Origin of the sequence: Actinoplanes sp. L3-i22, assembly GCF_019704555.1 — a bacterium.
In the GTDB taxonomy this organism is placed as follows: Bacteria; Actinomycetota; Actinomycetes; order Mycobacteriales; family Micromonosporaceae; genus Actinoplanes.
In genome coordinates, this window is record NZ_AP024745.1 from 1,068,201 (window position 1) to 1,182,086 (window position 113,886).

Consider the following 113,886-nt stretch of genomic DNA (forward strand, 5'->3'; position numbering starts at 1 on the left):
TTGCTTTGCGAGCCACGATCCACCTCCGGACGCTCACATCGGTCCGGCGGCGGATGGGTTAAGTGATCCGGCTCGCTTTTCGCGGTTCGCTACCGAGCACAAAACTGCAGCTCACCGAGTTGCAACCGGGCGCGGCGCGGCTACTTTTCCGCTGCACGTGCACCTGCCGTTGCGCCCCGCCTAAAACAGCCCCCGCCCTCACCTTGGGGGGCGGCCCCACATCCATTATCGCGGATTCCTCAAGATCATTCTGAGGCCCTGTGGGCAACGCGCTGGTGTGGAAAACCTGCCCCAGCCCGTGATCTTGTGCTGCCGCGCTCGGTCGCGGCGCGACAACCTGCCCAGGCCCGTGATCCCGTGCTGTCGCGCTCGGTCGCGGCGCGACAACCTGCCCAGGCCTGTGATCTTGTGCTGTCGCGCTCAGCCGCGGCGCGACAACCAGCCCAGGCCCGTGATCTTCCGCGGTCAGCGGCTCAGCCAGGCGGCCAGGGCCGCGACGTCCGCCTCGGGCACGGCCACGGCCGCGGCGCGGACCAGCTCCGGCCTGCGGCGCAGGGCGGGGTGCGGGGAGACCAGGGCGAGTCCGCTCCAGGCCGCTTCCCGGTCACGGTCCTTTCCCAGGCTGATTTGGTACGACATGAGCGCGGTCCCCGAATCCCCGCGCACCGCGGCGACGTCCCCGGGCTCGTCCCCGTGCACGGCGTCACCCCGCAGCCGCGCCCGGATCATCCGAAGCCGGGGACTCGGCTCGACCACCCGTTCCCGGGCGGCCACCGCGGACCGGACCGGCGGCGCCGCGCGTCCCCGATCCCAGGCCTCGGCCAGCGCGGCCACGTCCTCGGGCGCGATCGTCAGGTTCCGCAGCCGCCAGCGCGCCCGATGATCGTCGCGGGCCAGCTCGGCCAGCCGCGCCACCTCGGTATCCACCGGCTCGTCCAGCCAGGACCGGACCTCTGCCCGCAACGCTCCGGCCAGCCGCGCCCCGGCCGGAGTCAGCGCCCCGCCGCCGAGCAGCTCGCCGGCGGTCTCCTGCACGGCGGCCCGCCAGCGGGCGAACTCGAACTCGGCCTCGCTCCGAGGCCGGCGCGGCCCGGCGTGCCCGGGTTCCTCGGCGTGCCCAGCGTGCCCGGGTTGCCCAGCGTGCCCAGCGTGCCCAGCGTGCCCGGGTTGCTCGGTGTGCCCAGCGTGCTGGGTGTGCTCTGCGTGCTCGGCATCCGCAGCGTGCTGGGCGTGCTCGGCGTGCTCCGCGTGTTGGTTGTGCAGTTCGGCGCGCCAGAAGCGGGTCACGGCCAGGAACGCGTACACACCGTGCAGGATGCCGAGGGCCGGGCGCGGATCCTCCCGCCACGGTGAGTAGCCGAGCTCGCCGCCCGGCCGGACCAGGTCGAACAGGCCGTGCACCGCGTTCAGCACGCTGTGTTGCGTCTCGTGCAGCAGCGCGACGGCCAGCCCGGTCGCGGTGACCGGCGCGGACATCGCGATCGCGCCGAAGGCCTCCGCGGACGTGGCGCTCACGCCCTCGGCGCGCGGATCCGGGCGGGCCGGGACGATCACCCGCAGCACCCCGCCGACGAGCTCGGCCGCGGTCGGGTGCCGAGTGATCAGAATCCGCCACGCCTCGGTGAGAAGGTCACGCCAGTGAGCCACCTCGGCGGGGCTGATCGGCTCGGCGGGCGCCAGTCCGAGCAGGTGCCGGAGCGGGCCGCGGTCGTCCAGTCGCACGGTCAGGGTCCGGCCCGCATGGGTCACGGCGAGTACCTGGCCGGCCGGTTCCGGCAGCTCCGCGGGCACGGTTGCCGCGCCGGGCACGGTTGCCGCGCCGGGCACGGTCGCCGCGCCGGGCACGGTCGCCGGCACGGTCGCCGGGGCGGGCGCCGGCTCGCCGCGCCGGGTGGCGAGGGCTCGGGCCGCCCAGAGGCCGGTCATCGGGTCGGCGATCAGGGTGCGGGAGTCGGCGGGTGGCAGGGCGCGCACCTCGTCGTACCAAAGCGGATTTTTGCCGGCCTCGAGCCGCAGCTGCCGCAAGAGAAGCAGATGGCGGCTGAGCTGCGCTCTGCGCAGCAGGGCGAGGGTGGCCGGCGACGGGCGGCCGGCGCCGAGCGCGGCGAGATCGGGGTCGGACAGCCGGAACGTGCGCACCGCTGCCCCGGTCAGAGGGCCGAGTTGAAGCCGGCGATCTGCTCGCTCGGCCCGCCCGGATCACCGGCCAGCCGGCGCAGGCATCGATCCAGCGCGGAGTCGTCGCGGGTGACCAGCTCGGCGAGGGTGGACTCGGAGACGTCGAGCATCGCGGACCGCCACTCCGGCGCGTGTCCGTCGTCCGGCTGACCAGTCTCCACGGCACCCCCTCGATCGTGGCGGTCGATGCGTTGCTTGAAGGTTACGGCGGTCGCCGGGTCGGGTGAGCGCCGGGAGTCGCTACCGTGGGTGCTCGCGGGGATGGCGTGCTCGTGATCTCATGGGACATCACCGCCGTAAGTCGGTAACGGAGGGCGAAATCGTGCTGGGTGGAGAGCTGGGTGCCGGTGACGGCGTGTCCCGACCGCGGGGTGCGGCCGCCGCGCTGGCCGATCGGGTGGCGACGCTGCGTGCGTCGGCCTCCGGTGCGGACGGCGCTGTGCTGGTCACCGTGGCGAGTTCCGGGAACGTGACGGATCTGGAGCTGGACGACCGGTCCCTGGGTCTGGGTGCGCCCGGGCTGGCGACCGAGATCCTGCGGACGATCCGGCGGGCCCAATCGGCGTTGGCCGGCGAGGTCGCCGACGCGGTCGAGGCGACCGTCGGTGCGGGCACCGAGACCGGCAAGGCGGTGCTGGACAGTTTCACGCAGCGTTTCCCGTCGTCGGCCGTGCCGGACGAGCCGGCCGCTCCGGTGATGCCGGCCCGGGCGCCGTTCCCGTCGTTCAACCCGGTGCCGTCGCTGCCGCATCAGGCGCCCGGCAACGGCTTCGAGAGCGGGCGGGACAGTCGTGCACGCTGAGCCGAATCCCCGCCTGCCACGTCGTGGGCCGGCCCCGCCGACCGATCAGATGAGCAACGCCGAGCTGGCCCGGATGATCGAGGCCGAGCATCCGTACCGGGGGCGGGCGCTCTTCGAGCTCTGCGACCGGGTGGCCGCCGACGACGACGCGGTGGCCAAGGTGGCGATGCTGAGCCGGCTCACCTCGCTGCGCCGGGCGCGGCTCTTCGACCGGGTGTCGCTGGCCTGGTCGGCGATCATCGCGTTGCTGGCGGCGGAGACGGAGAACGCCCGCGAGGAGGCCTATGCCGCCTTCGGGGCGCTGGATCCCGAGGAGCAGCGGGACATGCTGGACTATCTCGAGGTGACGGTGATCGAGGAGGCCCACCCGCGCATCGCGTGAGCGGGCCCCCGTGTGCCGGACTAGATCTCCACTTTCACGTCTTTGCGGAACGCGACGCGATCGCGGACCGCCGAGGCGTCCGGTTTCGGGTCCGGGTAGTACCAGGCGGCGTCCGCCGCGGTCTCCCCGTCGGCGCGCAGCGAGTAGTAGGACGCCTTGCCCTTCCACGGGCAGACGGTGTGCGTGTCGGAGGGGATGAGCACGTCCGCACGCACCGAGGCAACGGGGAAGTAGTAATTCCCCTCGAGTACCACCGTGTCGTCGCTCTCCGCGATCACTTCGTCGTTCCAGATGGCCTTCGGCATGTCCCGAACCTAGCGCGCCGTCGGTTTTGTGACTGATATGCGCGTTTTATTCACCTCTCGCGGGTGAAACGCGGCCGGATTGCCGTCGTCCCGTAGACTTCCCCTGATTTGTCGATCAAGAAGGGCGCGGATGACCCGGCTTGACGAGCTGCGCGGCTCAGGCAAGGCGAAGCGGCACAACGCGCGTACGATCGCCGCCCTCACCGGCAATCCCGGCTGCAACCGGCGTGCCGTCCTCGACGCGGCCGGCGTCGACAAGCTGAAACTCGCCGAGACGGTCGGCTTCCCGGGCAGCTTCGGACAGTCCCGGTTCGCGCTGTCCCGCGGCAACGCGTTCGAGGCGATGCTCAAGGCCGACAACTGCGCGCTGCTGCGGTCGGTGCTCGACGTCCCGGAAGACTTCTTCGAGTATCAGGACCTCGGCGCGGACTCCGACGACACGCTCGGCGACCGGCACTCCCGGACCGCCGAGCTGCTCTCCTCGGCCACCGCCGCGCTGATCGACCACCCGCTGCTCACCCTCGAGGTGGCCGGGCAGACCGTCTACCTCGAGCCCGACCTGGTGGCCTACGCGTACCGGGGCCGCCTGCAGGTCGTCGAGATCAAGTCGTTCGCGGTCGTGGACGGGCAGGCCGACAGCGCCAAGGTGTCCGCGGCGGCGACGCAGGCCGCGACGTACGTGCTCGCCCTGCGCCAGCTGCTCGAACGGCTCGGCCTGGACCCGCTGCTGGTCGACCACGAGATCGTCCTGGTCTGCCCGGAGAACTTCGCGATGCGCCCGGTCGCGGTCCGCGTCGACGTCCGCAAGCAGCTCGCCACCCTGCGCCGGCAGCTGTCCCGGCTGGCCTCGGTCGGTGAGATCATCGACGCGCTGCCGGCCGGCCTGACCTTCGACCTGAACCGCCCGGCCGAGGAGCTGACCGTCGCGCTCGAGACGGTCGCCCCGCACTACGCGCCCGAATGTCTGTCCACCTGCGAGCTCTCGATGTTCTGCCGGCACGAGGCGGGCGGGACCACCGGCGCGCTCGGCCGGCCGGTCCGGGAGGCGCTCGGCGGTATCGAGAGCGTCGGCGAGGTGCTCGAACTCGCCGCCGGCACGCGCGCCCCGACCCCGGATCAGGAGGAGGCCGCGGCGTTGCTGCGGCAGGCGCTCCGCCTACGGTCCGAGGCGCTTTCTTGAGTACGCTGACCGCCCTCGCCCGGGCGCAGGCCGTCGCCGCCGGTCGGGCCCAGCCGATCGCCACGGTTCGCCACCTGCACGTCCACGACCACCCGCTGGTGCTGGTCCCGCTCGCGATGGCCGGCGAGGCGAACGCGCCGCTGGCCGCGCTCGCCGGCACCGACCCGGCCAAGCCGGAACTCCTGGTCGTCACCCAGCCGCGGGACCGCGACGAGCGCTTCCGGTTCGCCGACCGCCTCGGCCAGATCCTGGTCCGGTACGTCGACTCGTTCGCCGACGTCACCGAGGACATCCCGATCGACCGGGGCAAGGACGTCCGCACCCGGTACGCCGACGCCCCGCAGCTCTGGGTCCCGAACCCGGCCGGCATCGACTTCCTGCGCCTGTTCGGCCGGTCCACCCGGTTCCGCACGATCGACGGCGAGTACCCGGTGCCGGTGACGGTGCCGCTGCTCGGACGCTGGCTCACGTTCTTCGCCACCAGCGCCGAAGTGCCCGGATCGGCGCTGCTGCTGAACGCGGTGCAGGCGCTCGGGCTGCACTGGGTGACCGGGCAGAGCAGCGCGGAGGACGCGCAGCTCGGCGTGCTGCTCGCCTGGATCGAGGAGGGCGCCGCCGCGGCCCGCGCGGTGGAGAACGGCCCGGTCGCCGGGCCGGCCACCGACCCGGACTTCGACAACCGGGTCCTGGCGCCGCTGATCGAGCGGTCCGCGCCGGAACTCCCGGCCGTCCTGCGCGACCTGATGCTGCCGACCTGGGAGCGGATGTGGCGGGTCCTGACCCTGCTGCGGACGCTGCCGGTGGGGGAGCGGGTGGCGCAGCGGTGGGACGGGGACAAGGACGTGTACACGGCGTTCGCGCAGCACGTGGCCGAGGGCGGGGCGCCGCAGCCCCGCCGGGACGGCGCGGTCGCCGCGGCGGGCCGCCTCCAGCGCCTGGAGTCGGCGGCCTCGCGGTACGCGGTCCAGCGGGCGTTCGACGATCCGCTGGTCCTCGCCGAGTACCGGCTGGCCGGGGCGGCCTTCGCCGGGACGGTCACGCTGGCCGCCCCGGACCGGGTCGACGACAGCGGGAAACGGCCGGTGCTTCGACCGCGGATCATGGTCCGCACCCCGGAGCCGGTCCGGATCGAGCTGGGCACGTCGCTGACCTCGCCGTCCCGTCCCGGGCAGAAGGCCCGGGTGATCTCGGTCGCCCCGGCGCCGGTGGCCGGGGAGTCGGACGTCCTGCTGGAACTGTCCGGCGGAATGGGGCGCAAGCTGATCGCCGAGCCCGGTTCGGTTCCGGCGGTGGGGGAGCGTTTGATCCTGACCACGCTGAGCGAGGAGTTCCGGCGCAGCGGGACCCTGCCGGACCCGTCCGAGACGCCGTGGACCCACGGCGGCCCCCCGATCTACGACGATCCGGCCCCCACCCCGGAGCCACCGACCGCCGCGCCGGAGTCACCGGCCGTCGCCCCGCAGCCCACGAACTAAACCGCGCACCTCGCGCCCGCCCCCGCGCACCTCGCGCCCGCCCCCGCGCACCTCACGCGCCCCGCGCGCCCTGGCGCCTCACTCGTTCTGCCGACCCCGCGCACGTCGGTCCCGCACTCCGCCCCCGCGCGCCCCGCAGCTCGCCGCATCGCAGGCCAGGGCCCCGCCGCATCGCAGGCCAGGGCCCCGTCGTGTCGCAGGCAGGGGCCCGCCCACCGGGGGTTCCCCCGCCCTCGAAATCACGCTATCGAAGCCGGCCTTGATCATGTAGACGGCCTGTGGACAACCCTCTGGTGTGGATAACCGGATGGGTCGGCATTCACGGGTTTAGGGTCTTTGTAAGCGCGCCCACCCACGGACATCGCCCTTGCGGGTCTCGTGTTCTGGGCGCCCCGCGCCCTTGCGAGGCCCGGAAGGGTCCCCGCGGGAGCGACGATCCGTACCCCAGCGAACCTAGGAAATAATGAATTTGATCTTGATTTGAACGGGATTACCCGGTGAGGCGGACGAGCAGCAGGGCGATGTCGTCGCTGCGGCGCGGCGCCACCTCGAGAAGGCGCGTGCACAGCTCGTCACCGGGATAGGCGCAGCTCTCGCGGAGGCGCTCGGCCAGGCGGGCGACGCCGTCGTCCAGGAGCTGGTCGCGGTCCTCGACCAGGCCGTCGGTGTAGAGGACCAGCGTCGAGCCGGGCGGGACATAACGGACGGTCGTCGTGCGCGGATCCTGCGGCGGCAGGCCGAGCAGCGGCTCCGGGGGCACCCACCAGACCTGGACCCGGCCGTCCGGCAGGAGCAGCAGCGGCGGCGGGTGGCCGGCGTTTGCGAAGCTGATCGCGTAGCCCGACCAGGACTGCCGGACCCGGGCCAGCACCGCGGTCGCGGCGGCCGGCACCCGCAGGCCGTGCAGCGCCTGATCGAGCTGGGTGAGCAGGGCGCCGGGCTCGTCGGGCCGGCCGTAGGCGTCGCCGCGGACCAGGTTCCGCAGCTGGCCCATCATCGCCGCGGCCTCGATGTCGTGGCCGGAGACGTCGCCGACCGCGACCATCACGCTGCCGTCGGGCTGGGCGAACGCGTCATACCAGTCGCCGCCGACGGCGGCGCCGTCCTGCGCCGGCAGGTAGCGGGCGTGCAGCTCGACCCCGGGCAACGTCGGCAACTCGGTGAGCAGGCTGCGCTGCAGCACCTCGGCGACGTGCCGCTGCTCCCGGTAGAGCCGGCTGTTCTCCACCGCGAGCCCGGCGCGCCGGCCGATCTCCGCCGCGATCCGCTCCTCGGCCTCGGTGAACGGCGGCCGGTCCGGCCCGTTGACCAGCAGCACCGCGCCCAGCACCTGGCGCCGCACCGGCGAGATGATCGGCGTGACCATCGTCGACCCGAGCCCGGCCGAGGCGGCGATCTCGGCGATCTCCGCGTCGCTGAGCTCACCGCGCAGGTCCGCCGGGCCGTGCTCGCGGCGCACCGGGCGGCCGTGCCGTCGGGCCGCCACCACGATCGCCTGCAGGTCGGTGCGGGAGCGGGCGGCCAGCTCGGCCAGCCGGGCCATCTCCGCAGCGTGCGCCGGATCCCGGTGCGCGGCCGTGACGTGCGGCGCGGCGCCGGGCTCGTCGGCGTACGCCACCACGCACCAGTCGGCGAGCCGGGCGGTGACGATCTTCCCGAGCCGCCGCATCGCCTCCTCCACGTCCATGGTCGCGGCCAGCGACTCGGTCAGGGCGGTGAGCAGCGCGAGCTGGTGATGGGCGGACTCGGCGGCGCGCCGGGCGTCCTCGGCGGCGGCCCGCTCGATCCGCAGGCAGACCTCCGACGAGCAGAGCGCGGCCAGCTCGGCGAGCAGGGTGATCTCACTGTTCGTCCAGGTGCGCGGCTCGTGGTCGACCGCGCACAGCGCGCCGACGACCAGGCCGTCCGGGTCGGTGATCGGGGCACCCGCGTACGCGATCGCGTTGAGCTGGTCGATCGACGGGTTCCCGCGCATCCGCGGATCGGTGCGCACGTCCGGCACGAGCAGCATCTCGCCGGCCACCACCACGTGCCGGCTGAACGAGTGGGTCAACGGCATGCTGCGGTCGGTGGCGAACGGCTCCGGCATGCCGACCTGGCCGGCCAGGTGCTGATGCTCCGCGTCGACCAGGCACACCACGCCGAGCGGTGCGTCCACCAACTTGCGGACCAGCATCGCGACCCGGTCGAACGCCTCGTCCGGCCCCGGCTTGCCCAGCCGGCGCACCGAACGCAGGCGCACCGGATCGGCGAGCACACTCTGCTCGGTCTCACCGATGACGTCCCACTGAAGCACCATTGCCCCCCGGCGGTCGCCTGCCAGGCTACCGGCGCCGGGGTCGCATCAGCCCGTGTGCTCCTGACCCGATCATCCGTTTCCGGTCGCCCGATCGGTCACCCCCGCCCCCTCATCCATGCCATCCCAGGTCGGGGCGGCGTGGGCCGGATCACGATCCCGCTCGTCTTCCGCCTCCGGTGGTCCCACGGCCCGCGCCGACCGTCGCCGGCACGCCGAGGTGCCAGGGGAAGTCGCGGTCCTCGCCCGGCGCGTGCGGTTCACACTCACCGGGACCCAGCAGAATCCGGACACCCTCGGCGCGCAGTTCCTCGACGCTGCGCCGGAACGGAGCCCGCCCGGCCAGCGCACTGTTGACGAACGGCAGGACCACGACGGGAATGCCGAGCCCGGGCGCTTCGGCGAGCAGCCCCAGCGCGTAGGTGTCGGCGATCCCCCGGGCGAACTTGTTGATGGTGTTGAAGGTCGCCGGCGCGACGACGATCGCGTCGGCCCGCCGGCTACGCGGCTCGCTCGGCTTGCGGTACCAGCTCCGCACCGGCCGCCCGGTCTGCTCCGCCAGCGCGGGCACGTCGATGAACTCGACCGCCGACGGCGTGGCGACGACCTGAACCGCCCACCCGGCCGCCTGCGCGAGGCCGACCAGCCGTCCCACCCCGCCGGCCGGCCCAGCGGCGCACACGATCACATAGAGGGTCCCGCTCTCATCACTCACCCCAAAATTCTCGAACACCCCGATTTTGTACGACGGTGAGCACCGCCCGTCGCACCCCGAAACGCCCGTAACCACAGCTCAGAACCGCTCCTCACCGCTCGCCCCTCGACGGCCCGCCGCCCAGGCGCCCGCTCCACGTGCTCGCTGTCCACGTGCTCGCTGCCCACGCGCCGGCTGCCCGCGTGGCTGTTGTCCACGCGTCTGCTGCTCGCGTGCCTGCTGCTCGCGTGCCTGCTGCTCGCGTGTCGAGCCGCTCGCGTGCCGAGCCGCTCGCGTGCCGAGCCGCTCGCGTGCCGAGCCGCTCGCGTGCCGGCTGCTCAGGTATCTGCTGCTTCTCGTCAGGCGGCGTGGTCGGTGGGCTGGGGGAACGGCTGGCGGGCGCCCGCACGCAGGCCGGACCGGATCGTGCCACGGATCTCGGCCTGCCCGAGCCCGGCGGAGCGTGCCGCGGCCTCCAACTCGCGCCGGACCATGCCCGGGTCGAGCAGCCCGGCCCCGACGAACCGGCCCAGCGCGAACGCCGCCCGGTTCAGCGTGTCGTTGCGGCAGCCCACGACGGCCCGCGCGACCCGGTCGGCCTCGGACTCCAGCGCCGCGGAAGCGTACCGACCGGGATGCGCGACCGGCCGCAACGGCGCCGGCGGCGGCCCCTCGATCATGGCGCGGAGTGCCGCCGATAGGGCCGGCAGCACCGAGCCCGGGCGGCGGATCCACGTATAGCCCGCGCCACCGGCGTGCCGGGACGGCGGGGCCAGCACATACCCACCCACGCCGCGCCAGTCCAGCCCCGGCAGCAGACGAACCCGGTTCCCGAAGCCGGTCGGGCGGAACCACAGATGACGGCCACCCCCGCCGGTGCGGACCTGCGGGCCCGGCGGGATCTCGTCGTCCAGCAGATGGACCAGCCCGTGCCAGCCCTCCGCGGAGTCGACGTCGGCCACATCCATGATCACGCCGGTGCGCAGGCCCACGTTCGCCTGCGGCCAGTGCGTCCACCAGAGCTCGATCCGGCGCGGGTCGGTGCTCGCCTCGTTCACCCCGTGCCGCAGGCGGGGATGCTTGCCGGGACTGTCGCATCGTTCTCCTCGGGCGCAGGAACAGACACCACCCCGGTCAGGCGTGTGCACCGGCAGGACAGGGATGCCGTGCCGGGCATACGCCAGGGCGGTCGTCAGCGACATTAGAACAACAGTACGACAGTTTTCCCGCCCCGGCAGTGCCCGAATTACCCGCCTGCCCCGCCACCGCAGCGCCCGAACCCCGCGCGGGACGCGCTGCGCCAGTGCCTGAGGTGCATGCGATGCGCTCCGGCGGTGCTCGAGGTGCGTGCGCGGTGCTCCGGCGGTGCTCGAGGTGCGTGCGCGGTGCTCCGGCGGTGCTCGGTAGAGGCGCGGTGCGCTACGGCAGTGCTCGCAGCACGTGTGAGATGTGGTGCGACGTGCTCCACGCGATCCAACTCGCCGAACTGCCCGCGCCCCGGGCGGTCCGCGCCCGCCGGGCGATCTCGGCGTCGCCCCAGGAGAACCGCGCGCCCGCCGACGGCCACTGCGGCGAGGTCACCAGCGTGCGACACAGGTCGTGGCAGCGGTCGTCACTGCGCCCGCCGCGCCGCGCCCACCGGTAGATCCACCAGTCCTCCTCGGCGGTGTACCGCAACGTCGGCAACTGCCGATGATGCTGCACACCGAGCCGCCGCACCGGCGACGTGACGCCGTAGTCGGCATACCCGATCCCGGGCTCGCCGAGCCGTGCCCACACCCGGGCGTCCAGCCGGCCCACCGCCACCGGCCGGTCGGTGGGCAGGTCGTCCAGGTTCGGCGGCATCGCCCCGGAGGCCACGCTGATCGAGCGCCACGGCATGGTCCGGGCCCAGCGCAGCACCCGCCGCGCCCGTTCCTCCACCTCGTCGGCGTGCGACAGGCAGGCTGTCTCGGCGAGGTCGATCAGCAGGTCGATCTCGCTCGGCTCGAGCGCCGTGGCGGCCAGCACCCGGTCGGTGACCACGTCCGCCTGCGCCGGGTTGCCCGCGTCGACGTGCGGCTGCAGGCGCAGCACGGCACGCCGGCGATGCATCCGGGCAGCCAGCCCGTGCGCCACCAGGCGGCGACCGCTCTCGTAGGGCCGCAGCACCGGCACCATCGCCACGCCGATTCGCGTGAGCTGCTCCGCGAGGAACAGTGGGGCGGGCGGCTCCGGCACGTTCCCGAAGTCCAGGGCCAGCGCCTCCGTCCGGGGCATCAGCTCCCGGATCAGCGGGACGATGCTGACCGCCGGATCCACCTCGACGATCGGCAGGATGCGCACGGCCTCCTCGTCGGAGAGGTGCGCGAGCGCCGCGAACTCACCACGACGTGGCCGGAGAATCGGTTGATAAGCCCTGATAGGCGCCATAGCACCACGGTAACCGGATTGACGGTTACCGGTGGGTTACGTTCGGTATAAATGCGTGAGCATCGATTGATTCGCCTCCCATCCGTCCGGGAACTTGACCGGCACGTTCAGGTGCACCGGCTCGGTCGACGGGTGCGCGTCGAGCAGCTCGGGGATGCCGGCCCGGGCCACCACCACGCAGGCGTGCCGGTGCCGTGAGGTCAGCACGCAGAGCCGCCCGGACTCCAGGTGGAACGCGGTGGCGTCGCGCCGGCCGGAGAGCGGATGAAGAACGACGGTCAGGTCGTACTCCCGGCCCTGCAGCCGGTTCGCCGTGTCCACGGTGATGCCGGCCGCCTCCGGTGGCAGCAGCGCGCGGATCGCCGCCGCCTGATCCCGGTGCGCGGCGCCGATCGCGATCCGGGCCGGGGTGAGTGGACCGGTGCCGGCCTCCGACCCGGCGATCCCGCCGCGGGCCAGAGCACGGGCGGCGAGCTGGGCGCAGGCCGCGGCGGCCTCCGCGTCGGTCCGCACGGTGAACCGCGCGGGTAGCTCGTGCAGGCCCCACCCGGTCCGCGCGGCGGTGTCCAGCACGTGATCGAACGGGGTCGTGGCGGGGCGCTCGAAATGCAGCGTGCGATCGCCCGGCCCGGTGCCCGAGCGGAACCCGGTGAACGGATAGAACGCCTCGGCCACCACCGGCGCGGCGGACGCGGGCAGCCGCCAGGAGACCGGCAGCCGGTGCACCGGCAGCTCCGGGTTGTGCCGCAGCAGCACCGCCACCGCGCTCTGCATCGGATCCCACGACAGGCCGGTCCAGCGATCCACCTCGACGGTGGAGAACGGGTCGAGCTGACCGGGATCGCCCACGAACAGCGCCCGTTCGAACCGCGGCGCGACTCGCAGCAGCGCGTCCGACCGCATCTGATAGGCCTCGTCGACGATCGCCCACGGCCAGCTGCCGTCGGCGACCGTCGCCCACTTGGCCGCCGTGCCGATCGTGATCGCCGGTGAGCCGAGATCGGGCACCTTCGCCGCGACTCGGCAGCTCGGATGGTCCTTGACCCGGTCGGTCCGTTCGTAGTCGACCGCGGAGAGCCGGCCCACGGTCACCTCGGGGGAGCGCGTGCCGAGCCGCTCGATCAGGTCGTCGACCTGCTCATTCGTCTGGGCGACGATCATCAGCGGCGCGCCGGTCGCGGCCAGCTCCCCGGCCGCGCGGACCACCAGCGTCGACTTGCCGGCGCCGGGCGGCGAGTCGACGACGACGCCCCGGTGCCGGCCGGAGCGGAGATCGCCGAGCACTGCGGCGATGACGGTGGCGGCCTCCTCGGCCGGGCTGACTGCATTCACCCGGGCACCGTAGCGCGGAGGCCCGACAAGATCGCCGAGCCCGGCGCTGGACTGCGGAAACAAGCTCTCCGGAGGGGTGGGATCGGGCCTGGTCGGCGGCTTTTCAGATTTTCTTTCCCCGACGTCCGGCAGTCGCGCCGAGACCTTTCCTGGGTACGCTGCGCCCTGTTATGGATCATCGTGAATGGATCTGGCCGGCTCCGAAGCTGGCCGCGTTGCGGCTCGGCCGGCGACTGGCGATCCTGGTCCCGGCCTCGCAGCCGTACCGCTGGTCGTTCGTGCACATCGTGCCCAGCGGCCGGTCCGACGACGAGGCCGCGATCCGGGCCGGCGCGGCGCGCAGCGACGCCGAGCGCAGCTTCCTGGTGAACCAGTGGGAGTACGAGGCGGACCGCCTGGAGGGCTATGACGAGGATCTCGGCGTCGTCCGGTTGCGGCGGGCCGAGGCCGCGGACGAGTCCGAGCTCCTCGCCGTGCTGCGCGAATGGCGTCTGCCGCCGGCCGGTTTCGACTACTCGTGGGACACCGTCGACCCCGGCTGACCGAGGTTATCCACAGGCCCCTCCGTGATCTTGTGAGCGCCGCTAGCGTGGGCGCCACAGCGATGGGAGGCAGTCCATGTTCGACGATCATGACCTTGGTGACGCGCAGTCCTGGATCGACGAGTGGCGATCCGGATTCGCCGAGCGAGCGCGGTGGGCACGTGAGCTCTCGGCGCGGCTCCATCGGATGTCCGGTACCGCGCGAAGTCCGGACGGGCTGATCGCCGTCACGGTCGGACCCGGTGGCGACCTGCTCGGGCTGGAGCTGGGCGAGGGGATCCGGCAGCGGCCGGCGACGGAGACCGCGGCGGCGATCTGTGCGACCGTGCGCGCGGCCCGGGAGGCGCTGGCCAGAGCGGTGCGAGAGGCGACGGACGAGACGGTCGGGGCGGAGTCGGCGACCGGGCGGGCGGTGGCGGCGGCCTGCGCGGCACCGGCCCGTAACGGTCGTGAGGCTTGTGAGGCCGGTACGGAACGGGGCTGAGCGGCGCCGTTGGCCCCGCCCTTCCGGCGTGCCGCTGTACCGGTTCAGGCTGGGAATTCGCGGAGCGCTCGACTGCGAAAGCGATCGCGGTGCCGGCCGCGGTCAGCGCTCGGTGCGGCAGCGGATTCCGGCGTTCCGGAGAAAGCGGCATGCGTTGTCATCGACGACCATCTTGATCTTCGGATGGCCGAGTTCGGGGAGCTAGGCGGGGTGATCTCCGGCGGGACGATTACTCCGAGTCATAGAGTGGAGTGTGCTGAGGGTGGCAATCACTGAATGGGGAATCAGTCGCGCGGGTCCGGGATCCGGCATCGCGGTGCGTGAATCACGTTCATTGAAACCGGCGGCCCGGCGGAATTGTCTGCGGTTTATGTTGAATCGAGTCAATCGTTTGCTGTTCGATTCGGTCGCCGATCCGGTGGGGCGCGTATTGCACGGTCCGGCCGGTGGTGGGCGGTCATGGGGCGCGCGTGACGCATGGCGACCTACCGGGCTGAACGTGGATTTTCGGCGCTCAAGATCGGGGCCCGGAGCTGGCAAGATCGAGTATGGACGAAAGATCCGGAGAGCGTTTTCCGGGGGTATTTGATCAACGAACAGATGTTCTGACGGGTATCTGACAGTGCCCCTGTCTCAAGTTGCGCAAACGACAGGGGTTTGCCCGGTTGCGGAGCCGCCGTCAGCTGTTGTCGATCTAGTTGAAAGAAGAGTGCAGCGGGTGGAAGGACTTTCTGGCCGCACGGTCCACATCGGAGAGAGGTGCTGAAATGCCCGGTCAGGTGGCTGTCGCGCAGGTCGCGGACTGTTTGATCATGTCGCGTGCAGGGATGTTTGCTTCTCTGTCACCGACCGGAAATAAGTTGGGTGTTCAATATCGGGTACGGGGAAAAGCGAAACCGGCTTGCAACTTGCGCGTGCGGTTCGCCGCGCAAGTTGCAGGTTTCGATACTTCTCGGCTCCATGCCCCGTCGTCGTGGCTAACCTTTGCTCGGCACGCGCGATTTCATTCACGCTTGTTTTTATGATCTCGCCGCGGCCCCTTCCAGTCGATCATCGGAAGTGCAACTCTTCTAGCCAGCAGTGACGTCGGCATCACGGACGGTGGTGGTGGGGAATGCGTCCAGACGTTCTCGTCGGTCCCAGCGATTGGTTGGTCGAGCAGTTCGGCGACAAGATCGCCGACGAGTTGTGGACCCGGGTGCCGGAGGCACTGAGCACAGCGATCGATCGCGAGGTGCACGCGCACCCAGCCATGACGCAGACCGTGGAGCGCGTGCTGGGTAACCCGCGATGGGCGTTGCCCTACGAGGAACTGGTCCTGTTCCTCGGCACGTTGCCTGGCGCCGAGATCATCAGCGTCCCCCGGTCGGTCTATCAGCTCGTTCTGATCAACGGGCATATCGTCGTGCCGTGGTGCTACGGCCAGTCGGCCCGGCTGTCGATGGCGGATGCCGAGGTGGGCCGTTCGTTCGGCCGGCTCGCCCGCGAGTTGCTCGGCCGGTTCGGGCCGCCGTGGCGCCGGTCGCCGGTGGAGTTGCCGCTCCCGCTGGACGCGGTCGACGAGCGTGAGGTCGCCAAGATCTGCGCGGCCATCGCGAGCATGGAGCCGAAACCGGAGGTCGTGATCGCCGGCTACGCCGGCGCGCCGAACCTCGGCCTGCTCCGCGCCTGCCTCGGCGAGGTCAAGTCGACCGACAACGGCACCCTGAACTGGAGCCACCTCGACGATCTCCCGCTCCCGCCCCCGGTGATCCCGCGCCCCCGGCGCATGCAGTTCCCCTGAGCTTCCAAGCTCCCGCAAACCTCCGCTGGCGGCGGGCCGGAGCCGCTCGGTGGACGCTCCCCACCCGCCCTGGGCGGCGTCCACCGGCTCCGCCCCAGCGCCGCCTGCCCCGCGCCACCCGCCCCATGCTGCCGGCCCGCGTTGCCGGCCCGCGTTGCTGGGGTGGGAGTGGCCGGCGTCTGTGAGGGCAGGAAACCGTAGCCGTGGGACGGCGAGCAACCGTTCTCCCAGGATGGCGCGGACGCCTCTAGACTTCACCGGATGGAGTCGCCCACGACGATCCGGGACCGGGCTGTCGCGGTCGCCGACTACCTGCTTGCGGTGCGTGCGCAGATGGACCGACCGTCCCGCACGGTGCCCTCTGACGCCCACTGGCTGGAAGCTCTGCCCGATCATCCGGACTGTCAGGCCGGTCCCGGCGCCGACGGCTCCTCCTGGCTGCGGGTTGGCCGGCCGGAATTGCCGCCGCCGGTGAGCGTTCCGGCCGCTCTCCGCCGTCGCCTCCGCGGCGATGTCTCCGCTACCGCCGAGCCGTCCGTCGAGGCCGATAGGGCGTCACGCAATATCAGGATAAATCCGGCGCAGAGGGACGCTGTCACGGCGCCGCAAAGCGGGGCTGTGACGACGGCCGTCGGAGGCGAGGCTGGGCTGGCGCCGGGCGGGGCCGTGGCGGCGGTGGCCGGAGGTGAGGCTGGGCTGGCGCCGGGCGGGGCCGTGGCGGCGGTGGCCGGAGGCGAGGCTGGGCTGGCGCCGGGCGGGGCCGTGCTGGCGGTGGCCGGAGGCGAGGCTGGGCCGGCGCAGAGCGGGGTCGTGGCGGCCGGAGGTGAGGCTGGGTCGGCACAAAGCCAGGCCTCGGCGGCGGCGAGTGGGGCTGTGCCGGTGGCTGCTGCGGAGGCGGGGCTCGCAGGGGTGGCCGCGGATGACTTCGAGAGTTGGCGCGATCAGACCTGGCGCCCCTGGTCCCAGCTCACCGCCGCCGCCGAGCAGACGCGGGAGCTTCATCGCAGGCTGTTCGACCGGATGCATCAGATCGACATGGCTGCCGCCACCACCGAGATGGTCTGGGGGCACGGCGTCATCGAGACCACGATCGACGGCGCCCGGGTCCGCTATCCGCTGGTCGCTACCCCGGTCCTGATCGAGTATGACCCGGACCGCGCCCTGATCACGGTCTCCCCGGCGGGCCCGTCGCGGCTGCAGACCGATGCGCTGCACGGTCTCGACGAGCGGTACCTCAGCCAGCTGCAGGGGCTGGCCGGCCCGGGCGGTGTCGTCGAGGTCGACCTGTGGAACGACTTCGAGCGTCGCGAGTTCTTCGAGCGTGCCCTCACCCGGCTCGGCTTCGACCGCCACATCCGCAAGCCCGGCGAAGACGGAAGCGCAGGCAAGGGCGGAGACGCGGGCGAAGGCGGGAGCGCGGGCGACAACACCAGCAAGGGCGAGAACGCCGGCAAGGGCGAGAGCACCGGCAAGGGCGAGAACACCAGCACCGGCGAGAGCGCCGCCAAAACACCCCAGGCGTCGATCACCGACACCGCGATCCTCTTCGCCCGCCCCCGCCAGCGCCAACTCCGCGGCTTCCTGGAGAACCTCCGCAACCGCCTGACCGAGAACCGAGCCACCGAAGGCGTCGGCTCCCTCGCCGCGATCCTGGCTCACGAGCCCAGCCGCCTGGCCATGCCCGACGATCACCCGGAGAACTGGGACCGGGTCGGCGAGCGCCTGCTCATGCCGCTGCCGACCAACGAGGCCCAGGAGTCGATCGCCCGCCGCCTGGCCCAGCATCGCAACGTCGCGGTGCAGGGCCCGCCGGGCACCGGCAAGACGCACACGATCCGCAACCTGATCTGCCATCTGATGGCGAACGGCAAGCGCGTCCTGGTCGTCGCGCAGAAGGAGGAGCCGCTCCGGGTCCTGCGGGACGGCCTGCCGGAGGAGGTTCAGGCGCTCTGCCTGGCGGTTCTGGGCCGGACCACCGATCAGCTGGTCCAGCTCCAGCTGGCCGCCCGGGAGCTCTCCGATCGGGCCGCGACCCTGGACAAGGAGGCCGAGGCCCGCCGGGTCGAGCGGCTGACCGCGAGTCTGGAGGAGGCCGAGCGGGAACTCGCGTCGGCGATGGCCGGGTTGCGGCTGATCGCCGAGAGCGAGGCCGTGACGTACCAGATCGGCGGGGTGACGCTGCTTCCGGCCGAGGTCGGCGCCTGGTTGCGGGAGCGGGCCGCGGCGCACGGCGGCATCCCGGATCCGGTGTCCGGGCCGGCGCCGCTGACCATCGAGGATTTCGCCACGCTGCTCAAGCTGGCGGCCCGGCTGACGCCGGAGGACCGGGCGGCGACGATGCGGCCGCTGCCGGAGATCATGGATCTTCCGGATCAGGCGGCGGCCTCGGCCCGGCGGGCCGAGATCGCCGCGGCCGAGCTGCGTCTGTCGCGGTTGGCGGACCAGGGCGTCGCTTTGGATTTGGTACGGGCTGAGCCCCGCCCCGCCCACACCGAACTGATCACCGACCTCCGCGACGCGGTCACCTGGCTGCGCCGCCGGGAGGGCACCTGGACGGACCGTCTCGGCCGGCTGATGGACGACCAGCACTGGCGCACCCTGTGGGCGGATCACGTCGCGAGCGTGTCCACGCTCCTCGACGAGCTGGCGACGAGCGCGAAGGAGCAGGCCGGCCACCGCGTGGTGATCGGCGAGCAGCTGCTGGCCGAGCCGAAGTTGCTGCTCACCCGGCTGGCCGAGATCCGGCTGCGGTTCACCGCGGGCAAGGGCCTGAACCGGCTGTTGCAGGCCGCGCTGTTCCGGGTCGCCGAGGAGATCCGGGTGGACGGCGAGCCGATGCGCACGCCGGAGGACGTGGACCTGGTCGCGGCCCGGGTGCGGCGGGCCCAGGCGCACCGGCGGCTCGGTGACGTCTGGACCGACTGGGTGGAGCGGCTGCGGATCGACGAGCCGACCGGCGGCTGGACCGATCCGGAGGTGTGGGCCGGGGTGCTGCTGTCCGAGGCGGCGCAGTCGCTGGAGTTCGACCTGCGCCGGTGGCCGCCGCTGGTGGAGCGGATGGCCACGGTCGTACCGCAAATTGATCTTGAATTGGACGCCGCGCGACTCGCGGCCGCCGCCGAGATGATCGAGGGGGCCGGCGAGGTCTTCGCTCTTGATCAGGCGAAGGCCGCGGAGCGGGCGGTGGCCGAGCGGCTGGCGCCGTGGCCGGAGGTGGCGCAGGCGTGGCAGAGCCTGGACGGGTGGGACGACGCGGTCGCGGAGGTCCGCCGGGTGGCCCTGTTGCAGCCGGACGTGCTGCGGTTCCATGCCATGCACGACCGCCTGGTCAACGCGGCGCCGGAGTGGGCCGCCCGGATCGCCGTGGGGGAGCAGCCGGTGGTCTCCGGCCAGGCCTGCCTGGAGGCGTGGGAGTGGCGGCGCGCGCAGACCTGGTTCGACAACGTGGTCGGCGACGTCGATCCGGCGGTGCTGGCGCGGCGGGTGGAGCGGGCCCGGGCGAAGATCCGCCGGCTGACCGGTGACCTGGTCGTCGCCTCGGCCTGGCTGGAGGTGGCCCGGGCGCTGGACGACCGGCGGCGGGCCGCGCTGGCCGACTGGACCACCGCGCTCCGCAAGATCGGCAAGGGCACCGGGCGCAGTGCCGCGGTCTGGCAGGCGCACGCCCAGCGGGCGATGGAGTCCGCGGTCAGCGCCGTGCCGGTCTGGGTGATGTCGGTGGACCGGGCGATCGAGCAGTTCGCCGGCGGGGCCCAAAATGGGGCGGGCGGGTCGGGCCAAAAAAGCCAGTTCGACGTGGTGATCGTCGACGAGGCGTCGCAGGCGGACCTGTTCGCGCTGCCGGTGCTCTCGCTGGCCGAGCGGGCCGTGGTGGTCGGCGACGATCAGCAGATCGGCCCGCAGCTGAGCTTCGTCGGCTCGGTCCAGGGTCTGATTCAGCGGCATCTGGGCGACGTGCCGTCGGCCGAGCACTTCGACCCCGAGTCGTCACTTTACGATCACGCGGTGCGGCGCTCGCCGGAGCGGATCCTGCTGACCGAGCACTTCCGGAGCGTGCCGCAGATCATCGAGTTCTCGTCGCGGCACTACTACGACGGCAAGATCCGGCCGTTGCGGGCGGACCGGCCGGCGCTGCCGCCGATCCGGACCGAGTTCTGCTCGACCGGGGTGCGGGAGAACCTGCCGGGCGTCGGTGAGATCAACGCGGCCGAGGCGGACGCCCTGGTGGATCGCATTACCAAGATCGTTTCAGATCCCCGGTACGACGGTCGGACGCTCGGCGTGATCAGCCTGTTGAGCAGCAGCGGCCAGGCCGGTCACATGCTCACGAAACTCCGCGAGGCGATCGGCGAGGACGAGATCCAGGCGCGGCGGCTGCGTGTCGGGGACGCCTACACGTTCCAGGGTGACGAGCGTGACGTGGTGCTCGTGTCCATGGTGGTGTCCGAGAATGATCCCCGGATTGCGGCGTTCACCAAGCGCGATTACCACCGGCGGATCAATGTGGCCGCGTCCCGGGCGCGCGACCAGTTGTGGATTTACCATTCCGTGCGGCCGGGGGCGTTGCTCGCCGATGACGCCCGGGGACTCCTTCTGTCGTACGCGGTCAATGTTCCCGGCGAGATCACCGCGAGTGATCCGGCGGCCCGGTGCGAAAGCGATTTCGAGCGCGATGTGCTGCGCCTTCTCGCGGTCCGGGGTTTCCGGCCGATTCCGCAGTTCCGGATCGGCGGCTACCGGATCGACTTCGTGCTGAACGCGCCGGACGGCCGCCGGTTGGCGATCGAGTGCGACGGCGACGCCTATCAGGGGCCGGAGCAGTGGGAGAGCGACATGCGCCGGCAGGCGGTGCTGGAACGCGTCGGGAACTGCGTGTTCGTCCGGATCCGGGGCAGCGTCTTCGCCCGGGAGCCGGAGGCGGCGATGCGGCCGGTCTGGCAGCGGATCGGCGAGTTGGAGATCACGCCGGCCGGGGAGTGAGGATCACCCAGCGCAGGGTTTTGGGAACGGCGCGTGCATGTTGCCGGCGGCTTGCGGGTAGGAAATCGCACAAGGTTTTCCGCCCGATACAAACAGTGACTGTCCGTCATGGATAGTCGGCAGCTTTTCGGTCGAATTGGGCGGTAAAGCGGTCCACCGTTCGGTTGTTTCGGTACTCTGGATGGGCGATAATTCCCTGCTCCTGGCCTTGCTGGCGGTTACGTCAAAACTTTGACTCTGACGTCCACTGTTACTACGGCCTGGTGACAGGTCGTAATAGGTAGGGGCTTTTTAGGTGGCCGGGGAAAACGCCGTGCGCGAGGGGGGAGGTGCTGTCGGATGACCGTGCCCGAAGAACGCGAGCGCTGGTCGCCGCCGACCGCCCCGCTGCCCGAGCCGCGCCCGCCGGCCGAGGACCGCGCCGCCTGGTTCTCCTACACCACCGCGAACGACCAGATCGTCTGGTCGACGGCGCTCTCCGCGATGCTCGGCCGGATCCCCGCCCAGGGCGAGGTGACCCGCCACACCCTGGCCCGCTACGTGCACCGGGACGACCTGGCCGCCGCGCTCGGCGCCATCACCGAGGCCTGGACCAGCCGGGCCACCGTGCGCGCCACGGTCCGGCTGATGCGGCACGACGGCGGCTGGTTCGACGTCGACTGCCGGCTCGAGCCGATGATGAGCCCGGACGGGACGGTCCGCGGCATCCGGGGCACGGTCCGCGACGTCACCGACCGGGAGCGCGCCCGCCGCGAGGACGACCGGCTCACCCGCCGCGGCGAGACCGTGCAGTCCTCGCTGGTCGAGCCGGACCCGGGGACCGGCCTGCTGACCCGCGCCCGGTTCGCCGACGAGATCGACCGGGCGCTGCGCCGCTCGGCCGGCGCCCTGCTGGTGCTGCGGGTGCAGGCCGAGGAGGCCGGCGAGACGGCCCGCCCCGAGCGCAACGCCGAGCTGCTGCACCGGACCGCCCGGCACCTGGAGGACCTGATCGGCCCGGAGCAGTTGCTCGGCCGGGTCGGGACCAACGAGCTCGCGGTGCTGCTCGCCGCCAGCAGCTGGCCGGCCGCCCGCAAGCAGGCGAACACCCTGGTCGAGGCGCTGCGTGGGAAGCCCGGCACGCTGGTCTGGGGCGGCCTGGTCCGGTTCCGGACGGACGCCGAGGCGGGCAGCCACGACCTGCTGATCGACGCCGAGCAGGCCTGGCGGCAGTCGCGCGAGGTGGACTGCCCGATCACCCTGGTCGCGCATCCGGTGCCGGCGCGGGACCGGCAGGGGTCGTACCGGAACCGGGTCGCCGACGCGCTCGGCACCGACCGGTTCACGCTGTACTCCCAGCCGATCCTGGAGCTGCAGACCAACCGGGTGACCCGGCACGAGCTGCTGCTGCGGGTGCTGGACGAGGCGGACGGCCCGCAGTCGCCGATCCACGTGCTGGACACCGCGGAGCGGCTGGACGCGGTCTTCGACATCGACCTGTGGGTGGTCGAGCGGGCCATGAAGCTCGCCGCCGAGCAGCCCGGGATGGGCCTGCAGATCAACCTGTCCGGCCGGTCGGTCGGCGATCCCCGGCTGACCGCCGAGGTGGAGCGGCTGCTCTCGCAGTACGCGGTGAACCCGGAGCAGCTCACCTTCGAGATCACCGAGACCGCGCTGATCGGCAACCTGAGCGAGGCCCGCCGGTTCGCCGACCGGATCCGCGACCTGGGGTGCTCGCTGGCGCTCGACGACTTCGGCTCCGGCTACGCCTCGTTCCGCTACCTGCGGCTCTTCCCGATCGACCTGGTGAAGATCGACGGGGAGTACGTCGTCGACCTGGTCGACAACCCGCAGGACCAGGTGCTGGTCCGCGCCCTGGTGCAGGTCTGCCAGGCCTACGGCATCCACACCGTCGCCGAGTTCGTCCAGGACGAGGCCACCCTCCGGATGCTGCGTGAGCTCGGCGTCGACTACGTCCAGGGCTACCTGATCGGCCGCCCGTCGCCGGTGGTTCCGGGCCGTCTGCGCGCCGACTGATCCGGGTACCGTGCTCGGCATGGAGCACTACGTCATCGCCACGGTCGCCGAGCAGAGTCCGGATTTCCGCCGGGTCCTCTGGACCGGCAAGCACACCCAGCTCGTCATCATGACCGTCCCGCCGGGCGGCGAGATCGGCGAGGAGATCCACCACGTGGACCAGATCCTCACCTTCGTCAGCGGTGTCGGCAAGGCGATCATCGCCGGCGAGACGCGCGCGGTGCAGCAGGGTGATCTGGTGATCGTCCCGGCCGGCGTCCAGCACAACTTCGTGAACGACGGGCCGAACCCGCTCGTCCTGCACACCGTTTACGGCCCGCCGGAGCACGCCGACGGCGCGGTGCACAAGACGAAGGAGGAGGGGGACGCGCTCGAGGAGGCGGGGCTCGACAACCCGCCCACTCAATAACGCGGATTTCCGATTCGGACGCGGCTTTCTTGCGTACGGCGTCCGGATTTTTGCATTCGTTTTTGAATGTTTTGGTTTTGCCCTTAGGCGCACGACGCCGGAACCGGCCGAGGCCCCCCAGCCAGCCGGTTCCGGCGCCGTGTCGAGGTGGAAAGTCCTCGGACAGCCTACTCGCTGAGGTTCACGTAAGTCGATCGATTCGGTGACCCGCTGTCGAATGCTGTCCGCCCGGCCCATGCTGGACTGTCCGAACGCTACTAACCTTCCAGCATGGACGAGCCCCGGTGGTTGACCGAGGAGCAGCAGACGGCCTGGCGACAGCTGGTCGAGGTGCTGGTCAAGGTGCCCGCGGCGTTGGAGACCCAACTCCAGCGGGATGCCGGTCTGACCCACATGGGCTACCTGGTGATGATGACCCTCTCCGAGCATCCGGAACGCCGCCTGCCGATGAGCCACCTGGCCAAACGTGCCTGCGCCTCGCTGTCCCGGCTCTCCCACGTGGTGGCCCGGCTGGAGGAGAAGGGCTGGCTCCGCCGGGAGCGCGCTGCGGTCGACGGCCGGGTGCAGATCGCGGTGCTCACCGACGAGGGGTTCGCCAAGGTCGCGGAGACCGCGCCCGGCCATGCCGAGACGGTCCAGCAGCTGGTCTTCGACCGGCTCACCCCGGCGCAGGCCCGCCAGCTCGGCAAGCTGGCCGAAGCACTGCTGAAAAGCCCGTAGGGTCTGATTACCAGAAGAGAGGCGTCGACAAAGATGAGTCAGCGGGTGCAGGGCGTGATCGCCCGGGAGAAGGGCAAGCCGGTCGAGGTGGCCACGATCGTGGTGCCGGATCCGGGGCCGGGCGAGGCCGTGGTCAAGGTGCAGTCGTGCGGGGTGTGCCACACCGACCTGCACTACCGCGAGGGCGGGATCAACGACGAGTTCCCGTTCCTGCTCGGGCACGAGGCGGCCGGGGTGGTCGAGGCGGTCGGTGCCGGGGTGACCGACGTGGCGCCCGGCGACTTCGTGATCCTGAACTGGCGGGCGGTCTGCGGAAACTGTCGCGCCTGCAACAAGGGCAAGCCGTGGTACTGCTTCAACACCCACAACGCCAAGCAGAGGATGACCCTGGAGGACGGCACCGAGCTCTCGCCGGCCCTGGGCATCGGCGCGTTCGTGGAGAAGACGCTGGTCCACGCCGGCCAGTGCACGAAGGTGGACCCGTCGGCCCGCGCGGCCGCGGTCGGCCTGCTCGGCTGCGGCGTGATGGCCGGCCTGGGCGCGGCGATCAACACCGGCGGGGTGACCCGCGGCGACTCGGTCGCGGTGATCGGCTGCGGCGGGGTCGGGGACGGCGCGGTGGCCGGCGCGGCGCTGGCCGGGGCGACCACGATCATCGCGATCGACACCGACGACCGGAAGCTGGGATGGGCGAAGGGTTTCGGCGCCACCCACACGATCAACGCGCGCGAGCACGACGTGGTCGAGCGGGTGCGCGAGCTGACCGGTGGCTTCGGGGCCGACGTGGTGGTCGAGGCGGTGGGCCGGCCGGAGACGTACAAGCAGGCCTTCTACGCCCGCGATCTGGCCGGCACGGTGGTGCTGGTCGGCGTGCCGACCCCGGACATGACGATCGAGCTGCCGCTGCTCGACATCTTCGGCCGCGGCGGCGCGCTGAAGTCCAGTTGGTATGGCGACTGCCTGCCCAGCCGCGACTTCCCGATGCTGACCGAGCTCTACCGCCAGGGTCGCCTCGACCTGGACGCGTTCGTCACCGAGGAGATCCCGCTGGACGGCGTCGAGCAGGCCTTCGCCAAGATGCACACCGGCGACGTGCTGCGCTCGGTAGTCATCTTCTAAAAGATCAAATTCGTTTTTTCCTACGCTGCGGCCAATAACTGATCGTCGCTCCCGCGGGGACCCTTCCGGGCCTCGCAGGGCGCGGGGCGCCCAAGAACGCGAGGCCCTACAGGGCGACGTCCGAGGGTGGTAACGGTCAACCCAAAACCCTTTGACCAGCACGGGAGTACGCGGGCGCCGACCGATCGGCGAGCAGGTCCAGGCACAACGCCGCGGTCCAGCTGAAGGTCGGCGCCCCGAGCCCCGCCCCGGTCCCCGGGTGGAAGTACTCGTAGTGCCCGTGCTCGTGCACCAGCCGCAGCAGGGCCCGGCGCAGCTCCTCCGCCTCGCCGCGGAACCCGTGCACCTGCATGCCCCGGCGCAGCAGCCAGTTCACGTTGATCCAGACCGGTCCGCGCCAGTAGCGATGGGTGTCGAAGCTGCCGGCGGTCCGGTCCACGCTCGGCGCCGGCAGCCCGAACCGCTCCGACCGGGCCTCCGCCATGATCGCCTGCGCCTGGTCGGCGGGCAGGTCCGGCAGCATCAGCGGGAGCAGGCCGCTCACGCAGCGGACCGGGCTGAGCCGGCCGGTGCGGGCGTCCCGGGCCCGGAACGTCCGGCTGGCCGGCTCCCACAGGTGCCGGGAGATGGCCGCGGTGATCTCCCGCGCCCGGTCCCGGTGCCGCCCGGCGTCGGTGGTCCGCCCGAGCACCCCGGCGATCTGCGTCAGGGCCAGCTCGGCGACGCCCAGGATGCTGTTGAACGCCGGACACTCGACCGCGAACGGATGCCGGTTGACCAGCTCGTTGTCCGAGTAGCCGCCGTCGCGGTAGTTGAGGACCAGGCCGACGTACCGGGCGTAGTCCTGATCGGTGGGGCGGTGCGCGGCGTCCGAGACGGCCAGGTCCCGCCGGTGGTAGCGCTCCAGCAGCGACATGTCGGCCGGTACCTCGGCCAGCGCCTGGTCCCAGGCCGGGCTGTTGTCCAGGCCGGACTCCCACGGGTGCACGATCGAGGCCAGCCCGGTCCCGCCCGCGTCGCGCCGCTCGGTCAGGTACTCCTGCTGGGCCACCAGCCGGGGATAGAGCCAGGCCAGCTCGGTGCGGGCCTCGCTGGCGCAGGCCGCGCCGTGCCCCGCCGCGTGGCGGTAGACCTCCCACGCGGCCAGCGCGTGCAGCGGCGGCTGGACGATGCCTGTGCTGCGCCGGGCCGGGCGGCCGGCCAGGACCGGGACGTTCCAGAAGCCGGGCCCGGGGAAGTAGTCGTCCTCGGCGGTCGCCGGGTCGAAGACGATGTGCGGCACCCGCCCGTCCGGCCACTGCGCCTCGAACAGCTGGCGCAGGTCGCGCCAGGCCCGGGTCGGGTCGACGTAGGCCAGGCCGACCGCGATGAACGCGGTGTCCCAGCTCCACTGGTGCGGGTAGAGCCGGCGGGACGGCACGGTGTGCTCGCCGGACCAGTTGGTGTCCAGCACCCGGACCGCGGACTGCCACAGCTCGGCGGAGAGATCGGGGAAGGCGACGGGGGACGTGGGTGGGTGCGGCTGCATGCTGAAGTCGAGCCCTTTCCACTGCGGTCGCCGGTAGACCCCCGCCATCGGGCCGGCCGCAGCGCTCCTGAACGAACTGCCGGTTGCATCTTCGGTACCGCGACCCGGAGGCACCCCACCGGGGTGCCCTCAGCGCACGGTGATCTCCCGCCACAGCCGGCTCTCCCGGCCGGGCAGGTAAGGCGAATCCAACCGCTTCGCCACCACGCCGGGCAAGCCCTGGGCGCGGGCCGCTTCCAGGGCGAACCGGCCACCACCGGAGAAGAACGGCGGGGTCTGCCAGTGCTCGCCGGCCAGGGCCAGGCCGTCCAGCAGTTCGCGGCGCTCGGCGTAGCGCAGCAGCTCGGTCGTGCGGTGCCCGTCCAGCCAGAGGAGGTCGTACAGCAGCAATTGAACTGGATCTTGATCTGCTGATCTTCTGGGGTTCTTCGACCGCGCGCGACGGGCCAGCCGATCCGGGTCGGGCCGGGCGCCGGCGAACCCGACCAGCTCGCCGTCGAAGATCGCCTCCACCGGCGCGAGTGCCGGGCCCAACGCCCGGACCTCCGGAAACGTCGAGGTCAGCTCTTCGCCGCCGGGTCCGGCGAGACGCACTCTGCCCCCTGCGACGTACGTGAGGCAGCGACGCCCCGCCCAGCGCATCTCGTAACCCCAGTCGGCGTCGTCGGCCGGCAGCGCCGCCGCGCGGGTCGCCGTCATCGGGCGCAGGTCGGCGGGCATCGACTCCCAGCCCGGCTCGGGCGGGTCCATCCGGCGCACCATCCAGTCGGCGCCACCGGTCTGGAAGAAGACGTATCGCCCGTTCGTGCGATCGCCGTGAAAGGTGACGCTGATCTCGTCGGGGCGCCACTTGCTCGTTTCGTACGTGCCCCGGTCGAAGATCGTCATCCGGCCGCCGCCGTACTCGCCGGCCGGGATCTCGCCGGCGAAGTCGAGGTACTCCAGAGGATGGTCCTCGGTATGTTTCGCCAGGTTGTTGCGGGCCTGATCGCGGGGCAGGCCGCGCGGGACGGCGAACGAGACCAGCACGCCGTCGTGCTCCAGCCGGACGTCCCAGTGGAGGCTGCGGGCGTGGTGCTGCTGGATCACGAAGCGGTGCTGCCCGGTCTCCTCCGGCCGCTCCGGCGGCACCGGCTCCGGGGTGCGGGCGGGGTTCCGTTTCCGGCGGTACTCGTCGAGGCGATCCGGCATGGCCCGATTCTGCCGGTCGACCCCGGGGGCCCGGAATTGTCGTACCCCGATGGTTGGGTGTTCCCATGACGGGGATCGCACCACTTCCGCAGCTGCCACGCCGGGTGATCCGGGCGCGCCGGGCGATCGCGCTGGCCCGCGCCGGGCGCGCGTTCGCCGGCGTCGATCCACCCGCAGGGGTGACACCAATGTGGTCGGGTCCAACGAGTCAGGTGCAAATCGGACGCGGTGTTGATCGTGACTTTTCCGTAACGGTGGCAGGCGGTAGTGTTCTGGCTCCGACGCGTGTCCATCGACAGGAAGGCGTTGGTCGATGACCTTGCGCATCCTCGTGGTGGGTGCCGGCATCGCGGGCCTCGCCGCGGCCCGTGGCCTGCGAGTGGCGGGCTTCCGGCCGGATGTGGTGGAGGCGCTGCCCGCCTCCATGAGCCCCAGTGCCGGCATCTATCTCCCCGGCAACGCCTCCCGCGCGCTGCGCCTGCTCGGTCTCGACGTCCCGCTGCGCCCGCTGGGTGACCTGATCTTCCGTCAGGTCTTCCTGGACACCCGCGGCCGGGAGCTGTTCGAGATGGACGTCGCCGCCCTCTGGGCCGGCGTCGGCGAGTCCCGTGCCCTGTCCCGCGCCGACCTGCAGCAGGTGCTGCTCACCGGGGTCGGCGGCGACGTGCGGTACGAGACCGAGGTCCGCGACGTGCAGATCATCGAGGGCGCCGCCAAGGTCGAGTTCGCCAGCGGCGCCATCGCGGAATACGACCTGGTCGTCGGCGCGGACGGGCGTCGCTCGACGATCCGCGACCGGATCGGGCTGGGCGGCCCGGCCACGCCGACCGGGCAGATCGTCTACCGCGCGGTCGTCTCCGGCGGCCCGCCGCTCACCGACTGGACCGCGGTGCTCGGCCGCCGGGCGCAGTTCGTCGCGATGCCGATGGGTGGCCGCCGGATCTACTGCTACGCCGACGAGACCGCGCCGGAGGCGCCGGACCCGGCCGACCCGCGCGAGCGCCTGCGCGAGATCTTCGGGTCTTTCGGCGGCCCGATCCCGGCGATCCTGGAACGGATCGAGAAGGTGTCGGTCGCCCGCACCGACGAGGTGGTCCTGCCGACCTGGTCGCGGGGCCCGGTCGTGCTGGTCGGCGACGCCGCGCACGCCACCGCGCCGACCCTGGCCCAGGGCGCCGCGATGTCCTTCGAGGACGGTTGGGTGCTGGGCCAGGAGCTGCGGCAGGCCGGGCCGGACATCCCGGCCGCGCTGCGCGCCTATGAGGAGCGCCGCCGCCCGCGCTGCGCCGAGGTGCGCGACCGCACCCGGGAACGGGACCGCGCCCGGGACGTGCCACCGTCCCTGCGCGACCCGATGCTCCGCCGCCGTGGCCTCCGGATCTTCACCGACCACTACCGCGGTCTGGTCGCGCCGGTCTAGCACAGGACGTTCGTCCTGGGTGGTGCTTTGGTCACCCCCCGGCGGCGGAAGGTCCGTGGGGGACTATTCTGCCAGCGAGGTACGCCCGATCTTCGCGGTGTGCTGAGTGGGACGAACGAGACAACGGAGGCAATTCGTGACGACCGTTGCGCCGTCGCCGATCGCGACCCGTCCGTATCCGGTGCGACGGACGGTCAGGGGTTCGGCTTTCGCCCGGATCCTGCGCACGACGGACGCGAAGCAGATCGGGATCATGTACATGATCACCGCCTTCGTGTTCTTCCTTCTGGGCGGCCTCATGGCGCTGCTGATGCGCGCCGAGCTGGCCCGGCCGGGCATGCAGATCCTGTCGCCCGAGCAGTTCAACCAGCTGTTCACCATGCACGGCACGATCATGCTGCTGTTCTTCGCGACACCGATCGTGTTCGCGTTCGGCAACTACGTCGTACCGATCCAGATCGGTGCGCCGGATGTGTCCTTCCCCCGGCTGAACGCCTTCGCCTACTGGCTGTACCTGTTCGGCGGCCTGATCACCATCGGTGGGTTCCTCACCCCCGGTGGCGCGGCGGACTTCGGCTGGTTCGCCTACACCCCGCTGAGCAACTCGCTGCACTCGCCGGGTGTCGGCGGCAACATGTGGGTGGTCGGCCTGGCGATCTCGGGTCTGGGCACGATCCTCGGCTCGGTGAACCTGATCACCACGATCCTAACGCTTCGCGCGCCCGGCATGACCATGTTCCGGATGCCGGTCATGGTGTGGAACATGCTGGTCACGGCGCTGCTCGCGGTGATGGTGTTCCCGTTCCTGGCGGCCGCGCTGTTCGCGCTCGCCGCCGACCGCGTCCTCGGCGCGCACGTCTTCGACGTGAACACCGGCGGCCCGATGCTCTGGCAGCACCTCTTCTGGTTCTTCGGCCATCCCGAGGTGTACATCATCGCGCTGCCGTTCTTCGGCATCATCACCGAGATCATCCCGGTCTTCAGCCGCAAGCCGCTCTTCGGCTACAAGGGCCTGGTCGCCGCGACGCTGCTGATCGGCGCGCTGTCGATGTCGGTGTGGGCGCACCACATGTTCGTCACCGGCCAGGTGCTGCTGCCGTTCTTCAGCTTCCTGAGCTTCCTGATCGCGGTCCCGACCGGCATGAAGTTCTTCGTCTGGATCGGCACCATGTGGCGCGGCCAGATCAGCTTCGAGCCACCGATGCTCTTCGCGATCGGCTTCCTGGTGACGTTCCTCTTCGGCGGTCTGTCCGGCGTGCTGCTCGCGGCCCCGCCGATCGACTTCCACGTCTCCGACTCGTACTTCGTGATCGCGCACTTCCACTACGTGCTCTTCGGCACGATCGTGTTCGCGGTCTTCGCCGGGATCTACTTCTGGTTCCCGAAGATGTTCGGCCGGTTCCTCGACGAGCGCCTCGCGAAGATCCACTTCTGGCTGACCTTCATCGGCTTCCACACCACGTTCCTGGTGCAGCACTGGCTCGGCACCAAGGGCATGCCCCGGCGTTACGCCGACTACCTGCCCAGCGACGGCTTCACCACGCTGAACACGATCTCCACGATCGGCTCGTTCATCCTGGGCCTGGCCACGCTGCCGTTCCTCTACAACATCTGGAAGTCGTACAAGGTCGGCCGGGTGGCGCTCGCCGACGACCCGTGGGGCCACGGCAACTCGCTGGAGTGGGCCACGTCCAGCCCGCCGCCGCTGCGCAACTTCGACCGGATGCCGCGGATCCGCTCCGAGCGACCCGCCTTCGACCTGAAGTTCCCCGAGCTCGCCGCCGGTGAGCACGGTGCGGTCGCCGGCCCGCCGGAGGGTGGGGCCCGGATGCTGACCCACGAGTCCGACGGTGGCGCCTCCTACCGGGAAGACACCGAGAACAACAAAGACCACTGATTCTTCGGTACGGCGGTGGCCCCGCTCTCCTTCCACGGAGAGCGGGGCCACTCTCGTTACCGGGTTGTTTCGGTCATATCTCACCGGATCCCCGGCCAGGGACGTGAGCTGCACCAAAGCCGTTGGTTTCTGTCGTACCCCTGGGGGAGGATCGGCGGCGGAGGTCAGGATCGTCATGTTGCTCAAGCCTTACCGGGAAACCCTCGCGCTGCCCAAGGTCCCGTCATTGCTCGTGGTCGCCACGCTCGCCCGCATCCCCATCGCGGCCGCCGCGGTGGTGCTCACGCTGCACGTGGTCACCGACATGGGCCGGGGTTACGGTGCGGCCGGTCTGGTCGGCGCCGCGGCGACCGTCGGCGGCTCGTTCGGCGCCCCGGTGATGGGCCGGCTGATCGACCGGCGCGGGCTGCGCCCGGTGCTGGTGCTGACCACCGTCGCCGAGGTGATCTACTGGCTGGTCGCGCAGGCGTTGCCGTACTGGGCTCTGCTCCCGGTCGCCGTGGTCGGCGGCTTCCTGGCCCTGCCCGCGTTCTCGGTGGCCCGGCAGTCGATCGCCGCGCTCACCCCGGAGTCGCATCGGCTGCCCGCGTTCGCCCTCGACTCGATGACCACCGAGCTGTCGTTCATGGCCGGCCCGGCGCTCGGCGTGCTGATCGCCACCAGCGCCGCCGGCCCGCGCGTCGCCATGCTCACCCTGGCCGGCGGCATCCTGCTGGCCGGTCTCGGGCTGTGGCTGCTCAACCCGCCCACCCGGGCCGAGCACGAGGCCCCGGTCTCGGCCGGCGAGCGGGTGGCCCGGCGGGACTGGCTCAAGCCCCGGTTCGTCGCGATCCTCGCCGTCACGATGGCCGCCACGCTGGTGCTCTCCGGCACCGACGTGTCGGTGGTCGCCGTGCTCCGCGAGTCCGGCGAGCTGACCTGGAGCGGCCTGGTGATGTCGCTGTGGGCGCTGTTCTCCCTGATCGGCGGCTTCGCGTACGGGACGGTCCGGCGCGGCCTGCCGGTCCTGGCCATCTTCATCCCGATGGCGGTGCTGACCATCCCGGTCGGCCTCGGTGGCTCGCACTGGTGGCTGCTGGCGCTGCTGCTGATCCCGGCCGGCGCCCTCTGCGCCCCGACGATCACCGCCAGCTCGGCGGCGATCAGCCGGATGATCCCGGCCGCGGCCCGCGGCGAGGCGATGGGCCTGCACAACTCGGCGCTGACCGTCGGCGTCGCCCTGGGCGGCCCGCTGGCCGGCCTGGCCATCGACAACCTCGGGCCGAAGTGGGGCTTCGTCGCGGTGGGCACGGTGGGCGTGCTGGTCGCGCTCCTGGTGCTGCCCGCGGCGCTCCGCCACCGCAACGCCGACGCCGCCTCGGCCGCTGCCGAGCCGGGCATCCCGGCCGACCTCGAGGCCGACCTCGACGTTCCGGCGTCCCCGGCCGAACTGGACCAGACGTCCGCCCCGGCCGTGCCGGACCTGGTGCCGTCCCCGGCCGGCTCCGCCCGCGCCTGACCTGAACCACCCCGACGCCCGGCCCGGGCCTGAGCTGCCACGACGGCTCGGCCTGGGCCGGTTTCGTCGTTCCCTGGCCGGTTTCGGCGTTCCCGGGCGGGCTTGGTGGCAGTGCGGGTGACCGGGAGCGTCGCTGGGGCTGTGGGGGCGTCTGATTCCGCGAAAAGGGTTGCCGGCGGCCCGGGCGGGGCGGGTAGGTTTGGCCGGAACTCCGCATCTTCGGGCCCTGGATTCATGTCGCAGGTGGGCTCGGGACCTCGCCGTGAGCGGGGAGGAGGTGGCGACGTTCGTTGTTGCTGCCTGCCTTTTGGAGTGATGTTCATGGAGATCGGCCTCGGGTTGCCCATCAGCGACCCCGCCCTGCTGCCCGAATGGGCCCGGCTCGCGGAAGAGCACCGGTTCGCCACGGTGGCCCTGCTGGACCGGCTCGTCTACGACAATCCGGAACCGCTGATCGCCCTGGCCGCGCTGGCCGGGGCCACTACCCGGATCCGGCTGCAGACCGAGGTGCTGCTCGGGCCGTTGCGGTCCACGGCGCTGCTGGCCAAGCAGGTCGCGACCCTGGACCGGATGTCGGCCGGCCGGTTCGTCCTCGGCGTCGGCGTCGGCGGCCGGGAAGACGATCATGTGGCGGCCGGGGTGCCGCTCAACCGCCGGGGACGCCTCCTCGACGCCCAGCTCGCCGACCTGCGGAAGATCTGGCGTGGCGAGCCCTATCAGGCGATCTCGGGGATCGGGCCGCGGCCGCTCACCGCTGGTGGGCCGCCGATCCTGATCGGTGGGTTCGCGCCCGAGGCGTTGCGCCGGGTGGGCCGGTTCGCGGACGGGTTCATCTGTGCCGCGCCGCTGGCGTGGGCGGGTGGGCTCGTCCGTACCGTCAATGAGTCTTGGGCGGAAGCGGGCCGGGAAGGCCGGCCCCGCCTCGTCTGCCAGATCAACACGACCGTGGGCGACGCCGGGACGATCGAGCGGGGGCGCCGGGCGGTGGCCGGCTACTACGCGTTCACGGGGCGTCCTGGCTGGGGTGACCCGCTGACTGATCCGGCGCGGATCGCCGAGACGGTGGCGGCCTATCGCGAGTTCGGCGCCGACGAGTTGATCATGTACTGCTACGGCGACGATCCCCGCCAGATCGAGCTCCTGGCCGACATCGTCCGCTGATCCCGCTCCGGCTCGACCCTGCCCGCGCGGGACCGCTCCGGAGCGGCTGAGGCCGACTCGGGGCGGGGCGGGGCGTGCGGGTGGTGCCGGGCCGGGAGTGGTCAGCGGGTGGTGCCGGGCCGGGAGTGGTCAGCGGGTGATGCGTGGGGTGGGATCCGGGCTGAGCGACCAGGCCAGGACCGAGGGCCAGGGGCCGTAGCCCGACTCGTGGTTGAGGTGGGCGCCCCCGGACAGGACATCGGTGTCCAGGGACAACGGCTTGCCGTAGACGACCGCGGCGCCCTCCGGGGCATACGGGTCGTCATCGGTGCCGACCAGCCGGGTGTGTCCCGCCGCGGCGCTCAGCGCGCCCGGCTCGATCGGCGGCGGGGCGAAGCCGGCGATCTCCGGATGGGCCAGCGTGACGGCCGGGGACGGCGGCGCCACCAGCAGCACCCGGTCGACCGGGGTGGTGATCAGCCCGCGGGCCACCCCGTTGAGCCAGAGCAGGCAGCCGAGGCTGTGGCAGATCACCGTGACCGGCTCGGCGGCCGACCGGACGCGGGTGGTCAGCTCGTGCAGCCAGCGGTCGAGAACCGGTTCGTCCGGGTCGGGCAGCTGCGGGTAGTCGACCTGGTGGCCCAGGTCGCTCAACTGCCCGGCCAGCCAGTGCTGCCAGTGCTCGGGCGGCCGCCGGTTCTGCCAGCCGTGCAGGATGAGAAAGCCCACTCAGCACCCCGGCCGGGTGCGGATGCGGAAGCCCACTCAGAACTCCAGGTACATCACGTGCAGGCCGACCCGCCCGAGCGTGGGGTGCTCGAACCCGCGTGGCACCGTGCCGATGATCTGGAAGCCCAGCCGGCGGTAGACGGTCACCGCCGCGGTGTTCGACTCAGCGACGGCGTTGAACTGGATCCCGGCGTACCCCTCGGATCTTGCCCAATCGATCGCGAAGCGGCAGAGGGCCGCGCCGATGCCGTGCCCGCGGCTGTCGGCCGCGACCATGAAGCTCGCGGTGGCGATGTGGGCGCCGGGTCCGCCCTTGTTCGGGCCCATCTTCGCGGTTCCGGCGATGCCGCCGGAGGCGGACTCGGCCACCACGGTAAGTCCGGGCGGTCGTTCCACCCAGGTCGCGCGGCTGGCGTCCTCGCTCATGCCCGGGTCGTACGTGTAGGTGTCGCCGGCGCGCACGACCTCGCGCACGATCGGCCACACCCGCACCCAGTCGTCGTCGGCGAACGGCCGGATCGTCGTCGCCGCGTGTTCGGAGAGCTCAGGCCGGGTCGACAACGGGCGCTCCAGTGGTGTCGACGTTGGCTTTGCGGAACTCGTCGAGCGCCGCCTCGGTGGTCGCCTTCGCGACGCCGGCGGTCAGCTCCAGCAGGACCGTGGTGGCGAAGCCCTCGGCCGCCGCGTCGAGCGCGGTGGCCCGTACGCAATGGTCTGTCGCGATGCCGACGACCTCGACGTCGGTGACCCCCCGGCCACGCAGCCACCCGGCGAGGGTTTCGCCCGCCTCCGTCCGGCCCTCGAAGCCGGAGTAGGCCGCCTGATGGGCGCCCTTGTGGAAGATCGCCTCGATCCGGTCGGTGATCAGCTCGGGGTGGAAGTCGGCGCCGGAGGAGCCGACCACGCAGTGCGCCGGCCAGGTGTCGACGAAGTCCGGATGGTCGCTGAAGTGCGCGCCCGGGTCCACGTGGTAGTCCTTGGTGGCGACCACGTGGTCCCAGCGCTGCCCGGCCCGGTCGAGGACCAGCGAGATGCCCTTGGCGACCGCGGCACCGCCGCCGACCGGCAGCGAGCCGCCCTCGCAGAAGTCGTTCTGCACGTCCACGATGATCAGCGCGCGTGACATGGCGGGCCCCTAAACGGTGGGAACGATGACGACGGGGATGGCCGGATCGCCCGCGGAGAGCTTGAGCCCCTCCCACGGGATGGAGATCAGGCACTGCCGCAGGTGGTCGCGGGACTCCTGCAGGCTGGGCCGGGGATGCGGCTCGCCCTCGGTGATGTAGGCGTGCTGCAGCAGCCGGTCGTTGGTCTGGTGATCGGGCACGCCCTGGGAGACGATGATCTCCTCGGTGGCGGTGCCGGTCGGCTTGTGGCGGCGCACCGCGGTCTTGCGGCCGCCGACGGTCGCCTTGTTCTCCGAGCGCTTGACGACCGGGCGGCCGGCCACCTCGACCAGCTTGTAGACCAGGCCGGCGGTGGGTGCTCCGGAGCCGGTGACGACCGCGGTGCCGGCGCCGTACATGTCGACCGGCTCGGCGGCCAGGGTGGCGATCGAGTACTCGTCCATGTCACCCGAGACGATGATCTTCGTCTCGGTGGCGCCGAGGTTGTCGAGCAGCTCCCGGGAGTGCTGGGCCAGCACCGACAGGTCACCGGAGTCGATCCGGATGGCCCGCAGGTCCGGCCCGGCGACCGCGATCGCGTTCCGGATGCCCTGGGTGATGTCGTACGTGTCGACGAGCAGCGTGGTGTTCTTGCCCAGCGCCTCGACCTGGGACGCGAACGCGGTCGGCTCGTCGTCGTGCAGCAGCGTGAACGCGTGCGCCGACGTGCCGGTGGTCGGGATGCCGTAGGCGCGCCCGGCGGCGAGGTTGGACGTGGACGCGAAGCCGGCCAGGTAGGACGCCCGGGCGGCGGCGACCGCGGCCTGCTCGTGGGTGCGCCGGGAGCCCATCTCGATGATCGGCCGGCCGCGGGCGGCGGTGACCATCCGCGCGGCGGCGGCGGCGATCGCGCAGTCGTGGTTGAGCACCGACAGGATCAGCGTCTCCAGCACCACGCACTCGGCGAACTTGCCGCTCACGGTCATGATCGGCGAGCCGGGGAAGAAGAGCTCGCCCTCCGCGTACCCCTCGATGTCGCCGGTGAACCGATACCCGGCCAGCCAGTCGCCGGTGGCCTGGTCGACGATGCCGGCCGAGCGCAGGAACTCGATCTCGGCGGGATCGAACCGGAACCCGGCGATCATCTCGATCAGCCGGTCGGTGCCGGCCACCACGCCGTAACGGCGCCCGGTCGGCAGCCGCCGGGCGAACACTTCGAAGACGCACTGACGATCCGCTGTGCCGTCCTTCAGGGCGGCGCTGATCATGGTCAGCTCGTAGTGGTCGGTCAGCAGGGCCGGCGCGATGGTCTCCACGGACCTACCCTAGTGCGTGCCCCCGGAGGGCGTCGCGACCTGCCGTTCGGTGCTCCGGTTCACAGGTACGGCCGAACCGGTGGCACCATGGGGGCATGGCGTTGCCTCAGGTTGCTCCCGTCGAGACGCCGGAGATCGAGGAAGTACCGGAAGTCGACCGGCCGTGGGTGACCATCGTCTGGGACGATCCGGTCAACCTCATGTCGTACGTGACCTGGGTCTTCCAGAAGCTCTTCGGATTCAGCAAGGAAAAGGCCGAGAGGCTGATGATGGACGTGCACACCAAGGGCAAGGCGGTGGTCTCCACCGGTGCCCGGGAGCGCATGGAGATGGACGCCAACCAACTGCACGGATACGGTCTTTGGGCAACTGTGGACCGAGCCTGACAAAGCGGGTGGGGAAGAGCATGTTCCGACGCAGCGGCGGTCAGTGTGTGGCCACGTTCGAGCACGATGAGGTCCGTGTCCTGCGGAAAGTGGCCGCCGAGGTGGTGGGCCTGCTGACCGACGGGATGGATCACACCGACCCGGTGGTCGGCCGGTTGTTCCCGGACATCTATCCGGATCGGCCGGACGACTCGAGTGAATTCCGGCTGTACACCGAGGGCGACCTGAAGACCGCCAAGATCGATCAGGCGGGCGCGATCCTGGCCGCCCTGCCCGACGAGGGCGAGGGCGAGGTGCGCCTGGACGGTGAGGCCGCCGAGGCCTGGCTGCGGGCGATCAACGACGCCCGGCTGGCGATGGGCACCCGCCTCGACATCCAGCCCGACACCGACCTGGCCGAGGAGCTGGACGACGCGGTGCTGGAGGATCCCGGCTCCAGCCGGGTGTTCCAGCTCTCCGTCTACGCCTATCTCGGCTACCTGCAGGAGTCACTGCTCAACGCGCTGCCGGAGATCAAGTAACGGCACCGAGTGTGTGCCTCGCCACGCGCGGGGTAGCGAAATACTTCGGTAATGTGAACGCCGTGCTGACCATCGACAGTTCGATCGTGCAGGCGATCGTCGCTCACGCCCGCCGGGATCACCCCGACGAGGCGTGTGGTGTCGTCGCCGGGCCGATCGGCCGTGACGTGCCGGCCCGGCACATCCCGATGGACAACGCGGCCCGGTCGATGACGTTCTACGAGTTCGACTCGATGGAGCACCTGCGGGTGTGGCGCGAGATGGACGACAACGACGAGGAGCCGGTGGTCATCTACCACTCGCACACCGCGACCGAGGCGTACCCGTCGCGCACCGACATCTCCTTCGCCGGCGAGCCGAACGCGCACTATCTGCTCGTCTCGACCCGTGAGCCGGATTCCGAGGAGATCCGCTCGTTCCGTATTCTGGACGGTGTGGTGACCGAAGAAGAGGTCAACATCGTGGATGCGACGGTGAAGTCGTGAAGGTGAGTGCCGTGCAGTCGTACATGTTCGGGCAGAGCCCGGCGTCGGTCTTCTACGAGTGTCGCGGGATCCGCTAGATCCCGACCGCTCGACCGACCGCCTGCCCGCAGTATCGACTCTTAGGAGCATGACAACCATGGCTATCGAAGTCCGCGTTCCCACCATCCTGCGTAACTACACCGGCGGCGCCAAGATCGTGGAGGGCGCCGGCGACAGCCTGTCCGCCCTGATCGACGACCTGGACGCCAAGCACAACGGCATCAAGGGCCGGCTGATCACCCCCGAGGGTGGCCTGCACCGGTTCGTCAACATCTACGTCAACGACGAGGACGTCCGGTTCCTCGGCGCGCTCGACGCGAAGCTGAGCGACGGCGACTCGATCACCATCCTCCCGGCCGTCGCGGGTGGCGCGCTGGGCTTCGCGGCCGCGGCCGCGCTGCTGGGCCGCTGACCCTTCCGGCCTTACTTCAACAGGACTGAAGGCATACGTATGGCTCGCTATGAGAGCCTGCTGGACGCTTGCGGGGGCACGCCGCTGGTCGGCCTGCCCCGGCTGTCCCCGGTGGTGCCCGAGGGGGCGCCACCGGTGCGTCTGTGGGCCAAGCTGGAGGATCGCAACCCGACCGGCAGCATCAAGGACCGGGCCGCGCTCTTCATGGTGCGGGCGGCCGAGGAGTCCGGGCATCTCCGCCCGGGCGACACGATCCTCGAGCCGACCAGCGGGAACACCGGCATCGCCCTGGCCATGGTCGCCAAGCTGCGCGGCTATCGGCTGGTCTGCGTGATGCCGGAGAACGTCTCGTCCGAGCGGGTCCAGATGCTGCGGATGTACGGCGCGGAGATCATCTTCTCGCCCGCCGCCGGCGGCTCGAACCAGGCGGTGGCCACCGCGAAGCAGATCGCCGCGGAACATCCCGACTGGAAGATGCTCTTTCAGTACGGGAACCCGGCCAACGCCCGCGCGCACTACGAGACCACCGGTCCGGAGCTGCTGCACGACCTGCCCACGATCACGCACTTCGTGGCGGGCCTGGGCACCACCGGCACGCTGATGGGCACCGGCCGGTTCCTCAAGGAAAAGGTCGAGGGCATCCAGATCATCGCCGCCGAGCCGAGGTACGGCGAGGTGGTCTACGGCCTGCGCAACATCGACGAGGGGTACGTCCCCGAGCTGTACGACGCGAGCGTGCTGGACCGGCGGTTCTCCGTCGGCACCCGGGACGCGGTGCTGCGGACCCGCCAGCTGGTCGAGGTGGAGGGCATCTTCGCCGGCTTCTCCAGCGGGGCGATCCTGCACGGCGCGCTGGCGGTGGCGCACGAGGCGGTCAAGGCCGGCCGGCGTGCCGACGTGGCGTTCGTGATCGCCGACGGCGGCTGGAAGTACCTGTCGACCGGGGCGTACGGCGGCACGCTGAACGACGCGGAAGAGGCCCTCGAGGGTCAGCTCTGGGCCTGATCGGTTCCGGTCAGCTTCAGTAGTGGACGGCCAGCAGCAGCGCCCCGAACATCGGCGGCGCCGCGGCCAGCAGCAGGATCCACGGCAGGGCGCGCTGGTGGACGGCGAGGAACGCGCCGACCGCCAGCCCCACGCTGAACATGGTGAGCATCGCCAGCGCCGGCAGGTACCAGCCGGGCGCCCCGGTGAGGACCGCCACGATGGCGTACAGGCCGACCCCGACCCCGGTCAGGCCGAGCATCGCGGAATAGGCCGCCATCGCTAGAACCCGGGTCGAACCCGGCGCCGGATCATCTTCGGTGGGAAAGCGGAATACCGCAGGATCTTCGTCCCATGAGGGTTCGAAGGGCATGATTTCGGGTATCGCGCTCCGCGAGATGCGGGTCGGCTCGACCGCGGTCACGTCGCCTCCATCAGATCGTTTGCAAACCCTCACCCAGAGCAACGCGGAGGGCTTACCGGACGTGACGGTGGAAATGTGACGACCCTGGTCACAGCGGCTGTGATGTGCGTTGTCGATTTAGCGACAAATCGATCAGTTGTTTACGTCAGGCAGTGGTCAGCGCGTACGCTTCGCTCCGTGATTGACTGGTCTGACAAGTCCAGCGCGGACCGGTCGGGCGGGGCGTGGACGACCCATCAAAAAGGGGCGACTGAGCGGTCGACCCAGTGTGAGTCAGAGGGACCCGCATGCGACTAACCGTGCTCGGTTGTGCCGGCAGTTTCCCCGGCCCCGAGTCGGCTTGTTCGGCCTATCTCGTGGAAGCCGAGGGATTCCGGCTCCTGATCGACTTCGGCTCGGGATCGCTCTCCGCGCTGCAGCGCTATTCGGACATGCGCGCGGTCGACGCGATCCTGCTCACCCACCTGCACTGCGACCACATGCTGGACGCGTGCACGTACGTCGTGGTCCGCCGGTACGACCCGGCCGGCCCGCTCAAGCCGCTGCCGGTCTACGCCCCGCTGGGCGCCGCCGAGCGGATCGCGGCCGCCTACAGCGCCGAGGGCGAGCCGGTGGACGACGTCTACACCTTCTACGGCCTGCAGCCCGGCACGTTCCCGATCGGCCCGCTGACGGTGACCGTCGATCGAGTCAACCACCCGGTGGAGACGTACGGGGTGCGGATCGAGCACAACGGCCGGGTCATCGCGTACTCCTCGGACACCGCGCCCTGCGAGGCGCTGCTGCGCCTGGCGGCCGGCGCCGACCTGTTCCTGTGCGAGGCCAGCTACATGGACGGCGTGGAGAACCCGCCCGACCTGCACCTGACCGGCGGCGAGGCGGGCGAGGCGGCCACCAAGGCGGACGTATCCAAGTTGCTGCTGACGCATCTCGTTCCGGCCTGGGCCAGTGAGGCGGCTATCGTCGAGGCGGCCGGCGCCGCTTACGCGGGACCGGTCGAAGTCGTCCGCCCGGGCGCCAGATACGATCTCTGAGCCGGTACGGGGGTGGGATCGGCTAACACCGGTGCACCACGTGTCGTGACCTTGGAGTTGTTGGATGCGCATAGTTCGCCTGGCCAACTTCGTCACGGCCCATACCGGCGGGCTGCGGACCACGCTGCGCGAGCTGGGTAAGGGCTATCAGGCGGCGGGCCACGAAGCGGTCCTGATCATTCCCGGGCGTAAATTCGACGACCAGCAGGTGGCCCAGGGCCGGGTGATCACCCTGCCGAGCGCCCCGATCCCGCGGACCGGCGGCCACCGGGTGCTGGCCGGCCGGCGTGAGCTGATCAAGCTGCTGGACAGTCTCGAGCCGGACCGGATCGAGGTCTCCGACCGCACCACCCTGCGCTGGACCGGCCACTGGGCCCGGCGGCGCGGGGTCCGGTCGATGATGGTCTCCCACGAGAGCCTGGCCGGCCTGCTCGGCGTCTGGGGCATGCCGAAACGCGACGCCATGGCGGACCGGTTCAACCGGCGCACCGCCGAGGCGTTCGACACGATCGTCTGCACCACCGCGTTCGCCGCCGCCGAGTTCCGCCGGCTGGGCGTGCCGAACCTGGTCGAGGTGCCGCTCGGCGTCGACCTGGAAGTCTTCCACCCGAGCCGGATGGACATGGCGGTCCGCTCGCGGTATGCCCGGCCGGAAGAGCTGCTGATCGTCTTCGCCAGCCGGCTCTCCGCGGCGAAACGGCCCGAGCTGGCCGTCGACATGATCGCGGTGCTGCGCAACGGCAAGGTGCCCGCGGTGCTGGTGGTGGCCGGGGACGGGACCAGGCGGGCGGCGCTGGCGTACCGGGCCGCGCGGCTGCCCGTACGTTTCGCCGGTCATATCGCCGATCGCAAAGCGGTCGCCGCGTTGCTCGCCTCGGCCGACGTCGTGGTCGCGCCCGGCCCGGTGGAGACCTTCGGCCTCTCCGCGCTGGAGGCGCTGGCCTGCGGCACACCCGTGGTGGTCGACGAGCACAGCGCGCTGCCCGAGGTGATCGGCGAGGCCGGAATAGCGGTTCCGGGCACCGCCGAGGCGTTCGCCGACGCGGTCTCCCAGATGATCCAGCGCCCCCGGGACGAGTGGCGGGCGCTGGCCCGGGCCCGGGCCGAGCGCTACAGCTGGGCGCACGCGGTCGAGGGTTTCCTGCACGCGCACGGCGCCGAGCCGGTCCCCTCGCTGATCCGTCCGGCGGTCCCGCGACCACGTCCGGTGGCGCCGCCGACACGCGGTCCTGGGGCGGACGAAGCGGGCGCACCGCGCTACGCATAGGGTTGGGGTCATGGCGCGACCCGACGGCCGAGCGGCCGACCAGCTGCGGCCGGTGACCCTGACCCGGCATTGGAGCATCCACCCCGAGGGGTCGGTGCTGGTGGAGTTCGGCAATACGCGAGTGCTCTGCACCGCGAGCGTCACCGAGGGGGTGCCCCGCTGGCGCAAGGGCTCCGGCCTGGGCTGGCTCACCGCGGAATACGCGATGCTCCCGCGGGCCACCAACACCCGGGGTGACCGCGAGAGCGTGAAGGGCAAGGTCGGCGGGCGGACGCAGGAGATCTCCCGCCTGATCGGCCGCAGCCTGCGGGCCTGCATCGACCTGAAGGCGCTCGGGGAGAACTCGATCGTCCTGGACTGCGACGTCCTCCAGGCCGACGGCGGCACCCGGACCGCGGCGATCACCGGGGCGTATGTCGCGCTCCACGACGCCGTCACCTGGCTGGCCGGGCGCAAGGCGCTGGCCGGCAAGGTGGACAAGGTGCTGCACACCTCGATCCAGGCGATCAGCGTCGGGATCATCGACGGCGAGGCGCGACTCGACCTGCCGTACGAGGAGGACGTCGCCGCCGAGGTCGACATGAACGTGGTGTGCACCGGCGCGGGCGACTTCGTCGAGGTGCAGGGCACCGGGGAGAACGGCGTGTTCAAGCGCGCCCAGCTGGACGCGATGCTCGACCTGGGCCTGGCCGGTTGTGCCGAGCTCGCGATCGTGCAGCAGAAGGCCCTGGCTCAGTGAGCGCTCGGCTGCTGCTCGCCACCGCGAATCAGAAGAAGCTCGTCGAGTTGCAGCGGATCCTGGACCTGGCGCTCGGCACGAGCCAGATCGAGCTGGTCGGCCTGGGCGACTTCCCGGGCTATCCGGACGTGCCCGAGACCGGTCTCACCTTCGGGGAGAACGCGCTGATCAAGGCCCGCGAGGGCGCCAAGCGCACCGGTCTGCCGACCGTCGCCGACGACTCCGGCCTCGCGGTGACCGCGCTCAACGGGATGCCCGGCGTGTTCAGCGCCCGCTGGTCCGGTGGCCACGGCGACGACGCGGCCAACCTGGACCTGGTGCTGGCCCAGGTCAGCGACGTCGACGACGAGCACCGTGGGGCGGCCTTCGTCTGTGCCGCCGCACTGGTCCTGCCGAACGGGCGGGAGCACCTGGTCGAGGGCCGGCAGAGCGGGCGGCTGCTGCGGGCGCGCCGGGGCGAGGGCGGGTTCGGATACGACCCGGTCTTCCTCGGGGACGGTCAGCAGCGGACGAACGCGGAGCTGAGCCCGGCCGAGAAGGACGCGATCAGCCACCGGGGCAAGGCGTTCCGGGAGCTGGCCAAGGTCATCGCCAAGGAGCTGCCCCGCTGACTTGACTCTGCCCTTGGGGCAGAGTCCACGATCGACACATGGCGTCGTTCATGATCGATCGGAGGCCACTCACCATCCCGGCATTCCGCCGGATGTGGGTGGCCTCGCTGGTCTCCGCGGTGGGCGGCTCGTTCAGCGCGGTCGCGGTGCCGGTCCAGCTCTATGCGGCCCAGGGCTCCTCGGCCGCGGTGGGGCTGGCCGCGGTGGTGTCCTTCGTGGGCCTGGCCGGGGCGTCGCTCGGGGTCGGCGCGCTGGCCGACTCGCACGACCGGCGCCGGGTGCTGCTGGCCGGTCAGGCCGGGCTGACCGTGGTCTATCTGGCGCTGTGGGCGCAGGCGGCGCTCGGCGGGGCGCCGCTGCCGGTGCTCCTGCTGCTGGTGGCCGGTCAGGGCGTGTTCCTCGGCGCGACGGGGACGACCGCCGGCGCGGTGCTGCCCCGGCTCGTCCGACCCGAGTTGCTGCCCGCGGCGAACAGTTTGAACTCGCTGGTCCGCTACACCGGCTGGATCCTCGGGCCGGCCCTGGCCGGGCTGTTGATCCCGCTCACCGGGCTGCCCGTGCTCTATCTCTGCGACGCGCTGGCCCTGCTCGTCGTCCTCGCCGCAGTCCACCGCCTGCCCGCGCTGCCGCCCATCGAGGCGCTGCCGTCCGCCGAGGCGCTGCCGTCCGCCGAGGCGCTGCCGTCCGCCGAGGCGCTGCCGTCCGCCGAGGCGCTGCCGTCCGCCGAGGCGGTGGCCCGGCAACCGATCGTCCGTCAGGTGACGGCGGGGTTCCGCTATCTGGCCGGCAGCCGGATGCTGGTCGCGGTGCTGACCGTCGATCTCGCGGCGATGCTGTTCGGGATGCCGTCGGCGCTCTTCCCGGAGCTGGCCGAGCGGGAGTTCGGCGCGTCGTCGGTCGGCCTGCTCTACGCCGCCTATCCGGTCGGGGTGGTGCTGGCCGGGCTCGGCTCGTCGTCGTTCACCCGGGCCCGGCGGCACGGCCTGCTGATGGCCGGCGCCGCCCTGGCCTGGGGCGTGACGGTCGCGGTGTTCAGCGTGGTGACGTGGCTGTGGGCGGCACTGGCCGTGCTGGTGGCCGGGGGCGCGGTCAACTTCGTGCTCAGCACGTTCCGCAACGCGATCGCCCAGGCCTGCACCGACGACGCGATGCGTGGCCGGATCCAGGGCGCGCTGACCGTCGTGCTGTTCGGCGGACCGCAGGTGGGAAGCATGCTGCACGGCGCGATCGGCGCGCTGGCCGGCCCGCGCCTGACCATCGGCGCGGGCGGCCTGCTCACCATCGGGACGGTCCTGATCGTCCTGCGAGCCGTCCCGGAGCTGCGTGCCTACACCGTCACGGAGCCCGGCCGGGGCGAGCTCGCCGCTGTGGGGCCCGGCCGGGGCGAGCTCGGCAAGGCCCCGAGGAGCGGTGATGTGGTCAGCTGAGCGGGCCCGTCGCGGCCTCGATCGCGGCCCGCAGCTCCGGCCCGGCGACGACCGCGCGGGTCTCCTCCAGCACCGGCGCCAGGAACAGGTCCGGCCCTGGCCGCCCGGCGAAGGGCTCCAGCGCGGCGACCGCGGCCCGTCCGGCCGGCGACGAGGTGATCGGGGCGCGCAGTTGCAGGCCGCGGACCGCCGAGAGCAGCTCCACGGCGAGCAGGCTGGTCAGGTTGTCCAGCACGGTGCGGAGCTTCTTGGTGGCGGCCCAGCCCATCGAGACGTGGTCCTCCTGCATGCCGCTGGTCGGCAGCGAGTCGACCGAGGCCGGCGAGGCCAGGCGGCGGTTCTCCGCGACGATCCCGGCCGCGGTGTACTGGGCGATCATCAGGCCCGAGTTCACCCCGGCGTCGGGGGAGAGGAACGGCGGCAGGTCCCGGCTCCGGGTCACGTCGAGCAGGCGGTCGACCCGGCGCTCGGCGATCGCGCCGACCTCGGCGGCCGCGATCGCGAGGAAGTCGGCGGCGAAGCCGAGCGGCGCGCCGTGGAAGTTGCCGGTCGACTCCACCCGGCCGTCCGGCAGCACCACCGGGTTGTCGACCACCGAGACGAGTTCGCGGGCGGCGGTCACCCGGACGAAGTCGAGGGTGTCCCGGGCCGCGCCGGCGACCTGCGGCGCGCAGCGGATCGAGTAAGCGTCCTGCACCGCGTGCGCCAGGTCGTCCCGGTGCGAGTCCATGATCGCCGAGTCCTGCAGGAGCCGGAGGATGTTGGCGGCGGAGGCGGCCTGGCCCGGGTGCGGGCGGATCGCGTGCAGCTCGGGGAGGAACGGCCGCTCCGAGCCGAGCATCGCCTCGGTCGCCAGCGCCGCGGTCACGTCGGCCATGGTGAACAGGTGCGCCGCGTCCGCGATGGCCAGCAGCAGCATGCCGAGCATGCCGTCGGTGCCGTTGATCAGCGCCAGCCCCTCCTTGGCGGCCAGCTCCAGCGGGCTCAGCCCGGCGGTGTGCAGGGCCTCGGCCGCGGAGATCCGGCCGCCGTCCTTGCCCAGCACCCAGCCCTCGCCGAGCAGCACGATCGCGCAGTGCGCGAGCGGCGCCAGGTCACCGGAGGCGCCCAGCGAGCCGTGCTCCGGCACCCACGGGGTGATGTCGTGGTTGAGCAGGTCGGCCAGCCCCTGGGCGAGCATCGGCCGGACCCCGGAGCGGCCCATCGCGAGCGACCGGACCCGGAGCAGCATCATCGCCCGGACCACCTCGCGCGGCATCGGCGCGCCGATCCCGGCGGCGTGCGAGCGGATCAGCGCGTGCTGCAGCTCGGCCCGGCGCTCCGGCTCGATCGACGTGTTGGCGAGCGCGCCGAAGCCGGTGGAGACGCCGTAAACCGGGCGGCCGGAGGCTTCGATGCCGTCCACGATGGCGCGACTGGCCGCCATCGCCTCGACGGCGGCGGGGGAGAGCTCGACCCGGGCGTTGTCGCGCGCGACGGCGATCACGTCGGCGGGTTCGATCCCGGTGGGCTGAACGATGACGGTCATAGCGGCACTCCGTTGTGGATCACGGTGCGAATCAGCGGAACGCCTGGCCGGTAGGCCAGGTGCAGGTGGGACGGCGCGTCGAGAACGATCAGGTCGGCGCGCGCGCCGGGGCGGATCACGCCGATGTCGTCGCGGCGCAGGGCCCGGGCGCCGCCGAGCGTCGCGGCCCGGACGGCCTCGGCCGGCGTCATCCGCATCTCGCGGACGGCCAGGGCGATGCAGAAGGACATCGACGACGTGTAGGAGGAGCCCGGGTTGCAGTCCGTCGCCAGCGCGACCAGCGCGCCGGCGTCGATGAGGCGCCGCGCGTCCGGGTAGGGCGACCGGGTGGAGAACTCCGCGCCGGGCAGCAGCGTGGCGACGGTCCGGTCCCACCCGTCGTGGCACATGCAGTCGACCTTCGCGGCGGCCAGCGCGTCCACGTCGGCGTCGCTCAGGTGGGTGCAGTGGTCGACGCTTGCCGCGTCGAGCTCGACGGCCAGCCGGACGCCCGGGCCGGGGCCGAGCTGGTTGCCGTGCACCCGCAGGCCCAGCCCCTTCTCCCGGCCGGCGGTCAGGATCGTGCGGGCCCGGTCCTCGTCGAAGGCGCCGCGCTCGACGAACGCGTCCACCCACTTGGCGTGCGGCGCGGCCAGGGCCAGCATGGGTCCGCAGATCAGGCTGACGTAGTCGTCCGGCCGGTCGGCGTACTCGGCCGGCACCACGTGCGCCCCGAGGAAGGTGGTCTCGCTGGTGAACTCCGAGGCGATCCGCAGCGAGCGGGCCTCGTCGGCGACGTTCAGGCCGTACCCGGACTTGATCTCGATCGTGGTCGTGCCCTGCCGCAGCGCCTCGCCCACCAGGCGCCGCGCATTGCCGCGAAGTTCGTCGTCGCTCGCCGCGCGAGTGGCGCCCACGGTGGTGCGGATGCCGCCGCCGGTGTAGGCCTCGCCGGCCATCCGGGCGGCGAACTCGGCGGCCCGATCGCCGGCGAACATCAGGTGCGCGTGGCTGTCCACGAACCCGGGCAGCACGGCCGCGCCGCCCGCGTCGATCCGCTCGTCGGCGGCCGGAGCCTCGGCCGCGGCGCCGACCCAGGCGATCGTCTCGCCGTCCAGGACCACCGCGGCGTCCCGGGCCAGGCCCGCCCCGGCGCCGTGCGCGTCGTTGGTGAACAGCTCACCGATGTTGGTGACCAGCAGACTCATGGCAGCACCGCCGCGATCGCCTTCTTCAGGGCTTCGGGTACGTCGATGGACCGGTGCCGTCCCCCGGCCACCACCGCCCGGCCGTCCACGATCACGTCGGTCACGTCAGCCGCGGTCGCCGCGAAGATCAGCCCGGCCGGATCGATCCCGGCGGTCCGCGCGGTGGACAGCGAGACCGCGACCAGGTCGGCCCGCTGTCCGACCGCGATCGCGCCGGCGTCGGACCAGCCGAGCGACGCGTGCCCGTCCCGGGTCGCCGCGGTGATCAGCTCGTCCGCCCCGAAGTGCCCGCGCCGCCGGGTGGCGAGCCGCTCGTCCAGCTCGACGCCGCGCGCCTCCTCGAACAGGTCGATCACCGCGTGACTGTCACTGCCCAGGGTCAGTTTCGCGGCGCCGTCCACGAGCGCCCGGGCCGGCCCGATGCCGTCGGCCAGGTCGCGCTCGGTGGTCGGGCAGAAGCAGACGTACTGCCCGCTCAGCAGCGCACGATCGTTCTCGGACAGGTGGGTGGCGTGGACGGCGGTGGTCATCGGCTGCCAGACGCCCATCGCGTCGAGCAGCTCGGTGGGGGAGCAGCCGTGTACGGCCTGGCACTGCTCGTTCTCGGCGGGCTGCTCGGAGAGGTGCACGTGGACCGGGTAGCCGTCGGTGCGGTACGCGAACGTGCCCATCCCGTCGACCGGGACCGCGCGCACCGAGTGCAGGGCCGCGCCGATCCGGGCATGATCCCCGCCGCCGCGCAGCTCGCCGAATCGGTCGAACCAGCCGTCGTAGTCGCCGTCGCCGAAGCGCCGCTGCACGCCTTCGAGGGGTTTGCCGTCGACGCTCGACGTCAGGTAGACCGTGTCGAGCAGGGTGATCCGGATGCCGGCCTCGGCGGCCGCCGCGGTCAGGGCGTGCCCCATCGCGTTGGCCTCGGCGTAGGGCGTGCCGTCCGGGTTGTGGTGCACGTAGTGGAACTCGCCGACGCACGTGACGCCGGCCAGGGCCATCTCCGCGTAGACCGCCCGGGCCAGCTGGAAGTAGTTGTCCGGGTCGAGCCGGCCGGCCACCTGGTACATCAGGTCGCGCCAGGTCCAGAAGCTGCCGCGGTCGTGGTGGGTGCGGCCGCGGAGGGCGCGGTGGAAGGCGTGTGAGTGCGCGTTCGCCATCCCGGGCAGAACGAGCCCGGGGAGAAAGCTGCCGGATTTGTCCGAAGAGTCAGGTGTGATAGCGAAAAATCGCCCATCCCTCACCTCGATCCGGACATTTCGCTCCGCAGCTCCGGAAATCCAGGCGTGCTCGGCCAGGTAGACCGTCACGTCAGCTCCCGCAGAACCGTGGCGAGCGCGGAAATCCCCGCCTCGCAGTCCGAGTCCGACGCCCCCTCGGCGGGAGCATGCGACACCCCGGTCGGATTGCGGACGAAGAGCATCGCCGTCGGCACGTGCGCCGACAGCACCCCGGCGTCGTGCCCGGCCCCGGTCGGCAGAATCGGCGCGCCCCCGAGCAGCTCCGACAGCCGCCGGGCCAGCTCGGTGTCGAACGCCACCTCGTCGGTCACCGACTCGGCGACCACCGACAGCTCGGTCCCGTCCCGCCCGGCCCGCTCGGTGGCCCGCTTGATCACCGACTCCAGCAGCCGATCCAGCGTCCCGGTCTCCGCGGCCCGGGCGTCCAGCCAGCCACGGACCAGCGACGGGATGGCGTTCGTCGCGTTCGGCTCGGCCTCGACCCGGCCCACGGTGGCGTGCGCGCCGATCAGCCGGGCCTCCTCGTTCGCCGCGAGCACGGTGTGGGCGAAGGTCAGCATCGGGTCGCGGCGGTCGGTCATCCGGGTGGTCCCGGCGTGGTCGCCGGCCCCGGCGAACTCCATCCGCCAGCGGCCGTGCGGCCAGATCGCGCTGGCCACCCCGACCGGGACGTCGAGTGCGCGGCCCTGCTCGATGTGCAGTTCTACGAAAGCGGACAAATTGCTCACGAGATCGAGCTGCCCGGCCGGTGCCGCCCCGAGCGCCTCGCCGAACGAAACGCCGTCCCGGTCGGTCAAGGCGGCGGCCTTCTCCGGCGGGATCACTCCGGTCAAAAGCCGAGAACCCAGACACGGTACGCCGAAACGCCCGCCCTCCTCCTCGGCGAACGCCCCGATCGCGATCTTCCCGGGCGACTCCAGCCGGTCCAGGGCGAGGAACGCGCTGACGATCCCCAGCGGCCCGTCATAACCCCCGCCGCCGGGAACCGAGTCGAAGTGCGAGCCGGTCAGCACGGTCCCCGGCGCCCACGGCTCCCCGCACCACGCGAACAGGTTGCCGTTGCCGTCCTCGGTCACGGTCATCCCGCGGTTGCCGGCCTGGCCCCGGAACCACTCGCGCAGGGTCAGTTCGGGCGGGGTCAGCGCGTATCGGAGATAGCCGCCGTTCGCGGCCCGGCCCACCGGCGCGATCTCGGCCCAGAGGGTGGCGAAGTCACTCATCGCGCATCGGAACCCGTACGTCGGAAGCCGCATTTGACTCATAGCCGGCATCCACGTGGCGCAGCACGCCCATCGCCGGGTCGTTGCTGAGCACCCGCTCGATCTTCTGCCCGGCCAGCGCGGTCCCGTCGGCCACACACACCTGACCGGCGTGGATGCTGCGCCCGATGCCGACCCCGCCGCCGTGGTGGATGGACACCCAGCTCGCCCCGGAAGCCGTGTTGACCAGGGCGTTCAGCAGCGGCCAGTCGGCGATCGCGTCGGAGCCGTCCAGCATCGCCTCGGTCTCCCGGTACGGCGACGCCACCGACCCGGCATCCAGATGGTCCCGCCCGATGACCAGCGGCGCGGACAACTCGCCGCTCGCCACCATGTCGTTGAACCGCACGCCGGCCTTGTCCCGCTCGCCGTGCCCGAGCCAGCAGATCCGCGCCGGCAGCCCCTGGAACGCGACCCGCTCGCCGGCCAGCCGGATCCACCGCGCGAGCGGCTCGTTCTCCGGGAACAGGTCGAGCACGGCCCGGTCGGTCGCGGCGATGTCGGCCGGGTCGCCGGAGAGCGCCGCCCAGCGGAACGGGCCCTTGCCCTCGGCGAACAGCGGCCGGATGTACGCCGGGACGAACCCGGGGAAGTCGAAGGCCCGGCTGTACCCGGCCAGTTGAGCCTCGCCGCGGATCGAGTTGCCGTAGTCGAAGACCTCGGCGCCGGCGTCCATGAAGCCGACCATCGCGGCGACCTGCTTGGCCATGCTGGCCCGGGCGCGGTCGGTGTATTCCTCCGGTTTATCCCGGGCGAACGCGGCCGAGTCCGCCAATTCGACCCCGACCGGCACGTAGGAGAGCGGGTCGTGCGCGCTGGTCTGGTCGGTGACGATGTCGATCTCGACGCCCCGGGTCAGCAGCTCGGGGAAGACGAGCGCGGCGTTGCCGACGACGCCGATAGAGATAGCCTTTTTTCCGGACTTGGCGGCCATCGCACGATTTATCGCATCGTCCAGGTCGTCGGCGATGACGTCCAGGTAGCGGGTATCGACCCGCCGCTGCAGCCTGGTCCGGTCGATGTCCACGACCAGGCAGACCCCACCGTTCATGGTGACCGCGAGCGGCTGCGCGCCACCCATCCCGCCACAACCACCGGTCAGCGTCAGCGTCCCCGCGAGGTCCCCGCCGAACCGCTTGGCGGCGACGGCCGCGAACGTCTCGTACGTGCCCTGCAGAATCCCCTGCGTGCCGATGTAGATCCAGGAGCCGGCGGTCATCTGCCCGTACATGGTCAGCCCGAGCTGCTCCAGCCGGCGGAACTCCGGCCAGGTCGCCCAGTCGCCGACCAGGTTCGAGTTCGCGATCAGCACCCGCGGCGCCCACTCGTGCGTGCGCAGCACCCCGACCGGCTTGCCGGACTGCACGAGCAGCGTCTCGTCGTCCTCCAGCACGTCCAGCTCGCGGACGATCGCGTGGAACGACGGCCAGTTGCGGGCGGCGCGGCCGGTTCCGCCGTACACCACAAGATCTTCGGGCCGTTCGGCCACATCCGGGTCGAGGTTGTTGAGCAACATGCGCTTGGCGGCCTCCTGCGGCCAACCCTTTGCGCTGTACGTCGTACCGCGAGGTGCACGGATCTCGGACATGCTTTCCTCCATCACGCCGTGAAAATGTTCCGTCGAGCGGCCGACGCCTCGAACTCCTCCAGGCGACGCTGCACCGGCTCGGGCGCGGCGTCACACATCGCCTCGAGCAGCACCATCGCCATCGCCATCGGCCCGGTGTGCAGGTCGAACACCAGCCGTGTGCCGACCGCGGCGGGCAGCACCACGTCGGCGTCGTCGGCCACCGGGCTCACCGCCGAGTCGGTGATCGCGACCACCGAGAAGCCGGCGGCCTTCGCCTCCCGGACCGCCTCGACCGACTCGCGCGGATAGCGTGGCAACACGATCGCCAGCATCGCACCGGCACCGGCGGCGCGGGCCTGATCCAGCCGGTCCTGCAGCCCGGTCCCGCCACTGTCCAGGACCCGCACGTCCGGAAAGACCTTCGCCGCGAAATACCCGAAATACGCCGCGAGCGGCGCTGCCGCCCTGAGCCCCAGCACCGGTAACGGTCTGCTGTCGGCAAGGAGCGAGGCAGCCTTCCGTACGTCGTCAGGCCGTTGCAGTTCCTCGGCCAGCCGCCGCAGATGCTCCCCCTCGGCCAGCACCGCCCGCTGCATGGAGTTCTCCCCGGCCGCCTCGCCGGGCGAGTCGGAGGCCAGCGCCCGCAGCTCCCGCCGCAGCGCCGGATATCCGGAATACCCCAGCGCCATCGCGAACCGGGTGACCGACGGCTGACTCACCCCGGCCAGCTCGGCGACCTCGGCGGCGGACAGATAGGCCGCCTTGGCCGCGTGCTCGACCAGGCTGTGCGCGATCCGCCGCTGCGTGGGGGTGAGCCGGGCCCCTTGAAACAGGTCGAGCACCCGCTCCGCCGCCCTGACCACTCCGTCATTCACACCGACAGCCTATGCATAAAAACTTTCAGAAGCTAGGCCACGCCGAGCTGGCGGAACAGGGTGGCCGTGTCGGAACAGATCCACTCCTCGGCGATGAGCCCGCCGGCGATCCGGTAGAACTCGTGGCTGACGTACTCGATGTGGTTCCCGGTCGGTGGGATGCCCAGGAACTCGCCGGAGTGGGTGCCGCGGAACCGCAGCCGGAGGGCGACCCGGTCGTCGGCGGCCACGATGTCCTCGATCTGCGCCCGCAGGTCCGGGAAGGCGTGCCGCATCATCTCGAAGCCCTCCCGCCACGCCTGCTGACCGTGCCGGGGCTCCGGCAGCTCGGCCAGATTCATGATCAGGTCCGGGGTGGTGAAGGCCACGCACCGGTCCGCGTCGCCGGCATTGAACGCCTCGAACGCGGCACGCAACAGATCGGAGTTCATGGTGTGCTCTCCTGTTCGTTCTCCGGGTCGGCGGCCGGGTCCGACCGCTTCATCAGCGTGAGGGCGAGCCGGATGGCGGCCGCCTGGGCCGGGGCGAAGTCCGCGTAGAAGGCCGCGGCGAAGCCGTCGCCCGTCTCCTCGAACGCGCCGTCCGGGATCCGGATCGCCCGCCGGGCCGGCTCCGGGATGGACGCCAGGATCTGCCGGGCGGCCGTCTCCACCCGCGGATCGTCGGCAGCCGCGCCGGCCAGCTCGTCGAGGAGCGCGTAGACCGCGTGCGCCTGCTCGACCGCCCCCGGGTCGTCGGCCATGCCCTCGGCGAGTTTGTCGAGCCAGTCGGCGCCGTGCGCGCCCGATACGGTCTCCAGCATCGCCATCACCTCGCGGTCCCGCACCGCCATCGCCGGCTCCGGCCCGGGGCCACCGGCCGCGGCCATGCTGCTGAAGAGCGTGGCCAGCCCGGGCGAGACCGGGGCCTGCTCGGCGGGCAGGCCGTCGTCCGCCTGCCGGAGCAGCTGCGCCAGCCGGGCCCGGCGCCGGCGGATGTCCGCCTCCTGGCCGGCCAGATCGGCGTCGAGCTCGCGGAGGATCTCGGCCAGGTCCCGGTCGGCGTCACCGGCCAGCACCTCGCCGACCTCGGCCAGGCTCAGCCCCAACTCGACGAGGCGGCGGACCCGGGCCAGGGCGACGGCGTCCCGCAGCGTGTAGTCCCGGTAGCCGTTCCCCCGGCGGGCGGGCTCGGCCAGCAGGCCGACCCGGTGGTAGTGCCGGATGGCCCGGGTGCTGATCCCGACCAGCTCGGCGAGTTCTCCGATCCGCATGCCTCCAGGAGACACCTTGACGCTACGACAAGGTCAACCCGGCGGCCCGCCGCTAACCGCCGCGGCTGTTGAGGTAGCCCAGGACGACGGCGGTCCACCAGGCCAGCTGGGAGATCAGCGTGGCGGCGGCGGAGCGCAGCAGCAGGGCGGTCGGCGGCTCCGGGTGGCGGGTGAGTTCGGACAGCAGGCGGCCGGCGTAGACGCCGTTCAGACCCACGATCAGGACCGCGACCGCCTTCGGGTCGGCCGGAACGCCCAGGAACAGGCCGGAGGCCATCAGGCCGGCGAAACCGGCCCAGGTCGGGACGTGTGCGCCGTGGGCGGTGCGCAGCACGTCGGCGAGGGTGCCGCGGCCGGTCAGCCAGAGCAGGCCGAACCAGTCGACCAGCAGGACGGCGCCGAGGCCGACCACCATCGAGCCGAGGTGCACGAAGAGCGCCACGTCGTGCACCCGGCCGGTGGGCGGGCTGCTCGGGGCGACCGCCAGCACCGCCAGCCAGCACGCCACCACGGGCGCGAAGCGCCACACGGGCGAGACCGGGCGCCGGTGCCGGCCGGAGATCACAACCACACCTGGGAGACGGCCGCCGGACCGCTCGACAACACAAAACCCCGACCACGGTCGGCACCGGATGTAGACCGTGGGAGGGTCCGCCGCCGGGCACCCGCTCATAGCGTCGATCCCATGATTGAAGTCGACGGATTGGTGAAGCGATTCGGGGCGACGACCGCGGTCGACGGGTTGTCGTTCGAGGTACGGGCCGGCCGGGTGACCGGGTTTCTCGGGCCGAACGGGGCCGGCAAGTCGACCACCATGCGGATGATCCTGGGACTGGACCGGCCGAGCGCGGGGCGCGCGACCGTCGGCGGGCGGCCGTACCGGGAGCATCCGGCGCCGCTCACCGTGGTCGGAGCGCTGCTGGAGGGTAGGGCCGTGCATCGGGGGCGCACGGCCCGGGAGCACCTCCTCGGGCTGGCCCGCACGCACGGGATCCCGCCGGGCCGGGTGGACGCGGTGCTGGCCGAGGCCGGGATCGGCGCGGTGGCCCGCCGGCGGGCCGGCGGCTTCTCGCTCGGGATGGGGCAGCGGCTCGGGATCGCGGCGGCGCTGCTCGGCGATCCGGCCGTGGTGATCCTCGACGAGCCGGTGAACGGGCTGGACCCGGACGGCGTGCTGTGGATCCGGACGCTGTTGCGGCGGCTGGCCGGCGAGGGTCGCACCGTCCTGGTCTCCAGTCACCTGATGAGCGAGATGGCGGTGACCGCCGACCACCTGCTGGTGATCGGGCACGGGCGCCTGCTCGCCGACACCGGCCTCGACGACCTGCTGCGGCAGTCCACCTGCCTGGTGCGGTCGCCGGACGCGGCCGGGCTGCGCGAGGTGCTCGCCGCCCGCGGCGCGACGGTGACCGCGCGGGATGCCGGGCTGCTGGAGGTGGCCGGGCTCGAACCCGAGGAGATCGGGGCCGCGGCGGCCGAGCACCGGCTCACGGTGTACGAGCTGACCCCGCTCAAGACGTCGCTGGAGCAGGCGTACATGGAGCTGGTGCGGTCATGATCAAGCTGACGTTCGCCCGGATCCTGTCCGCCGAGTACGGCAAGCTGCGCGCCCTGCGCTCCACCTGGGTGCTGCTCGGCACGGTCGCGGTCCTGACCGTGACCCTGGCCGGGGTGATCGGCTGGAACGCGAACCGGCTGCCCGGCGCGTCCAACACCCCGGCCGGGCTGATCGGCCGGGCGTTCCTCGGGATCGACGTGTTCTCCCTGCTCCTGGGTGCGTTCGGGATCCTCGCGGTGACCGGTGAGTACAGCTCCGGGCTGATCCGGTCGACGTTCGCCGCGGTGCCGCGACGGCTGCCGGTGCTGTGGGCGAAGGCGGTCGCGCTGGCCGGGCTCGCGGCGCCGGTGATGCTCCTGTCGTGCGTCGCCGCGCTGGTCGCCACCCAGGCGTTCGCGCCGGCCGCGGACCGGCTCGGGCCGGGCGATCCGGGGGTGTTCCGGGCGGTGCTCGGCGCGGCGGCGGCGCCGGTGGCGCTCGCGCTGATCGGGCTCGGGCTCGGCGCGCTGCTGCGGCACACCGCCACCGCGCTCACCGCGTACGTCCTGCTCATCCTGGTCGCGCCGGCGGTGCTCAGCCAGACGCTGCCGGAGTCGGTCGGGAACCACGTGCTGAAGTACATCCCGGTCGCGGCGGCGCAGGCGCTGTACGCGGTGCGGGGCACCGGGAACCCGTTCACGATCCTGACCCCGGGCCCGGCCGCCCTGGTCACCGCGGGCTGGGTGCTCCTGGCGCTGGCGGCCGGCGGGGCCGTGCTCTGGAGACGGGATCCCTGAGTGGTCCACACTGGGCGGATGAGACCGCGCGCGGTGGCCGCCGGGATCGCCGCGCTGGCGGCCCTGGCCTGCGGAATCATCCTGACCGGCCGGACCGGGGCGACGGTCACCGCGACCGGCCCGGCGGACTGGGTCGCGGTGGTGCTGCTGCCGGTCCCGCTGATCTGGCGGCGGCCCGCCCCGGTGCTGGTCTTCGCCCTGGTCACCGGTGCCTACTGGGCGACCCAGGCGGCCGGGCTGCAGAATCCGGGCGCGCTGCTGGTGCCGTTGCTGGCGTTGCACTCGCTGGCCCGGCACCGGCCGGCCCGCTACGTCTGGGTGGCCGCGGCGCTCACCGTGCTGCCCGGGCTCGGCGCTCGCGAGGACTGGGTCGCGGTCGCGGCGGTGGCCGCGCTGATCGTGGCGGTCGCGCTGGTCGGGATCAGTCAGCGGACCCGGGCGGCGTACCTCGTGGAGCTGGAGGACCGGGCCCGGCGGCTGGAGATCGAGCGGGATCAGCGGGCGCGGCTCGCGGTGGCCGAGGAACGCGCGCGGATCGCCCGGGAGATGCACGACGTGGTGGCGCACCACATCGCGGTGATGATCGCGCTGTCCGACGGCGCGGCCGCGACCGCGCCCGGCGATCCGGCGCGGGCGGCCGGCGTGATGGGCCAGGCTTCGGCGGTCGGCCGGGAGGCGATGGGCGAGATGCGCAAGCTCGTCGGACTATTGAACGACTTCTCTGGTACGCCGGTAGCCCACGCCCCGCAGCCCGGCCTCGACGACCTCGACGCCCTGATCGACCGGGTCCGCGCCGCCGGCCTCGAGGTCACCCTGATCCGCGAGGGCACGCCCAGCGGCGGGAGCCCCGGCGCCGCCCTGGCCGTCTACCGGGTCGTCCAGGAGGCCCTGACCAACGCCCTCAAGCACGCCGGCCCGAACGCCACCGTCGAGGTCACCGTGCGCCACCAACCGCCATATACCGAAATTTCGGTCACGGACAACGGCACCGGACGCGACGCGGCCCCGGACGGCCACGGGCTGGCCGGCATGCGGGAACGGGTCGCTCCCTACGACGGCCACGTCGAAGCCGGTCCGAGATCCGGAAACGGCTGGCGGGTCCACGCGACCCTGAGGCTCCGATGACCGTCACCGTGCTGCTGGTCGACGACCAGCCGCTGCTCTCGCTCGGCTTCCGCCTGGTGCTGGAGGCGCAGCCGGACATCACCGTGGTCGGCGAGGCCGGCGACGGCGCGCAGGCGATCCGGATGACCCGGGCGCTCCGGCCGGACGTGGTGCTGATGGACGTACGGATGCCGGTCCTGGACGGCATCGAGGCGACCCGGCGGATCGTCGCGGACGGCAACCCGGCCCGGATCCTGGTGCTGACCACGTTCGACCTGGACGAATACGTCTACGCCGCGCTGCGGGCCGGAGCCAGCGGGTTCCTGCTCAAGGACGTGCCCCCGGCCGACCTGATCAGCGCGATCCACGCGGTCGCCGGTGGGCACGCGGCCGTCGCCCCGGCGGTCACCCGGCGACTTCTGGACGCGTTCGTGCCACACCTGCCCGTCACCGGGCCGACGTCGCCGAAGACGGACCGGCTCACCGAACGGGAACGCGAGGTTCTCGTCCTGGTGGGCCGGGGCCGCTCGAACGGCGAGATCGCCGACGAGCTGCACCTGTCCGAGGCGACCGTGAAGGCGCACGTCGGACGACTGCTCGGCAAGCTCGAGTTGCGTGACCGGGTGCAGATCGTCGTTTACGCCCACGAGAACCGGCTGGTCTAGCCGATCGCGATGTCGTCCACGTTCACGTTGACGGCGAGGACGCGCAGGCCGTAGCTCTGCACCGCCTCGGTCACCTTCTCCTGAACGGCGCTGGTCACCTCGGCGACCACGGTGCCGGCGGCCAGGACGACCACCACGTTGACGGTCACCGTGCCGTCCTTGACCTCGGCCGAGACGCCCCGGCTCGCGTCGCCGACGGTGTCCAGGCCGACCTTGTCGAGCACGCTGTTGAAGAAGCGCGAGACGTCGCCGCCCAGATCCGAGACGCCGGGGACGGTGCGCGCCGCGGCGGCGGCGATCTTCTCCACCACCTCGCCCGAGACAGTGGTGCTTCCGCTCGCCGGGGTGGCGCCAGTGGGTTCGGTCATGGCCCTGTGTTCTCCGCTCTTGACGCAGATTCGCGACTCCGCGGGGAGCGTACTGAAGATCCGCCGCGCCCCGCCAGACCGGTATCCGACTGACCGCCGGAGAACACGTGAATTCGCACTGTCCATGGTGGTCCGAATACGGAAAACGGCGCGATCACGTCGTGTCGAAACGGATTCCTACATCGGCCTCTAGCTGGGAAAACGTGGCACATTCGGGGGCTTCGAGGGCCGGTAATGTGCGGAGGAAGAGCCTGGGAGGCGTCATGGACAATGACCACTACGGCGACGAGTTGACCTTGCGGTTGTCCGGGATCGCCGACATCACCGCGCTCGACGACGATCGGGCCTTGACAACCTTCATGCGCGAGCTGGTGGCGCGGATCGGGATGACCGTCATCGCCGGCCCGATGGTCGCCACCGAGGACGGCCCGCCGGAGCGGGCCGGCAAGTCGGCCGTGGTCATCCTGGCCGAGTCGCACGCCGCCATCCACACCTACCCGCACCTGCGGGAGATCTTCGTCAACGTCTTCTCCTGCAAGCCGTTCCACGAGGCCGACGTGCTCGCCGAGTTCCGCCGGCTGGTCGGCGACTACCGGATCAGCGAGCACCTCCTGCGCCGCCGCGGCGAGGAGTGGCCGCGCGACCTCGCCTCGGCGGAGCAGCTCTGGAGCGACCATCGGGCCGCACTATCGTCGGTGCATGACTGACATCGTGCGTCTCAGCGCCGGCGACGCCGCGCCCGACTTCTCGCTCCCCACCGACAACGGCGACCGCCTCACGCTCAAGGACCTGCGCGGACGCAAGGTCGTGCTGTATGCGTACCCGGCCGCGATGACACCCGGCTGCACCAAGCAGGCCTGTGACTTCCGGGACTCGCTGGCCTCGCTGCAGGCCGCCGGTTACGAGGTGGTCGGCATCTCGCCCGACAAGCCGGCCAAGCTCGCCAAGTTCCGCGAGCGCGACGCGATCACGTTTCCGCTGGTCAGCGACGAGGACAAGAGCGTCCTGACGGCGTATGGTGCGTTCGGCGAGAAGCAGCTCTACGGCAAGACGGTCACCGGGGTGATCCGTTCGACGTTCATCATCGACGAGGACGGCGCCATCGAGCACGCCTTCTACAACGTCAAGGCCACCGGTCACGTCGCCAAGCTGCGCCGCGACCTCGGCCTGGACTGACCGCGCCCCGCACCGACCGCCCACTTCCCTGATCGCGTCCGAACTTCGGGAAAGTCCGCAGGTCCGGGGCCTGCACGCCGAAGAGGAGAACACTCCACAGCCCGCATCGGCGCGAGGCAGCCCGGACTCACGGCGGTCGTCATGCGGTAGCCAACCCGCAAGGCGGCCGCCGTGCACGCTTTTACGATCACATTCATTTATTGCCTATGCTGCGGCCGATAACTGATCGTCGCTCCCGCGGGGACCCTTCCGGGCTTCGCAAGGGCGCGGGGCGCCCAGAACGCAAAGCCCTACAGGGCGGCGTCCGTGGGTGGTTGCGGTTTCAAAGGACCCAAAACCGAGTTCAGTGGTGCGGAAGAAGGGACTCGAACCCTCACGCCCTCTCGGGCACGGGCACCTAAAACCCGCGCGGCTGCCAATTTCGCCACTCCCGCCCGTTTTGCCCATCAAGAGCAAAGCGTTGGGTGGAGTCTAAACGCTCGCCCCAGTTCATGGCGCCTCGGTTCATCCCGTTCGTGTCACACGCTCCCAGCCGGGGCCGGAGGCGCGGCTGGGCCTGACGTGGCAGCGGAGTCGCGTGGGTCCTTGGAAACCGCAACCACCCTCGGACGTCGCCCTGGAGGGTCTCGCGTTTTTGGGCGCCCCGCGCCCTGCGAGGCCCGGAAGGGTCCCCGCGGGAGCGACGATCAGTTATCGGCCGCAGCCGAGGCAAAAAAGAATTTGATCTTTATGGGGTGGACAAACGGCAGCCCCACCGGGCGGGGGCGGGGCTGCCGTTCGGGGGACCGCGGAAAGCTAGCCGCAGCTGGCCGGTTCAGGGTTGCCGGCCAGGTTGAGGAGGGCGTCCTCGGTGGTGCCCGGAACGGCCGCAGCCGATTCGGGCAGCGGGGCCACCGAGGACGCCGAGGGGGGAACGGAGGCGGGCGTGGCGGGTGACGATTTCTTCGCCGCCGGGGACGACGAAGTCTTGGCCGCGGACTTGACGGTGCTGGAGCGGCCGGACACCGACGTGGACGTCTTCTGCACGACGCCCGGCTTCATCGCGATGCCGGACACCGTCGTCGTGTTGCCGTAGACGTCGGTGAGTTTCAGCTTGTACGGACCGGAGCCGGCGCCGCTGTCGATCAGCCAGTAGTTGTAGTCGGTCCGGTACGCGGACTTGAACGAGCCGCCCGGACCGGCCACCTGGACCGATTTCAGCAGGTTGGCGTGGTTGTCGATGCGCGCCGCGAACCAGTACTGCGACGCGCCCTCCTTGATCCGGACGGTGACCGGGCCGGGCACCGAGGGGTTCGTGACCAGCTTGTACTTGATCGAGATGATGCCGGCGACCTCGCTGCCGATCTTCTTGAACGCGGTCCGGCTCAGGTCCAGGTGCCCGGTGTCGCACTCCGGGCAGGAGTCGAAGACCTTGACCCGGACCGAGCCCTTCGGGCCGGTGACGTCGAGATACGCGCCGCAGGAGGCGCCGTCGGCGTACTGGTCCGGGCCGAGCGCCACGTAGAGATCGTCGGCCGGCACCTCGAACGAGCAGTTGCCGGACGTGCCGCCCAGGTCGTAGAAGGTCGCCTTGCCGGTCTTCGTGCTCGTGCTCGGCGGCGCGGCACACGCCGACCCGCCGGACTGCAGCAGCAGCGCCACGCCGATGATGCCGGCGAGAACGGCGGCGCCGCCGGCGGCGAGCCAACGGGTCGGGAACGGTCGTCGATGAGCACTCACGCTCAGCGATACTTGTAGGGCCGGGCGCTTCCGGCAAACCTTCTAAGACACTCCTAAGACACATGTACCGCTAATGAGTGCCGCGTCACTCCAACGGTGTCACCGTGTCGCCGAGCCGCAACACTCCGGTGTCACCGGCGGCGAGGTCCGGGATCAGGTTCACCGCGAACATCAGGCCGCCGTCGATCCGGCGATGCTTGCCCAGGACGTGCAGCGGCTGCCGCCCGGACTCCCCGGTCTCCTGATCGATCGTGGTCACCCGGCACCGGGCGCAGTGCTTGGCGACCCGGAACGTCATCCCGCCGATCCGCAGCCGCCCGCCCAGCCAGCCGTCCTCGGCCCAGGCCGGTGCGCCGTCGACCACCAGGTTCGGCCGGAAGCGGTGCATCGGGACCGGTTCGTCGCCGCCCTCGGTCAGCCAGTCGTTGACCGCGTCCAGCGAGGCGGTGTTCGCCAGCAGCACCGGGTAGCCGTCGGCGAAGCTGACCCGGTCGTCCGGCGCCGCGCGCTCCTCGATGGTCCGGCTCGTCGGATCCGACTGCCAGACCAGCCGCACGTCCCGGCCGAGGAACGCGCTGACCCAGGCCGACTCCGCGACCCGGCCGGGAATCTCCGGCTTGTTGCGGAACACCCGGATCGCGACCTTCGGGCCGTCGGCCGGCTCGTCCAGATCAAGATCGGACAGACCCGGGGCGGACAGCAGCAGACCCCCGGGGCGCGGCCGGACCCGCAACTGGGTCAGCAGCGGAGCGTCCCGCTGGGTGATGCCCACCCCATCGACGTTCACGATCATCCAGCGGCGATCGTCGCGGAGACCCCAGGGCTCGACCACGGCGGTGGCGTGGTCCAGGCGGTGGCAACCCTTGACCGGATACGTGTGCAGTTCGGCGATCCGCATTCACCCAGTTTTTCATGTTCCTGGCATCAGCTGGTTTTCATGTTCCCGGAATATGGTGGGCCGGTGATCACACGGATGTGGCGGGGATGGGTGCGCACCGACCAGGTCGAGGCGTACGTGGCGTACATCGAACGCACCGGGCTGGCGGCGTACCGGGGCACACCCGGCAACCTCGGGGCCCAGATGTGGACCCGGGATCTCGGCGACGGCCGCTCCGAGGTGACCACGGTCAGCTGGTGGGCCTCGGTCGACGTGATCCGCGGCTTCGCCGGTGAGGACATCGAGCGCGCGGTGTTCTACCCGGAGGACGACGCCTTCCTGATCGAGCGGGAACACACCGTCACCCACCACTTCGTCGCCCGCGACAGCGGCTGATGCTCCTGCTCCTGGACCTCGACAACACCCTGATCGATCGGGACGCCGCGTTCCGCGCCGCGGGGGCGGAGCTCCTCGCCACGCACCGGCTGCCCGCGGCCGACCTCGAGTGGCTGATGACGGTCGACGCGAGCGGGTACACGCCGCGGGCCGAGGTGGCCTCGGCGCTGCTCGAACGGTATCCGGAGGTGGTGCCGGCCGGGGACGTGCACCGCTTCCTCGACCATGGTGCCGCCGATCGGGTTTCCCTGGCCTCACCGGTCCGGAGCGCGCTGGCCGCGGCCCGCGCGGCCGGGTGTGCCTCGGTGATCGTCACCAACGGACTGGTCGCCCAGCAGACCGCGAAGATCCGGAACAGCGGCCTCGACGAGGTGGTCGACGGCTGGGTGATCTCCGAGGCGGTCGGCTGCAAGAAGCCGTCCCCGGAGATCTTCCACGCCGCGGCGGCGGTCGCGGGGCTGCCCCTCGCCGACGCCTGGATGATCGGCGACTCGGCCCACGCGGACATCGGCGGCGCGCACGCGGCGGGCCTGCCCAGCACGTGGATCTCCCTGGGCCGGACGTGGACCGAGGCCGCCTACCACCCCACCCGCATCGAGACCGACGTCGCCGCCGCGATCCGCCGGTGAGTTCGCGACAGCCGTCGCCCAGCTCCTCGATCTGAATCGGCTGGTCGCCGGGCCTGGGCGCCTTCGACCCGTTGCCGCATCAGCCCTGGTCGCTCGCCACCCGGGCGGTGGGGGACGGCTCCGGGGTGGCCGGGACGGCGTCGCGCATGCGGAGGAGGCCGGTCAGGGCCAGGGCGCCGCCCGTGGCGATCGTCGCGGCGATGCAGAGGCGGGCCGGCCAGCCCGGACCGGCGGCCGGCACGACCGCCGCCAGGAAGACGTCGGAGCTGCCGAAACCGGCGAACGCCGCCAGCACGAAACCGGACAGCGCCAGGTAGAACGGTGGGTGCTTCCACGCCGCCCCCAGGGCCAGCGCGCCGGTCACGAGCAGCACCCCGGACCAGCCCGCGCCGTCGAGACCGCGCATCACCGCGTACCCGAAAACTGACAGACCCGCGATGACCGCGAGTGGCGCGAGCAACCGTGCGCGGAAGCGGACCAGGGCCGTCAGAAGAAGGCCGGTCAGGGCCGCGCCGGCCCACCAGGCCCAGGTCACCGGCGGTGGCTCGTAGTCGAGCGTGCCCCGGATCTCGAACACCCGGACCTGGTCGCGCAGCGGCACGGCCCACTCCCGCAGCCGATGCGCGTGATCAGGATCGGCCACCGCCTGGGGTGGACGGGTGGTGCCGAGCCAGTGCGCGCGCTGGTCGTGCCAGCGGATCGCATGGCCGGACGCGATCTTCTGCCAGGTGGGCGGGGCGGTGACGGCGGCGGTGAGCGGGACCGGGGTGTCGCCGGTCAGGGTCCGGTTCACGTACGCCGCGGGGGAGCTGATGTTCTGATAGACCCCGTCCGGGCGCAGCTCCAGGTACGGCTCGCCGGAGTAGCCGAGCACCTCGATCCGCCGCCCGGTGTCGTTGACCAGCTCGAGCCGCGCCCCGCCCTCGACGGTGCGCACGGTGAGGCCGCCCATTGGGCTGCTGATCCCGGTGACGACGGTCCGGTACGAGGTGACGTTCGCCCCCTCGCCGCCGTGCGCGAACGCGGCCGTGGCCGGGGCGAGAACCGCACCGGCCACGACGAGCGTCACGAGGAACCGCCTCACCCGGCCGCCTTGTCGAGCGTCTGGATCAGCAGCGCGTCGGTGGGCAGGGTGTCGTTCGGCCCGACCAGCTGGGTTCCGTTGATCACGATGGTCGGGGTGCCGGTGTAGCCGCGCGAGGAGAACGTCTCGGTCACCTTCGTCGCCCATGCCTTGTAAGTACCAGCGTTGACCGCGCTCGCGAACTTGTCACTGGTCAACCCGACCGACTTCGCCAGCTCGATGATCTTGGCGTTGCTGAGCCCGTCGCTGTTCTCCGCGGGCTGGTTGGCGTAGAGCACGTCGTGCAGCTCGGTGAACTTGCCCTCCTCGGCGGCGGCCGCGGCGGCCCCGGCCGAGCGGGTCGAATACTCCGTCCCGTTCGAGGCGCGGTCCAGGATCGACACCGGGTGGTACCGCAGGGTGATCTTGTTGGCGGTGCGGTACGTCTTGAGGGTGGCACCGCTCTGCTGCTCGAAATGGTTGCAGATCGGGCACATGAAGTCCTCGTACACATCGACGGTGACCGGCCCGGAGCCGACCGCGAACGCGGTGCCGTCGTCGACCGCCACACTCGGCGTGACCAGCGCCCCGGTGCTGTCGCTGTTTTGCTTGGACAGCGTGGCGTAGCCGATGAAGCCGGCGATCACCAGCACCACGACCACCGCCACCGACGTCCACAGGGTGATCGTGCGGCGCTTGTCCGCGGCCTTCTGCTGCTGGACGATCCGGCGGGCCAGCTCCGCCCGATCGCGACTTCCCTTGCTCAAGACGACTCCCCCATCAGCGCGCCATCGATCGAGAACCGGGATCGCGGTCTCCACAACAGGATCCCGGAGAGTGCCAGGAAACCGAGGTCACGCAGGATGTCCAGCCCGTACTGCGTGTCGCGGCCGGCGCCCAGCTCGCCGCCGGAGCTGAAACATCCGCAGTCGATGCGCAGGCCCTTGTAGATCGCCCAGCTGATCCCGGCGATGAAGATCACCAGGAGCACGGCGGAGATCCCCGCGGTCAGCCGGGTGGACAGGCCGATCAGCAGCAGGAGACCGAGCGCGATCTCCAGGAACGGCTGGACCCCGCCGACGACCCGGGCCACGTCGTACGACATCAGCTGGTACGCCTTCACCGCGCGGGCGGACTCGGCCAGGTCACCGACCTTGGTGGCGCCCGCGATCAGCCAGACGGCGGCCAGGCCGAGCCGGGCCAGCGTGGAGATCCACGGCCAGACCGCCGGCCGCGCAGTGGTTTCCATGGTCACGCCTCGTTAGACGGAGTTGGTCGGCTGTCGGTTCCCGATCATCCACCGTCTCAGACAACTCTCAGCTCGCCTGGGCCTTCGACACAGCTGTGATCAACTCGTCGCGGGCCCGGGCGACCCGGGACCGGATCGTCCCGACCGGCACGTCCTCGACCTCGGCGGCCTCCGCGTATGACAACCCGAGCACCTGGGTCAGCACGAACGCCGTCCGCCGCTCGTCACTGAGCCGGCTCAGCAGGTCCGCGCTGCTCAACCGGTGCGCCGGGTCCGGCATCGGACCCTCGGTGGCGGCCTGCGCGGCGAGCCGGACGTCCAGCTTCCGCCGCCGGATCACGGCCCGCAGGTGATCGGCGCAGGTGCGGCGGGCGATGCCGAGCAGCCACGTCCGTACCGTCGAACGCCCCTCGAAGGTGTCCAGCGCGCGGAACGCACGGAGGTACGTTTCCTGGGTGAGATCGTCCGCGGCGCCCGGATCGACCAGTGCGGCGGTGAACCGCCACACCTCGGTCTGGGTGGCGCGCACGAACCCGGCCTGCGCGACCGGGTCGCCGTCGCGGGCGGCCAGTGCCAGCGCGGTGGTCTCGTCCGTCTCCTGCTCACCAGCCGTCACGACTGGGCATCGTACGCGGTCCGGCCGGATCTGGAACCATGCGTAGGCCGCGCGCGACCACCCGCACGTGGCCGAACGGATGGTGATCGGAGAACATGGCCGTCATGACCGTTGACCGACGCCGGGGAGCGACAGTCCTCCTCGGCCTGCTGATCGGCATGATCGGCGTGCTGTTCTCGGCCGGGCCGGCCAGCGCGCACGCCGCGCTGGTCAGCAGCGACCCGAATAACGGCAACATCGTGCCGGACGCCCCCAACAAAGTGACGCTCACCTTCAGCGAGTCGGTGCAGCTGATCTCCGGCAAGATCCAGGTGCTCGCACCGGACAACAGCCGGGCCGACTCCGGCGACCCGACGGTGGACGGCAACACCGTGACGATCCCGCTGCGGTCCGGCGGCGCCCGGGGGACGTACCTGGTCACCTATCGGGTGATCTCGGCGGACAGTCACCCGGTGGCCGGCACGATCACGTATTCGGTCGGCGCGGCCTCGACGCCGCCGTCGGCGGACATCGGCGCCGAGACCCGGGTCGATCCGGTGGTCCGGGCACTCATCCCGGTGGGCAAATATCTGGGGTACGCGGGTCTGGTCCTGCTGGTCGGCCCGGTGCTGGTGCTGGCGCTGCTCTGGCCGCAGCGGCTGTCCCGCCGCGGCCCCGGCCGGCTGATCTGGACCGGCATCGGCCTGGTCGCCGGCAGCACCGTGCTCGCCATCTGGCTGCAGGCGCCGTACACGCTGGGCACCAGCCTCTTCGACGTCCGGGTCGGTGATCTGCGCGACGTGCTGGGCAGCACGTTCGGGGCGGTGATGCTGGTCCGGCTGGCGGTCGTGGTGGCCGCCGGGTTCCTGCTCCGGCCGCTGCTGGCCGACGGCGAGGGCGGGTCGAAGCTGGACCTGGCCCTGCTCGGCGTCCTGGGCGTGGCCGCGCTGGCCACCTGGCCGCTGACCGGGCACCCGACCGCGTCCCCGGTGGCCGGCGTCTCGGTGGTGCTGGACGCGCTGCACCTGGCCGCCATGTCGGTCTGGCTGGGCGGCCTGGTGATGCTGTTCGCGTTCCTGCTGCCCCGGGCGAACGCCCGCGAGCTGGGCGCGATCCTGCCGATCTGGTCCCGCTGGGCGTTCACCGCGGTGTCCGCGCTGATCTTCGCGGGCGTGGTCCAGGCGCTGATCGAGGTCTCCACGCTGAGCGGGCTGGTCAACAGCACGTACGGGCGTCTGATTCTGATCAAGGTGGCCCTGGCCGCGATCGTGATCGGGGTGGCCGCGTTCTCCCGCAAGCTGGTCAAGGACCGGGCCGCCGAGGAGTCGCCGCGCGCGCTGCGCCGGGTGGTGCTGGCCGAGCTCGGGATCACCGCGGTGGTGCTGGGCGTGACCGCCGCGCTGGTGCAGATCTCGCCGCCGCGCACCGCGGAGGCGGCGCAGACCACGACGACCGACACCACGGTCACCCAGACGCTCACCGACAAGACGATGTCCTTGCAGGTGGACATCTATCCGGCCGCGGTCGGGAACAACTCGATGCACCTGTACGCGTACACCCCGGACAACAAGCCGCTGCCGGTCGTCGAGTGGAAGGCGACCGCGGCGCTGCCGGCCAAGGGCATCGAGCCGATCGAGATCCCGCTGCTGCGGATCACCGATTTCCACGCGATCGGTGACATCGCGCTGCCGCAGGCGGGGGACTGGACGTTCAAGTTCACCGCGCGTACGTCCGACATCGATCAGAGCACCTTCACGATGACGGCCAAGGTGCGCTGACCGGTTCCGCCACCCCCTCGGCCAAAAGGCCCGATTCCGTACGGGATCGGGCCTTTGCCGTATCTATTGAGGGCCGCCTGCTCGTTTGCCCATTTTGGGGTTATTTGCCTCGGTATGGTGCGCGCAGTGGGGCCCGAGAAGGGGGAATGAACGATGCGGCTGATCCGGCCTGTCCTCGGCATGCTGCTATTGGCGATCGGACTGCCCGCGTTGCTGGCCGGGGGGTGCCTGTGGGCTGCCCTGCGGCACCGCGACGCCGGCGGCGCGTTCAGCGCTGAGCTGCAGCGACTCAGTACACCGGGGTACGCGATCGTCATCCCGGACGTCGACCGCCTGCTCCGCGACGACGCCGCCTTCGCCCGGATCGGGGACACCGAGCTGCGGATCACCGCGCTCACCGGATCCGGCCCGGCCTTCGTCGGCCTGGCCCCGTCCGGCGCCGCCGCCGAGTATCTGCGTGACGTACCGCACACCGAGGTCAGCGGCGTCCAGGTCGGCACCGGTGAGCTGCCGATCGCCGCGACCCGGGTCGGCGGCGGCAGCGCGCTGCCCTCCGCCCCGGGCCTCCAGGACTTCTGGACCCGGACCGGCGGCGGCGCGCTCCGCTGGAACCCCGGCGACCTCACCGGCCCGTACAGCCTGGTGATCATGAACGCCACCGGCGACCGCGGCATCCGCCTCAACGGCACCGTCGAGGCCCGCCCCGGCTGGCTCGACCCGGCCGCCTGGAGCCTGCTCTCGCTGGGTGCGCTCCTGCTGATCGGCGGTGTGATCGTGCTCACCCTGCCGGGCCGGCGCCGCGACATCGTCTACGTCGTCGAGCCCAGCCAGGTCCCGGCCCTCATGCTGGCCATCGGCGCCCCGCTCCCGCGCCGCGCCATCGAGGCGCCCCGGCTCGGCCCGGACGCCTACCTGGACGGGGACGCCGTCCCGGCCGCGCTCGCGGACGCGCTCGGCAACGTCTCCGGCCCGGACGCCTTCGGCCCGGGCGGGCTGCTCGGCTTCGGCGCGGGCCGCACCCGCGGCTTCGGTCGCGGCGGGGCCCATCGCCCGCGCACGCTGGCCGATTCCGATCCGATCCGCCCGCCGGCCCTGCCGCAGTTCGCCTGGCCGCCGAAGAACCCCGGGGGCACGGAAGGCGATTCCCTTCCGGTTTCCCCCATTTCTTCCGGTACGGCGTCAGACGGGGCCCGTTCCCCGGGTACGACGATGACGGTGCCGACCACGGAGATCCGGCCGAACACGCTCACTCCGGTGGTGCCCGGCGCCCTCCCGATCCCGCCCGCCACCGTCCACGACGACTCCGCGGACGTGGCCGGCACCAGCCCGGACACCTCGACACCCGGCAAGAAGGCCCCCGCATCGGCCGCCCGCGGCACGAAGGCCCCCGCATCGGACGCCCGCGGCACGAAGGCGGCCGCATCGGATACCCGCGGAGCCAAGGCCGCCGCGCCGGACACCCGTGACACGGAGGCTCCCGGCTCGGACGCTGCGGAATCGCAGGCGGCTGGTTCGGGTGTTTCCGCGCTCGGTGCCGGCAAGCAGGCGCCCGTTCCCGGGACGCCGTTGGGCCTGCTGGGGGAGTCCTCCGCGCTGGACGCCCAGCCGGCCGCGCGCCCGGGCCGCCGCCGGCTCTCGGCCCCCACCGACCTGCCGGAGTTCCAGGCGACCGCGGTGGGCGCCTGGGTGGCCCAGACCGCGCCGGAGCGAGCCCGCCAGACCGAAGCCCAAGCGGCGGCGGCCCTGGCCGAGGCGGCCCGCACCCGGGTCGGCAAGCTCACCCCCGCCGACCAGCTCACCCGAACCCCCAAGCCCACCCCGGACCCCACCACCACCTCCGCCGCCTCCGCCGCCACCTCCGCCGCCACCTCCGCCGCCACCTCCGTCTCCGCCGAGGCCAAGGCGCCCGCCGACCCGGCCGTCTCCGCCGACGCGAAGGCACCCGCCGCCCCGGCCGCCTTCGCCGACGCCAAGGCGCCCGCTGAAGTCACCGCCTCTGCTTCCGCCTCTACTGACGCCAACCCGCGTGCCGAGGGCACCGGATCCGCCGAAGCAGACGGGTCCGCCGCGGCCGAGAAGCCCGAACAGGCGGGTCGGCAGCAGGCAAAGGGCGGCGTCGTCCGGCGGCGCAGCGTGTGGCCGGCCCCGGTACCGCGCCGGGTCGCCCTGCTCACCGGCCCGAGCGTCACCGACTGGACGGCCACCGGCCTGACCCGGATGGGCAGCAGCCGCCCGGCGCCCAAGACCGAACACCCCGAGACCCCCGGCCCGACCTCGCCGACGCAGGCGGCCTCCGCTGCGCAGGTGAACCCCGCAGGGCAGGCGGGTTCCGCCGGGCAGGCGAGCCCTGCCGCGCAGGACAGTTCCGCGGCGACCGGGAACGTCTCGGCTTCTCCGATGTCCGCCGCCCAGGGCGCCGCCCGGATCGCCGCGGCGTCCAGTGCCGGCAAAGTGATCGAAGAGCAGGGCACCACCAAGACCGCCGTGACCGAAACTGACCAGAAGCCGGTGCCGTCCCAGGCATCCGCGACCGTCTCCAAGGAACTGGTCATCCAGCACAAGCCGGCCGCCCCGGAGGAATCCCCCAAGCCGCACCCGAAGCCCGGCCCCCAGCCCCGCCAGCCGAACAGCGAGGCCCCCGCTCAGCCTCTCGAAAAGGGCCCGGACCCGGAAGCACCTACTCAGCCGATCGAGAAGAGCCCGGACCCCGAAGCGCCCACTCAGCCGATCGAGAAGAGCCCGGACCGCGAGGCACCGACTCAGCCGATCAAGAGCGGCCCGGAATCCGAGGCGGCTACGGAGAAGGAGAAGCGCGAGGAACCCAAGTCGCCGATCATCCCGTTCCCGACCCGGCAGCCCACCACCCCGTCCAAGCCGGTCCCGTCGGCTCGCACCGCCGAGATCACCCGGCCCTTCTCCGGCCCGACCGAGCCCCCGCGCCCGCCGGCCCAGGACGCCGAGCCCACTCGCCCGACGTCTGAGCCCGTCCACCCGACGGTCCAGGGCGTTGAGGCCACTCGTCCGTCGATTCACGAGGCCGAGGCTGCCGAACCTCCGATTCAGGAGGCCGAAGTCTCGCCCGCTTCGATCCGCGAGGCCGGGGCCACCGAGCCCCGAGCCGGCCACCGCGAACTGGAACCGGAAAAGCCCGAGATGTCCCAGTCGGCGGGCTCGGCCGGCATGATCGGCCCGCCGCGCTCCCTGATGCCGAAGCAGCACGAGTCAAAGCGGTCCGACTCGAAGCGCCCCGAACTGAAGCGGTCCGACCCGAAGCAGCCGGACCTCCCGCCCACTTCCGCCATCCAGGCCGAGCCCGCCAAGCCGGGCCAGCCTGCCGAGCTCAACCAGCCCGGCACGCCCGGCGAGCTCGGCCGGCCCGCCGACCAAGCGCCCGAACCCGACGCCGAGAAGCGCCCGTCGATGCACGCGACCGAAGCCGGCCCGGCAACCGAGCCCGCCCCGACCGAAGCCCCGGAGAACACCCCGGAGTCCCAGGCGAAGTCCGCGACCAAGCCGGCCACCAAGCGCACCGACTCGAAACGAACCACCGAGCCGAACCGCCCACTCTCCCGCGCCCAGGACCGCCTAAGCGGCACCACGGCCACCCGCCAGCCCGGTTCGGCAACCGCCCGCAAGGCCCCCGCCGCCTGGATAAAGGCCGCCGAGTCGGTAGCCGCCCGCGCCGCCACCCAGCCGGAGACCACCCAGCCGCCCACACCCGCGGTGGACGAAGCGACCCGCCAGTCCACCCCCGCGGCGGACCCGGTGATCCAGCGACCCACCGCCACGACGGACGCGACGGTCGCACCGGACGTGGCCGGTGAAGCCGGTGGCACCGAGGCCACCCCGGTGCGGAAGCCCCGCCCCCGGACCGCCCGCTCAGCAGCGGACAAGTCCACGGCGAAACCTTCCACCCCGAAGGACGACCCGAAAGCGGCCGCCTCCGCCGACCCGGCCGCCGAGGAAGAGACGACCGCGTCGGGAACGACCAAGCCGTCCCCGCGAACGCCCAGCTACCGCGAGGAGGCCGCCGAACTCCTGGCCGCCGCCACCGACCGCAAACGCCGCCGCGCCCCGTCCACCCGCACCACGTCCCGCACCCGCCCGAAGGAAACCCCGGACGAGACCTGACCGATCCGAACACGCGCACGAGAACCACGAGGGCCGCCCCGATCGGGGCGGCCCTCGCCGCTTCCCCGGTAGCCCCAGAGCCACGCGGGAGCCGAATTGCGGACAGGAAGTGGCCGGAACGGGCTCTAGCGTTCAGAGCATGCAGAGCCTCTCCACCCGGGTACTGAACCGGACCTACCTGCGCCGGCAGTTCCTGGCCGGGCGGACCGACCGCACCCCACTGGACGTCGTCACCCACCTGATCGCGCTGCAGGGCCAGGAGTGCGACGCCCCCTACCTGGGCCTCCACGCACGCCTCGCCGACTTCCGGCCCGAGCAGCTCGCGGAGCTCCTGGAGAGCCGCCACGTCGTCCGCAGCGCACTGCTGCGGGGCACCCAGCATCTCTGCTCCGGCGCCGACTACCCGTGGCTCCGGCCCACGCTTCAACCCGTACTGGAAAGGCTTGCCGGACGGGTCGCCAAGCTGGACCGGACCGCTCTCCGCGCCGCCGTCGGCGGCATTCTCGCGGCGGAGCCGCTGCTCAGAGCGGAACTCGGCCGTCGCCTGGCGCAGGAGTTCCCGGCGCACCCGCCGACCGAGCTGTCGATGGCCGCCCACCTGATGACGCCGCTGCTGCACCCGCCGCCGTCCGGCCTCTGGGGTCATCGCGGCCGGATCCGGTGTGTCGACGCGGTGGCCTGGCTCGGCCGCCCGATGGCCGCCGCGGACCCCGCGACGCTGGTCCTGCGCTATCTGGCGGCCTACGGGCCGGCGAGCGTCAAGGACCTCCAGGTCTTCACCGGCCTGACCCGCCTGGCCCCGATCGTCAAAGCGCTCCCGCTGAGCATTTTCCAGGACGACAACGGCATTGCGCTGTACGACGTCCCGGACGCCCCGCTGGCCGACCCCGACAGCCCCGCGCCGGTGGTCTTCCTGCCGGAGTTCGACAACGCCGTCCTGGGCCACGCCGACCGCGGCCGGATCATCCACCCGGGCGATCGGGCCATGGTGACCCCGGGCTGGTCGATCGTCCGCCCGACGGTCCTGGTCGACGGCTTCGTGGCGGCGACCTGGGAGCGGACCGCGGACGAGCTGCGGATCAGCCCGTTCCGGCCGTGGTCGCCGGCGGTCCGGGACGAGGTCGTGGCGGAGGGGGAGCGGGTGCTGCGGTTCGTGTCTCCGGACGGCGCCGCCAAGCTGGTGTTCGGCGACCGGCCGACCCGCCCGGTGTTCGCCGCCCGAGCCGCCGAAGCAATGAGCAGCCCAGATCGAGCTGCCGGGCGTGAGTAAGACGGGGCGGGGCGCGAAGCCAGGCGGGGTGCAACCGTTCGGGGATACCCGAAAGGGCCCACCGCGCTGCCGACACGGCGGGCCCTTTACCGGGGGAACGGAGTAACCGAAGGGGGGCTTCGTCCGTTAATTGCACTTTACCTCCTCAATCGTCCAACCGGGAAGTCAACCCCCTAAAGCGGACATTTAACGCGAATGTTCGCTGGGGCGACACTCACGTCGAACAGCCGCGCGGATCTCGGCGTACGCTGTCCGGGTGGCGGATCTTCTGGTGTGGATCGACTGTGAGATGACCGGTCTCGACCTGGGCAAGGACAAGCTCATCGAGGTGGCGGCCCTGGTCACCGATCCTGAACTCAACGTGCTCGGCGAGGGCGTCGACCTGGTCATTCACGCCGACGACGCGGCGCTCGACGCGATGCCGCCGGTGGTGCGCGACATGCACGCGAAATCCGGGCTCACCGAGGAGGTGCGCCGTTCGGTGCTCACCATGAGTGAGGCCGAGGAGATCGTCCTGGCATATGTCAAGGAGCATGTCCCCAACCCGCGCACCGCGCCCCTGTGCGGCAACTCGATCGCGACCGACCGGGGTTTCCTGGCTCGGGACATGCCCGCGCTCGACGCCCACCTGCACTACCGGATGATCGACGTCTCGTCGATCAAGGAGCTGACCCGCCGCTGGTTCCCGCGGGTGTATTTCGGTCAGCCGGCCAAGGGCCTGTCCCACCGTGCCCTCGCCGACATCCGGGAAAGCATCCGCGAGCTGGAGTATTACCGCCGCACCGTGTTCGTCCCGCAGCCCGGCCCGGACGTGGAGACCGCCAAGGCGATCGCCGCCGGCCTCTGACACGCCTTGGGTAACCCGGTCGACGAGCCGGGGGCGGGTGTGGCTATGATTGACCGGCACCACGGGGGAGTTCTTCCCACGCGGTCATGGTGGTCGTAGCTCAGCTGGTAGAGCACCGGGTTGTGGTCCCGGGGGTCGCGGGTTCAAGTCCCGTCGATCACCCCATGGAAAGTCCAGGCAAAAGCGCCTGATCGCGAAAGCGGTCAGGCGCTTTTCCGTTCCCGCGCCCCATTGCGGGGGCGCAAAGCGGCGAGGTCCCGGCTGGTCGTCAGGGCTGCTCAAGCCGGCTGACGCAGCCCTGGACGCCAGCCGGAGCCCGGACACGCGCAGCGCCCCCGATGGGGAGCGCGGGCCACGAACTCGGCACGGCGGCGGGGCCGGCGAAAAAGTTTCTTGGGAGCGCGCAACCTTTTCCGGGCCCGGAACAACTGGGTGGGTGATCAACCTTCGTGCCTTCACCCGGGAGTCCCCCTGATGCTCGCCAAGCGTTTCGTCGCACCGCTCGCGGTGGTGGCGGTCGGCACCGGCGCCGCGGTCTTCGGCGTCCTGAACGCCGACGCCGCCGAGACGGTCGGCTGCGCCGTCACCTACACCGTCACCAGCCAGTGGAACTCCGGCTTCTCCGGGGACGTGAAGGTGCGCAACACCGGCGCCTCGGCGGTTGACGGCTGGACGCTCGGGTTCGCGTTCCCGAACGGTCAGAAGGTCGGCTCCGGCTGGAACGGCACCTGGACCCAGACCGGCGCGAACGTCACCGTGACCGACGCCGGCTGGAACAAGACGATCGCCTCCGGGTCGACGCTCACGCTCGGCTTCAACGGCGTCTGGAGCGGGACCAACGCGATCCCCGGCACGTTCACCCTCAACGGCGTGACCTGCGCCGGAACGACGGCGACGGCGACCGCGAGCCCGACCAGGACCGCGGCCACCACCACGCCCGCGACCACGAGCCCGGCGGCGACGAAGACCGCGACGGCCAGCCCGACGCCGACGAAGACCGCGGCGACGACGGCGAGCCCGACACCGGCGAGCACCGCCACCAAGGGCACCGAGAACTGCACCGACTTCGCCGCCCTGATCCGCGGCAAGTACTGGGTCAACAACAACGTCTGGGGCAAGGCCGACGGCACCGGCTCCCAGTGCGTCTGGGAGAACGGCCTGAGCGGCGACAACCTCAGCTGGGGCACCAGCTGGACCTGGGCCGGCGACAACACCAAGGTCAAGTCGTACGGCAGCGCGGTCCTCGGCTGGCACTGGGGCAACAAGACCACCGGCACCGGCCTGCCGATCCAGCTCAGCGCCGGCAAAGCGGTCAAGACGAGCTGGAACTTCACGGTCACCCAGAAGACCTCGAACGTCATGAACGTCTCGTACGACCTGTGGCTGCACACCATCGGCAACGCCGACTGGCAGGACCAGCCCTCCGACGAGGTGATGGTCTGGCTGTACCGGTCGGGCGGGGCCGGTCCGCTCGGCACCAAGCAGGCCACCGTCACCCTGGCCGGCACGACCTGGGATCTCTACAAGGGCAACATCGGCTGGGACGTGTACTCGTTCGTGCGGACCTCGAACACCACCGCCGCCGACCTGAACCTGACCGATTTCACCAACGACCTGGCGGGGCGGGGATGGCTCGACAAGACCAAGTATCTGTCCAGCGTGCAGGCCGGAACCGAGGTCTTCACCGGCTCGGGACAGCTCGACACCAGCGCCTACTCGGTGAAGATCAGCTAGTCCGGTCGGCCTGCGGGCCCTCCACGGTCAGGAAGAACCGCGTGCCGGAGGACGACGCCGAACGCGCCTTCAGGCGCTTCTTCGACGAACACCACACCGATCTGTCGCGTCTCGCGTACCTCGTCACCGGCGAGACGCAGGTCGCCGACGATCTGGCGTCGGACGCGTTCGTCGAGGTCTGGCGGCATTGGGAGCGGGTGCAGGCGGCGGACAGCCCGATCGCGTACGCCCGGGGGATCGTGACGAACCTCGCCCGTCAATGGATCAAGAAGCAGACCCGGGAACGTGCCGGGTTGCTGCGGCTGGGTCTCTTGCGCCGGGAGCGGGGCGAGACCGACACCCCGGCAATTCTTGACGTACGGGCGTCGCTCGCCCGCCTTCCGCTGCGCCGCCGGGAGTGCGTGATTCTCCGGTACGCGTTCGACGTGCCGGAGAAGGAGGTCGCCGCGATCCTCGGCATCTCGGTCGGCGCGGTGAAGAGCCACACGTCGCGGGGCGCCGCCCAGTTGAGCGAGTTCCTCCGTGAGATGCCGCTGATGACGGGAGGTCACCATGGCTGAGCCCCAGTCCGATCTGGGTGTGGTGCTGCGCCGGGAGGCCGAGCGTCACCTGCCCGACGGCGACGCGATGTTCGACCGGATCAACCGGAGCCGGTTCGCCCCGGAGCCGGTCCGGGCGTCGCGCCCTTTCCTGGGCTTCACCGGCCTGCGCCCGGTCGCCGCGGCCGCGTCGGTGGTGGGCGTCCTGGTCGCCGGGTTCACCGGGATCAGGGTGCTGACGAGTGAGGAGCCGAAGCGGGCTCCGGCGGCGACCTCGGGCACGGCGTCGGCCGCGCCGTCCACGACCGCTCCGCTGCCGCCGCTGCCGTCCCGTACGTCGGCCAAGCCGAAGCACACCGGCGGGGGCGGCAGTACGCCGTCCCGGACGCACACCGGTCCGTCCAGCGCGCCGCCGAGCTACCAGCCGGTGTCGGGCTTCCTCCGCAGCACCGGAGCGATCAACGCGTACTCCACCGCGACCTGGGCGCAGAGCGACGTGACGGTCACCACCTCGGCGGCGATCACCGCGCTGGACCTGGCGATCAGCGTCGACCGCACCGCGGGCGTGACGAACACCGGCAGTTGGAGCACGATCCCGGCCGCGATGATCACGATCACGGTGACCGAGGAGAAGGACACGCTGATCTACCGGTTCACCCTCAAGCCGGGCGGCACGCTCGCGCCCGGTGACTACGTCTTCGCCGCGCAGTACGAGCACGCCGCCGGGAAGCGCGACGTGAGCGCCGACCTCTACGGCGCGATCTGCTCGGCGGGCGACCAGAAAGCGGAGGTCACGGGGGCCTTCACCGCGGGCTGAGCCGGAATCCCCGTCCCCACCGGCGACCGCTCGCATCCCCCGGCCGGGTCCGATCTCCTCGATCGGGCCCGGCCGTAATACTTCGGCGGGCCGGTTCGATCCTTCGGCGGGTCAGTTCGCCGAGTCCAGCCCGCTGTCGGCGCACACCTGCGACATGTCGGCCGCGGCGGCGCTGACCGCCGCGATCGCGTCCGGCTCGCTCCGCGTCTCGTGCGAGGTCAAGGCTTGCTGGTACGCCTGGCCGAGCGCCGTCGCGGCATCCGCGACCGGGGCGTCGGCGGTGCCACTGGCCGCCACGATGGCCTGGACCACGCCCGGCTGCATCAGCGACGCGTCCCGCACCGCGCCGGCCAGTTCCTGACAGGTGAGCCGCCCGGGCGGGTCGTCGACGGGCGCCGCGGAGACGAGCGTGCTCGGGCCGGGCGCCGGCGACTCGGGCGCCGGCTCGTCGGAGCAGCCCACGACGCCGGCCGACAGGGCGATCGCGACAAAGATCGCAAAACGTGACATCTCCCCAAACTACGGGAGTTCGCCCAGGAATTCGTCCAGCCCGCCGCTGCTGGACGTGGTGCTGCTCGCGTCGGCGGCGATCGACCTGCGCCGCGAAACCACCACCTCGCCCCGCCCCTGCCCCCGATTCAGCCGGCCCGATCTGCGGCCGGGCGCGGCGTTCCGGCTGGCGCTGAGGGTTCTCTCGGCGGGTTGAGGCAGCCCTGAGCGCCAGCCGGTGCCGGGACCGGGCTTACGACCGTACCGAAGCAAAAAGCGCGGGCCCGGTCGCAAAGGACCGGGCCCGCGCCGAGCGGGGTTTGCCGACGATCAGGAGATCGCGCTGGTCTTCTTGAACGTGTCGTAGCTGACGTTCCAGTCGGTCCAGCCGTTGCCGTTCTTCAGCTTCTCCTCGGTGCCGGAGACCGTGATCACATCGCCCATCATGGTCTGGCCGAAGAGCCACTTGCCCATCGCCTCGGAGACGTTGACGCAGCCGTGCGAGACGTTGCGCTTGCCCTGCTGGCCCTCGGACCACGGGGCGGCGTGGATGAACTGGCCGCTCCAGGTGATCCGCTGGGCGAAGTCGATGTTGGTCTTGTAGCCGCCGGTCGGGTCGGTGTCGGTGGTGTCGAAGACGGTGTGCTCCTTCTTCTCGATCACCACCATGGTGCCGCTGGACGACGGCGTGCTTGCCTTGCCGAGGCTCACCGGCAGCGTCTTGATGACCGCGCCGTCCTTCTTGACCGTCATCTTCTTGGTCTTGTTGTCGACCGTCATGATCAGCGAGCGGCCGATCTTCATGTCGACGGTGAGGTCGGACTTGCCGTACCACCCGTCGCCCATTTTGACGCCCTTGAGCTGCACCTTGTAGTCGATCTTGGTGTTGGCCTGCCAGTACGTCTTCGGACGGAAGTGCACCTCGGTCGGGCTGATCCAGCCCCAGGTGCCCTCCTGCGCCGGCGACGAGGTGACGGTCATCTTGCGCTCGACCTCGGCCCGGTACTTCTCCGGGACGGAGCGGCCGAACTTGATGATCAGCGGCATGCCGACGCCCACCACCTGCTTGTCACCGAGGAAGCTGGTGACGCGCACCAGGTTCGCCGGCTTCTTCATCACGGTGAAGTCGCTGGTGGTCTCGTTGCCCTTGCCGTCGGCCGGCGGGGTGCTGACGGTGACCGTGTACTTCGAGCCCCAGTCCATCGACTCGGCCGGGTGCCAGACCTTCTCGTCCTTGTCGACGGTGCCCTTGACCTCGGCGCCCTGGGAGTCGGTCACCTTGACGGTGGTGTTCTCCGGGTCGTCGCTCGTGTACTTGACGTCCGACCAGGCCTCGATGCCGGTGGCGGCGGCCGCCGGCGAGGTCACCGCGACGGTGCTCAGCGTCGGCTGGGGCGACGGAGATTCGGCGGTGCCGGCGTTGTTGCTGCCGCCCTGCCAGCTCGGCGACTTGCTGCCACTGCACGCGGCGGTGAACAGCAAGCTGCCCGCCAGCAGCGCGACCAGTGTTGCCCGCACCCGTCGGCGACCCTTGCCTGCCGGCACACTCAGCCCGGCCGACCGAACTCGATAGTTCTCCATGGTCCCCTCACGGCGTCGTATCTCCCCGGTGCCCAATACTGCTCCACCAAAGCCAGTTGACCAATCCCGGATTCGTGCCGCGAACGCCACACCATGCCTATCGGTGCACCTCGGCGAAGCCTGACACCGGATGTCGCAAACGTCTCAGCCGAGGTCCGCCGGAACCGGCAGCGCGCTGCCCTCGGCGAACTTCTTCCAGCTCACGTCCCATGGTGTCCAGCCGTTGCCGTAGTCCAGCTTGTCGCCGGTGCCCTTGACCGTGACCGGGTCGCCGACCAGCGTCTTGTCGAACAGCCAGCGGGCGTTCGACGGCGACACGTTGACACATCCGTGGGACACGTTGGTGCGGCCCTGCGCGCCGGTCGACCACGGCGCCGAGTGGATGTACTGCCCACTCCAGGTCAGCCGCTGGGCGTACTGGATGTTGGTGCGGTAGCCGCTCGCGCCGTCGGTGTCGGTGGTGTCGAAGACGGTCTGCGCCTTCTTCTCCATGACGACCATCGCGCCGCTGGAGGACGGGGTGCTCGCCTTGCCCAGGCTCACCGGCATGGTCTTGACCACCTTGCCGGCCTGCAGGACCGTCATCTTCTTGGTCTTGTTGTCCACCTTCATCTCGAACTTGCGCCCGATCTTCGAGGTGGCCGAGCGGTCCTTGTCGCCGTAGATGCCCTTGCCCGTGGGCAGGCCGCCGACCGCGATCCGCACCTTGATCGTGGTGCCGGTCGACCAGTACTCCGGGGCGCGGTAGAACGCCGCGGTGCCGCTCGACGTCCACGACCAGGTGCCCGGCTGCGCCGGGGTGGTCTCGACGAACATCCGCTTCTGCACGGCGGCGCGGTCGGCCTTCTTGATGCCCGGGCTGAACTCGACGACGACCGGCATGGCGACGCCGTAGGTGTGGTCGTCGAACAGGTAGAGGCCGGTGCCGGTCCGCCTGCCGGGGGCGCCCATCGTGGTGAAGGTGGTCTTCGAGGTCGTGGTGGCGCCGTTGTCGGCGGTCGCGGTGACCTCGGCGGTGTAGGTCTGCTTGGTGGCCAGGGTCTTGCCCGGCACCCAGGACGAGTTGTCGTCGCGCAGCTTGCCGGCCACCGCCTTGCCCTTGGCGTCGGTGAGCTTGACCGAGGTGACCTTGCCGTTGCCGACCTCGAGCCCGATCTCGGTGCTCACCGGCACGTTCTTCTTACCGGCGGCCGGAGTGATGGACAGCGTGGCCGGGCCGGCCGCGGTGGTGCTCTCCGGCTGGGCCGAACTGGATGGTCCGGCGGCCGGGCCGGCGCTCGCGGCCAGGGCCGGGTCGCTGAGGGCCGGCTTCGCGTCGCCGCTGCACGCGGCCAGCGGCACGGTCACCGCGAGCGCGAGCAGTATCGCCACATTGCGGCGGAAGTCAACCATCGTCGGGGGCCCCGTTCGTGAGTTCTCGGCGCAGCCATCCTGACGCATGAACGCAAATCCCGGGTCCCTCTTAAGGCGGGAAGCAGGCGATTTCGAGGATCTTCCGAGGCCGTGCTACCGTTTCTTCGTTGCCAGGCGCCGCTAGCTCAACTGGCAGAGCAGCGGACTCTTAATCCGCGGGTTGTAGGTTCAAGTCCTACGCGGCGCACCAACTCGATCAAGGCCGCTGCACCTCATGGTGTGGCGGCCTTCGTCGTTTCCGCCCGCGATAGGGTGGCGCGTGCCTTCTGAGAACCTCCTCACCATCGACGACCTCGACGCCATCGCCTTCCGGTCCGCCGACGAGACCGATCCGGCGCCGATCGTCGCCGAGCTGGTCGCCGCCGTCGAGCAGGGCCGGGTCGCCGACGACGAGGCCGCCGCGCATGCCTACCTGCTGGCCGCCGAGATCACCGAGCAGGCCGGCGACCTGCCCGCCGCCCTCGGCTGGGCCGAGAAGGCCGCGACCGCCCCGGGCGAGGACGGGCTGTCCCGCGCCTGCTACGCCGAGCTCCTGGTCAAATCGGGACGCGAGGGGGAGGGGCGCGAGGTCTTCGACGCGCTGCGGCCCGAGCTTCTGCAAGACCCACATGCCGCGGCGTACGTCGGTGAGGCGCTCGAGTCCTGCGGACTGGCCACGCTGGCCGACGAGTGGCTGTCCGAGACCGCCCGCACCCTGATCGAGGACGGCGCGTTCGACGAGGACGCGCCCGGCTCCGACGACGCGGACGACTTCGGCCCGGTCGACGTGCTCTACGCGGTCCTGGCCGAGCGGCACCGGATCCGTGAGGAGTCCCTGGAGGTCCCGCACGACGAGCTGGACGGCCTCTTCCACGAGATGGACTCGGCGGCCGACGCCCCGGACCTGGACGGTCAGGTGCTGCTCTTCTGGCCCGAGGCGGAGCTGGCTCAGGTGCTGGCCCGGTGGCCGGAGCGGGCCGACATCTACGGCAAGGCGTGGGACGAGCACCGCGCCGGTGTGGAGCGCACGCTGGCCGGCTGGTCGGCGACCGGCGCCACCCACCTCGGCCTCCTCCCGGCGTCGGCCGACGCCCTGCTGGCCTATGCAAGCGCGAACGACCTGAACCCGTCGAACCCGGAGACCCACGCCGACTACGCCGACGACCTGGCCGACAACGTCCCGGCCACCGAGTGGCCGCCGCAGCGCAACGCCGAGTGCTGGTGCGCCTCCGGCGCCAAGTACAAGAAGTGCTGCCTCCCGCGGTCCCGCGGCTGACCCCTCGGCGGCGGCGCGGCCGGGCTCTGCTAATGTTCTTCCTCGTTGGCCGGCGCCGCTAGCTCAACTGGCAGAGCAGCGGACTCTTAATCCGCGGGTTGTAGGTTCAAGTCCTACGCGGCGCACCAATCAAGGCCCTGATCAGGCGTTCATCGCTTGATCAGGGCCTTTTTCGTGTTCCCGGCCGTTCTCACCGCAGCGGTCCGCTGAACCTGCTAATACCTATTACTCCTCGGCAAACGCTTGACGGCGGGTCGCCGGGGCGCACAGGATGAAACACCGGCGTAACTAATGCGTATTAGCAGAGAAATCAGGAGGCCGCCATGCCCGCCGCACGCAGGCGTGTGACTCAGCAGGACATCGCCCGGATGACCGGTGTCAGCCAGGCGACCGTCTCGCTCGTGCTCAACGGCCGCAGCGACGCCGACGTCCGGATCGCCCCGGAGACCCGCGAGCGGGTCCTCGACGCGATCCGCACGACGGGGTACGTCGCCGACCCGATCGCCCGGCGCCTGGCCGCCCAGCACAACCGGATCATCGGCGTGTTCACCTACGAGCCGGTGTTCCCGGCCGAGCTGGGCAACTTCTACCACCCGTTCCTGGTCGGCATCGAGGAGTGCGCCGAGCGGATCGGCTGCGACCTGCTGCTGGTCACCAGCGCGCCGGTGGTGGACGGGCGGCGGCGGATGTTCCACGAGAACAACCGGCTGCGCCTGGCCGACGGGTGTGTCCTGCTCGGGCAGTGGCTCGACCCGGCCGACCTGGCCCGGCTGATGGACGACGGGCTGCCGTTCGTCAGCGTCGGGCGCCGCGACGACGCCGGCGGGCCGGTGCCCTACGTCGGCGCCGACTACCCGGCGGCCACCGCCGAGCAGGTGCGGCGGGCGGCCGGGCTGGGCCACCGCCGGATCGCGTACGTCGGCCACGGCACCGGCCCGGAGTCGCACGCCGACCGCCTGCGCGGCTTCACCGAGGCCGCTGCCGGGGCCGGGGTCGACGGCCGGCACCTGCCGATCGCCGGCCGGTCGCTGGACGAGGTGCTCGACCAGCTCGTCGGCGAGCGGCTCACCTGCGTCTTCGCCGAGGAGTTCGCGGACGGCGTGGCGCTGGCCGAGCGCGCGGCGGTCCGTGGCCTGCGCGTCCCCGACGATCTCTCCCTGGTGGCGCTCGGCGATCCGACCCGGCCCGCCACCACCGACCTCGCCGTGACCGGCTTCCGCATCCCCCGCCGGGAGATGGGTGTGCAGGCCGTCGAGGTGTTGTCCGCCCTTCTGGAAGGAGTTCCCACCGTGACGCAACGGCTGCTGACCTGCGAGCCCGTCGACGGTACGACGCTGGCGGCGGCTCGATGACCGAGCTGCGGGCCGATGTCCTGATCGTCGGTGGTGGCCTCGGCGGGGTCGCGGCGGCCCTCGCGGCGCTGCGGGCCGGCCGGTCGGTGCTGCTGACCGAGCAGTACGCCTGGCTCGGCGGCCAGTTGACCAGCCAGGCCGTGCCGCCGGACGAGCACAGCTGGGTCGAGCAGTTCGGCGTGACGGCCAGTTACCGGGCGTTGCGGGACGGGATCCGGGACTACTACCGCGCGTACTACCCGCTGGCCGGGCCGGCCCGGGCGATGCGGTACCTGAACCCGGGTGGTGGGCACGTCAGCCGGCTGTGCCACGAGCCGCGGGTCGCGGTCGCGGTGATCGAGGCGCTGCTCGCGCCGTACCGAAGCAATCGTCTTTTAAGGGTTTTGCTCGGTTCTGTGCCGGTGGCCGCGGCGACCGACGGCGATCGGGTCACGGCCGTCACCGTGCGGCGTGCGGACGGCGAGCTGGTGACGCTGTCGGCGCCGTTCGTGCTGGACGCGACCGAGACCGGGGAGCTGCTGCCGCTGACCGGGACCGAGTTCGTGACCGGGTTCGAGTCCCAGGCGCAGACCGGCGAGCCGAGTGCGCCCGCGGTCGCCGATCCGACGAACATGCAGGCGTTCTCGGTCTGTTTCGCGGTCGATCACGTCGACGGCGAGCACACGATCGAGCGCCCGGCGGAGTATGCGAAGTGGCGGGACTACCAGCCGTCGTTCTGGGGCGGGCCGCTGCTGTCCTGGCAGACGCCGAATCCGCGGACGCTGGAGATCTCCACCCGCAGCTTCACGCCGAACCCGGACGACGAGCCGTGGCTGGTCGAGGCCGACCAGCGGCACAACCCCGGCGACGGCAACCTGTGGACGTTCCGGCGGATCGCCGCCCGGCGCAACTTCACCGCGGGCGCCTATGCCAGCGACATCTGCCTGGTGAACTGGCCGATGATCGACTATTTCGAGACACCGCTGATCGGGGCCGCGGATCCCGCCGCGGTGGAGCGGGCCGCCCGCGAGCTCTCCTTCTCGGTGCTGTACTGGCTGCAGACCGAGGCACCGCGGCCGGACGGCGGCACCGGCTGGCGCGGCCTGCGGCTGCGCGGGGACGTCACCGGCGGCGCCGACGGGCTGGCCATGGCGCCGTACATCCGCGAGTCCCGGCGGATCCGCGCCGAGTACACCGTGGTCGAGCAGGACCTGTCGCTGGCCGTCCGCGGCGACAAGGGCGCGGTGTCGCACGCCGACGCGATCGGGGTCGGCATGTACCGGATCGACCTGCACCCGTCCACCGGTGGGGACCACTACGTCGACATCGGCTCCTGCCCGTTCGAGATCCCGCTCGGCGCCCTGATCCCGCAGCGGATGGAGAACCTCCTGCCGGCCGGGAAGAACATCGGCACCACGCACATCACCAACGGCTCGCACCGGCTGCATCCGGTCGAGTGGAACATCGGCGAGGTGGCCGGCGCGCTGGCCGGCTTCTGCCTCGATCGCGGGACGAGCCCACGCGCGGTGCGCAACAGCCCGGCCCTGCTCGCGGACTTCCAGACCCGGCTCGCCGCGGATGGCGTCGAGCTGCATTGGCCCGACATTTCAGGATATTGAGGATCCCCAACTCATGAAAATATTCGCCACTGCTTCCGCTGTCCTCCTCCTCGGCACCCTGGTCGCCTGCGGCGGGGGTGAGAGCGCCGCCGACGGCCCGATCACCCTGCGCATGACGACCTGGACCAACAACGAGGCGCACGTCAAGCTGTTCACCGACATCGCCGCCGAGTACCACACCGCGCACCCGGACGTGACCGTCACGTTCGACGCGCTGCCGGTGGAGAACTACACGACCGCCGTCACCACCCAGATCGCCGGCGGCAACACCCCCGACCTGGCCTGGATCCTCGAGGGCGCGGCACCCGACTTCGTCTCCTCCGGGGCGCTGGAGCCGCTGGACGACGCGATCGACAACAAATCCGAGCTGGTCGCGTCGACGACCGCGCTCTGGCAGCGGGACGGCAAGCTGCTCGCCTACCCGTTCTCCACCTCGCCGTTCGGCGTCTTCGTCAACACCGACCTGGTCAAGAACCTGCCGACCGGCGACAAGTGGACCTGGGACAGCGCGATCGCCGCGGTCGCACCGGCCACCGCGGCCGGCAAGCAGGGCCTGGTGCCGCGCGACTTCGACTACAAGGACTGGACCAACCTCGCGCCGATCTTCGACGCGTGGGGTGCCCAGGCCTGGTCGGCCGACGGTACGACCTGCGGCTTCGACCAGCAGCCGATGATCGACGCGATGACCTTCATCCACCAGGCGATCTTCGAGAAGAAGGCGATCCCCGGCCCGGGCGTCTCGGCCGACTTCTTCGCCGGCGACGCCGCGATGACCATCACCCAGATCTCGCGCGCCTCGCTGCTCAAGGAAGCCAAGTTCATGTGGACGCTGGTGCCGCTGCCGACCGGCCCGAAGGGTGATTACGCGGTGATCGGCCAGGCCGGCCTCGGGGTCCTCAAGAAGGGCAAGCACGCCGACGCGGCCAAGGACTTCCTCCGCTTCTTCACCAGCGACGCGAACTCGGCGAAGCTCGCCGCCTACTTCCCGCCGCCGCGGCAGTCACAGCTCAACGCCGAGACCCTGGGCAAGAGCAACCCGCTGCTCAAGCCCGAGCAGCTCAACGACGTGGTGATCGACGGCATCTCGACCGGCGTGGTCAAGCCCAACCACAGGAACAGCGCCGAGATCAACCAGGCGGTCCGCTCGGCCCTGGATCCGATGTGGAAGCCGGACGCCGACGTCAAGACCGTGCTGACCGGGGTCTGCACCGCCATTCAGCCGTTGCTGGCGAAGTGAGACCTCGCTACTGGACGACCCGCCGTCGCGACCAGCTGACCGGGTGGCTGTTCATCGCCCCGCAGCTGGCCGGGACGGTGGTGTTCGTCCTGATCCCGCTGGTCCTGGTGGTCTGGTACAGCCTGCACGAGTGGAACGTGCTGGCCGACTCGTTCACGTTCATCGGCGCGGACAACTACCGGGCGCTGGCGAGCGATCCGAAGCTCGGCGGCGTGCTGCGGGCCAGCCTGATCTTCTCGGCCGGGCTGGTGGTGCTCAACCTGTCGCTGGCGCTGCTGCTGGCGGTGCTGCTCAACCAGCGGCTGCGCGGCACGACGTTCTTCCGGGTGCTGTTCTTCTCCCCGGTGGTGGTCTCGCTGGTGGCGTGGACGATCGTCTGGCGGTTCATGCTGCAGGACAACGGCGGGGTCAACGCCCTGCTGCACGCGGTCGGCATCGCCGGGCCCAACTGGCTGCGCTCCGGCGGCACGGCGATGGCCGCGGTCGTCGTGGTGCAGGTCATCAAGAACGTCGGGCTCAACATGGTGCTGTTCCTGGCCGCGCTGCAGGGGGTGCCGAGGGACCTCTACGACGCGGCGCGCACCGACGGCGCCCCGGCCTGGACCACGTTCCGGCGCATCACGCTGCCGCTGATCAGCCCGACGCTGCTACTCACCGCGATCATCACGGTGGTCGGCTCGCTGCAGGTCTTCGCGCAGATCGCGGTGCTCACCGAGGGCGGCCCGGGCACCTCGACCACCGTGCTCGTCTACTACCTCTACCAGCAGGCCTTCCAATTCCATGCCTTCGGGTACGGCGCGACGCTCGGCGTGCTGCTCTTCGTCATCGTGCTGGCCCTGACCGTCCTGCAGTGGCAACTGCGCCGGAGGTGGGTCTTCCATGAGCAATAAGACCAAGATTATTTTGTACGGAATCCTGAGCGTCCTCTGCGTCCCGTTCGTCTTCCCCACCTGGTGGATGATCACCAGCGCGCTGAAGCCGAACAGCGAGATCTTCTCCGCCTCGCTCTGGCCGAGCCACCCGTCGTTCGCGGCGTTCCACGACGTGTTCACCCTGCAGCCGTTCGCCCGGCAGTACTTCAACAGCGCGTACATCGCCCTGGTGGTCACCGCCGGAACCCTGATCTTCGCCGCGATGGCCGGCTACGCCTTCGCCCGGATCCGGTTCCGCGGCCAGAACGTGCTGTTCGTGGTGGTCCTCACCGGCCTGCTGATCCCGAGCGAGGTGACGATCGTCCCGCTGTTCCGGATGTTCAACAGCCTCGGCCTGATCGACACGCACTGGCCGCTCATCCTGGTCCCGATCTTCGGGGCGCCGAGCGTGCTCGCGACGTTCATCATGCGGCAGTTCTTCATCACGCTGCCGGTCGAGCTGGAGGAGGCGGGCCGGATGGACGGCCTCGGCCGGCCCGGGATCTTCGCCCGGATCGCCCTGCCGCTGGCCCGGCCGGCCCTCGCCGCGGTCGCCATCTTCACGTTCCTGACCAGCTGGAACCTCTACCTGGAGCCGATCGTCTACCTGTCCTCGCGGGACAACTTCACGCTGCCCCAGGCGCTGACCCAGTTCACCGACGCGTACCAGGGACCGCTCTGGAACGTCCAGCTCTCCGCGGCGTCGCTGACCGCCATCCCGGTCCTGATCGTCTTCGTGCTCGCGCAGCGCCAGTTCATCGAAGGGCTCGCCCACACCGGATTGAAAGGCTGACCCCCATGGCCGACCCGCTCTCCCGCCGGACCGTCCTGCTCAGCGGCCTCGCGGCCGGCGGCGCGCTGCTCGCGGCCGAGCCCGCGCGGGCCGCCGCGGCCACCGACTTCGACACGGTACGTCTGCAGTGGTTCGACACGCTCATCGGAAGCTACGACCTCGCCGACCCGGTCGTCGCGGCCTACGTCACCGACACGGCGGCGACCGCCCAGGCGCTCTGGTCGAGCCTGAACACCGCGAGCGGCCGCACCTACCTCTGGTCCGACCTGGACAGCGGCACGGTCTCGGCGGTCCAGCGCAACAACGCCGGACGGCTCCGCACGCTGGCGCTCGCCTACCGGTCCCGGGGATCGGCGCTGGCCGGCAACCCGGATCTGAAGAACGACCTGGCCTCGGCGCTGGACTGGTTCCTCGCGCAGAAGTACGGCCCGTCGGTGCACTCCTACGACAACTGGTGGGACTGGCAGATCGGCATCCCGCTCGCGCTCAACGACGTCTGCGTGGCCCTGCACGACCAGATCGGCGCCGCGCGGGTGGCCACGGCGATGGCCGCGATCGCGCACTACGCCCCGGATCCCACGGTCACCGGCGGCGCGGTGTCGACCGGGGCCAACCGCAACTGGGCCTGCGCGATCGCGATCGTCCGCGGGGCGCTGAGCGGCGACGCGGCGACCATCGCGGGCGCCAAGAACGCGATCGCCGACGTCTTCACGTACGCCACCGGCGGCGACGGGTTCTATCCCGACGGCGGGTTCATCCAGCACGCGTACTTTCCGTACACCGGCGGTTATGGCATCTCGCTGCTGCAGTACCTGACCTACGCGATGCTCGCCACGCGGGGGACGCCGTGGGCGTTCACCGCGCCGCGGATCTCCGAGATCTACGACTGGACCCAGCGGAACTACCGCCCGTGGATCTACGGCGGCGCGATGATGGACATGGTCCGCGGGCGGGGCCTGTCCCGGTTCTACGAGACCGATCATCGCCAGGGGCGGCTCACCGTGGCGACACTTCTGCAGCTCGCCGAGGTGCTGCCGGCGGCGCGGGCGGGCACGGTGCGAGCGCAGTGCAAGGGGTGGATGGCCGCGGACGGGTTCTTCGCGTACGACTCCGCGCCGATCGAGCAGGTGCGGCTCGCGTCGATCGTCCTCGGGCGCGCGGTGCTGGCCGACCCGTCCGTCGCGGCGGTGGGGGAGTCGACGGAGACCGTGGTGGCGACCTCGGTCGCGCGGGCCGTGCACCGCCGTCCCGGATTCGCCTACGCGGTGGCGATGGACAGCAGCACGATCAAGCCGTACGAGAGCGCCAACAACGAGAACCTCAAGGGCTGGTACACCAGCGAGGGCGCGGTGTACGTGTACCTGCCGGCGCAGCCCGGGCACTGGACGAACCAGTACTGGCCGACCGCCGACAAGTACCGCGTCCCGGGCACCACCGTCGACACCAGGACGCTCGCGCTCGGCGCCGGCCGCGGCTCGACGAACACCTGGACCGGCGGCGCCCTGCTGGACGGGAACGCGGCGCTCGGGATGGGGCTGTCCTTCGCGGTGCAGACGCTCACCGCGAAGAAGTCCTGGCTCTGCGCCGGTGACGTGATCGTCTGCCTCGGCGCCGGCATCACCAGCACCGACGGCAACACCGTCGAGACGATCGTCGAGCAGCGCAACATCGGCCCGGACGGCGCCACCGTCCCGATCGTCGACGGCGCCGCCGCCCTGTCCCCGCCGAGCGGCACCCCCACCACGCTGAACCCGCGCTGGATCTGGATCCCGAAGGCCGGCGGGTACGTGTTCCCGGCCGGCACCGCCCTCAAGGCGACCCGCGCCGACCGCACCGGCAGGTGGACCGACCTGGACCACCGCGGCGTCTACGACGACGCGACGTCCTACACCCGCCGGTTCATCACCCTCTGGTACGACCACGGCGTCAGCCCGAGCGGCGCGAGCTACGCCTACCTTCAGCTGCCGGGCGCCACCCAGGCCGCGACCGCGGCGGCGGCCGGCTCGACCGACCTCGCCGTGGTGGCGAACTCGACCGCGGTGCAGGCGGTGCGCCGCGCGAGCGACGGCCTGACGCTGGCCAACTTCTGGAGCGGCGCCGCGCCGAAGACCGCCGGGATCACGGTGGACCGGCCGGTCTCGGTCGTGCTGAGCCGGTCGGGCGGCGAGCTCGCGGTCGCGGTGAGCGACCCGACCCGGCGACTCGGCGGCCCGGTCACCGTCACGATCGACGGCGCGGCGACCGGGACGATCTCCGCCGACCCCGGCATCGAGGTGCTGGCGACCAGCCCGGCCGTACGGCTCTCGATCGACCTGGACGGCACCGCCGGACGCAGTCAGGTGGCGCGGTTCAGCCTTTGACCAGGACCCGGTCGAGCGGGTTCAGGCAGACCACCGCGACCCGGCTGTAGTAGTCCTCGCAGCCGGGGTCGTGGCGGTCCAGCCAGGCCGCGCCGGCCAGGGTCTCGCCGCACATCGCGGCGGTGTACTCGATCATGCGGGCCGGCTCGCCCCGCCCGTCGATCTCCACGGTGAGGTCTGATGAGGCCATTGCGGATCACGCTCCCGGTCGTCGTCGACTATCGGTCGCATCGGACGGCAGGGGGACCGCCCGATGCGACTCACTGGGGAATACGCCTACGTTCGGTAGTCAGTTCACCGTCCGGTCCACTGTGGCATATCTCCGTGGTGAGCTGGCAAAACAATGACAGCGGCGGGTTGGTCAGGTGACTACTGACTGCGACGATGCCGTCATCCGGTGGCGGCCAGGGCGAAGGCGAGCATCCCGGTCGCGGTGAAGTCGAGGGCCGGCTCGTTCGTCGCGGAGACCCGCATGTCGTCGACGTACTGGGCGTCCGCGCGGTCGAACTCGGTGTACGACCCGTCGGAGCAGAGCGAGTCCGGCGTCTCCTCCTCCAGGGACTCGACCCGGCCGGCCACGTTCGGGCCGTTGATCACGGCGCCGGTCAACGACGTACGCGTCAGGGTTCCGATTTGATCGTGCGGGCATTTCGGGTACGCGTCGCCCGCGCCGATCACCAGCGAGACGCCCCAGCCGTTCGAGCCGAGCGCGACCCCGCGCTGTGCGGTGGCGAACGCCGCGTACCGGTCGTCGCCGGTCATCTTCCGGTAGAGCGCCGCGGTCGCCGCCCAGCCCAGCTGCCGGGACGCGTAATCGGCGCCGCCGCTGCCGGACGTCGCGCCCATCGGGTCGGCGGCCGCCGCCTTGACCGCGCCGTCCAGGCGGGCGCGCAGGTCATCGGCGAGCGCGCCGGCCGGGGCCAGCCGGTAGACCTCGGCGTCGGCGAGCGCGTCGACGTCGTACACGGTCAGGCCGTCGTCCCCGCCGCCGGTCTGATCGGCCCAGCGTTTCGCCTGGTCGGTCCAGTCCTTGACGCGCTTGTCGCCGAGCGCTTCACCGGCCAGGGCGAGCTCGGCGGCGCCCAGCGCCAGGTCGTCGGCGAAGCTCTCCTCCGGGTAGAAGTCCCGCGGCACGGTGGTCACCAGGTCGTCGCCGGCGCCGGTGTCGGCCTGGGCGAACAGCGCGGCGGCGGTGTCCAGGCGCGACTTCGCGCGGGCCGGGTCGGACCGGGCGTCGAGCTGGGCGGCGAGGGCGAACGCGGCGGCGACCCGCCCGGCCAGGTTGGGGCTGATCGGGTCGCCCGGGTCGGCGGCCCGGAACACCGGCCGGTAGCGCTGGTAGTAGCGCCGGTCGCCGGGCTCGACGGCCAGCCCGTCGTCGGCCTGCGGGAGCCGCCAGGCGTCGTGGTCACCCAGGTACGCGTCGTTGCCACCCACCCCGACCTGGGTGTAGAGCACGCCGTCCCGGTACATCTTGGTGAGCCAGTCCAGCCCGTGCTCGATCTCCGCGCGCAACGCCGTGGGCGCGGGGCCGTCGCGTTCCACCAACTGCATGACGACCAGGGCGTACGCCGTGGTGTGGGTGAACTTGAGGTAGTCGCCGGCGTCGTACCAGCCGCCCTCGACGTCGACCCGGGTGTCGGTCGCGGTGAGATCGGCGTCGTCGCCGGGCGTCTGATAGACGGTCGCGGACCGGTCGTCGAGGTGGGCGGAGGTCCGCTGCCACGCGCTGCCGACCTGGTCGGCGCCGTCCCGGTGGGCCTGGAAATACTGCACGGTGTCGGCCACCAGTGGGGTGTAGAGCTTTCCGGCGGCGTCGACCCGGAAGACCGGCGATTCCGCGGTGAAGCGGTCGTTCATCCGTACGCGATAATTTCCTGGCGTCCGCAGGGCCGTGAGATCCAGCGGGTTGATCGCGCGATAGCGCGTGTTCCAATCGCCCCGGCTGGGCCCGGCGGCGACCGTGAGCACCGGGTTCCCGTGCTCGTCGACCACGGTGGCGGTCGCTCCGGCGGCGTCGGCCGGCGCCATCACCAGCGCGATCTTGGTCTCGCCGGTGGCCCAGCCGACCTGGTCGACCCGGATCCGGGCGGCGGGCAGGGCCGGCTTCGGCACCGGGCGCGGGGCCGAGCACGAGGTGGCGAGCAGGAGCATCAAGATCAACGGCAGGTAATGCGGGCGGTGCTTCACGATGCGCAAGCTTCACCGAGCACGCGATCGGGCGAACGTACCCGGTGTCCGCCAAAGATCTGACAGTTCGCTGTGAACGGGTCGCCGGGCCCGACCACGTATCGTCTCGGCATGACCCGCGTCCTGCTGATCTCGGGGAGCACTCGCGACAGCTCGCTGCACACCGCGGCCCTGCGCACCGCGAGCCGATTCGCCCCGCCGGAGGTCGACGCCACGCTCTACACCGGGATGGCCGGCCTGCCGGCGTTCGTGCCCGGCGATCCGGAGCCGCCCGAGTCCGTGCACGACCTGCGCCGCCGGGTGTCCGAGTCGGACGCCGTGCTGTTCAGCACCCCGGAGTACGCGGGCTCCCTCCCCGGAAGCCTGAAGAACCTGCTCGAATGGCTGATCGACGGCGCCGTGCTGACCGGCAAGGCGACCGCCTGGCTGTCGGTGGTCACGCCGGGGCAGGACGAGGGCGCCCGGGCCGGCCTGGAGTCGGTGCTCGGGCACGGCGGCGCGCGGCTGCTGCGGGCCGCGTGCGTGCGCCTGCCGCTGGACATGCGGACCATCGACGAGGCCGGGCTGGTCGCCGATCCGCAGCTGCACCAGGCGTTGCAGGACGTGCTGCACGCGCTGGCCCGGGTGATGGCGATGCCCCGGCCGGAGCCGTCCTGGCAGGTGCAGTCGAGCATGTACCCGGTGATCACCCGGAACGACGCGCCCTCCTTCGGCCGCCAGCCGGACTTCAAGGGGTTCTAGCTAAGCTGTGATGATCTTTAAATGTGCCTCAAGTGGCGGGTCAGTCCCGGTGTCGGTGACGCATAGTGGACCTCCGACTCGTTCCTTGGAAGGGGATCATCGTCGTGGCCAGTGCGGACCCGTTGCACCCCCGTATCATCGTGGTCACCGTGCGTGATTGCTCCTCTTCGGAGCGTCCGCTTCAGCCCATCACCCGCCGTCGTCGGCTCCCGGTCCGCCCACCCCGCTTCTTCCGCCGTCACGCCGGCTGATCCGGGCTTCTTGCCTTTTGGCGGGCCGCCTGATCCGGGCTTCTTGCCATTTAGGCGGGCCGGCTGATCCGGTCCGATTGAAACGCCGCTCACGACCGATTCGACGCCTTGCGAAACAAGCAGGTGGAGAGCGCTACACCCCGGGTTTTTCGTGGAAACTGCCGCGAAACAGGCTCTGGTTAGCGTCGGGCCCTCCCTGAGGGAAAGTGAGCATCGCGTGACTGCGTACATAAATCGGCGTGCCCTGCTGCGCGGCGGCGCCGGCCTGGCCATCTCCTCGGCGTTCCTGGCGGCCTGTGGCGGCAAGGACGACGACGCGCCGGCCGCCGCCGGTGGCGCCAAGAGCTTCGGTGCCCTGAACTACCAGCTGTCCTGGGTGAAGAACGTCGAGTTCGCCGGCGCCTACCTGGCCGACAGCAAGGGCTACTACACGGCCGCCGGGTTCAGCTCGGTCAACCTGATGGCCGGCGGCCCGACCGTCAGCCAGGACGCGATCGTCGCCTCCGGCAAGGCGCTGATCGGCATCTCCTCGCCGGACATCACCGCCGCCGCCATCCTCAAGGGCGCCGAGCTGGTGGTGGTCGGCGCGCAGTACCAGAAGAACCCGTTCGCGATCGTCAGTCTCGCCGGGACGCCGATCAGCACCCCGCAGGACCTGATCGGCAAGAAGATCGGCGTGCAGGCCACCAACGAGCCGGTCTGGAACGCGTTCCTCAAGGCCAACAACCTCGACCCCAGCAAGATCACCAAGGTGCCGGCCCAGTTCGACCCGTCCCCGCTGGTGTCGAAGGAGGTCGACGGCTGGTTCTCGTTCTTCACCAACGAGCCCAACCTGCTCAAGGTCAAGGGCGTCGAGACCGCGACGATGCTGCTCAACGACCACGGCTACCCGATGGTCTCCGAGGTCTACGTGGTGAAGAAGTCCAGCCTCACCTCGGACCGGGACAAGCTCAAGGCCGTGCTCACCGGCGACGTCAAGGGCTGGACCGACTCGCTCGCCGACCCGAAGGCCGGCGCCGACCTGGCCGCCACCAAGTACGGCAAGGACCTCGGCCTGGACGCCGCCGAGCAGGCGCTCGAGTCGGCCGCCCAGAACACCGTCGTGCAGACCGCCGACACCAAGGCCAACGGCCTGTTCACGATCACCGACGAGCTGGTCGACGAGACGATCAAGACGCTCGCGCTCGGCGGCGTGACGATCACCAAGGAACAGCTCTTCGACCTCTCCCTGATCAAGGAGCTGTACACCGAGAACCCGTCGCTGAAGGCGGCGTCCTGACCGGTACCGACGACCGGGGGATCGTGCTGCGCGGCCTGACCAAGCAGTTCACGATCCGCCGGTCGACCGTCACCGCGCTCGACAACGTCGACCTGGACACCCCGGCCGGCGCGTTCGTGGCGCTGCTCGGCCCGTCCGGCTGCGGCAAGTCCACGATCCTGCGCATCCTCGCCGACCTGGAACAGCCCACGTCCGGCGAGGCGTTCGTGCACGGCGAGGCGCCGGCCACCACCCGGCGCCGGCACCACCTCGGCATCGCGTTCCAGGACGCGGCGCTGCTGCCCTGGCGCTCGGTCGAGGCGAACATCCGGCTGCCGCTCGAGGTCAGCGGCGTCAAGGTGGACGACCGGGCGATCGCCGACCTGATCAAGCTGGTCGGCCTCGAAGGCTTCGAACAGGCCCGGCCGGCCCAGCTCTCCGGCGGCATGCGCCAGCGCGTGGCGATCGCCCGCTCACTGGTCATCGAGCCGAAGATCCTGCTGCTGGACGAGCCGTTCGGGGCGCTCGACGAGATGACCCGGCAGCGCCTCAACCTGGAGCTGCAGCGGATCTGGACCGAACGCGCCACCACCACGCTGCTGGTCACCCACTCGATCGCCGAGGCGGTCTTCCTCGCCGACACGGTCGCGGTGATGAGCGCCCGCCCCGGCCGGATCGTCGCCCAGGTCGAGATCGACCTGCCCCGGCCGCGGACCCCGGAGATGATGCGCACCGCCCGCTTCCACGAGCTGGAGGACCAGCTCAGCGCCCTGCTGTTCGGAAAGACCACGGAGCCGGTCGGATGAGGAAGTGGGTGGCCGGGGCGGGCGGTCTGCTCACGGTCCTGGTCCTCTGGGAAATTCTTGGGCGTACGGTCTTTGCCGGCAGCCGTGCGGTGCCCCCGCCCACCGCGATCCTCGGGCAGTTCGCCGACGACGGGTTCGGGTTCTACTGGCCCAACATCCAGACCACGCTGCGTGAGGCGGGTCTCGGCTGGCTCTGGGGCAACGCGATCGCGATCGTGCTGGCCGTGGCGTTCGTGCAGATCCCCTGGGTGGAGAAGGCGCTGCTGCAGCTCGCGCTGGTCAGCTACTGCCTGCCGGTGATCGCGATCGGCCCGGTGCTGGCGGTGCTGTTCAGCGACGACACCCCCAAGGTGATCCTGGCCGCGCTCTCGGTCATCTTCACCACGCTGGTCGGCGCGCTGGTCGGGCTGCGCAGCGCGGACAAGACCAGCCTCGACCTGATCCGCGCGTACGGCGGCGGCAACTGGACCCAGCTCTGGCGGGTGCGCCTGCGGGCGAGCCTGCCCAGCCTCTTCGCCGGCCTGCGGATCGCCGCCCCGGCCGCGATGCTCGGCGCGATCGTCGGCGAGTACCTGGGCGCCGAGTCCGGCCTGGGCGTCGCAATGATCAACTCCCAGCAGAGCCTCGCCGTCGAGCGGACCTGGGGGATCGCCCTGGTCGCGACCGCGCTCTCCGGCGCCGCCTACGGGCTCACCGCCCTGGTCGGCCGCCTTCTCACCCCCTGGGCCCCGAGGACGGTTCGATGAGCACCCCCACCACGCCGGGCCCCGCCCCCGCCGCGCCGGGCCCCGCCCCCACCACACCCGGTCCGGCCCCGGCCTCCGCTCCCGCCACGCCTGGCCCCGCCGCGGCCTCCGCCCCCGCCACGCCTGCCCCGGCCCCGGCCTCCGCTTCCGCCGCGCCGGCCCCGGCCTCCGCTTCCGCCGCGCCGGCCCCGGTCTCCGCCGCGCCGGCCTCCGCTTCCGCCGCGCCCAGCCTTGCCGCCGCGGCTCTGTCGCCGGCGTCGCGGGGTCTGGACCGGCACGTCGCCCGCCGGGCCCTGCTCCGGTTCGCGAGCGGCATCGGCGGCGCGCTGCTGTCCGTGGCCGTCATCTGCGGCGTCTGGCAACTGCTGGTCAAGGGCTTCGAGCTGGATCCGTTCCTGACCCGCGGCCCGCTCGACGTCTGGCGTTACCTCACCGACCCGGCCAACACCGCGGAACGCGACCTCCTCCGCGAAGCCGGCCGCGTGACCGCCATCGACGCCGCCCTCGGCCTGGCCGGCGGCACGATCGCCGCGCTGCTCACCGCGGTCGCGTTCGCCCTCTGGCGCGGCGTCGAACAGACCCTGCTGCCGATCGCGATGGCCCTGCGCGCGGTACCGCTGGTGGCGATGACCCCACTGATCGCCCTGATCTTCGGTCGCGGCCTGCTGGCGGTCACGGTGATCGCCGGCATCGTCACGTTCTTCCCGGTACTGGTCAACGTGTCGCTGGCGCTGCGCTCGGTGCCGGGATCCGCGATGGACCTGATGCGCGCCTACGGTGCGTCCCCGATCGCCACCCTGTTCCGCGTCCAGCTGCCCGGCGCCCTGCCGGCCCTGTTCGCCGCACTCCGGGTGGCCGCCCCGCTGGCCCTGGTCGGCGCCCTGCTCGCCGAGTGGCTGGCCACCGGCAAGGGTCTCGGCTACCTGATGCTCTCCTCGGTCACCACGTTCGAACTCGATCGCATGTGGACCGGAGTCACCATCGTCACCGTGGCCTCAATCGTCCTCTACACGCTGATCAGCGTGATCGAGCAACTCACGCTCGCCCGATATGCCCCGGATCGTCAGGGCCAGTCCCTCTAATCGTAAAAAAACAGGACCCGCCCTCCCTGAGGGGGGCCACCTCCACACCCACAAGTATGGCGGGAAAATCCGAAGGTCGTCCGAGGCCCTGTGGACAACCCGCCACTGTGGATAACCCTCAGTTGCTCAGGCCGTGCTGGTACGCATACCGCACGGCCTGCGCCCGATCCCGCACCCCAGCCTTCGCGAACAGCCGGTTCACGTGCGACTTCACGGTCACCTCGGTGACGAAGAGCCGCTTCGCGATCTCCTTGTTGGACAGTCCCGCCGCGATCAGCCCCAGCACCTCCGCCTCCCGCGCAGTCAGCCCATCCGGCAGCACCGGCTTGCCGAAGCCCGCCAACCCGCCCGGCAACCCCGAGTTGCCAGCGCCAGCCGACCCGCCCGGCAACCCCGCGCCGCCACCCGCCGATCCACCCGGCAACCCCGCGCCGCCACCCGCCGAACCACCTGACAACCCCGCGTTGCCAGCGCCCGCCGAACCGTCCGGCAACGCCGAGCTGCCAGCGCCCGCTGAACCGTCCCGCGGCGTCGACTCGGCGAAGGCGGCCCCGCCCGTGGCAGCGGCCAGGAGCCGCTGCTGCACCTGCGGATCAAGGACACCCTGCCCGATCGCCGCCGCCCGCACCGCCTGCGCGATCTGCACCCGCCCGGAGTCCTTGGTCAGATACCCCACGGCACCGGCCCGCAGCGCCCCGAGGATGTGCTCGTCATCGGCGAAGGTGGTCAGCACGACCACCCGCGTCTCCGGATACCGCGCCTTGATCAGCGCGGTCGCCGCCACCCCGTCGCGGCGCGGCATCCGCAGATCCATCAGCACCACGTCCGGCCGCTCCCGGCCGACCAGCTCCAGCGCCTGATCACCGTCGGCCGCCTCGCCCACCACGTCGACGTCGTCGAGCAGGCTCAACATCAGCGCCAGCCCTTCCCGGACCACGGTCTGATCATCGGCCACCACCACCCGGATGCTCACCCGCAAATCCTGACACCCACCCACCGTTCCTCGCGCCCCGGTTCACCCACGCCGCCGCTCATCCCGGCATTCGTAGGTCCACCAGCCAGCCGCCCTCACCCCCGTCCCCGCCCTCGCCGTTGTCCGGGCCGACCTCGATCGTGCCGCCGGCCAATTCGGCACGCTCCCGCAGCCCGATCAGTCCATATCCACTCGACAGCCCGGACACCGGTGGCCCGGCCGGCCCGTGGTTGCGGACCCGCAGCGCGACCGTGCCCACCTCGTACCGCAATCGGGTTTCGACCGCGCTGCCCGGCGCATGCTTGCGGACATTGGTCAGCGCCTCCTGCGCGGCCCGGAACAGCGCCAGCCCGGTCTCCGCGTCCAGCTCCCGCGGCTCGCCGTCGACGGTGAACGTGGCCGGGGCGTCCAGGTCGCGCCCATAGCCCGCGGTCAGCTCGCCGACCAGCTCCGGCACCGGCAGCGGGTCGCCGCGCAGCGCGCTCACCGCCCGGCGGGTCTCGGTCAGGCCGTCCCGCGCGAGGGTCCCGGCCCGGTCGATCAGCACCGCCGCGTCGGCCGTCCGGTCCCGCTCCAGCAGCGCCGCGGCCGTCTCCAGCTGCACCGACAGCGCCGACAGCGAGTGCGCCAGCACGTCGTGGATCTCCCGGGCCAGCCGGGCCCGCTCGGCCAGCGCCGCCGCCCGGGCCTGCTCGTCGGCGAGCATCCGCTCCTGCTCGGCGCCGGCGGTGCGCTGCCGGCGCAGCAGGACGAGCAGCGTGACCACGATCGTGACACCGCACCAGAGGGCGATCGCCGACGCCGCCACGTCGTGCCCGGCCAGCGCGATGATCAGGGCGATCAGGCCGGTGCCGGTCACCACCCCGGTGGTGATCAGGTCGAGGGCGGCGGCGCTGCTGGCGATCGCGACGATCACGTAGACCGGTGCGAGGCCCGGCCCGACCAGCGTGGTCAGCCACAACCCGGCCGCGAGGGTCACGCACACCGCGGCGAGGTGCTGCCGGGACGGCAGGATCCGCAGGGCCAGCACGACCCAGCCGAGACCACCGATCACCAGCCCCACCACCAGGGCGGGGCTGGGTTTCTGGTCCTGGAGCATCGCGACGGTGATGATGACCAGGACGATCAGGTTGCGGGCCCGGCGCCAGAGGTTCAACACCCGGTCCCGATCGACGATGAACACGACGCCAGTCTGCCGAATCAACGGTGACAACCAGGTGTCAGCGCCATCCCGAGACCACGACCCGGCAGCCGGCACAGAAGTCTCAGCAGCGGGCGAGGTGCGCGGCGCGGCGAGCGGCACAGAAGTCTCAGCAGTGGGCGAGGTACGGGCTCCGGCGGCCGGCATCGCGGGCCTCAGCGCCCGACGCGGACCCGGTCACGATCCCGGCGCCGCGGTGCGAACGGCGCCCCGGTCGCCATCGCCCGGGGCCCCACGACCGCGGCCTCCCCGAGGAAGCTGAGCCCCAGGGCGAGCGCCAGGGACGCGGTCAGCACGGACTGGTCGGCGCCGAGCGAGACCGCCGCGACCGCCTGCCCGAACCGCAGCGCGATCAGCCCACCCCAGACCGCGAGCGTCACCCAGGTGTAGCGGTACCAGGTGTGCCCGTCCCGGACGAAGATCCGCACGGTCCGCCCGCGCAGCACCCCACCGGCGACCGCGACCAGCCCGCCGGTCACCAGCGCCACGAGGTCGGCGGTGGGATGAACGAAATCGGTCTGCGCGACGGTGTAGACGCCGTACGCGGTGAGCGCCAGGGGCAGCAGGACCAGTCGCCGGGACTCCAGCGGCTCGCCGAGGAAGCGACGGACCATGGCGTAGACGAGGAAGCCGAGGATCAGAAGCGCGGTGGCGATGTTCATGCCGTTGAAGGTACGAATCGGGCCGGGTGGAGTGCCGCCACCCACGGGTGGAGATCCGGGTGGAGACCGGAACCGTTCTGCCCGTTCTGTCCCTCGGAATACCGGTATTGTCGGTAGTCGATTCGGCATTCGGGGGAGGAACGATGACGCAAGAGCTCGTCGACCTGGGCGATCCGGCTTTCCAGGACGACCCGCATCCGGCGTATGAGGAATGGCGCCGCTCCGGCCCGGTCCGCCGTGCCGTGCTGCCCAGCGGCATGCAGGCCTGGATCGTCACGAGGTATGAGGACGCCAGGCGCGCGCTCACCGACCCACGCCTGTCGAAGCGGTCCTCCCCGGCACCGGAGGGCCAGCCCGTCGGCGGCTCCCGGACAGCCGGCGCGGCTCCGGCCGCGGCGATGTCCCCGGGCATCGGGGCGGCGATCTCCCGGCACATGCTGGCCGTCGACCCGCCGGACCACACCCGCCTGCGCCGCCTGGTCGCGGCCGCCTTCACCGCCCGCCGGATCGAGGCGCTGCGCCCGCGGGTCGAGCAGATCGCCATCGACCTGCTGGATTCGCTGGCCGGCCGGGAGCAGGCCGACCTGATCGACGAGTTCGCCTTCCCGCTGCCCATCCAGGTCATCTGTGAGCTGCTCGGGCTGCCGCCGGAGGATCGGGACGACTTCCGCGAGTGGTCGGACGCGGTGGTCGCCGGCTCGGCGGCCGGGCCGAAGCTGGGCCCGGCGATCGAGGCGATGGTGAAGTACATCCACGCCCTGCTCGCCGAGCGCCGCAAGGCGCCCGGTGACGACCTGCTCTCCGGCCTGATCCAGGTGCGTGACGCGGAGGACCGGCTGACCGAGGACGAGCTCTCCTCGATGGTCTTCCTGCTGCTGGTCGCCGGGCACGAGACGACCGTCAACCTGATCGGCAACGGCACCTACCTGATGCTGCGCGACCGCACCGAGTGGGAGCGGCTGCGCGCCGACCGCGAGCTGCTGCCGAGCGCCATCGAAGAATTTCTTCGGTACGAGGGTCCGCTCAAGACCTCCACGTTCCGGATCGCCACCGAGGACGTGGAGATCGGCGGCGTGACCATCCCGGCCGGCGACCCGGTGATCATCGGGCTGCTCTCGGCGAACCGGGACGGCGACCAGTTCCCGTCCGCCGACCTGCTCCGCTTGGACCGGGTGCAGAGCCCCGCGCACCTGGCCTTCGGGCACGGCATCCACTACTGCCTGGGCGCCCCGCTGGCCCGGCTGGAAGCGCAGGTCGCGTTCACCGCCCTGCTCGACCGGCATCCCGGCCTGCAGCTCGCCGTCCCGGTCGGGGAGCTGCACTGGCGGCCCGGTCTCCTGCTGCGTGGCCTGCAGGGATTGCCGGTCTTTCTGTGAAGAGGGCATGATGTCGGCCGTGTCCGACATGCATGATCCCCGGCCGTCGTCGCCGCACTGGCCGACGACTGTTCTGCCGACGGTGCCCGCGCACGACAAGCATCAGAAGGCCAATCGGGTCCGTCTGATCGTGCTCGGCGCGGCCGGCGGCTTCCTGCTGCTCGCCATCGGCTACTGGGCGTTCTCCGGCTCCGGTGACGACAACACCGCGCCGGTGGCCGCTCCGGTCACCTCGGTGCAGGTGCTGCGCACGCAGAGCATCGAGCCGCTGGAGGAGTCGAGCGTCAAGCCCACCAGCAAGCCGCCGACCACCAAGCCGACGACCAAGCCGGCCGTTCCGGCGGGCCGGCCCGGGCTGGTGATCGCCCAGATGCAGCGGGAGCTCGGCGTCCTGGTGCGGAACGGGCAGCTGGACCGGGACGACGCCCGGTCGCTGAACCAGCGGCTCCGCAAGGTCTCCGAGTCGATCCGGAAGAACGACGCGGACCAGGCCGACGACCGCCTCGGGGACTTCGCCGACAAGCTCGCCGACCTGCACGACGACGGCAAGATCAGCGACGCCGGCTTCAACGCCCTGGCCGCCCAGGCCGCACAGGTCGCCGCCGCCCTGTCCAACTGAAGGCCGCGGTCAATCCAAAGGCCGCGGCCAGCTGAAGGCCGCGGCCGATTCAAAGGCCGCGGCCCAGCTGAAGGCCGCGGCCAGTTGGGAAGCCCTGCTAACGGGGCGAGGGCCGGGTGAGTCGGCCGATCGCCGCCTCCACCCCGGCGACCCGGTCGGCCACCAGGGCGACCGCCCCGGCCGCCCGCACCATCGGGTCCGCCTCGGCCCCGCCGAGCGTCTGCTCCCGCAGGAAGCCCGCCTTGACCTCGGCCCACCGCTGCGCCCGGGCCGGGTCGAGCCGCCCGCGGATCTCGGCGAGTTTGAGCAGGTTGGCCTCGGCCCCGCCGGTCAGGGTCTGCGCCTCGCCCAGGTAGTGATCGTCGAGCACCTGCTCCAGCTCGTCGTCGTTCATCGCCGGCACGATCCGCTCGGCCAGCTTGTTCATGTTGCGGTAGGAGCCCTGCAGCCGGAACGGCGGCTCGGTCCGGCTGGAGTCGGCCTGTGCCGCCGAGGCGATGTAGGCCTGGTTGACCCGCAGCACCACCCGCTGCACCCGCTTCATCTTGCGCAGCACGGCCAGGATCTGGTCGAGCTCGGCCGCCGAGTACGGGTACGACAACCGGTCCGCCCGAGCGCTCTCGTCGCCCTCGGCGAGCCGCAGCAGCAGCGGCAGGTCGGCGGAGTCCCGGGCGGCCAGCGGCGCGAGCACGGTGTTCCCGGTGAGCGCGTTCTCCAGGTAGGACAGCTCGAACAGGTCCTCGCGCCCGGACAGCACGTCACCCAGGTTCCACACGTCGGCCCGGTTGGCGAGCATGTCCGGCACCCGGAAACGACGGCCGCTCTCGGTGTACGGGTTCCCGGCCATACACACCGCGAACCGCTTGCCCCGCAGGTCGTACGTCCGCGTCTTGCCGTTCCAGACACCCTCCATGCGCCTCTGCGCGTCACAGAGCGAGATGAACTTCTGCAGCAGCTCGGGGTTGGTGTGCTGGATGTCGTCGAGGTAGAGCAGCACGTTGTTGCCCATCTCCAGGGCCAGCGAGATCTTCTCCACCTCCTGCCGCGCGGTGGCGTCCGGGGCATCGGCCGGGTCGAGCGAGGTCACGCCGTGTCCCAGCGCCGGCCCGTTGACCTTGACGAAGACCAGTCCGAGGCGATCGGCGACGTACTCCATCAGCGTGGTCTTGCCGTAGCCGGGCGGGGAGATCAGCAGCAGCAGGCCCGACCGGTCGGTCCGCTTGTCGTCGCCGGCCGCGCCGATCTGGCGGGCCAGGTTGTCGCCGATCAGCGGCAGGTAGACGTCGTCGAGCAGCCGGTTGCGGACGAACGTGGTCATCACCCGCGGCTTGAACTCGTCGAGTCGCAGCCGATCCCGCTCGGCAGCGGCCAGGGCGGCCCGTTGCTTCTGATAGGCCCGATAGGCCGGCATCCTGATATTTCGGAAATTTCGCGCGGCCGGCAGCAGCGCGTCGAGCCGCACTGTCAACCGCCCGTCCACGACCCGCGAATGCACCCCGAGCAGCCCCGACACCATCTCGCTGGTAGCCGCCGAGACGTCATACCGAGTCAGCGAAGCCAGCTCAATAGCTACTGATTCCGACAAATCCGATTTGTCACCGGCATCGGGCTTTGCTGCCAAAAATGCGCTCAGCCACGCGGAAGCCAACTGTCGTCGAGCAGGAAGATCCGACTCCAACGCTTGCAGATCGTCCGCGAAACGAGCCCCACCCAACTCCCGATGGAACCGATCGAGCAGAGTACGCGCCCCGGAACTGGCCGCGAACCCCGAAGGCGAGGAGGCCAGTTCCTCGACCAGATACTCCCCGACCGGGAAACCGGCCGCGGTGTCCAGTTCGGACCGCAGCTCGTCCAGGGCGGAACCGGCCGAGCCGAACAGCTCCCGCGCCCGGACCAGTGACGACGCCCGCAGCGCCCAGAGCTCCCGCTCGGCCGAGGTGGTGCCGAACGCCCAGAACAGCTGCGCCTCGGCCCGGGTCGACGCGTCGTAGCGCAGCAGCCCGGCCGCCGCGTGCAACCGCAGCAGCGCGTCCAGGATCACCGTGGCGTCGGCGTCGTGCACCCCACGTTCGTACCCCTCGTCGTACCTCTCCTCGGCGGCCCGGCGCACCAGCTCCCGCAACGTGCCATCGGTGAGTGCGGCGGCCGCGGCCCGGGGGTCGGCGGCGAGAATCGCCGCCGCCAGATGTTCCGCGCGGTACAGCGACCGGTCCTCGGAGATCAGCGGCTGATCCCAGAAGTCCCTGGTCAGCGCGAAGGCCGGGTCGGTGATCGGCGAGCGGTAGTCGGTTCCGGTGATCGCGTAGGCCAGCCCGTCGTCCTGCGGCACCAGGGTCAGGTCGATCGCCTGCTCGTTGACCGCGAACGTGTGCCGCCCGAGCCGGATCCCGCCCTCGCCGAACAGGTCGAGCCGGTCGCGCAGCGCCCGCCCGGCCTCCTGGCGGGCCGCCTTGAGCTGGCCCTCCAGCTCCTCGGCGCGGACCGTGTCGCCGGTCGCGCGCAGTTCGTCGGCGACCGTCCGGACCTTGGCGACCATCGGGTCGGTGGCGAAGTACGTGTTGACCTCGTCCGGATCCCCGAGCGTGGTGATCCGCCGGCGCACCGCGTCCAGGATCCGGCGGGCCGAACCGGCCAGCCGGTCGGCGCGGCGGGCCCGCTCGTCGAGCAGCGCCTGCCGGCGGCCGGCGATCGCCTCGTACACCTCGGTGCGTTTGGCGGCCAGCCGCTCGCCGAAGTCGTCGACGTCGCCGAACCGGGTCTCCAGCGTCTCCACCTGGGCCATCAGCCGGGCCAGGTGCTCGTCGCAGCGTTCCGGGGTGTCCGCGGCGGCCAGCGCGGCCGAGACCGACTGGCCGAAGAGCGCGAACTCGGCGGCGAACGCGGCCCGGCCCTCGACCGAGGCCAGCTCGCGGCGGCGCGCGTCCAGGGTGGCCCGGGCCCGGTTGAGCCCGCCCAGCACCGTGCCGATCCTTTCCAGAATGGACACCCGGACGGTCGCGTCGGCGATGTCGAGCCCGCCGACCACCTCGGTGACCACCTGCAACCCGTCGGACTGCTCGGTGATCCGCTCGGCGACCGGCTCCGCCTCGGCGACCGTGCCGATGCCGGTGGCCTGGATCGCCAGCTCCTCGACGCCGGTCTGGTAGTCGGCGAACGCGTCCGGCCGGCGCAGGAACTCGACCGCGCGCCGGGCGGTCTCGTCGGTCGCGGTGACCAGCGAGGCGGCGATCTCGTCGAGCCGGGCGACGTCGGCGTACCGCATCTCCCGCAGCCCGGCGAGCTTGCCGCGTTCCCGGCGCAGCTCGGCGAGCCGGCTCACCCAGCCGCCGGTCGTCGTCGGCGCCTCGGCCTCGGCCCGCCGGATCAGCGACAGCGCGGCCGCCTCGGCGTCCGCGAGGGCCTGCCCGGCCTGCTGGGTCAGCGCCTGCACCGAGGCGAACTCGTCGAGGACCTGGGTGGCCGCGGCCCGTACCTCGGCGAGCGGCTCGGCGAGGTTCTCCAGCTCCGGGTCGTCGAGCCAGTGATAGGTGTCGAAGGCCCGGGTGCAGGCCGCGATGATCGCCTCGAAGACCGGCCCGGCCGCCGACATCTCGCCGACCATCCGGGTCACCGACAGGGTGTCGGCGATGCCGCGGACCAGATCGGCATTGCCGATCCGGTCGAGCGGTCCGGTTCCGGGTGGCTGCGCGGCGGCGTGCGCATCCGAGACGTACGACGTCTGCCACACCTGCACAGCGTGGACACGAGTCGGCTCGGCAGTGCCGGCCTGATCGGGACTGCGCAGCACCACCAGCGTGCCGTCGTCGAAGATCGCGTAGCCGTGACCCGCGATCGGCGTCGCGACCTCCTTGCGGATCACGTTGTAGGGCAGCAGCAGGTACCGCCCGGACCCGGCGTCGTGGAAGACGTGCAGCACGTCCTCGCCGTTGACCGACCGGATCACCCGCTCGAACGCCAGCCCGGTGGTGTCCTGGTCGAACGTCTTCGCGACGCCGGTGGCCAGGTAGTACCCGCCGGGGAAGATGACGCCCTGGTCCTCCGGCAGCCGCCGGCACGCCTGCCCGATCCCGTCCAGCCGCCGCACGTCCCGGGTGCGCGTGTTGAACACCAGGTAGCGCTGCACGGTCTCCTGGTAGGGCAAAACCCTCAACAAGATCAAAGGCCCGACCCTGGCGTACGCGATCTCAGCATCCGCCAGACTCTGCAGCGGCTCGTCCACCGGCTCCGAGTAGATGCCCTCGCCGTCCTCGGTGTTGTTCTCCACCTTGACGGTGAGCGTGCCGCCGACCGCCTCGACGAACACCTCGTCCTCGATCGAGACGTGCGGGTGCCGCCCGAGCACGTGCTGCTCGCGGGTGGTGGCCGTCCAGGTGAAGTCGTGCGTGGCCGGGAGCACGTGGTCCCGCTCGCCCCGCGCGTCCTGGTACGCCACCGACCCGTCCACGCCGACCCGCCAGCGCAGCACCTTCAGGTCGTCGGCCCGCGCCCCGGTCTGGAAGATCGCCAGCAGCAGCCCCTCGACCCGGCGCAACTGCCGGAGCCGGGTCTCCTTGTAGTACCGGTGCAGCTCGGCGAAGTCCCGCCGGAAGCCCGGGTCGTCGAGCAGCCCGGGCGCCTGCGTCGGCTGGAACTTCCGGTCCACCACGGTGAAGACGTCGTCCACTGACGTCTCGGCCTTCATCCCGAGGAACGCGTTCGCGCCGAAGAGCAGCGCCTCCCCGGCCGGCGCGACGTCGGCCGGCACGCAGTTGTTGCCGGTCCGGATCCGCTCGGTGCCCAGCAACTCGGTCTGCTGGGCCCCGAAGACCTCGACCCGGCGCCCGTTCAGCGCCTCGGCCCGCTCGGCGAGCTCCCGGGCCTTGGCGCCGAGCCGGGCCCGGAGCACCTCGTAGGTGCCGGCGTCGATGTTGGATTCGGTCACTCAGCCTGGTCCTTCTTCAGCTGGCTGGCGACGGCCGCGGCCACGCTCAGGTTGGCCACGTCCGCGGTCGACACCGCGGAGGCCAGCTTGTGCAGGTCCTCGGCCAGCTCACCCTCGCCGTTCAGGTAGCGGGCGCCGACGCCCTGGACCACCGTGCTGTGCTCGACGAACCCGTCGATGCTCTTGCCCAGCGTGATCGAGCCGACCAGCTTGTCGAAGAAGACCGAGTCCCCGCCGACGATGTCGATGTTCGCCTTCTCCAGCCCGGCCGCGACCACCATGGCCTGCGCCTCGGCGATCTCCTTGTGCACGGTGATGCCGGCCAGCCGGATCTCCTTCTCCATCTCCAGCCGCAGGCGGTACTCCTCGTGCGCGCGGGTGACGTCGTCGAGCGTGGCCATCGCGCCGGCCTTCTGCTCCAGGCCGATCGCCTCGCCGAGCAGCTTTTCCTTGATCGCCTCGGCGGCGACCAGCGCCTTCTGCCGCTCGACCGCGGCCTCGGCCAGGCCGGTCTTCTCGATCACCTCGGCCTCGGCGCGGCCGGTCTTGACGATCGCCTCGGCGTTGCGCTCCCGGACCTGGACGTCGGCCAGGCCGAACGCGGCCGACTCGGCCTGCTGGCCCTCGGCCATCCGGATCTTGGCGCGGGCGTCCAGCTCGGCCGCCTGCTGCCGGGACTCGGCCAGCAGCAGCAGCTCGCGGGCCTTGAACTTGGCCGCGGCCTCCGAGGCCTCGGCCGCCTTGATGTCCTTGACCAGGGATTCCTGCGCCTCGGCCTCGGCGTTGATGATGACCGCCTGGCGGGTCCGCTCGGCCTCCTCGACGACTCGGAGGCGCTTGATGTTCTCCTCCTGCTCGGCGACCGTCTTCTCCACCGCGATCCGCTCCCGGATCACCTCGGCCATCGACCGCTTCTCGGTCTCGACCTCCTTGTCCTTCGCGATGGTGGACAGCTCGGTCTCCCGCTGGCGCCCGATCACCTCGAGCATCCGGTCCTTCTCGATCCGCTCGGTCTCGATCGCGATGACCCGCTCGCGGTTCTTCTCGGCGACCGCGATCTCCCGGCTCTTGTTCTCGGTCTGCACGCCGAGCTGCTGCTCGGTCTTGATCCGGGCGGTCTCCGAACGGAGCGTCTCCTCGGCCCGGGCCAGGGCGATCTCGGCCTCCTCGCGGGCCCGGATGGTCTCGATCTCCCGGCGCTGCTTGATCTCCGCGTCGGTCCGCCGGCGCTCCAGCTCGAGGATCGCCTCGCGGGCGTCCACGTCCTGGCGGGTGATCTCCTTCTCCTCGTTGCGCCGGAAGTCGTTGGTGCGCACCGCCTCGATCGCGGTCAGCTCGGTGATCTTCCGGATGCCCTGGGCGTCCAGGATGTTCTTCGGGTCGAGCGAGGTGACCGGGGTCTGCTCGAGGAAGTCGATGGCCGCGTCCTCCAGGCTGTACCCGTTGAGGTCGGTGCCGATCACCTCGATGATCTGGTCCCGGAAGTGGTTGCGCTTGGTGTAGAGGTCGATGAAGTCGAGCTGCTTGCCGACCGTCTTGAGCGCCTCGGAGAACTTCGCGCTGAACAGCTCCTGCAGCGTGGTCTCACTGCTGGCCCGGGTGGTGCCGATCGCCTGCGCCACCTTGATCACGTCTTCGGTGGTCTTGTTGACCCGCACGAAGAACGTGATCCGGATGTCGGCACGGATGTTGTCCTGGCAGATCAGCCCTTCCCGCCCCGTACGGGAAATCTCAATGGTTTTGACCGAGATATCCATGATTTCGGCCTTGTGGAGAACGGGCAGCACCACCGCGCCGGTGAAGGTGACGTCCACGCGGCGCACCTTGGAGACGATCAACGCCTTGCCCTGTTCGACTTTCCGGAACATCCGGCTGAAGAAGAACAGCACGCCGATCGCGATCAGTACGACAACGGCGATAAGCACACCGAAACCGGTGGAGACAACGTCCATCAAAGGCCTTTCTTGGCGATATCGGCGGGAACGACCCAGAAGAACTCGCCTTCCGGGTCGACGTCATAGATGAGGGCGACGGTGCCGGCGGACAGCTGGTCCTGGCCGGCCTGGCGGACCTGGATGATCGCCGAGGAGCCGTCCGCCGCGTGGACCTCGGCCTGGCCGAAGGTCCCGGTCACCCGCCCGGTGCGGATGACGCAGGTCAGGCCGACGAAATCGGCGCGCGACGCGTCCGGCCCGGTCGGCAGCAGCTTCTGCAGCGGGATCGCGATCAGCCGGGTGATGATCGCGGCGGCGACCAGGGCGGCGATCGGGACGACCCAGAGCGGGAACCCGGGGTGCCACTGGCTGCCGGCCAGGGTGCCGAACCAGGCCAGCGCCACGAGCAGGGAGAGGAAGACCGGCACCGGTACGCCGAGCAGCTCCCCGTGACCGTGCCCGGCGTCCGGGTCGGCGCCGCCGGCGATCACCACGAGCCAGTAACCGATGACGAGAATCAGCAGGGGAGTGAGGAGAACGGTCGGGAAGCTCAGCGCGGCTTCAAGGAATCCGTTCCCCATGGAAATGTCCGTCCCCCGTTTGTTCGTGTGCGGTCCACAGGGTCTCAGGCGCGGTCAAGGTTTGAAAAGGCCGGAACAGCCACCACCGTCTATCCCGGGACTGCTATCCCAGGACTGATAGTCCGTGGATAAAGACTCCCTTCATGCCGGGCGTCCGGCACGGCAGACTTGCCTCATGGATCGGGAACAACTGGCCCACTTCCTCCGGACCCGGCGCGAGGCGCTGCAGCCGGAGGATGTCGGATTGCCGCGTGGCCCACGGCGGCGCACCGGCGGCCTGCGGCGGGAGGAGGTGGCGGCGCTGTCCGGCATGTCGGCCGACTACTACGGGCGCATCGAGCAGCAGCGCGGCCCGGCGCCGTCCGACCAGATGCTCGCCTCGCTGGCCCGGGCCATGCACCTGAGCCTGGCGGAGCGGGATCACCTGTTCCATCTCGGCGGACACCCGGCGCCCCGGCGCTCGCTGCGGGACGATCACATCAGCCCCGGCATGATGCGGATCGTCGACCGGATGATGGACACCCCGGCCATGGTGCTGTCCCGGTTCGGCGAGACGCTGCGCCAGACCCCGATGGCGGTGGCCCTGTTCGGCGACGAGACCCGCTACACCGGGCTGGCCCGCGCCACGGTCTACCGCTGGTTCACCGATCCGGAGAGCCGGCGCGTCTACCCGGAGCGGGACTATCCGAAGCACGGCCGGTTCTTCACGGCCAACCTGCGGCGGGCCTACACCGCGGACCCGGAGGGCCGGGCCGGCGAGATCGTGACGGCGCTGCTCGCGATCAGTCCGGAGTTCACCGCGATCTGGGACGAGCACGAGGTGGGCCTCTCCCACGTGGCGCAGAAGACGCTCGTCCACCCGCAGCTCGGCGAGCTCGAGCTGTGGTGTCAGAACCTCTACGACCCCGAGCAGGAGCAGGCCCTGCTCGTCTTCACCGCGGCGCCCGCCTCGGCGAGTTACGAGAAGCTCCAGCTGCTCGCCGCCGTCGGCTAGCGCCGGACCCGATCCCGCGCTCGCGGGATCGGCACGAAAACCCAGCACACGACATTCGAGGGGATCACCATGCCCAAAATCGCCCTGATCACCGGCGGCAACCGCGGGCTCGGCCGGGCCACCGCCCTGGCCCTGATCGACGCCGGCGTCGAGGTCATCTACACCCACCGCGGCGACCCCGGGGAGAAGATCGACGCCATCGGGCTCGAGCTCACCGTCGGCGCCCTGGACGGCTACGACGCCTTCGTCACCGAGCTGCGCCGCACGCTGCGCGACCGGTTCGGCCGGGAGGACTTCGACTTCCTGGTCAACAACGCCGGCGTCGGCGTGCACGCCTCGATCGCCGACACCACCGTCGACGCCTTCGACCAGCTGATGAACGTGCATTTCCGGGGCATGTACTTCCTCACCCAGAAGCTGCTCCCGCTGATCGCCGACGGCGGCCGGATCATCAACATCTCCACCGGCCTGGCCCGCTTCACCGGCGACGGCTACGCGGCGTACGCGTCGATGAAGGGCGCCGTCGAGGTCTTCACCCGGTACCTGGCCAAGGAGGTCGCCCCGCGCGGCATCACCGCCAACGTGGTGGCGCCCGGCCCGTCCGCGACCGACTTCGCCGGCGGCGCGCTCCGCGACAACGAGCAGGTCCGCGACCATCTGGCCAAGGTCATCGCCCTGGGCCGGGTCGGCGAGCCGGAGGAGATCGCCGGCGTCATCGCCGCGCTGCTCGCCGACGGCACCGGCTGGATCACCGGCCAGCGCATCGAGGCCTCCGGCGGCATGCACCTCTGAACCCAAAACCCAATTTTGGTACGCCCGTGGCCCGGCCCCCTGGCTCGCCCGCACGCGAGGCCGCCGCGGGCCCGGGCCGTGCCGCGCTCCCGCTCTGGCGGCGCGGCGCGGGGTGGCGCGGACGGCGCGGGGTGGCGCGGCGCGGGGTGGCGCGGAGTGGCAGCGGCCGTGCGTGCGGGCGGGCCGGGGGACTGGGCGGTCGACGTACCGAAAGCGGTTTTCAGGTGATTTTGAGGTCGTTGAGGCGGTTGATCTCGCTGCCCTGCTCGACCGCCGTCTCGTTGGCCATTTCGGACAGTCGCGCGTCCGACCCGCCGCGCAGCAGATCGCCGGCCATCTGCTGCGCGCCCCGGTGATGGGCGATCATCATGGTCACGAAGCGCCGGTCGAAGTCCGCGCCCCGGGCCGCGGTCAGTGCGCTGATCGCCGCCTCGGACTGCATCCCGGGCATCCCGGAGTGGTCGTGTCCGGCTTCGCTGTCCGGCTTCCCGCGGTCCCGCAACCAGGAGCGGAGCACGTCCACCTCGGGTTGCTGGGCGGCGCTGATCCGCCCGGCCAGGGCCTGCAGCTCGGTGCTGCCGGACCGGCCCGGGGCGAGCCCGGCCATCGCGATCGCCTGCGCGTGGTGCGCGATCATCATCTGCGCGTAGGCCACGTCGATCGAGTTGTAGGTCGACCCGTCCGGCGCCCGCACCTGATCAGAGTCGGACACCACCGCGGACTCGCCGGGCCGTCCGGGCAGCACTACGCGGACCGGCGGCGGCCCGGGTGGCGGCGGGGGTGGCCGGTTCGGCGCCGGCCGCAGCCCCACGATCAGGGCCGTGGCGATCAACGCGGCGCCGGCGATACCCATCCATGATTGCCGATTCATCTATCCCCCTCCGGCGGTTATCGTAACCAAAACCATCGATGTCGCTGGCAGTGCACGCACGTTCACATGTGGTGCTCGCCGGTGGCTCGTCGCCGGAAGGAGCTCCATGAAGCACCTGGCCTCACGAGGGCCGGCCGCGATCGCGATCATGGCCAGCCTGGTGATCGCCGCGCCCGCCCGAGCCGACACGACCGCGCTGCCCGGGGTGGACGAGATCGTCAGCAGCCCGAACATCGCCCAGGTCGGCCACCTGGACAAGGCCGGCCCGTTCGCCGCGGAGAACTCCTACAGCACCGACTGGGCATTCAGCGGGACCTACGCGTTCGGCGGCAACTACAACGGCTTCACGGTGTACGACATCAAGAACCCGCAGGACCCGAAGATCGCCACCCAGGTGGTCTGCCCGGGCTCGCAGAACGACCTGTCGATCTACGGTGACCTGCTCTTCGTCGCCACCGACTCGCAGCGCACCGACGACTCGTGCCACTCGACGGCGGTGCCGAGCAGCGCGCCGGCCGAGACCCCGCGCTGGGAGGGCATCAAGGTCTTCGACGTCAAGGACCCGCTGAACCCGGTGTACCTGGCCGCGGTCAAGACCGACTGCGGCTCGCACACCCAGACGATGATCCCGGGCAAGGGCCGCGACAAATCGGTGTATCTGTACGTGTCGTCGTACAACCTCTCCGGCGCGAGCGTGCCGAACTGCGCGCTGCCGCACGACAAGATCTCGATCGTCAAGGTGCCGCTGAAGAACCCGGCCGCCGCGTCGGTGGTCGCGACGCCGGTGCTGTTCCCGGACGGCGGCTACGAGGGTGACGCCGACAGCTCGCCGACCACGGGCTGCCACGACATCACGGCGTACCCGCAGAAGGACATCGCGGCCGGCGCCTGCATGGGCGACGGCGCCCTGTTCGACATCTCGAACCCGGTGGCACCGAAGGTGATCACCACGGTCCGGGACACGGCGAACTTCGCGTTCTGGCACTCGGCGACGTTCAACAACGCGGGCACGAAGGTGGTCTTCACCGACGAGCTGGGCGGCGGGGGCGGCGCGACCTGCAACCCGACGGTCGGCCCGGAGCGCGGCGCCGACGCGATCTACGACCTGGTCGGCAAGGGCAAGCGGGCCAAGCTGGTCTTCCGCAGCTACTTCAAGATCCCGCGGGAGAACGCCTCGACCGAGAACTGCGTGGCCCACAACGGCTCGCTGATCCCGGTGCCCGGCCGGGACGTCATGGTGCAGGCCTGGTACCAGGGTGGCATCTCGGTCTGGGACTTCACCGACTCCAGCAGGCCGGTGGAGATCGCGTACTGGGAGCGGGGTCCGCTCAGCACCGAGCGCATGATCCTCGGCGGTTCCTGGTCGGCGTACTGGTACAACGGCTACGTCTACTCCAGCGACATCCAGAAGGGCCTGGACGTGCTGAAGATCGACGACCGGC

The 113,886-nt window shown here is 71.3% G+C and carries 101 protein-coding genes, 4 tRNA genes and 1 pseudogene (1 of these 106 cut by a window edge); 62 read left to right on the top strand and 44 right to left on the bottom strand.

All coding sequences use genetic code 11. The annotated features are described in order from the left end of the window. Positions 1-465 precede the first annotated feature (465 nt). Complete coding sequence (locus L3i22_RS04930) at positions 466-2,139, bottom strand: HEXXH motif-containing putative peptide modification protein (RefSeq protein ID WP_221325814.1); 1,674 nt, start codon at positions 2,137-2,139, stop codon at positions 466-468. An 11-nt stretch (positions 2,140-2,150) separates the two neighbouring features. Then, positions 2,151-2,339 carry an FxSxx-COOH cyclophane-containing RiPP peptide gene (gene fxsA, locus L3i22_RS04935; protein WP_255657956.1) on the bottom strand — a complete coding sequence of 63 codons (189 nt, stop codon included), beginning with the start codon at positions 2,337-2,339 and terminating at the stop codon, positions 2,151-2,153. A gap of 194 nt (positions 2,340-2,533) precedes the next feature. Here fxsA and L3i22_RS04940 point away from each other — a divergent pair, with 194 nt between their 5' ends. Next, entirely contained in the window at positions 2,534-2,980 is a 447-nt protein-coding gene (locus L3i22_RS04940; protein WP_221325815.1) for a YbaB/EbfC family nucleoid-associated protein, read from the top strand. Between the two features lie 49 nt (positions 2,981-3,029). Next, on the top strand, positions 3,030-3,362 hold the full coding sequence (locus L3i22_RS04945; RefSeq protein WP_221325816.1) for a hypothetical protein: 333 nt from the start codon (positions 3,030-3,032) through the stop codon (positions 3,360-3,362). Between the two features lie 20 nt (positions 3,363-3,382). On the opposite strand, the gene L3i22_RS04950 is transcribed toward L3i22_RS04945, so the two are convergent. After that, positions 3,383-3,667 carry a DUF427 domain-containing protein gene (locus L3i22_RS04950; RefSeq protein WP_221325817.1) on the bottom strand — a complete coding sequence of 95 codons (285 nt, stop codon included), beginning with the start codon at positions 3,665-3,667 and terminating at the stop codon, positions 3,383-3,385. A gap of 130 nt (positions 3,668-3,797) precedes the next feature. Here L3i22_RS04950 and L3i22_RS04955 point away from each other — a divergent pair, with 130 nt between their 5' ends. Both L3i22_RS04955 and L3i22_RS04960 read left to right on the top strand, forming a co-directional pair. Then, the gene (locus tag L3i22_RS04955; protein WP_221325818.1) at positions 3,798-4,847 is read left to right on the top strand and encodes a hypothetical protein; all 1,050 of its coding nucleotides are present in this window, start codon (positions 3,798-3,800) and stop codon (positions 4,845-4,847) included. Beyond that, on the top strand, positions 4,844-6,322 hold the full coding sequence (locus L3i22_RS04960) for a hypothetical protein (RefSeq protein WP_255657957.1): 1,479 nt from the start codon (positions 4,844-4,846) through the stop codon (positions 6,320-6,322). The genes L3i22_RS04955 and L3i22_RS04960 overlap by 4 nt, the downstream gene beginning before the upstream one ends. A 490-nt stretch (positions 6,323-6,812) precedes the next feature. Here L3i22_RS04960 and L3i22_RS04965 read toward each other — a convergent pair whose 3' ends face one another. The 5 genes from L3i22_RS04965 to L3i22_RS04985 form a co-directional block, all read right to left on the bottom strand. Next, the gene (locus L3i22_RS04965) at positions 6,813-8,621 is read right to left on the bottom strand and encodes a GAF domain-containing SpoIIE family protein phosphatase (protein ID WP_221325819.1); all 1,809 of its coding nucleotides are present in this window, start codon (positions 8,619-8,621) and stop codon (positions 6,813-6,815) included. A 148-nt stretch (positions 8,622-8,769) separates the two neighbouring features. Then, positions 8,770-9,333 (bottom strand): flavoprotein, encoded by a 564-nt coding sequence (locus L3i22_RS04970; protein WP_221325820.1) that lies wholly within the window; start codon positions 9,331-9,333, stop codon positions 8,770-8,772. A gap of 338 nt (positions 9,334-9,671) precedes the next feature. Continuing rightward, entirely contained in the window at positions 9,672-10,514 is an 843-nt protein-coding gene (locus L3i22_RS04975; protein WP_221325821.1) for a bifunctional DNA primase/polymerase, read from the bottom strand. Between the two features lie 217 nt (positions 10,515-10,731). Then, positions 10,732-11,724, bottom strand: coding sequence for a beta family protein (locus L3i22_RS04980; protein WP_221325822.1), 993 nt, complete (start codon positions 11,722-11,724; stop codon positions 10,732-10,734). A gap of 36 nt (positions 11,725-11,760) precedes the next feature. Continuing rightward, positions 11,761-13,056: an AAA family ATPase gene (locus L3i22_RS04985; RefSeq protein ID WP_221325823.1), complete on the bottom strand. Its 1,296-nt coding sequence runs from the start codon at positions 13,054-13,056 to the stop codon at positions 11,761-11,763. Positions 13,057-13,226: 170 nt separating this feature from the next. Here L3i22_RS04985 and L3i22_RS04990 point away from each other — a divergent pair, with 170 nt between their 5' ends. The 8 genes from L3i22_RS04990 to L3i22_RS05030 all read left to right on the top strand — a co-directional run bounded on the left by L3i22_RS04990 (position 13,227) and on the right by L3i22_RS05030 (position 25,109). Next, on the top strand, positions 13,227-13,598 hold the full coding sequence (locus L3i22_RS04990) for a hypothetical protein (RefSeq protein ID WP_221325824.1): 372 nt from the start codon (positions 13,227-13,229) through the stop codon (positions 13,596-13,598). Between the two features lie 76 nt (positions 13,599-13,674). Then, on the top strand, positions 13,675-14,082 hold the full coding sequence (locus L3i22_RS04995; RefSeq protein ID WP_221325825.1) for a YbaB/EbfC family nucleoid-associated protein: 408 nt from the start codon (positions 13,675-13,677) through the stop codon (positions 14,080-14,082). A gap of 1,114 nt (positions 14,083-15,196) precedes the next feature. Continuing rightward, positions 15,197-15,865 carry a hypothetical protein gene (locus L3i22_RS05000; protein WP_221325826.1) on the top strand — a complete coding sequence of 223 codons (669 nt, stop codon included), beginning with the start codon at positions 15,197-15,199 and terminating at the stop codon, positions 15,863-15,865. An 879-nt stretch (positions 15,866-16,744) separates the two neighbouring features. Further along, a complete protein-coding gene (locus L3i22_RS05010; RefSeq protein WP_255657958.1) occupies positions 16,745-20,845 on the top strand; it encodes an AAA domain-containing protein in 4,101 nt (1,366 codons plus the stop codon). Positions 20,846-21,184: 339 nt separating this feature from the next. Continuing rightward, on the top strand, positions 21,185-22,861 hold the full coding sequence (locus L3i22_RS05015; protein ID WP_221325827.1) for a sensor domain-containing phosphodiesterase: 1,677 nt from the start codon (positions 21,185-21,187) through the stop codon (positions 22,859-22,861). Between the two features lie 19 nt (positions 22,862-22,880). Then, positions 22,881-23,270, top strand: a complete 390-nt coding sequence (locus L3i22_RS05020; protein ID WP_221325828.1) for a cupin domain-containing protein — start codon at positions 22,881-22,883, stop codon at positions 23,268-23,270. A 270-nt stretch (positions 23,271-23,540) separates the two neighbouring features. Beyond that, positions 23,541-23,990, top strand: a complete 450-nt coding sequence (locus L3i22_RS05025; RefSeq protein ID WP_221325829.1) for a MarR family winged helix-turn-helix transcriptional regulator — start codon at positions 23,541-23,543, stop codon at positions 23,988-23,990. A 33-nt stretch (positions 23,991-24,023) separates the two neighbouring features. Next, positions 24,024-25,109 (top strand): S-(hydroxymethyl)mycothiol dehydrogenase, encoded by a 1,086-nt coding sequence (locus L3i22_RS05030; RefSeq protein WP_221325830.1) that lies wholly within the window; start codon positions 24,024-24,026, stop codon positions 25,107-25,109. A 136-nt stretch (positions 25,110-25,245) separates the two neighbouring features. Here L3i22_RS05030 and L3i22_RS05035 read toward each other — a convergent pair whose 3' ends face one another. Both L3i22_RS05035 and L3i22_RS05040 read right to left on the bottom strand, forming a co-directional pair. Continuing rightward, a complete protein-coding gene (locus L3i22_RS05035) occupies positions 25,246-26,685 on the bottom strand; it encodes a trehalase family glycosidase (RefSeq protein WP_370644375.1) in 1,440 nt (479 codons plus the stop codon). 81 nt (positions 26,686-26,766) lie between these two features. Continuing rightward, the gene (locus tag L3i22_RS05040) at positions 26,767-27,828 is read right to left on the bottom strand and encodes a DNA polymerase ligase N-terminal domain-containing protein (RefSeq protein WP_221325831.1); all 1,062 of its coding nucleotides are present in this window, start codon (positions 27,826-27,828) and stop codon (positions 26,767-26,769) included. Positions 27,829-28,141: 313 nt separating this feature from the next. Between L3i22_RS05040 and L3i22_RS05045 the strand changes: the two genes are divergently transcribed. From L3i22_RS05045 to L3i22_RS05060, 4 genes are all read left to right on the top strand, one after another. Further along, entirely contained in the window at positions 28,142-29,248 is a 1,107-nt protein-coding gene (locus tag L3i22_RS05045; RefSeq protein ID WP_221325832.1) for an FAD-dependent monooxygenase, read from the top strand. Positions 29,249-29,384: 136 nt separating this feature from the next. Then, positions 29,385-31,145 (top strand): cytochrome c oxidase subunit I, encoded by a 1,761-nt coding sequence (gene ctaD / locus L3i22_RS05050; RefSeq protein ID WP_221325833.1) that lies wholly within the window; start codon positions 29,385-29,387, stop codon positions 31,143-31,145. A 175-nt stretch (positions 31,146-31,320) separates the two neighbouring features. Further along, complete coding sequence (locus L3i22_RS05055; RefSeq protein WP_221325834.1) at positions 31,321-32,643, top strand: MFS transporter; 1,323 nt, start codon at positions 31,321-31,323, stop codon at positions 32,641-32,643. Between the two features lie 321 nt (positions 32,644-32,964). Beyond that, positions 32,965-33,804: an LLM class flavin-dependent oxidoreductase gene (locus tag L3i22_RS05060; protein WP_221325835.1), complete on the top strand. Its 840-nt coding sequence runs from the start codon at positions 32,965-32,967 to the stop codon at positions 33,802-33,804. 129 nt (positions 33,805-33,933) lie between these two features. Here the strand turns inward: L3i22_RS05060 and L3i22_RS05065 are convergent, their stop codons facing one another. The 4 genes from L3i22_RS05065 to L3i22_RS05080 are packed head-to-tail and all read right to left on the bottom strand — an operon-like array spanning position 33,934 to position 36,934. Next, positions 33,934-34,512, bottom strand: coding sequence for an alpha/beta hydrolase (locus tag L3i22_RS05065; RefSeq protein ID WP_221325836.1), 579 nt, complete (start codon positions 34,510-34,512; stop codon positions 33,934-33,936). Positions 34,513-34,548: 36 nt separating this feature from the next. Further along, entirely contained in the window at positions 34,549-35,073 is a 525-nt protein-coding gene (locus L3i22_RS05070) for a GNAT family N-acetyltransferase (protein ID WP_221325837.1), read from the bottom strand. Next, a complete protein-coding gene (locus L3i22_RS05075; protein ID WP_221325838.1) occupies positions 35,057-35,638 on the bottom strand; it encodes an isochorismatase family protein in 582 nt (193 codons plus the stop codon). Before L3i22_RS05075 ends, L3i22_RS05070 begins: the two co-directional genes overlap by 17 nt. 9 nt (positions 35,639-35,647) lie before the next feature. Continuing rightward, on the bottom strand, positions 35,648-36,934 hold the full coding sequence (locus L3i22_RS05080) for a nicotinate phosphoribosyltransferase (RefSeq protein WP_221325839.1): 1,287 nt from the start codon (positions 36,932-36,934) through the stop codon (positions 35,648-35,650). A gap of 95 nt (positions 36,935-37,029) precedes the next feature. Between L3i22_RS05080 and clpS the strand changes: the two genes are divergently transcribed. The 5 genes and pseudogenes from clpS (at position 37,030) to L3i22_RS05105 (ending at position 39,782) form a co-directional block, all read left to right on the top strand. Next, the gene (gene clpS / locus L3i22_RS05085) at positions 37,030-37,320 is read left to right on the top strand and encodes an ATP-dependent Clp protease adapter ClpS (RefSeq protein ID WP_221325840.1); all 291 of its coding nucleotides are present in this window, start codon (positions 37,030-37,032) and stop codon (positions 37,318-37,320) included. Between the two features lie 20 nt (positions 37,321-37,340). Further along, the gene (locus tag L3i22_RS05090; RefSeq protein WP_221325841.1) at positions 37,341-37,841 is read left to right on the top strand and encodes a DUF2017 domain-containing protein; all 501 of its coding nucleotides are present in this window, start codon (positions 37,341-37,343) and stop codon (positions 37,839-37,841) included. Between the two features lie 62 nt (positions 37,842-37,903). Then, positions 37,904-38,403: pseudogene (locus L3i22_RS05095) on the top strand (Mov34/MPN/PAD-1 family protein). 59 nt (positions 38,404-38,462) lie between these two features. Next, positions 38,463-38,777: a MoaD/ThiS family protein gene (locus L3i22_RS05100; RefSeq protein WP_221325843.1), complete on the top strand. Its 315-nt coding sequence runs from the start codon at positions 38,463-38,465 to the stop codon at positions 38,775-38,777. Positions 38,778-38,816: 39 nt separating this feature from the next. Then, positions 38,817-39,782, top strand: coding sequence for a PLP-dependent cysteine synthase family protein (locus L3i22_RS05105; RefSeq protein WP_221325844.1), 966 nt, complete (start codon positions 38,817-38,819; stop codon positions 39,780-39,782). A 16-nt stretch (positions 39,783-39,798) separates the two neighbouring features. On the opposite strand, the gene L3i22_RS53310 is transcribed toward L3i22_RS05105, so the two are convergent. Continuing rightward, entirely contained in the window at positions 39,799-40,041 is a 243-nt protein-coding gene (locus L3i22_RS53310) for a hypothetical protein (protein WP_255657959.1), read from the bottom strand. A 431-nt stretch (positions 40,042-40,472) separates the two neighbouring features. Here L3i22_RS53310 and L3i22_RS05115 point away from each other — a divergent pair, with 431 nt between their 5' ends. The 5 genes from L3i22_RS05115 (at position 40,473) to L3i22_RS05135 (ending at position 45,263) form a co-directional block, all read left to right on the top strand. Then, positions 40,473-41,219: an MBL fold metallo-hydrolase gene (locus tag L3i22_RS05115; protein ID WP_221325846.1), complete on the top strand. Its 747-nt coding sequence runs from the start codon at positions 40,473-40,475 to the stop codon at positions 41,217-41,219. Positions 41,220-41,283: 64 nt separating this feature from the next. After that, positions 41,284-42,486: a glycosyltransferase gene (locus L3i22_RS05120; RefSeq protein WP_221325847.1), complete on the top strand. Its 1,203-nt coding sequence runs from the start codon at positions 41,284-41,286 to the stop codon at positions 42,484-42,486. A gap of 10 nt (positions 42,487-42,496) precedes the next feature. Continuing rightward, a complete protein-coding gene (gene rph, locus L3i22_RS05125; protein WP_221325848.1) occupies positions 42,497-43,225 on the top strand; it encodes a ribonuclease PH in 729 nt (242 codons plus the stop codon). After that, positions 43,222-43,836, top strand: coding sequence for an RdgB/HAM1 family non-canonical purine NTP pyrophosphatase (gene rdgB / locus L3i22_RS05130; RefSeq protein WP_221325849.1), 615 nt, complete (start codon positions 43,222-43,224; stop codon positions 43,834-43,836). The genes rph and rdgB overlap by 4 nt, the downstream gene beginning before the upstream one ends. A 38-nt stretch (positions 43,837-43,874) precedes the next feature. After that, positions 43,875-45,263, top strand: coding sequence for an MFS transporter (locus tag L3i22_RS05135; protein WP_255657960.1), 1,389 nt, complete (start codon positions 43,875-43,877; stop codon positions 45,261-45,263). Here the strand turns inward: L3i22_RS05135 and hutH are convergent. Genes hutH through L3i22_RS05180 form a run of 9 tightly spaced genes read right to left on the bottom strand, consistent with a single transcriptional unit; the run spans position 45,256 to position 54,731 of the window. Beyond that, on the bottom strand, positions 45,256-46,791 hold the full coding sequence (gene hutH / locus L3i22_RS05140; protein WP_221325850.1) for a histidine ammonia-lyase: 1,536 nt from the start codon (positions 46,789-46,791) through the stop codon (positions 45,256-45,258). The genes L3i22_RS05135 and hutH overlap by 8 nt on opposite strands. Continuing rightward, positions 46,788-47,978, bottom strand: a complete 1,191-nt coding sequence (gene hutI / locus L3i22_RS05145) for an imidazolonepropionase (protein ID WP_221325851.1) — start codon at positions 47,976-47,978, stop codon at positions 46,788-46,790. The genes hutH and hutI overlap by 4 nt, the downstream gene beginning before the upstream one ends. Next, positions 47,975-49,279 (bottom strand): formimidoylglutamate deiminase, encoded by a 1,305-nt coding sequence (locus L3i22_RS05150; RefSeq protein ID WP_221325852.1) that lies wholly within the window; start codon positions 49,277-49,279, stop codon positions 47,975-47,977. Before L3i22_RS05150 ends, hutI begins: the two co-directional genes overlap by 4 nt. Beyond that, positions 49,276-50,430, bottom strand: a complete 1,155-nt coding sequence (locus L3i22_RS05155) for an allantoate amidohydrolase (protein WP_221325853.1) — start codon at positions 50,428-50,430, stop codon at positions 49,276-49,278. The genes L3i22_RS05150 and L3i22_RS05155 overlap by 4 nt, the downstream gene beginning before the upstream one ends. Continuing rightward, positions 50,423-52,057, bottom strand: coding sequence for a urocanate hydratase (hutU, locus tag L3i22_RS05160; RefSeq protein WP_221325854.1), 1,635 nt, complete (start codon positions 52,055-52,057; stop codon positions 50,423-50,425). The genes L3i22_RS05155 and hutU overlap by 8 nt, the downstream gene beginning before the upstream one ends. Positions 52,058-52,068: 11 nt before the next feature. Then, a complete protein-coding gene (locus L3i22_RS05165) occupies positions 52,069-52,914 on the bottom strand; it encodes a MurR/RpiR family transcriptional regulator (protein ID WP_221325855.1) in 846 nt (281 codons plus the stop codon). 32 nt (positions 52,915-52,946) lie between these two features. Beyond that, positions 52,947-53,345 (bottom strand): ester cyclase, encoded by a 399-nt coding sequence (locus tag L3i22_RS05170; RefSeq protein ID WP_221325856.1) that lies wholly within the window; start codon positions 53,343-53,345, stop codon positions 52,947-52,949. Beyond that, positions 53,342-54,166: a MerR family transcriptional regulator gene (locus L3i22_RS05175; RefSeq protein ID WP_221325857.1), complete on the bottom strand. Its 825-nt coding sequence runs from the start codon at positions 54,164-54,166 to the stop codon at positions 53,342-53,344. The genes L3i22_RS05170 and L3i22_RS05175 overlap by 4 nt, the downstream gene beginning before the upstream one ends. 52 nt (positions 54,167-54,218) lie before the next feature. Further along, positions 54,219-54,731: a hypothetical protein gene (locus L3i22_RS05180; RefSeq protein WP_221325858.1), complete on the bottom strand. Its 513-nt coding sequence runs from the start codon at positions 54,729-54,731 to the stop codon at positions 54,219-54,221. Positions 54,732-54,851: 120 nt separating this feature from the next. Here L3i22_RS05180 and L3i22_RS05185 point away from each other — a divergent pair, with 120 nt between their 5' ends. From L3i22_RS05185 to L3i22_RS05200, 4 genes are read left to right on the top strand one after another with little or no spacing between them, the layout of a single operon-like run. Further along, positions 54,852-55,724: an ABC transporter ATP-binding protein gene (locus L3i22_RS05185; protein WP_221325859.1), complete on the top strand. Its 873-nt coding sequence runs from the start codon at positions 54,852-54,854 to the stop codon at positions 55,722-55,724. Continuing rightward, complete coding sequence (locus L3i22_RS05190; RefSeq protein WP_221325860.1) at positions 55,721-56,500, top strand: hypothetical protein; 780 nt, start codon at positions 55,721-55,723, stop codon at positions 56,498-56,500. The genes L3i22_RS05185 and L3i22_RS05190 overlap by 4 nt, the downstream gene beginning before the upstream one ends. 18 nt (positions 56,501-56,518) lie before the next feature. Continuing rightward, complete coding sequence (locus tag L3i22_RS05195; RefSeq protein WP_221325861.1) at positions 56,519-57,625, top strand: sensor histidine kinase; 1,107 nt, start codon at positions 56,519-56,521, stop codon at positions 57,623-57,625. After that, positions 57,622-58,269: a response regulator transcription factor gene (locus L3i22_RS05200; RefSeq protein WP_221325862.1), complete on the top strand. Its 648-nt coding sequence runs from the start codon at positions 57,622-57,624 to the stop codon at positions 58,267-58,269. The genes L3i22_RS05195 and L3i22_RS05200 overlap by 4 nt, the downstream gene beginning before the upstream one ends. Here L3i22_RS05200 and L3i22_RS05205 read toward each other — a convergent pair. Further along, the gene (locus L3i22_RS05205; protein WP_221325863.1) at positions 58,266-58,637 is read right to left on the bottom strand and encodes an Asp23/Gls24 family envelope stress response protein; all 372 of its coding nucleotides are present in this window, start codon (positions 58,635-58,637) and stop codon (positions 58,266-58,268) included. The two genes, L3i22_RS05200 and L3i22_RS05205, sit on opposite strands and share 4 nt — an antisense overlap. A gap of 263 nt (positions 58,638-58,900) precedes the next feature. Between L3i22_RS05205 and L3i22_RS05210 the strand changes: the two genes are divergently transcribed. Together L3i22_RS05210 and bcp are read left to right on the top strand one after the other, a co-directional pair. Further along, a complete protein-coding gene (locus L3i22_RS05210; RefSeq protein ID WP_221325864.1) occupies positions 58,901-59,344 on the top strand; it encodes an S-adenosylmethionine decarboxylase family protein in 444 nt (147 codons plus the stop codon). After that, complete coding sequence (bcp, locus tag L3i22_RS05215; RefSeq protein WP_221325865.1) at positions 59,337-59,813, top strand: thioredoxin-dependent thiol peroxidase; 477 nt, start codon at positions 59,337-59,339, stop codon at positions 59,811-59,813. Before L3i22_RS05210 ends, bcp begins: the two co-directional genes overlap by 8 nt. 347 nt (positions 59,814-60,160) lie before the next feature. On the opposite strand, the gene L3i22_RS05220 is transcribed toward bcp, so the two are convergent. The 3 genes from L3i22_RS05220 to L3i22_RS05230 all read right to left on the bottom strand — a co-directional run bounded on the left by L3i22_RS05220 (position 60,161) and on the right by L3i22_RS05230 (position 62,430). Further along, a tRNA-Leu gene (locus tag L3i22_RS05220) sits at positions 60,161-60,247 on the bottom strand. Positions 60,248-60,608: 361 nt separating this feature from the next. Beyond that, positions 60,609-61,532, bottom strand: coding sequence for an expansin EXLX1 family cellulose-binding protein (locus tag L3i22_RS05225; RefSeq protein WP_221325866.1), 924 nt, complete (start codon positions 61,530-61,532; stop codon positions 60,609-60,611). An 85-nt stretch (positions 61,533-61,617) separates the two neighbouring features. Next, a complete protein-coding gene (locus L3i22_RS05230; protein WP_221325867.1) occupies positions 61,618-62,430 on the bottom strand; it encodes an MOSC domain-containing protein in 813 nt (270 codons plus the stop codon). Positions 62,431-62,493: 63 nt separating this feature from the next. On the opposite strand from L3i22_RS05230, the gene L3i22_RS05235 reads away from it, so the two are divergent. Together L3i22_RS05235 and L3i22_RS05240 are read left to right on the top strand one after the other, a co-directional pair. After that, complete coding sequence (locus L3i22_RS05235) at positions 62,494-62,805, top strand: hypothetical protein (RefSeq protein ID WP_221325868.1); 312 nt, start codon at positions 62,494-62,496, stop codon at positions 62,803-62,805. Then, on the top strand, positions 62,805-63,434 hold the full coding sequence (locus L3i22_RS05240; protein WP_255657961.1) for an HAD family hydrolase: 630 nt from the start codon (positions 62,805-62,807) through the stop codon (positions 63,432-63,434). Before L3i22_RS05235 ends, L3i22_RS05240 begins: the two co-directional genes overlap by 1 nt. A gap of 79 nt (positions 63,435-63,513) precedes the next feature. Here the strand turns inward: L3i22_RS05240 and L3i22_RS05245 are convergent, their stop codons facing one another. The 4 genes from L3i22_RS05245 to L3i22_RS05260 all read right to left on the bottom strand — a co-directional run bounded on the left by L3i22_RS05245 (position 63,514) and on the right by L3i22_RS05260 (position 66,362). Next, positions 63,514-64,518 carry a hypothetical protein gene (locus L3i22_RS05245; RefSeq protein WP_221325869.1) on the bottom strand — a complete coding sequence of 335 codons (1,005 nt, stop codon included), beginning with the start codon at positions 64,516-64,518 and terminating at the stop codon, positions 63,514-63,516. Then, on the bottom strand, positions 64,515-65,264 hold the full coding sequence (locus L3i22_RS05250; protein ID WP_221325870.1) for a thioredoxin domain-containing protein: 750 nt from the start codon (positions 65,262-65,264) through the stop codon (positions 64,515-64,517). Before L3i22_RS05250 ends, L3i22_RS05245 begins: the two co-directional genes overlap by 4 nt. Then, on the bottom strand, positions 65,261-65,746 hold the full coding sequence (locus tag L3i22_RS05255; RefSeq protein WP_221325871.1) for a MauE/DoxX family redox-associated membrane protein: 486 nt from the start codon (positions 65,744-65,746) through the stop codon (positions 65,261-65,263). The genes L3i22_RS05250 and L3i22_RS05255 overlap by 4 nt, the downstream gene beginning before the upstream one ends. Positions 65,747-65,813: 67 nt before the next feature. Beyond that, positions 65,814-66,362 carry a sigma-70 family RNA polymerase sigma factor gene (locus tag L3i22_RS05260; protein ID WP_221325872.1) on the bottom strand — a complete coding sequence of 183 codons (549 nt, stop codon included), beginning with the start codon at positions 66,360-66,362 and terminating at the stop codon, positions 65,814-65,816. Between the two features lie 95 nt (positions 66,363-66,457). On the opposite strand from L3i22_RS05260, the gene L3i22_RS05265 reads away from it, so the two are divergent. From L3i22_RS05265 to L3i22_RS05300, 8 genes are all read left to right on the top strand, one after another. Continuing rightward, on the top strand, positions 66,458-68,119 hold the full coding sequence (locus tag L3i22_RS05265; protein ID WP_221325873.1) for a copper resistance CopC/CopD family protein: 1,662 nt from the start codon (positions 66,458-66,460) through the stop codon (positions 68,117-68,119). Between the two features lie 153 nt (positions 68,120-68,272). Continuing rightward, on the top strand, positions 68,273-72,250 hold the full coding sequence (locus tag L3i22_RS54275; RefSeq protein WP_221325874.1) for a hypothetical protein: 3,978 nt from the start codon (positions 68,273-68,275) through the stop codon (positions 72,248-72,250). A 139-nt stretch (positions 72,251-72,389) separates the two neighbouring features. Further along, positions 72,390-73,520, top strand: coding sequence for a winged helix DNA-binding domain-containing protein (locus L3i22_RS05275; RefSeq protein WP_221325875.1), 1,131 nt, complete (start codon positions 72,390-72,392; stop codon positions 73,518-73,520). A 256-nt stretch (positions 73,521-73,776) separates the two neighbouring features. Further along, positions 73,777-74,367 (top strand): oligoribonuclease, encoded by a 591-nt coding sequence (gene orn, locus L3i22_RS05280; protein ID WP_221325876.1) that lies wholly within the window; start codon positions 73,777-73,779, stop codon positions 74,365-74,367. Positions 74,368-74,456: 89 nt separating this feature from the next. After that, positions 74,457-74,532 (top strand) — tRNA-His (locus L3i22_RS05285). A gap of 309 nt (positions 74,533-74,841) precedes the next feature. After that, complete coding sequence (locus L3i22_RS05290) at positions 74,842-76,101, top strand: cellulose binding domain-containing protein (RefSeq protein ID WP_221325877.1); 1,260 nt, start codon at positions 74,842-74,844, stop codon at positions 76,099-76,101. Positions 76,102-76,142: 41 nt separating this feature from the next. After that, complete coding sequence (locus tag L3i22_RS05295; protein WP_221325878.1) at positions 76,143-76,661, top strand: SigE family RNA polymerase sigma factor; 519 nt, start codon at positions 76,143-76,145, stop codon at positions 76,659-76,661. After that, on the top strand, positions 76,654-77,457 hold the full coding sequence (locus tag L3i22_RS05300) for a hypothetical protein (RefSeq protein WP_221325879.1): 804 nt from the start codon (positions 76,654-76,656) through the stop codon (positions 77,455-77,457). The genes L3i22_RS05295 and L3i22_RS05300 overlap by 8 nt, the downstream gene beginning before the upstream one ends. A 111-nt stretch (positions 77,458-77,568) precedes the next feature. On the opposite strand, the gene L3i22_RS05305 is transcribed toward L3i22_RS05300, so the two are convergent. Beyond that, complete coding sequence (locus L3i22_RS05305; protein WP_221325880.1) at positions 77,569-77,967, bottom strand: hypothetical protein; 399 nt, start codon at positions 77,965-77,967, stop codon at positions 77,569-77,571. A 55-nt stretch (positions 77,968-78,022) separates the two neighbouring features. Between L3i22_RS05305 and L3i22_RS05310 the strand changes: the two genes are divergently transcribed. After that, the gene (locus tag L3i22_RS05310) at positions 78,023-78,163 is read left to right on the top strand and encodes a hypothetical protein (protein ID WP_221325881.1); all 141 of its coding nucleotides are present in this window, start codon (positions 78,023-78,025) and stop codon (positions 78,161-78,163) included. A gap of 113 nt (positions 78,164-78,276) precedes the next feature. Here L3i22_RS05310 and L3i22_RS05315 read toward each other — a convergent pair whose 3' ends face one another. Continuing rightward, the gene (locus tag L3i22_RS05315) at positions 78,277-79,527 is read right to left on the bottom strand and encodes an Ig-like domain-containing protein (protein ID WP_221325882.1); all 1,251 of its coding nucleotides are present in this window, start codon (positions 79,525-79,527) and stop codon (positions 78,277-78,279) included. 144 nt (positions 79,528-79,671) lie between these two features. Then, the gene (locus tag L3i22_RS05320; protein ID WP_221325883.1) at positions 79,672-80,919 is read right to left on the bottom strand and encodes an Ig-like domain-containing protein; all 1,248 of its coding nucleotides are present in this window, start codon (positions 80,917-80,919) and stop codon (positions 79,672-79,674) included. A 135-nt stretch (positions 80,920-81,054) separates the two neighbouring features. On the opposite strand from L3i22_RS05320, the gene L3i22_RS05325 reads away from it, so the two are divergent. The 9 genes from L3i22_RS05325 (at position 81,055) to L3i22_RS05365 (ending at position 90,446) form a co-directional block, all read left to right on the top strand. After that, positions 81,055-81,130, top strand: a tRNA-Lys gene (locus L3i22_RS05325). A gap of 69 nt (positions 81,131-81,199) precedes the next feature. After that, complete coding sequence (locus L3i22_RS05330; RefSeq protein ID WP_221325884.1) at positions 81,200-82,195, top strand: SEC-C metal-binding domain-containing protein; 996 nt, start codon at positions 81,200-81,202, stop codon at positions 82,193-82,195. Between the two features lie 52 nt (positions 82,196-82,247). Beyond that, positions 82,248-82,323, top strand: a tRNA-Lys gene (locus L3i22_RS05335). A 216-nt stretch (positions 82,324-82,539) separates the two neighbouring features. Then, positions 82,540-83,547 (top strand): LacI family DNA-binding transcriptional regulator, encoded by a 1,008-nt coding sequence (locus L3i22_RS05340; protein WP_255657966.1) that lies wholly within the window; start codon positions 82,540-82,542, stop codon positions 83,545-83,547. Further along, positions 83,544-85,145 (top strand): FAD-dependent oxidoreductase, encoded by a 1,602-nt coding sequence (locus L3i22_RS05345; RefSeq protein WP_221325885.1) that lies wholly within the window; start codon positions 83,544-83,546, stop codon positions 85,143-85,145. The genes L3i22_RS05340 and L3i22_RS05345 overlap by 4 nt, the downstream gene beginning before the upstream one ends. Positions 85,146-85,158: 13 nt before the next feature. Next, positions 85,159-86,382 (top strand): ABC transporter substrate-binding protein, encoded by a 1,224-nt coding sequence (locus tag L3i22_RS05350; protein WP_221325886.1) that lies wholly within the window; start codon positions 85,159-85,161, stop codon positions 86,380-86,382. Next, positions 86,379-87,272 (top strand): carbohydrate ABC transporter permease, encoded by an 894-nt coding sequence (locus tag L3i22_RS05355; RefSeq protein ID WP_221325887.1) that lies wholly within the window; start codon positions 86,379-86,381, stop codon positions 87,270-87,272. The genes L3i22_RS05350 and L3i22_RS05355 overlap by 4 nt, the downstream gene beginning before the upstream one ends. Continuing rightward, positions 87,262-88,086: a carbohydrate ABC transporter permease gene (locus L3i22_RS05360; protein WP_221325888.1), complete on the top strand. Its 825-nt coding sequence runs from the start codon at positions 87,262-87,264 to the stop codon at positions 88,084-88,086. The genes L3i22_RS05355 and L3i22_RS05360 overlap by 11 nt, the downstream gene beginning before the upstream one ends. Positions 88,087-88,091: 5 nt before the next feature. After that, positions 88,092-90,446 (top strand): polysaccharide lyase 8 family protein, encoded by a 2,355-nt coding sequence (locus tag L3i22_RS05365; RefSeq protein WP_221325889.1) that lies wholly within the window; start codon positions 88,092-88,094, stop codon positions 90,444-90,446. Here the strand turns inward: L3i22_RS05365 and L3i22_RS05370 are convergent. Next, a complete protein-coding gene (locus L3i22_RS05370) occupies positions 90,436-90,636 on the bottom strand; it encodes a hypothetical protein (protein ID WP_221325890.1) in 201 nt (66 codons plus the stop codon). The genes L3i22_RS05365 and L3i22_RS05370 overlap by 11 nt on opposite strands. 200 nt (positions 90,637-90,836) lie before the next feature. Beyond that, positions 90,837-92,636 carry a glycoside hydrolase family 9 protein gene (locus L3i22_RS05375; protein ID WP_221325891.1) on the bottom strand — a complete coding sequence of 600 codons (1,800 nt, stop codon included), beginning with the start codon at positions 92,634-92,636 and terminating at the stop codon, positions 90,837-90,839. A gap of 111 nt (positions 92,637-92,747) precedes the next feature. Between L3i22_RS05375 and L3i22_RS05380 the strand changes: the two genes are divergently transcribed. The 5 genes from L3i22_RS05380 to L3i22_RS05400 all read left to right on the top strand — a co-directional run bounded on the left by L3i22_RS05380 (position 92,748) and on the right by L3i22_RS05400 (position 97,520). After that, on the top strand, positions 92,748-93,377 hold the full coding sequence (locus L3i22_RS05380; protein WP_221325892.1) for an NADPH-dependent FMN reductase: 630 nt from the start codon (positions 92,748-92,750) through the stop codon (positions 93,375-93,377). Between the two features lie 468 nt (positions 93,378-93,845). After that, positions 93,846-94,907 (top strand): ABC transporter substrate-binding protein, encoded by a 1,062-nt coding sequence (locus L3i22_RS05385; RefSeq protein WP_255657967.1) that lies wholly within the window; start codon positions 93,846-93,848, stop codon positions 94,905-94,907. 23 nt (positions 94,908-94,930) lie between these two features. Next, positions 94,931-95,692 (top strand): ABC transporter ATP-binding protein, encoded by a 762-nt coding sequence (locus L3i22_RS05390; protein ID WP_221325893.1) that lies wholly within the window; start codon positions 94,931-94,933, stop codon positions 95,690-95,692. Beyond that, positions 95,689-96,438, top strand: coding sequence for an ABC transporter permease (locus tag L3i22_RS05395; protein ID WP_221325894.1), 750 nt, complete (start codon positions 95,689-95,691; stop codon positions 96,436-96,438). Before L3i22_RS05390 ends, L3i22_RS05395 begins: the two co-directional genes overlap by 4 nt. Beyond that, entirely contained in the window at positions 96,435-97,520 is a 1,086-nt protein-coding gene (locus tag L3i22_RS05400) for an ABC transporter permease (protein WP_255657968.1), read from the top strand. Before L3i22_RS05395 ends, L3i22_RS05400 begins: the two co-directional genes overlap by 4 nt. Positions 97,521-97,638: 118 nt before the next feature. Here the strand turns inward: L3i22_RS05400 and L3i22_RS53320 are convergent, their stop codons facing one another. The 3 genes from L3i22_RS53320 to L3i22_RS05420 all read right to left on the bottom strand — a co-directional run bounded on the left by L3i22_RS53320 (position 97,639) and on the right by L3i22_RS05420 (position 100,356). Then, positions 97,639-98,493 carry a response regulator transcription factor gene (locus L3i22_RS53320; protein ID WP_255657969.1) on the bottom strand — a complete coding sequence of 285 codons (855 nt, stop codon included), beginning with the start codon at positions 98,491-98,493 and terminating at the stop codon, positions 97,639-97,641. Positions 98,494-98,551: 58 nt separating this feature from the next. Then, positions 98,552-99,676 carry a sensor histidine kinase gene (locus L3i22_RS05415; RefSeq protein WP_221325895.1) on the bottom strand — a complete coding sequence of 375 codons (1,125 nt, stop codon included), beginning with the start codon at positions 99,674-99,676 and terminating at the stop codon, positions 98,552-98,554. Between the two features lie 173 nt (positions 99,677-99,849). Continuing rightward, positions 99,850-100,356, bottom strand: coding sequence for a hypothetical protein (locus tag L3i22_RS05420; RefSeq protein ID WP_221325896.1), 507 nt, complete (start codon positions 100,354-100,356; stop codon positions 99,850-99,852). A gap of 143 nt (positions 100,357-100,499) precedes the next feature. On the opposite strand from L3i22_RS05420, the gene L3i22_RS05425 reads away from it, so the two are divergent. Together L3i22_RS05425 and L3i22_RS05430 are read left to right on the top strand one after the other, a co-directional pair. Continuing rightward, on the top strand, positions 100,500-101,732 hold the full coding sequence (locus tag L3i22_RS05425) for a cytochrome P450 (protein ID WP_221325897.1): 1,233 nt from the start codon (positions 100,500-100,502) through the stop codon (positions 101,730-101,732). Between the two features lie 19 nt (positions 101,733-101,751). Then, the gene (locus tag L3i22_RS05430; protein ID WP_221325898.1) at positions 101,752-102,351 is read left to right on the top strand and encodes a hypothetical protein; all 600 of its coding nucleotides are present in this window, start codon (positions 101,752-101,754) and stop codon (positions 102,349-102,351) included. A gap of 97 nt (positions 102,352-102,448) precedes the next feature. Here the strand turns inward: L3i22_RS05430 and L3i22_RS05435 are convergent, their stop codons facing one another. Genes L3i22_RS05435 through L3i22_RS05445 form a run of 3 tightly spaced genes read right to left on the bottom strand, consistent with a single transcriptional unit; the run spans position 102,449 to position 109,787 of the window. Beyond that, complete coding sequence (locus L3i22_RS05435) at positions 102,449-107,272, bottom strand: DNA repair ATPase (RefSeq protein WP_221325899.1); 4,824 nt, start codon at positions 107,270-107,272, stop codon at positions 102,449-102,451. Beyond that, entirely contained in the window at positions 107,269-109,224 is a 1,956-nt protein-coding gene (locus tag L3i22_RS05440; protein ID WP_221325900.1) for an SPFH domain-containing protein, read from the bottom strand. Before L3i22_RS05440 ends, L3i22_RS05435 begins: the two co-directional genes overlap by 4 nt. After that, a complete protein-coding gene (locus tag L3i22_RS05445) occupies positions 109,224-109,787 on the bottom strand; it encodes a hypothetical protein (RefSeq protein WP_221325901.1) in 564 nt (187 codons plus the stop codon). The genes L3i22_RS05440 and L3i22_RS05445 overlap by 1 nt, the downstream gene beginning before the upstream one ends. Positions 109,788-109,962: 175 nt before the next feature. On the opposite strand from L3i22_RS05445, the gene L3i22_RS05450 reads away from it, so the two are divergent. Together L3i22_RS05450 and L3i22_RS05455 are read left to right on the top strand one after the other, a co-directional pair. Further along, complete coding sequence (locus tag L3i22_RS05450) at positions 109,963-110,781, top strand: helix-turn-helix transcriptional regulator (protein WP_221325902.1); 819 nt, start codon at positions 109,963-109,965, stop codon at positions 110,779-110,781. 69 nt (positions 110,782-110,850) lie between these two features. Beyond that, the gene (locus L3i22_RS05455) at positions 110,851-111,573 is read left to right on the top strand and encodes an SDR family NAD(P)-dependent oxidoreductase (RefSeq protein WP_221325903.1); all 723 of its coding nucleotides are present in this window, start codon (positions 110,851-110,853) and stop codon (positions 111,571-111,573) included. A 220-nt stretch (positions 111,574-111,793) separates the two neighbouring features. Here the strand turns inward: L3i22_RS05455 and L3i22_RS05460 are convergent, their stop codons facing one another. After that, the gene (locus L3i22_RS05460) at positions 111,794-112,444 is read right to left on the bottom strand and encodes a DUF305 domain-containing protein (protein WP_221325904.1); all 651 of its coding nucleotides are present in this window, start codon (positions 112,442-112,444) and stop codon (positions 111,794-111,796) included. A 106-nt stretch (positions 112,445-112,550) separates the two neighbouring features. On the opposite strand from L3i22_RS05460, the gene L3i22_RS05465 reads away from it, so the two are divergent. Further along, a protein-coding gene (locus L3i22_RS05465; protein WP_255657970.1) for an LVIVD repeat-containing protein crosses the window boundary here: on the top strand, positions 112,551-113,886 show its 5' portion. 74 nt of this gene lie beyond the right edge of the window; the window shows 1,336 of its 1,410 coding nt (coding positions 1-1,336); its start codon is at positions 112,551-112,553; the stop codon falls past the right edge of the window.

Excerpts from the sequence above, each read along its gene's own strand:
- L3i22_RS05255 (WP_221325871.1), bottom strand. The coding sequence starts at position 65,746 with ATGGAAACCACTGCGCGGCCGGCGGTCTGGCCGTGGATCTCCACGCTG.
- bcp (WP_221325865.1), top strand. The coding sequence starts at position 59,337 with ATGACTGACATCGTGCGTCTCAGCGCCGGCGACGCCGCGCCCGACTTC.
- L3i22_RS05200 (WP_221325862.1), top strand. The coding sequence starts at position 57,622 with ATGACCGTCACCGTGCTGCTGGTCGACGACCAGCCGCTGCTCTCGCTC.
- L3i22_RS05205 (WP_221325863.1), bottom strand. The coding sequence starts at position 58,637 with ATGACCGAACCCACTGGCGCCACCCCGGCGAGCGGAAGCACCACTGTC.
- hutU (WP_221325854.1), bottom strand. The coding sequence starts at position 52,057 with ATGTCCGAGATCCGTGCACCTCGCGGTACGACGTACAGCGCAAAGGGT.
- L3i22_RS04965 (WP_221325819.1), bottom strand. The coding sequence starts at position 8,621 with ATGGTGCTTCAGTGGGACGTCATCGGTGAGACCGAGCAGAGTGTGCTC.
- L3i22_RS05210 (WP_221325864.1), top strand. The coding sequence starts at position 58,901 with ATGGACAATGACCACTACGGCGACGAGTTGACCTTGCGGTTGTCCGGG.
- L3i22_RS04975 (WP_221325821.1), bottom strand. The coding sequence starts at position 10,514 with ATGTCGCTGACGACCGCCCTGGCGTATGCCCGGCACGGCATCCCTGTC.
- L3i22_RS05275 (WP_221325875.1), top strand. The coding sequence starts at position 72,390 with ATGCAGAGCCTCTCCACCCGGGTACTGAACCGGACCTACCTGCGCCGG.
- L3i22_RS05000 (WP_221325826.1), top strand. The coding sequence starts at position 15,197 with ATGCGTCCAGACGTTCTCGTCGGTCCCAGCGATTGGTTGGTCGAGCAG.
- L3i22_RS05170 (WP_221325856.1), bottom strand. The coding sequence starts at position 53,345 with ATGAACTCCGATCTGTTGCGTGCCGCGTTCGAGGCGTTCAATGCCGGC.
- L3i22_RS05315 (WP_221325882.1), bottom strand. The coding sequence starts at position 79,527 with ATGGAGAACTATCGAGTTCGGTCGGCCGGGCTGAGTGTGCCGGCAGGC.
- L3i22_RS05120 (WP_221325847.1), top strand. The coding sequence starts at position 41,284 with ATGCGCATAGTTCGCCTGGCCAACTTCGTCACGGCCCATACCGGCGGG.
- L3i22_RS05360 (WP_221325888.1), top strand. The coding sequence starts at position 87,262 with ATGAGCAATAAGACCAAGATTATTTTGTACGGAATCCTGAGCGTCCTC.
- L3i22_RS05190 (WP_221325860.1), top strand. The coding sequence starts at position 55,721 with ATGATCAAGCTGACGTTCGCCCGGATCCTGTCCGCCGAGTACGGCAAG.
- L3i22_RS05035 (WP_370644375.1), bottom strand. The coding sequence starts at position 26,685 with ATGGCGGGGGTCTACCGGCGACCGCAGTGGAAAGGGCTCGACTTCAGC.
- L3i22_RS05115 (WP_221325846.1), top strand. The coding sequence starts at position 40,473 with ATGCGACTAACCGTGCTCGGTTGTGCCGGCAGTTTCCCCGGCCCCGAG.
- L3i22_RS05075 (WP_221325838.1), bottom strand. The coding sequence starts at position 35,638 with ATGTCACGCGCGCTGATCATCGTGGACGTGCAGAACGACTTCTGCGAG.
- L3i22_RS05320 (WP_221325883.1), bottom strand. The coding sequence starts at position 80,919 with ATGGTTGACTTCCGCCGCAATGTGGCGATACTGCTCGCGCTCGCGGTG.
- L3i22_RS05350 (WP_221325886.1), top strand. The coding sequence starts at position 85,159 with ATGAAAATATTCGCCACTGCTTCCGCTGTCCTCCTCCTCGGCACCCTG.
- L3i22_RS05400 (WP_255657968.1), top strand. The coding sequence starts at position 96,435 with ATGAGCACCCCCACCACGCCGGGCCCCGCCCCCGCCGCGCCGGGCCCC.
- clpS (WP_221325840.1), top strand. The coding sequence starts at position 37,030 with ATGGCGTTGCCTCAGGTTGCTCCCGTCGAGACGCCGGAGATCGAGGAA.
- L3i22_RS05020 (WP_221325828.1), top strand. The coding sequence starts at position 22,881 with ATGGAGCACTACGTCATCGCCACGGTCGCCGAGCAGAGTCCGGATTTC.
- L3i22_RS53310 (WP_255657959.1), bottom strand. The coding sequence starts at position 40,041 with ATGGCGGCCTATTCCGCGATGCTCGGCCTGACCGGGGTCGGGGTCGGC.
- L3i22_RS05135 (WP_255657960.1), top strand. The coding sequence starts at position 43,875 with ATGGCGTCGTTCATGATCGATCGGAGGCCACTCACCATCCCGGCATTC.
- L3i22_RS05450 (WP_221325902.1), top strand. The coding sequence starts at position 109,963 with ATGGATCGGGAACAACTGGCCCACTTCCTCCGGACCCGGCGCGAGGCG.
- L3i22_RS05290 (WP_221325877.1), top strand. The coding sequence starts at position 74,842 with ATGCTCGCCAAGCGTTTCGTCGCACCGCTCGCGGTGGTGGCGGTCGGC.
- L3i22_RS05265 (WP_221325873.1), top strand. The coding sequence starts at position 66,458 with ATGGCCGTCATGACCGTTGACCGACGCCGGGGAGCGACAGTCCTCCTC.
- rph (WP_221325848.1), top strand. The coding sequence starts at position 42,497 with ATGGCGCGACCCGACGGCCGAGCGGCCGACCAGCTGCGGCCGGTGACC.
- L3i22_RS05455 (WP_221325903.1), top strand. The coding sequence starts at position 110,851 with ATGCCCAAAATCGCCCTGATCACCGGCGGCAACCGCGGGCTCGGCCGG.
- L3i22_RS05380 (WP_221325892.1), top strand. The coding sequence starts at position 92,748 with ATGACCCGCGTCCTGCTGATCTCGGGGAGCACTCGCGACAGCTCGCTG.
- L3i22_RS05060 (WP_221325835.1), top strand. The coding sequence starts at position 32,965 with ATGGAGATCGGCCTCGGGTTGCCCATCAGCGACCCCGCCCTGCTGCCC.
- L3i22_RS04980 (WP_221325822.1), bottom strand. The coding sequence starts at position 11,724 with ATGGCGCCTATCAGGGCTTATCAACCGATTCTCCGGCCACGTCGTGGT.
- L3i22_RS04995 (WP_221325825.1), top strand. The coding sequence starts at position 13,675 with ATGTTCGACGATCATGACCTTGGTGACGCGCAGTCCTGGATCGACGAG.
- L3i22_RS05045 (WP_221325832.1), top strand. The coding sequence starts at position 28,142 with ATGACCTTGCGCATCCTCGTGGTGGGTGCCGGCATCGCGGGCCTCGCC.
- L3i22_RS05345 (WP_221325885.1), top strand. The coding sequence starts at position 83,544 with ATGACCGAGCTGCGGGCCGATGTCCTGATCGTCGGTGGTGGCCTCGGC.
- L3i22_RS05240 (WP_255657961.1), top strand. The coding sequence starts at position 62,805 with ATGCTCCTGCTCCTGGACCTCGACAACACCCTGATCGATCGGGACGCC.
- L3i22_RS05395 (WP_221325894.1), top strand. The coding sequence starts at position 95,689 with ATGAGGAAGTGGGTGGCCGGGGCGGGCGGTCTGCTCACGGTCCTGGTC.
- L3i22_RS04955 (WP_221325818.1), top strand. The coding sequence starts at position 3,798 with ATGACCCGGCTTGACGAGCTGCGCGGCTCAGGCAAGGCGAAGCGGCAC.
- L3i22_RS05025 (WP_221325829.1), top strand. The coding sequence starts at position 23,541 with ATGGACGAGCCCCGGTGGTTGACCGAGGAGCAGCAGACGGCCTGGCGA.
- L3i22_RS04990 (WP_221325824.1), top strand. The coding sequence starts at position 13,227 with ATGGATCATCGTGAATGGATCTGGCCGGCTCCGAAGCTGGCCGCGTTG.
- L3i22_RS05030 (WP_221325830.1), top strand. The coding sequence starts at position 24,024 with ATGAGTCAGCGGGTGCAGGGCGTGATCGCCCGGGAGAAGGGCAAGCCG.
- L3i22_RS05155 (WP_221325853.1), bottom strand. The coding sequence starts at position 50,430 with ATGAGTGACTTCGCCACCCTCTGGGCCGAGATCGCGCCGGTGGGCCGG.
- L3i22_RS05195 (WP_221325861.1), top strand. The coding sequence starts at position 56,519 with ATGAGACCGCGCGCGGTGGCCGCCGGGATCGCCGCGCTGGCGGCCCTG.
- L3i22_RS05100 (WP_221325843.1), top strand. The coding sequence starts at position 38,463 with ATGGCTATCGAAGTCCGCGTTCCCACCATCCTGCGTAACTACACCGGC.
- L3i22_RS05055 (WP_221325834.1), top strand. The coding sequence starts at position 31,321 with ATGTTGCTCAAGCCTTACCGGGAAACCCTCGCGCTGCCCAAGGTCCCG.
- L3i22_RS05040 (WP_221325831.1), bottom strand. The coding sequence starts at position 27,828 with ATGCCGGATCGCCTCGACGAGTACCGCCGGAAACGGAACCCCGCCCGC.
- L3i22_RS05230 (WP_221325867.1), bottom strand. The coding sequence starts at position 62,430 with ATGCGGATCGCCGAACTGCACACGTATCCGGTCAAGGGTTGCCACCGC.
- L3i22_RS05420 (WP_221325896.1), bottom strand. The coding sequence starts at position 100,356 with ATGAACATCGCCACCGCGCTTCTGATCCTCGGCTTCCTCGTCTACGCC.
- L3i22_RS05185 (WP_221325859.1), top strand. The coding sequence starts at position 54,852 with ATGATTGAAGTCGACGGATTGGTGAAGCGATTCGGGGCGACGACCGCG.
- L3i22_RS05300 (WP_221325879.1), top strand. The coding sequence starts at position 76,654 with ATGGCTGAGCCCCAGTCCGATCTGGGTGTGGTGCTGCGCCGGGAGGCC.
- L3i22_RS05015 (WP_221325827.1), top strand. The coding sequence starts at position 21,185 with ATGACCGTGCCCGAAGAACGCGAGCGCTGGTCGCCGCCGACCGCCCCG.
- L3i22_RS05440 (WP_221325900.1), bottom strand. The coding sequence starts at position 109,224 with ATGGACGTTGTCTCCACCGGTTTCGGTGTGCTTATCGCCGTTGTCGTA.
- hutH (WP_221325850.1), bottom strand. The coding sequence starts at position 46,791 with ATGACCGTCATCGTTCAGCCCACCGGGATCGAACCCGCCGACGTGATC.
- L3i22_RS05175 (WP_221325857.1), bottom strand. The coding sequence starts at position 54,166 with ATGCGGATCGGAGAACTCGCCGAGCTGGTCGGGATCAGCACCCGGGCC.
- hutI (WP_221325851.1), bottom strand. The coding sequence starts at position 47,978 with ATGAGTCTGCTGGTCACCAACATCGGTGAGCTGTTCACCAACGACGCG.
- L3i22_RS05305 (WP_221325880.1), bottom strand. The coding sequence starts at position 77,967 with ATGTCACGTTTTGCGATCTTTGTCGCGATCGCCCTGTCGGCCGGCGTC.
- L3i22_RS04945 (WP_221325816.1), top strand. The coding sequence starts at position 3,030 with ATGAGCAACGCCGAGCTGGCCCGGATGATCGAGGCCGAGCATCCGTAC.
- L3i22_RS04950 (WP_221325817.1), bottom strand. The coding sequence starts at position 3,667 with ATGCCGAAGGCCATCTGGAACGACGAAGTGATCGCGGAGAGCGACGAC.
- L3i22_RS05365 (WP_221325889.1), top strand. The coding sequence starts at position 88,092 with ATGGCCGACCCGCTCTCCCGCCGGACCGTCCTGCTCAGCGGCCTCGCG.
- L3i22_RS05445 (WP_221325901.1), bottom strand. The coding sequence starts at position 109,787 with ATGGGGAACGGATTCCTTGAAGCCGCGCTGAGCTTCCCGACCGTTCTC.
- L3i22_RS05090 (WP_221325841.1), top strand. The coding sequence starts at position 37,341 with ATGTTCCGACGCAGCGGCGGTCAGTGTGTGGCCACGTTCGAGCACGAT.
- L3i22_RS05370 (WP_221325890.1), bottom strand. The coding sequence starts at position 90,636 with ATGGCCTCATCAGACCTCACCGTGGAGATCGACGGGCGGGGCGAGCCG.
- L3i22_RS05105 (WP_221325844.1), top strand. The coding sequence starts at position 38,817 with ATGGCTCGCTATGAGAGCCTGCTGGACGCTTGCGGGGGCACGCCGCTG.
- L3i22_RS54275 (WP_221325874.1), top strand. The coding sequence starts at position 68,273 with ATGCGGCTGATCCGGCCTGTCCTCGGCATGCTGCTATTGGCGATCGGA.
- L3i22_RS05460 (WP_221325904.1), bottom strand. The coding sequence starts at position 112,444 with ATGAATCGGCAATCATGGATGGGTATCGCCGGCGCCGCGTTGATCGCC.
- L3i22_RS05425 (WP_221325897.1), top strand. The coding sequence starts at position 100,500 with ATGACGCAAGAGCTCGTCGACCTGGGCGATCCGGCTTTCCAGGACGAC.